Consider the following 94,385-nt stretch of genomic DNA (forward strand, 5'->3'; position numbering starts at 1 on the left):
TTCAGGGAGTCCCCCAAAATGATCTTGGAATGAGAACGGACATTCTGGATGGCTGTCCCAAGAGCCAGGGGATGATGATGCTGATCCGCTCCATGGCTCCGGCAGTAATAGCAGTGGATGAGATTGGCGGAAAAGAGGATATACGGGCTGTGGAATATATCCGAAGCTGCGGCTGCGGGTTAGCAGCTGCGGTTCACGGTGTATCCCTGAAAGAAGTAGAAAAACGGCCGGGGGTAGGGGAACTGTTTAAGGAAGGAACCTTTAAACGCCTGATTTTTCTGGATCAGGCCGGGGGAGCAGGTCATATCTGTGCTGTGTACGATGGGGCAGGAAGGCTCCTGTAAAGGAGGAGGGAGCATGGTTATAAAATGGGCCGGAATTGGGCTGGTACTGTTTTCCGGTACTGGCTGGGGAATGTGGATGGCCTGGAGATGGAGGGCCAGACTGGAGGCTCTGGAAACGCTTAGACAGATGATTTTTGGCTTAAAGGGTGAGATCACATACAGCAGAGCTCCGCTGGGGGAGGCTCTGGAGCGGGTAGGACGGCGGGAAAATGGATTCTTGGGCCGTTTATTTACAGGAGCGGCCAGGGAGATTGCCGCAAGCCGGGAGGAAACATTTTCTAAAATATGGGAGAAACAGGTGGAGCTTATAAAAAAGGGGCCTCAAGGGGAAATTCTGGACGAAAAAGATATAAAGCAGCTTGCCGGTCTGGGTGGACGTTTGGGATACTTGGATGTGGACATGCAGGAACGGACGCTGCTTCTTTATCTGGAGCAGCTGGAGCTTTCTATCAGCCGTCTGCGGGGGGAGATGAGGGAAAGATGCCGTCTGAGCACAGCTCTGGGAATGATGGGAAGCCTGCTTTTAGTGATTCTGATGTATTAGCTGCGACGGAGGAAAGGGGAGAAACGATGGATGTAAATCTGATTTTCCGCATTGCGGCTGTGGGAATCCTGGTGTCTGTAATCTGCCAGGTACTAAAGCACAGCGGCCGGGATGAGCAGGCATTTCTCACCAGTCTGGCAGGTCTGGTTCTGGTACTGTTCTGGATGGTTCCCTACATATATGATCTGTTTGAAACCATGAAACGTTTGTTTTTGCTGTAGGAGGAGCCATGAGTATTCTTACCATAGGGGCCGCCGGTATAACGGCAGTCCTTCTTGCCGTATGGCTGAAGGGAGTCCGGGCAGAGTATGCCCTTTATATGGTGCTGGGAGCACAGATACTCTTTATGATCTGCGGTACCGGACGTCTGGAGGTGATTTTAGATGCCATGAGACGTCTGGAAGGATATATCAAAATTGATCCGGCCTATCTGGGTGCTCTTCTGAAAATGGTTGGGATCACATATGTGGCTGAGTTTGCCTCCGGAATCTGTAAGGATGCGGGCTACAGCGCTTTGGGAAATCAGATCGAGATTTTCGGAAAGCTGTCTATTCTTGGGGTAAGTATGCCTGTTTTTTTGGCTCTCTTTGAAATACTGGATCAGTTTATGGGATAGTATGGCAGAATACTGTGATTTTGCTGGATCGGGGAGGGAGAGCTGCTATGGCACAGGGAAGAAAGGCAGTAAAATATGGACGAATCGGTATAAAACTGATAGTTTTTTTGATGGCTCTGTGGATAAGCGGCAGAGGGAGCACGATAACGGCGAGCGCTTTTTATGAAAAGGAAAATTTTGAAAATAATAAAGAGACAAGTGAAGAAATGGAGATTGGACAGGCTGCTCATGATATGGGGATTTCAGAGGAGCTGGAGCAGCTGCAGAAGTATCTTGATCGATCGTTGGGAGGAAAAAGCGGAACAGTGGATCTTTTATTTACGGATCTGATGAAGGCTTTTGCGTCAGGGAATCTGGGAGCGCTGGGAACAGCCATAAAAGAGGGATTCGGACAGCTTTTATTTTCACAGGTAAGGGAAGGAGCCGGGCTTTTGACTCAGGCAGCGGCTATTGGTCTTCTTGGAGCCATGTTTTCCGGGGCGGCTTCTGTTTTTAAAAACGGGCAGATCTCAGATACCGGATTTTATGTGGCATACCTTTTGCTGTTTGCCTGTCTGGCAGGCAGTTTTCTGACAAGTCTTTCCATTGCGGCAGAGGTTTTGGACCGGATTCTGGAGTTTATGGGTGTGCTGATACCGGCTTACTTTATGGCAGTGTCATTTTCAGGGGGGAGCATAACGGGAATCTGTATGTATGAGGCTATGATGGCGGCTGTCTTTTGTGTTCAGTGGCTGTCAAAGAGCGTATTTCTTACCGGAGTCAGAGTTTATGTGCTTCTGGTTTTGGGAAGCCATGTGATGAAGGAGCCGCTGCTGTCGAAAATGACCTCTTTGACAGAGCAGGCAGTGGAATGGGGCATAAAAACCATGTTTGGTCTGATCTTGGGCCTCCATGTGCTGGAAGCCATGGTTCTGCCCTATGCAGACAGTGTAGGACGTTCCGGCCTTTTAAAGCTGGCAGAGGCCGTTCCGGGGCTGGGAGCCGGTGCAGGAGCGGCGGCCCGGATGGTATTAGGTTCAGGTGTATTGATCAAAAATACCATGGGAGCCGCAGGTGTGACAGTTTTGGCACTCATTGCTTTTCTTCCGGCGGCAAAGCTTCTTACACTTGCACTGTTCTATCAGGCGGCAGGAGCCATCATGCAGCCGGTGTGTGATAAGAGAATGGTTTCCTGTGTGATCGGTGTTTCCAGGGGACACAGGCTGCTGCTGAAGATTGTTTTATATTCTCTGCTTCTGTTTGTGATCGCCATTGCTGTTACCTGCAAGGCAGCGGATGTGGCCTATCTGTCTGCCTGACAGGACGGCATAGAAGGAGGGGAAGCAGAGATAAAAGGGAGGGGTTATGGCGGAGGCTCTTTTAGGCTGGGCCAGAAATATTATTTACTATATGGTCTTTCTTTCACTGGCAGAGCACCTTTTGGCCGGAAGCTCCTATGGACGATATCTGCGTTTATTTGGAGGGCTGGTTCTTGTGCTTGTTGTATTGGGGCCTTTTGGCTCATTGGGGGATTGGGAAAAACAGGTAAGCAGTCTGTTTGATCAGTTTACGTTCAGACAGGAGTCACGGGAGCTTAAAAAAGAAATTTTTGGAATGGAAGAAAAGCGTCTGGCGGGCATAACGGGGCAGTACAGGGAAAATGTGGAAAAGGAGATAACAGCATTGGTCAAGGCACAGGGAATTGTCTGCTCTCAGGTAAGCGTACAGATGGAGGAAAATAAGGAAAGTTCCTCCTACGGGAAGATTTTGGCAATTGAGATTGAAGTATCGGGGGAAGATTTTTTTGAACAGGAAGGTTTCGCACAAGAGGGGGCCGGACAGGAAGGTTCTGGACGGGAAAATATCCGGGCAGCCGGGCAGATGCTTTTATCCCCTATATCAGAAGAACGTCCGGTGAGTATCGGCCGCATTGAAATCGGGGCGGGGGAGAAAAGAGAGGATAAGGAGGGTGTGAAGCAGGAGCTTTCAGAAAGGGAGAAGCAGGCGGCAGAGACGCTAAAAGGAAAGGTAGAAACGTATTATGGGCTGGAAGGAGAAGCTGTTAAAATTAAATGGAAAAATGACTAGGGAAAAATGGCTGCTGTTTCTGCTTGCAGGTGTATTTCTCATGCTTTTATCCGTTCCGGGAGGAGAGAAAAAGACTGTAAAAGAAGATCGGCCGAAGAGCGGAGAACAGGCAGCGGGGACGGAAGAACACAGTTTGGTTTCATGGGATATCAGCAGCTCTTTTTCTTCACGCTCTTATGAAGAACGTTTGGAAAAGCGGATACGGGAACTGTTACGGTCTGTAGAGGGGGTTGGACAGGTGGATGTAATGGTAGTGTTAAAATCCACAGGCCAGAAGGTACTCAGGGTGGATCGTTCCGGCAGCAGCACGGTGACAAAGGAAACGGACTCTGCAGGCGGAAGCCGTGAAATTACAGAGAGCCAGTCGGAGGAAAGCACAGTCCTGCCTCAGTCCGGAGGCGGGTCAAACGGACCAGTGGTGGAAAAGGAATTATGTCCTGAAATTTCAGGAATCGTCATCAGCGCCGACGGAGGAGGGAGTCCGGAGGTCTGTTCGGAAATTTCCCAGGCAATGGAAGCATTATTGGGGCTTCCGGCACATAAGATTAAAGTATTAAAGAGGGTGGAATAAAAAAGGAGTGCAGGACATGAAGATCAGGAACATGAAACAGGTAAAACAGGTCACAGCACATATGAAGGATGTAAAAATGAAACGGCTGTTCCGCAGAAACCAGATTATTATCACCACACTGGCTGTAATGATTGCTGCGGCAGGATATCTCAATTATGCAGGAAAACGCGATCTTGCCGCAGCAGGCAATATCTATGAAGCCGGGATGATGGATATTTCCGATGAAGATCTGCTGGCGGAAAATAAGGCCGCCGGTGATGATCTTTTGGAGATCGGAAGTCTGGACCAGGACCCGGATCAGGTGGAGGAAGCACTCCCCAGTGAAGGCCTGGCTCAGAAAGAAGAAGTCGGGGCAGAAGCGGCAGAGCAGCTGGCCGAGGCCGGAGAGAACATGGAAGCGGAGACAGAGCAGCTGGCTCTGGCAGAGAAAGGCGGACAGGATGCTGTTTCAGAAGCCGGAGATGCACAGGATGCCCCCGCAGGGATTGAAAATCCCGGAGAGGCAGTGCTTACCAGCGGCATGAGCGTGGCGGATTACATAGCAGGAGTTCAGTTAAGCAGGGAGCAGGTTCGAGCCAGAAATAAGGAAACCCTGATGAGCCTGATCAACAGTACCTCCATTGATGAAGCAGCCAAGCAGCAGGCCATTCAGGATATGATCCGCCTGACAGAGATTTCAGAAAAGGAAAATGCTGCGGAGACCCTTCTCATGGCAAAAGGCTTCTCCGATCCGGTAGTAAGCATTGCAGATGAAAAAGTAGATGTAGTGATCAATGCCCCCTCGATCACAGATCCGCAGAGGGCTCAGATTGAGGATATTGTGAAACGGAAAACAGAGGTGGGAGCCGACCAGATCATTATTACGCTTTTGAATATGGAGGAGTAGGAGAAAAAGAGGTTGACAGCAGTATGATCAAATAGATGTGTATAGGAAAGACAGCCTGACGGAAAGGAATTTCTGTTGGGCTTTTTTTGTGTAGATATTCGGTGCGGATGGAGAGTTATCGTTTTTTTTGAAAAGAAATATTGACAGTAACTTCAAAAACTGTATGTTAAACTTAACAGAACCCACCACGCCTCTGATTTTCATGCGCAACCCGGTGGGTCTTTCCTATTTATAGGATATTTTATTTACCAACATCTGATGGTGAAGTGTTGTCGATAAGAACTTTGCCATTTTTGCGTTAAGAGGAAAAAGAACTATTAAATGCGGCAAAATAAAAGTAAGATATTTTATAATAAAATAGATTTATTGCCGATATTATGGTATACTTATAAAGATAGATTCGTGACTGGAAAAGTGATCGCATGAAGAATGTGAGGTAAACTATGCTTGAAAATAAATTAGGTATTACAGATTCTACAGAATTAGCAAGAATGGAAGAAAAAATCAGTAAGCAAAAAGCGCTTGAAATGTTTAATTGTCGAAAAATATGTTGAAATGAACGTGGCTCATCCGTTCCGAGAGGGAAATGGGAGAAGTACGAGAATATGGCTTGACCTGATGTTGAAAAAAAAAATCGGCTATGTGGTTGACTGGAGCAAGGTGGATAAAGTGGATTATCTGCTTGCCATGGAGCGAAGTCCTATCAAAGATATTGAAATAAAGTTTCTTCTGAAAAATGCACTTACGAATAATGTAAATGATCGAGAAATTTATATGAAGGGCATCGATCACAGTTATTACTATGAAGGGTATTATGTGTTTAAGATGGAAAATTTGACGGACATAAAGGATTAACTTGATTAAGCGTTAGAAAAGTGGAGGAATATGGATGCAATATCGTTCAGTTAATGAAATAGCGAAAAAATGGAATGTGTCGGAACGAAGCGTTCGAAATTACTGCGCTCATGGGCGAGTAGACGGTGCGTTTCTTACCGGCAAGACCTGGAATATTCCTGAAAATGCAGAAAAGCCGGAGCGTTCCAATAAAAAGAAAGAGCAGCCGATTACCTTACTGGATATTCTGAAGGAGCAGAAGGTAAGCAAGTATTCCGGAGGCATTTACCATAAAACACAGATTGATTTAACATATAATTCCAATCATATCGAAGGCAGCAGTCTGACCCATGACCAGACCAGATATATCTTTGAAACCAACACCATCGGTGTAGAAAAAGAAGTGCTGAATGTGGATGATGTGATTGAAACAGCAAATCACTTCCGTTGCATTGATATGATTATTGATAATGCAAAAGGTGCACTTACCGAAAAGTTTATTAAAGAATTGCACAACACACTTAAAACAGGCACAAGTGATTCCAGAAAAGATTGGTTTGCTGTAGGCGATTATAAAAAGATGCCGAACGAAGTTGGCGGAATGGAAACAGCACTTCCGGAAGAAGTTGCCGATAAAATGAAAGCTCTGTTGACTGAGTACAACGGAAAAGAAGAAAAGACATTTGAGGATATTCTGGATTTTCATGTGAAGTTTGAACGAATCCATCCGTTCCAGGATGGCAATGGCCGTGTGGGCAGATTGATTATGTTTAAGGAATGCCTGAAATATAATATCGTTCCGTTCATTATCGAAGATAATCTGAAAATGTTCTATTATCGTGGATTGAAAGAATGGAACAATGAGAAATGGTGTTGTATCATAAAAGTTGACACCCTATTCTCAAGGATTTTGATATATAATCATAATCAATACGAGAACGGGAGAAAAACCTATGGCACAGAATCAAAAATCTTATGACAATGAATTTAAAGCACAGGCGGTAAAGCTTGCCCAGGAAATCGGCGGTCATAAAGCTGCTCAGGAATTAGGGATTCCAAAGGGTACTATGTACACTTGGATAAAAGCCTTCAAAGAGGGGCGTCTCAGTGCAAATGAAGCAGTTCATACGCCCAAGAATGCTTTATCCCTCAACGATGAGCTTATTGAACTCAGAAAGCGTGTAAAAGAGCAGGATAAGGAAATTCGTCGCTTAAAAGAAGAAAACGAATTCCTTGAGGAAGCAAGTGCTTTTTTCGCAGCCAGCCGTCGGAAGTCAGCAAAAAACAGAGATTAATGTTTATTGCAATCAAAACGGATGACGGCCGGATTAAGGGTAAAATTTCTTTTTATTGCAAAGTGCTTCATGTTTCAAGGCAGGCATTCAACAAATTCCTAAAAGCAAAAGATACCCCTTGGAAATATCAGGCACTGGCAGATGCAATGCTTGATATTTGCAGCGAAGATGAATGCAATGACACTTATGGAAGAATCCGTATGTATCAGGCCTTACAGCTCAAACAGCCTGAGGGAGTACATATTCCCGGTGAGAGAACTGTTTATCGTGTCATGGCAGAAATTGGTCTTAATCATAAACCAAAACGTAAGCCGAATGCTATTACCAAAGCTGATAGAGAAGCCAGTAAATCCGACGATTTAATCAAGCGTGACTTCGCTGCTGAAAAGCCTCTTGAAAAGTGCATGACCGATATGACTGAAATAAAGGCTTCTGACGGGAAGCTCTATGTTTCAGCTATCTTTGACTGCTATGATTTAGCAGTATTGGGACTTGCTATGGATACAAATATGAGAGCTACCCGATGCGAACAAACCTTAGAGAATGCTTGCAAAGCTTACCCGATGCTCCGTGGAGCTATTCTTCACAGTGACAGGGGAACCCAGTATACCAGTGAGCTATATCGTAAAGCTATCAACAGATATGGCATTGTTCAAAGCATGAACAGTGCCGGTGGCAGATGCCATGATAATGCCAGATGCGAAAGCATGTGGGCACGCTTCAAAGAGGAATTACTTTATGGTCGTTACGATCCTACCTCAATGACCGTAGAGCAGTTAAAGACGCTCATCTGGAGATACTTCATCAGCTACTGGAATAATCGGAGGATCTGCTCTGCTAATGGTGGACTACCTCCAATGGTTAAGCGACAACAATACTATGCTTCGCTACAGGAGGCAGCATAAGGTCGAACATTCTTGAGAAAAAAGTGTAAACCAATATTGACAATATCACTTGATAGAAATATCAAGGAACTGGTACAGAGGTTGAAAAACAAATCCTTTAAGCCACTTCCGTCACTGAGGGTATATATACCTAAAGGAAATGGAAAGAAACGACCATTAGGGATTGCTTCCTATGAAGATAAGATTGTATAAATGGCAGTGAAGAAAATACTGGGAGCTATTTATGAACCGAGATTCCTAAACTGCATGTATGGATTCAGACCGAATAGGGGGTGTCACGAAGCAATAAAAGAAGTATATCAACGGATAAGCTATGGAAAAATCAGCTATATCGTAGATGCCGATATCAAAGGTTTCTTTGACCATATCGACCATGATTGGATGATGAAGTTCCTTGAATGGAATATACAGGATAGGAACTTATTGTGGCTAATACGTAAATACCTTAAAGCAGGAATAATGGAGCAAGGAAAATTCGAGCCAACAGAGGAAGGTTCGGCACAAGGCTCAGTAATGAGTCCGATGCTTGCAAATATATACATGCATCATGTGCTGACGCTGTGGTTTAAGCTGGTGGTGCAAAGGGAAATGCAGGGAGAGTGTTTTCTCGTCAACTTTGCGGATGATTTTGTTGCAGGATTTCAATATAAGTCAGAAGCTGAAAGATACTATAAAGAATTAAAGGAACGAATGGAAAAGTTTGGACTGGAGCTGGAAAGTAGTAAAAGCAGACTGATTGAATTTGGGAGATTTGCAGAGCAGAATCGTAGAGCAAGAGGAGAATGTAAGCCTGAAACATTTGATTTTCTGGGATTTACCTTCTACTGTAGCAAAACTCGAAAGGGAGGTTTCGTGCCAAAGGTACAGACTTCAAGAAAGAAGTTTGAGCAAAAGGTTAGAGCATACAAGAACTGGATTTACGATAATCGAAATCGACCAATGCGAGAAATAATTAAAGAGTTGAATGTAAAACTAATTGGACACTATCGGTATTATGGTGTTACATGGAATTTTCGGAAGATAACAACATTCCTGCATAGAGTACAACAGTTTCTATTCAAAGCCATGAATCGGAGAGGTTGTAGACGGGCATACACATGGAATGGATTTGTGGAAATGCTCAAGTATTACCCGTTAGCAAAACCTAAAACGTACTATTGTTTATATTGAAGCGAATGTTACTATGAGGAGCCGTATGCGGGAAAGCCGCACGTACGGATCTGTGAGGGGCTAAGATTGAGAGGTCTTAGTCTACTCGACTGCCGTTCTGATTTTCAACTGAATAACCACAGCACAAACCGCTGCTACATGGAAGCCAACACAACCATGCAACAGCGGTTTTTCTTTACCGTTTTTTCCTCTGGCTGATAGGTGTTCCCATTTTCTTTGATTTTTGGAGAATCCGAATCAGCCAGCGAAATTCTTCTTCCGATAAATTTTTGTAGTTGATACCGAGTTGCTTGCAGTAAAGAACAACCAGCTTTTCATCCCGGCTGCCCTTGAAATTTTCGACCGCTTCCAGATTTTCTTTCAGTTCATCGGCAACGGTGGTCTGGGGAGCACTTTCGCTGTCTTTTTTGTGAGCTTCCCGAATATCCCGGATAATGAGGTTGAGGTCATCCAGAACCATGTGACTGAAATATTCATCATCGCTGATATGGGCGGCTTGCAGCACTTTCAAATGCGGGTCATCTTCGCCGGGGCGATACCGTTCAATGATTTCATGCCGGACGGTATCGACAAGAGCGTTGAGATTTTGAATCTGCATGGTGGCAATCCCATCCACATAAATCTCAATGTCCGCAAGAAACTTGATAAAGTCCTTATGGGTGGCAAGTTCGCAGAGCAGGCGGTTGTTAATCCGACCGCTTTTCAGAAGTGCCACCATTTCATCATTCAAATGCAGCTCCGTTAGTGGCGTGTTGATCTGCTCCCGGTTCTCTGTCCGGCACAGTAGATAATCAACGGAAACCCCATAGAAGTCTGCCAGCGTGATAAGGTTGCCATGATTGATTTCCTTATAATCTTCTTTTTCATAATTTCCAAGAGCTGATTTGGAAATGCCCGTCAGCTTTGATAATTCTTCCAGATTTAAGCCTTTGTCCTTGCGGAGTTCCCAAAGGCGTTCCTGTATGCTTGTTGCTCCTTTCATGGGCGCACGCTCCTTTCCGGCGGTTTGATTGTTGCCGCTTATCTGGATTATATCACACTTTCCGCAATCGTGGAAATTTCCGCTTTTTACCCCTAATTCCTACTTTGTGGACATACGGCACAGGGCACAAAAATGTTCTATGATACAGGTAGTTCATCGATGGATTATTCCAATCGAATGACCAGCCTGTGTGGGATATGCTTCCCCGGCGATGTAGTGCCATGACTTTTGGCAGGGATGTGGAGGAACCCTGACCAAAACGAGCGTACCAAAGGGAGCGATACGCCGCTGTGAGATTCAGGGGAGGAACGGCACCGGGGAGAACTGGCGAACTGACACCGAAATGATACCGAAACACGACAATCTGATAGGGGGATAGTCTACCCTATCGCTGATACTTTAGGAGATTTTAGGCGGTTCTATGACTGTAATTTTGCCGAAAATCGCCCCGAAACCATACACTAAAACGGGAGGAAGCGCAATATGCCGAGAATGAGCAAAAAGAGGAAGCATGAGCTTTCCTTTTACCTCAATGACCGGGGGCGTGTCACTTACAACGAATTATGCCGGAAATGCCAGCATGGGTGCAAGCAGAGCTTCCGGGCGGTTGTGGTTGACTGTCCCCGTTATTTATCCAAACGAGCAAAGAAAAAGGAGGAACACACCGAATGAATTTTGAATTTATGACGATAGACACACCCTTGCCGCCCTGTATGCCATTTCCCAGAGCATTGACAGGATTTCCGGTCAGCAGCACCGCAAAGGTCATGTACTGCCGGATGCTGGACGCTATGCTATCCAAAGGGCAGGAGGACGAGAACGGAATCCTGTTTATCTGCTTCCCTGTCACAGCCATTGCCGCAGTCCTCTCCCGCAGCCCCATGACGGTCAAGCGTTCTCTGAATGAACTGGAAACCGCCGGACTTATCATGCGGGTGCGTCAGGGTGTTGGAGAACCAAACTGGATTTATGTGCTGATACCGGGAAAGGAGGACGCTGCCCTTGCCTGATGCCTCAAAGCTGGAAAAGCTCAACCGGGAGCTGGAGAAAAGCGAAAAGAAACTGCGGAAAGCTATCAATGATGAAAAGGCATTGCAGCACCAGTTGAAGCAGCTTACCCGAAAGGAACGGACGCACCGGCTCTGCACTCGTGGCGGTATGCTGGAAAGTTTTCTGCAAGAGCCGGAACACCTGACCGATGATGATGTCATGCTGTTGTTGAAACTCATTTTTCACAGACAGGACACGCAGGAACTATTGAAAAAACTGCTGGAACGGGAGAAGCCGGAAACCCCTTAGTTTACTAAGGGCGCAATTATACACCACCCAAAGGTTGGTGCATTGCGTTCTCCGAAGGCTCCTCGCCGGAGGGCTGTGATTTGTGCGAGCAATGAGCCGAACGAATATGCTTGCATATTCACTCGGCGAATGCCGCAGCAGCCGACAGAATGTTGGCTTCCGCAGTCATGGTCTGCTCCAAATCAAACAGGGGACGCTACGCCGTCTCCGCTCCGCTTCGGTCGGTGCAGGGCAAACGTCCACCGGACGTTTTGCACCCCTGCGCTGGCTGCCGCCAGCTACCCTTTTGTGGACTTGCCATCTGGGGATACCTTGCGTTGCAAGCTGTTCCCAGCCGACAAGTTTCATAAAATATGCTATCTTTTCAGGAGGTAATGAAGTATAATGAAAGCAGTAATAAAGATGAACTGGTAGAGGGAATCTTATGGAGAAATTACAATGGTTGACAGATAAAAACAAGTTCAGTTTCGGAGGATATTAGATATGAATAATGAATATGACAATCAGAACTTTTTCGACGAATATGCAAAAATGCCCCGTAGTCGAGAAGGGCTAAGTGCTGCGGGAGAATGGCACCAATTGAAACCGTTATTTCCTTCGGTCAAAGGAAAAAAGATTCTTGATTTAGGTTGTGGTTATGGATGGCATTGCAAATTTGCGGCTGAACAGGGAGCTGCGCATGTATTGGGAATAGATTTAAGCAGTAAGATGATTGAAGAAGCAAAAAAGCGTAATGCAGGAGAACAAATAGAGTATCGTGTTTGTGGAATAGATGAATACGAATACCCAGAGAATACATGGGATTGTGTTATCTCAAATCTGGCATTGCACTATATTGAAGATATAGAACTTATCTTCCAAAAAATTCATAGAACATTGAAACCAGATGGAATATTTCTCTTTAATATTGAACATCCCGTTTTTACTGCCGGAGTTGGACAAGACTGGATTTATACAGATGTAGGAACTCCAAAGCACTGGCCCATTGACAATTACTTTTTCTCAGGGGAGCGAAAAACACATTTTTTAGGATGTGATGTAGTAAAGCAACATCACACACTTACGCAAATTATGATGGGGTTATTGAATAACAGTTTTGAACTTAAAGTGGTAGAAGAAGCAGAACCGCCGCAAGAAATGATGGATATTCCAGGCTTTCAAGATGAATTACGCCGTCCTATGATGTTGTTGGTAAAGTCAATCGCAAGAAAACCTATTATAAAAGAAAAATTATAATAAACTTAAGATTGTCATTAACACATCGGGTCAACTTGCCCCGAACTTTTACAACTAAATACCCGCCGCCCACACAGCGGCACACCGAGCAGGAAATCTGAAAAGGTCTCCTGCTTTTTTTCTGCCCCAAATGAGGTGGTAAAACGCCACCCCATCCACCAATTACCGAAAGGAGGGACACGAAATGCCCTGTCCACACAACGAAATCACGATTGTTCAGCGCAGCCAGCGGCAGTCTGCGGTTGCCGCCGCTGCTTACCAGAGTGGCGAAAAGCTGTTCTGTGAATACGACCAGCAAGTGAAGCACTACCCAGAAAAGCGTGGTATCGTCCACAATGAAATCCTGCTCCCGGCAAATGCCCCGCCGGAGTATGCAGACCGCAATACCTTATGGAACGCCGCCGAAGCGGTGGAAAAACAATGGAATTCCCAGCTTGCAAGGCGGTGGGTGCTTGCCATTCCCAGAGAGATACCACCCGACCTGTATGCTGTCCTTGTCCGGGAGTTTTGTGAACAGCAGTTTGTTTCCAAAGGCATGATTGCTGATTTTGCAATTCATGACCCCAATCCGCCGGGACACAATCCCCACGCCCATGTCCTGCTGACTATGCGGGCAATGGATGAGCATGGGAAATGGCTTCCCAAGAGCCGCAAGGTTTATGACCTTGACGAGAATGGGGAACGGATAAAGCTGCCATCCGGCAGGTGGAAAAGCCACAAGGAGGATACGGTTGACTGGAACGACCAGAAGTATTGTGAAATCTGGCGGCATGAATGGGAGGTCATCCAGAACCGCTATCTGGAAGCCAATGACCGCCCGGAGCGTGTGGACTTGCGTTCCTATGCCAGACAGGGGCTTGATATAGTCCCCACTGTCCATGAGGGAGTTGCTGTCCGGCAGATGGAAAAGCGAGGTATCCAGACGAATATCGGCAACCTGAACCGGGAAATCAGAGCTGCCAACAATCTGATGAAGTCCATCCGGCAGCTTATCCAAAACCTTAAAGGCTGGATTACCGAGCTGGGCGAAAAACGGAAAGAGCTGCTTGCACAAAAGGCGGCGGAGGAAGCAACACTTCTTCCCAATCTGCTGATGAAGTATATGGAGATACGAAAGGAAGAACGGAAGGACTGGACAAGGGCTGGACAGAACCGGGGGACTTCACAGGACTTAAAGGCAGTCAGCGAAGCCCTGTCCTATCTCCGGCAAAAGGGGCTTTCCACTGTGAAGGACTTAGAAGCATTTCTGGAATCTTCCGGGAAATCAGCCGCAGATTACCGCAATCAGATGAAGCCAAAGGAAGCCCGCAGCAAAGTGATTGACGGGATTCTTGCCAGCCGGACAGACTGCAAGGAATGTAAGCCTGTCTATGAGAAGTACCAGAAGATATTTTTTAAGAAAACAAAGGAGAAATTCAAACAGGAACACCCGGAGGTTGCCCGGTATGCGAAAGCCGCCGCCTACCTTGCCAAGCACCCGGACGATAAGGACAGTACCCAAAATGAGCTGCAAGAGGAGCAGGAAAAACTTCTCAGCGAAATCGCAGAGCTGAAAACACCGCTGACCGAGGTACAGGCTGATTTGAAGAAACTGCGGGACATCCGCTACTGGGCACGGAAAGCCACCCCCGGCACAGAGGAAAGCAAAGAGCCGCCCAAGAAACAGCCTATCAAAGAAGTCTTGCAGGATAAGGCTGACGAGAAAAAAGCACAAAGAACTGTCCCGGCACAGACGAAACACAAACAACAGGATATGGAACTTTAACAGGCACTTGCCATTTTCAATCAGAGAATGTCAGGTGCTTTTCTTATTTTCAAGGAGGGATAGATTTGAATGTATTTGAAGCTGTGAAGCAGTCCGTTACAACCAGACAGGCTGCGGAGCATTATGGAATCCATATAGGTCGGAACGGGATGGCTTGCTGCCCGTTCCATCACGATAAAACCCCAAGCATGAAGCTGGATCGGCGTTACCACTGCTTCGGCTGCGGTGCGGATGGGGATGTGATTGATTTTGCCGCCGCCCTGTATGGGCTGGGAAAGAAAGAAGCCGCCGTACAACTGGCACAGGACTTCGGGCTTTCCTATGAGGACTGGAAACCGCCGGGAAAGGCAAAAAAGCCCAAGCCCCGGCAGAAATCCCCGGAGGAACAGTTTCAGGAAGCAAAAAACCGCTGCTTCCGTACCCTTACCGATTATCTTCACTTGCTGATGGCATGGAGAATGGACTACGCCCCGCACTCCCCGGAGGAAGCCTTTCATCCCCGGTTTGTGGAAGCCTTACAGAAGCAAGCCCATGTGGAATATCTGCTGGATGTGCTGCTGTTTGGGGAGACGGAGGAAAAAGCGGCTTTGATTACGGACTACGGAAAGGATGTGATACAGCTTGAACAGCGAATGGCAGAGCTTGCAGCCACAGACGCAGCAAGAACTAAAAAACACCATGAACGCCATGCAGCCGCCCCAGAGCGTTGAGGAAATCAAGGCGGGGCTGGAAACTACCGAGAAAGGCGGTGTCCGTCAGAGCATACGGAACTGCCTGACCGTATTCCAGCGTGACCCGCTGCTTTCCGGGGCTATCGCATACAACATCCTGACCGACCGCAAGGATATCATAAAGCCTATTGGTTTTCACAGAGAAAGCACCGCCCTGAACGATACGGACATGAAGTATCTGCTTCTTTATCTGGAAGAAACCTACGGGCTTACCAATGAGAAAAAGATTGATAATGCCATCGGGATTGTGGCGAATGAAAACAAGTACCATCCCATCCGGGACTATCTCAATACCCTTGTGTGGGACGGTACAGAACGAATCCGTTTCTGCCTGCGGCACTTTCTGGGGGCTGACGCAGACGATTACACCTATGAAGCGTTGAAGCTGTTCCTGCTGGGTGCAATCTCACGAGCCTTTCAGCCGGGGTGCAAGTTTGAAATCATGCTCTGTCTGGTAGGCGGTCAGGGGGCTGGCAAGTCAACCTTCTTCCGTCTGCTGGCAGTCCGGGATGAGTGGTTCTCCGATGATTTGCGGAAGCTGGACGATGACAATGTGTACCGCAAGCTGCAAGGTCACTGGATTATCGAAATGTCGGAAATGATTGCAACCGCCAACGCCAAGAGCATTGAGGAAATCAAGTCATTTTTAAGCCGGCAGAAAGAGGTTTACAAGATCCCCTATGAAACCCACCCGGCAGACCGCCCCCGTCAGTGCGTGTTTGGCGGCACTTCCAATGCCCTTGACTTCCTGCCCCTTGACCGTTCCGGCAACCGCCGCTTTATCCCCGTCATGGTGTACCCGGAGCAAGCGGAGGTTCACATTTTGGAGGATGAAGCTGCTTCCAGAGCCTATATCGGGCAGATGTGGGCGGAAGCGATGGAGATTTACCGAAGCGGCAGGTTCAAGCTGGCTTTCAGCCCCGCCATGCAGCGGTATCTCAAAGAACACCAGCGGGATTTTATGCCGGAGGACACCAAGGCCGGAATGATACAGGCGTATCTTGATAAGTACACCGGGAGCATGGTCTGTTCCAAGCAGCTCTACAAGGAAGCCTTGAACCATGCCTTTGACGAACCGAAGCAATGGGAAATCCGGGAAATCAACGAGATTATGAACCAGAGCATTGACCGCTGGCGGTACTTCCCGAACCCAAGAATGTTTTCAGAATATGGCAGACAAAAGGGCTGGGAGCGTGAAAACCCGGCAACGGACTCCAGCAACCTGTCTGAAAAAACGGTGGACGGTTTTGTGGAGGTCACAGAACAGATGGAGCTTCCATTCTGAAAATGACAGCCCGTTGCACCCCCTGTTGCTATCCCGTTGCCGAGCCGGTTGCCGGGGAAAATCCCGAAACTATCGGCTTTTCTCCCTTATAACAACCAAAACAACAGAAAAATAAAAGAAAAGTATAAATAGTAACCATCGCCAGATTGAGATTGTTTGCAAGGTCTTTTGAAGCCCGTTGCCGGACTTCGTTGCCGACACCCTCTGTCTGGCTATTTTCATGTATGGAGGATAACTGCCTATGGCAAATAATAAGATGAATATAGAAGGAAAAAATTACTCGGATATTCCGGTGTGGCGTAGATATACGCTTACCATTGAGGAAGCAGCCAGATATTATCATATCGGCGAAGGAAAATTGAGAACGCTTATTGACACACATCCCAATGAGGATTTTTATGTGATGAACGGCAATCGTGCCCTCATTAAGCGTGAGAAATTTGAGAGGTATCTGGATCAGGCTACGGCTGTGTAAACAGAGCTGACAGATTTACCAATTTCACATGATATAACTATGCGGAGAGCCGGATTTGTGCTATGATAAGAGTGCAAGTCTGGCTCTCTTTTTTTGAAAGGAGAGTTCACGATGAGTGAGAAAAGACGAGATAACCGTAATCGGATTTTGCGAGAGGGCGAGTACCAGCGTAAAGATGGGAGGTATCGGTTCCGCTATATTGATGAGGACGGAAAAGAGAAAAATGTATACAGTTGGCGTTTGGACAAGAATGACCCAATGCCAAAGGGGAAGAAGCGGGAGCCTTCCCTGCGTGAGAAAGAAAAACAGATTGAAGCGGATTTGTTTGACCGTATCGTAACAAACGGTGGCAACTATACTGTTTTGGAACTGGTAGAAAAGTATGTTTCATTGAAAACAGGAGTTCGTCACAATACGGTTGCCGGATATAAAACGGTCATCAATATGCTGAAAAAAGAGAGTTTTGGGAATCTGCGAATTGATAAGGTGCGTTTGTCAGACGCAAAGGCATGGTTGATTAAGCTCCAACAAATTGATGGGCGGGGATACAGTTCCATTCATTCTATCCGGGGAGTCCTCAGACAAGCATTTCAGATGGCGGTAGACGATGATTTGCTTCGTAAAAATCCATTTGAATTTGAGCTTGCATCTGTCATTGTCAATGACTCTGTTACCAGAGAAGCGATTACCCGAAAGCAGCAGAGAGATTTGCTAAAGTTTATTCAGGAAGATAAGCATTTCAGCAGATACTATGATGCGATTTATATTCTTTTTCACACAGGGCTTCGTATTTCAGAGTTCTGTGGGCTGACGGTTTCAGAGATTGAGTTTGGAGAAATGCGTATTAAGGTAGATCATCAGTTACAGCGTACTGCACAGATGCAGTATGTAATTGAAGAACCAAAAACTGACAAAGGCATCCGTTATGTGCCGATGACGGAAGACGTCGCAGCGTGTTTTCGCAGAATTATTTCCAACCGCAAGACACCAAAAGTTGAACCGATGGTGGAAGGATATGCAGGATTTTTGTTTCTGGATAAAAACGATATGCCGATGGTTGCCCTTCACTGGGAGAAGTACATGGAGCATATTATTCAGAAATACAACAGGATTTACCGTATCCAGATGCCGAAAGTTACCCCTCATGTATGCAGGCACACCTTTTGCTCTAATATGGCAAAATCCGGGATGAATCCGAAAACCTTGCAGTATATCATGGGTCACGCAGACATCAGTGTAACCTTGAACACTTACACCCATGTAAATTTTGATGATGCAAAGGAAGAAGTATATCGGATAGCGAATAGTTAAAAAAGCCCGTTGGTAAGGACGCTTGCTTTACCAACGGATTTACCAAGATTGCAGGGAAAAACATAAGAAAACATGAGAAGATTTGAGAAGATACCTTGAAAAGAAAGGAAAACTAAAAAGTCGGAAAACCCTGAAATATCAAGCGTTTGAGAAGAAATACAAGACTTAAATGGAGATATGAAAAGATGATTAAAGTATTATTCATTTGCCACGGCAATACGGGTTTTTGAAGTGAAGAATGTTGGAAACATGGGGAAAATCAAGGATAGAGCCTAATGTTTACTTGGAATTTACTTCTTTTGGTGTTAGGATCATAGATTGAGAGCCAGAGGCGATTTTTAAAAGCCGCTGGTTCATTTTTTGTCTTAAAAAGAGAAATGTTTGAAAAGGAAAAAATAGAAAAATCATGCAGATTTGCTGCAAGCTCTAAGGGGGTATAGATGTGGTATGGTTAGAGAGTAGGGTAAGAGAATAAAAACCGGAATACGGGGATTCTGGCAAGCCACAGAGGGGTCTGGGAGTTTGGTTCCGAAGAAAAGTAAAGATGGAAAATCGAAGGATATGGAGGCGGAAATCCGTGGATATCCCTAAAATCATAAGGGTAAGTTTGTGCGTCATCACCATTGCCGGAAGCATTATGCGGCGTTAGAATGGCACCATTAAAAATTAGGAGGTGCTGAGATGATGGTACAGGTTGTTGCGGTAATCGCAATCGTGATGATTGTGATGCTGGATGCGGTGGTTGTGTTAGCCGGATATCGTATGATGAAAAAGGTCTGCTTGAAAATAGTTGAAAGTATCGAGAACGAGGATGACAGTCGTGAGCCGTAAGCTCACGGCTGTTCTCTCGTTTAGGGGCATTCTTGAAGAACGGAGAATCATTTTTTTTGACTGTGCAGTGTTGAAGGGTATATTTATATTTATTTTATTTATGAGAGAGGTGATTCCGTTTGCTGAGTGCCGATACAAAAAAGCTGGAGAATGCTTATGCGGTATTTAATCAGGAATATTTTGATAATGGTCTTCCGGTTGCAATGATTACCATTCAATCCAGCCGGGGGGCGTATGGACATTGTACAACGCAGAAAGTCTGGGCTTCCGGAGAGGGGCGTTATTACGAGTTAAATCTGGGAGCCGAGTATCTGTCCCGCCCGATTGAATATGTACTTGCTACCTTGATGCATGAGATGGTTCATATTTACTGTATGGAGAACGGAATCAAGGATACGTCCAATGCTGGCAGGTATCATAACAAGAGCTTTAAAGCGGAGGCAGAGAGGCGTGGTCTTAAAATCAGTAAAGCTGGTTATATCGGATGGAGCGTGACAGAACCGACTGAGGAGTTTATTCAGAACATTCAGGACTGGGGATTGGATGCTGCCTGTGAGAATTATCGTCTGGGTGGAGAACCGGATAGCGGCAGTATCGGACCGAGTGGATCGGGCAATGAACCGGGGACAGATGGGGATGAATCCCCTAAGAAAAGACCGAGCAGCACCAGAAAATATCTATGTCCTGTCTGTGGGAATAGTGTAAGAGCAACAAAAGACGTGAATATCCTGTGTATGGATTGCAATGTTCAGATGATAAAAGTGCCGTAATGGCAGTTTCCTGTGGATTGTCCCTAAAACAGAGAGCCGATGTTCTTGCATTATGTCAGCAGACACCGTGTGAAATCAGCGTTAGAGTAGTAGTATCAAAAAAAGAAAAAATAAAGGAGCAATCAAGATATGAGTGAGAAAATGTTTACATCAAAGACAGCAGAAGTGAAGAGCTTAATCGCAGCGTTTATGGGTCAGGTACAGGAAGAAGCAGAGCGTAAGGACATCGTAGAGTATGTTCAGACCCATATAGAAAATGGTGTGACAGATGGAGTAATCGCCGGAGCAATTAAAATGATGACCGCAGACGGAGAGATTTATCCGGTTCGGCGTGGGTGCTATGTGAAGGGCGTTGGGAAAGCAAAATCCACAACATTTGAGAAAATCTATAACGTGTGCCGTAGATTTCAGCTTGACCTTGACCGGGCGTGTACATTCAATATGCTGGAGTTGACAGATGCAGAGAAGAGTATCTATCCTCAGGTGCAGGAGTTGAGTGAGCAACTGAGAGATGAAGTCAGGACTTCTACTTATGCACTTGAGGCGTTGGTAGAGATGCTTCGGGAACGGGAACAGAACCCTTCTGTTGATGTCCCGGCAGTACAGTTGGAGCCGAACCCGACAGAATGTGAGGATGCTGGCGTAGCTGAGGGACAAGCTGTCTTGCCAGAGATTGGTTTACCAGAACCGGATGAAGATAGACAGCTGGGTGAACCTGAGAACGTGGATAGCGAATCTTCTGGTATTGAGGAATCCCCATCTGAACCAACTGAGGAACAGCCTGTAATGGGAGATGAACCGTTTGAGAGTACTGAAGAGCAGCCAGAACCTGAGACAGATCACTTAGAGCCGTCAGAGACCTCTTTGGTATCTGAACCTTCCGGCAAGCGGAGAGGACGCAGGAGCAAGAAAAATTAAATAGAGACCATGGTTTATAAGTCAGGGGCATTGCCTCTGGCTTATCAAGCATTTATCAGTTAACGGTGCATCGTTAATGGATTGGTTACCAAATTACCAAAAATAGCAGGTTAGGAGATGAGAGCGTGAGTATCCGAACAAGATATAACTGGCGAGAACTTTCAGAAGAGGAGAAGGAGCAGATCCTTTCTGATATTAAGCAGAAAGATAGAGAAATGCTCAGCTATATGAATTGTTTATCCCGTAAGAGTGGAATCTGGGACTTGATAAAACGGGCAGAGAGACAGGGAATCACTGAAACGCAGCTTCTATTGTATATTATGAGCTGTTGCTGCTATATGACTGACAAGGAGCAATATATCGAGCAGAAACGGAAACAGGATGGAGACTTGGACTACATATACAGTCTGTTCCAAAAAATCCCGATTTTGAATCGACTGCTGAAGTAAGCATTCCGATAAGTAAGAGAAAAAAGAAAAGGAGAGATAAGCATGTTGAGCTATATGGAATATCATTGGGACAATTTAAGTGACATGGATCTGATGGCAATAACAGAAGAGATCAAGAGGAAAAAAATAAAAGGCGTTTTTTCTAGTAAAGAGCAGATAGAGCAAGTGAACGCTCTTCTTTTTAGAGCAAGGCGTGATAATATTAGCAATATAGACATTATTTGCTATTTACTTGACTGCTGTGACGAGCTGAGCAAGCTGAAATTTACGAGTATGCGTGAATATCAGGAAAAGATACGGAGCGGAGAGATTAAGCCTGCAATGAAGGATATAGACATGGATCTGTTAAAAACCTTTAAATATAAATGTGGATGGAGCAATAAGCGTCTGGCGGAGTACTTTGGTGTGACGGATCGGACAATCAGGAATCGTTTAAATCAGCTGAAAGGGGCAGGAGGCAAGAAATAATAAGTACAGCATAGAAAATAAGCAATATGGCTTCTGTTAGCAGATGTTAATCTTCGGACTGAATTATTTGACAGTTCTGGTTTACGTAGTATAGCGTATCTGCTCAGTATAGCATATAGATATGTTATCATAAGCATATGGAAAAATGTATTTTTCCAAGGTGTAAGCATTCGTATGTGAGTGAATCTTTGGACTGAATTATTTGACAGTTCTGGTTTACCTAGTATAGCGTATCTGCTCAGTATAGCATATAGATATGTTATCATAAGCATATGGAAAAATGTATTTTTCCGAGGTGTAAGCATTTGTATGTGAGCTAATCTTTGGATTGAATTTTCTGACAGGTCAGGTTTACTCAGTATAGCGTATCTGCTCAGTATAGCAATAAAAACTGTGAGTATGGCATATGGAAAAATGTATTTTTCCGAGGTGTAAGCATTTGTATGTGAGCTAATCTTCGGACTGAATTATTTGACAGTTCTGGTTTACCTAGTATAGCGTATCTGCTCAGTATAGCAATAAAAACTGTGAGTATGGCATATGGAAAAATGTATTTTTCCGAGGTGTAAGCATTTGTATGTGAGCTAATCTTCGGACTGAATTATTTGACAGTTCTGATTTATCTGCTATAACATATCGGAGTAGCATGGCATAAGAACTAAGGGTATAGCTTCAGTGAGATAGTAGTAAGCGTTCCTGTGGGTTCAGTGGCATTCTGGGTTGATATAGTATGGCATAATCGTTCAGGATAGCATAAGGCTATAATAGGTATGGCTTCTGAGAGCTGGTAACAAGCGTTCCTGTGGATTCAGTGGCATTCTGGGTTGATATAGTATGGCATAATCGTTCAGGATAGCATAAGGCTGTAACAGGTATGGCTTCTGAGAGCTGGTAACAAGCGTTCCTGTGGATTCGGCAGCTTTTTCAGTTTATCCGGTATAACATATCGTGGTATGGGAGCTGAGTGAGATATTTGGTTTATCTTCGGATAGACGCTTATAGCTTTCTACCTCTTTCTACTGACATTTCAGAAGAGATTCCTTTGGCTTACCGCTACGCTCTGGCTTACCCCCTGCTACTTTAGACTCCCTTAAAATCTGGGAGCAGTAGGAAAAAAATTTAATACCATTCTCCAAGCTTTTAAGTGACTAATAGGTGCTAGAAAAATCTGAGATATATCTCCTCTCTGCTTGAGCTATGAGATCTTTTTCTTGTAGATTGGGCATTGAGACTTGATACTATGTGAACTGCTGTGATGCTTTAAGTTTAATGGCAGTAGAGCATTCCTGTTTCAGGCTGACATTCCATAGACGAGTTGATTACCAAATTACCAGATTTATAGCTGTGTCAAATCCTGTTAAGCATGAGGCTGGTGCAGGAAAGCATTCCTCAGTGTGGATTTATACATATCAAGTCCCTGTATAGCAAGTCTAAAAATGGTTGACATAATAAAATGCAATAGCTTGGAAAGCAAAATAGTTCCAACATAAATACAAACATATGAGCGTATCTAAAATGATTCTGACTATTCTGAGCAAAGAACTGGCATAGTCCATAAATGGATAGCGTAAAATCCGGCAGATTGTCTACTGTCAAATAAGTTCGTTAGCGTTACAATAGGAGCATACAAAAGAACTGGAGGCGTGGTTAGAAATATGATTGCATAGATAAGAATTTGAACTAATCTAATTGAATAAAAAGGCTGTCTGTGTTAGAATAAGCTTGAAAACTAAAAAAGCATAGCACCTAGAAGAGTGCTGGAACACTCTCCCAGGTGTGAAACGTGTTTTGCAGAACACCTTTCGCAATGGTTGCTACCACTACTATGCCATTACATTATAATCTAAGTTTAGGCTTTAGACAAGATGGAAAATGGCTAGGAGTTTATTTGTTGTACTCAAAAAGACAGCGAGGCGTGAGGTTGGAGGCTTACACCTTGCTTTTTTGGTTTTCCTATCAAAGAGGTCAGCTTTGACTATGAATAGACAGCATAGAGGATATAGACAGCATAGAGGGTATTAGTTTACAGGACTGATGCCCTCAGTGTATATTTCAAGTTAGCGTTATCAACCTAGCAGTTACCAAATTACCAAACATTGAACAATTAAAAGTGTACTGTTAAAATGAGGTAAGCAGGGTTCCGGATTGGTTTAACTCCTCCTACCCCTCCTGCTTCTTTATGATAGTTACTACTTAGAATCGAGCTTGTTTATAGGTGGTATTAAATTTATTTTTAAGTGTATTGATACAGTGAGATTACAATAGGAGGTAAGCAATGAGAATCAGACTTAACAGACTTATCCTAACAACAGGAGCTTTGTTGTGTTTAACAGCAGCACCCATAGCTCAGACAAATCCTCTGGGTACGATGGAGGTTCAAGCAGCAGAACTTCCTTACTCTATTTATTGGGAGACGCAGGCAGATGGTAATTGGAAATACAAGCTTAATACAGGTGGATATGCTTCTGGGTGGATTCAAGATGAAGTAGACAAGAACTGGTATTACATGGATGAATCCGCTACAATGCAGTCTGGAGTTTACAAGTCCAATGGTAAGTATTATCTCTTATCAGAGTTACATGATGGGCATTATGGTCATATGGTTAAAAATGGAGAGGTTTATCAAGGCATAACCATATCAGCCAGCACCAATGCAGATGATGAAGGAGCATTAACCGATTCCACCTTATCAGCATTAAGAAATGCCGGAGTCAATGTAGACAATGTTCCCGACATATCCGGCAGTCAGCATGTAAAAGATGGTGAGATAACATCACCTTCACCAGCTCCTCAACCATCCCAGCCAGATCAGTCATCTCATAGTGCTCAAGCTCATGCAGATGCCTTTATGGACAAATGGTTTGGTGGACCTAATGGTCCTCTGGATAAGGGTGGAACAGGCGCAAAGGGCCATCTATACAACTAATCATTCTCATATGTAAGGAGGCTAATAAGCTTCCTTACATATTCTCATAAAACATATAATACAAGAAAGGATATAAACATATGAACAAATTTTCAAAAATCATAATAGCATTAAACATTTTATTTGGCTTAGCTTTTGTAGCGACTGTAATTTATGCAGATAGCATTAGCTTATTCTTCACAACTGGTATTAGTTTACTTGTATCATCAACCATGTTTGTGTGCTGTGTGACATATGATTACTTTAAGAACCACAGAAGAAGCACTACTAAGATAGAAGAGCAGACCCCTCATAAGGGTGCTTACTTATATATCTACATATAACAATTTGGAGACAACTATTATGAAGAATAGACTTAAGAAAATTATCCTAACAACAGGAGCTTTGTTGTGTTTAACAGCAGCACCCATAGCCCAGACAAATCCTCTGGGTCAGTTTTTAAACAAAGTAACTTGTACGATGGAGGTTCAAGCAGCAGAGCAAAACCAGCTTTCCTACTCTACTCGTTGGGAGACTCAAGCAGATGGAAGTTGGAAGTACAAGTTAGATGCTGGAGGTTATGCTTCTGGATGGATTCAAGATGAAGTAGACAAGAACTGGTATTACATGGATAGCTCTTGTACAATGCAGTCTGGTGTTTATAAGTCTTACAATAAGTATTATTTGCTGTCTGAAATTCATGACGGGCACTACGGTCATCTAGTAAAGAACGGGGAAGTTTATCAGGGTGTCACTATTTCTGCTAGTACAAATAAAGATGATGAAGGAGCGTTAACCGAGGCTACTATAAATGCTCTAAGGGATGCTGGTGTGAATGTAGACAATGTAAAAGACATCTCTGGCAGTCAGCATGTATCAGATGGTGTAGTAACATTAAATCCAGATCCAGCAGCACAGAATCAGACAAGTAATACTAGTGGAAGCAGCTTATTTGAGAGCAATAATGGAGAAACAAATCTTTTAGACAAAGGTGGTACAGGATCTGACATTAGATTACATTAAAAACAGAAATGGAGCTTCCTAGAGATATTATTGATGCAGTAATAAATTTTATAGACAATGAGGGTGTTAGTTTACGAGACTAACACCCTCCTACATAAGTCAGGAGACAACTATTATGAAGAACAGACTTAAAAAAGTCATTATTACAACAGGAGCATTATTGATGATGACAATGGCTCCGATTAGTCAAGCAAACCCATTAGGGCAGTACTTAAATATCATTACAGCTCAAGCAGCAGAGCTTAATCAATCTCCTCGTTGGCATGCAGATTCCAATGGTGTCTGGTATTTAAAGAATGAGTCTGGTACTGGAAATGTAGTGAACAGTTGGTTTCAAGATTTAGACGGCTCTTGGTACCTCCTGGCTCCCAATGATGGACATATGTATGCAGGATTGATTCACGATACATTAATAGATAAGTGGTATTACTGTCAGACAGAACACGATGGCTATTATGGAAGAATGGCTCATACAGATGGTGTTTATATGGTAAACAATCAGCAAGTACATTTAACATTCAATCAGAACCATGACGGTACATTTGGAGCAATTACTTCTGGTTTATCTAGTTTACAGTCAACTGGAGTAGCTTCTCAAGATGTAGCTGGACTTCCAACAGAGAGCACAGGAGCAAATACTGGTGGATCTGGGCAGAGTGTTGATAATACAGCACCTCAGTCACAGAATCAGCCAGCAGATAATAGTGGTTTAACAGATTTAAGTAGTGGAGCAGAGCGAATCCCGTTAGCTCCGACAGATAAATCTCCGATCGGCACGAAGAGGGATGGATATACATTACACTGGAACGGATACTCTTATGAAGCTCCGTACTGGTCTAAGGATGCTGTGCAAGGAGACTATGCTGGAGATTTAACTCCTGGGGGACATTGGGACTTCTACTAAAATATAGCCTATAAAACTAAATATTTGGCATTGTAAGGAGTTGATCTGGAAGGTCAGCTCCTTAACTGCATTTTAAGAGCTTTTTAAAAGATCTCGCTACTTACAAATAAGCTTGTTTATATGTAGTGATAAATTTTTATTTTTATTAACAAAGGAGTAAAGTTTATCATGACATATAAGATATGCGAGTACTGTGGAAAAGAGTTTGAGGCAAGCAGACCTAATCAAATATACTGTAGTAAAGAGTGCGGCAAAAGGAATTGGAATGAGCGAGGATATGTAAAGATTAAGGCATCGAGAGAAGGAGATTAGTGGCTTATTTGATACCTCGTCAAGCATTAGAGGACAATAGAACAAAGTTTACAGAGCCAGAGCTATTACATAATAGCATATATTTCCTTGTTGGCAATCAAGATGGAGATAGTTTACATGGATTCAGGGGGAGACAGGTCTGATTTCCTCTGGCTCTGAAAGTTCACAGAAAATCTATGGTATTTTCATAATGGGTGCGTTATAATCAAAGAAAAGGAAGGTGGATACAGATGGCAGAGTATAGTTATGCGGAAGCTTATACAAGATACATTATTTATATATCAGATAAATATAAGAAAAGTGAAAAGAGTGTAGTGGATACTTTCCGTCAGGATGGTACAGAACAGAGATTTAAGGATTTATACATGGAAAAACCGGATTTAACAAATGAACAGTATGATAAACAGCTGGGGGAAAATTAAATGTCATTAGTGGATTTACGGACAAGAAAAACCTCTAGGGGAACTGTAGTTTTGTATCATGGCTCATCCTGTATGGACATAGAGAAATTTGATATACAGTATTCCAGAGACTATTTGGACTTTGGGGTAGGTATGTACTTTACGACTAATAGAGAGCAGGCGATGCTATGGTCAATTACGAAAAGTAGATTTGGGGCAGTGTATGAGGTGGAAATTGACTTGGATCAGGTTGATTTAAAGCAGTTTTTAAGGTACGACAACGAGTTTATCAATACATTCTGTTTATGTAGAGCTGGATTTGAGCCGGATGCAAATGCAATTAAAGGATACAATGCTATATATGGCTATATGATTGATAATGACAGAGCTGCTATTGTTAAGAGTACCAATGACTATGTAATTGGGAAAGCAACTGAAGCAGAGGTTAGAAATAGCATTCGAGTATTTGAATCAAAGGATCAGCTGTGTATAAAAGAACAGTGGATTTTGGATCAAATGCAGATCAAATGGAAAGGAATCACAGAAAAAGTAGATGGCTTTCCAAGAGGAGACAGGAGGTCTGTAAAATGGAAAAAATAGATTCTTTAAAAGATGTAATAGGAGCAAAGGTAGCAATCATGGTAGAGATTATGACGCATATTTTAGGTTGTTCCTATTCAGATGCCTACTACATTATTGTAGGTTCAGACACATACCATCTTATGCAAGAGCAAGTTTATAAGACGCTGCATGACAGTCCTCAGGCGAACTTGTCTGATATAGGCGAGGAGTTAAGGAAAGCGGGAAATAAACTGGGACAGATGATAACGGATACCAATATTAAGCGTGCAATGCTTCAAATGCGAGAAGAGAACATTCGGAAAAATGATTAGCGTAAGAGAATTAAAGGGAATAGACGAACATTTAAAGGAAATAGACAGGTTGATTCAGTTGTCCCCTAAGAGGGCGGTTGACCATTCTCAGATTAGAAACCCGAAAGAGATTGAAAGGCATGAGCAAATGAAGCAGTATGCTTTGCGGTTGGGGATTAACCTTTATATGACGGATGATACAGAATCCGGTTATGACAAAGATAAAGAAGAAGCATATCTGTTTATTACGAGGGGACAGAAAGTTCCAGAAGAGCTTGAAAGAAAGCTGATTCAGAGAGAACAGGACAGGATATCCAGAGAGACAGAAACAAAAAGAAAATGAAGCATAAATAGTCAGGTGGTGCTTTTGTGGAGACAATAAGCAAAGAAAGCATACTGAACAAACTTTCAGAGATAAGCAGAAATACAGGGTTGATATTAGGTTTAGCTGGTTCTTATGCCAGAGGAACAAATGATAAGGATAGTGACATAGATATTGTAGTGGATACAAAGGAGCTTGATATTCCTACAATAGAAAAATTGAAAAATGCTTTTGTTCCGATGAAAGCAGATGTGCTGATTACAGATTTGCTTAAACAAGAAGATACGGCATTGGATGACCTGTTGATCAGCATAGGAGTGGGAAAAAATCTGGATAGTGTTTATAAGAGCATTATGAGAGAGGTGATCTGGGTTGGCGAAAAGTCTTAGCGATAAAAGCGGTTAAGGCTTTAATCAAGAGTTGTACCGAAAGGAAGTCAGGTGGGACATAAAGTCTCGCCTGTCTTTTGGTTTATGGGGATGCAGCGTTTCGGTGTGCTGGTGGCAGCTTCTAAGAAATCGAGTTGGAGCGTGGAAAATGAAAATGCAGCCAGCATATGAGTGGATTTATGGGTGCGTATGAGAACCGGACAGGCTGTAAAACAAATAGGAGCAGTTGTTGGAAAATATAAGAAGGAGACAAATAAAATCCCGAACTAAAAAACAAGTCGGATTCTGCTTGGAAATCGGAGTATGGCGTGGAAATTTCTAAAAGGTTGGCAGTACCGGAAAATTTAGGGTGCGTTGCGCTTCCGGCTTGTCAAAATAAAAGAGAGAGAAAAAAACGGATAGGTATGTGGTGGGAGATAGGTTGAGAGACGGGACGAAGTTTGAAAAAGTATGAAAAAGTAGCGATTCTGATGGTATGAGGTTCGAGGTGCGAAAGTTGGTTTTATAGAGGGAAAAATAAGTAGTAAGTCAGGCGGTCTCCAGATCTGCGACAGTTGTAGCAGTTTGAGAGAAAATGCAAGCAAGTCGGTAAAAGGAAGAAACATTGCTGCAATCCGCTGGAACTGATTTTCCGGCTTCTTTTTATAAATGGGTATATTTTATTTCATTTATAAAAAGGGGTTGATACATATGATTTATGGATATGCTCGTATTTCATCGCCGAGGCAGAACATTGAGAGACAGATCCGAAATATTAAGGGTGCATACCCAGAGGCAGTTGTGATACAGGAAGTGTTTACTGGTACAAACTATAAAGACCGGAAGCGTCTGAAGGGAATTGTCCGGCGTGTAAAGGCTGACGATACGATTGTGTTTGACAGTGTTTCCCGAATGAGCAGAAATGCGAAGGAAGGCTTTGAACTGTATGAAGAGCTGTTTAATCGTGGGATTCATCTGGTATTCTTAAAAGAGCCGCATATCAATACAGATGTTTATCGTAGAAATATGAATCCTGACATTCAAATGACCGGAGAGAAAGCAGATATTCTTCTGGAGGCTGTGAAACGGTATCTGCTGGAAGTAGCGAAGGATCAGATCCGGATTGCGTTTGAGCAGTCAGAAAAAGAGGTTATGGATTTACGGCAAAGAACGAAAGAGGGAATCGAAACGGCAAGACTGAATGGAAAACAGATTGGACAGGTCAAGGGTGCGAAGCTTGAGACGAAGAAGAGCGTAGAAGCCAAAGAGCTGATTAAAAAGCATTCCCGCAGCTTTGACGGCAATCTAAATGATAAAGAGTGCATGAAATTAGCCGGAGTCAGTCGGAATACCTTTTATAAATATAAACGGGAGCTGTTGGAGAAAGAGAACATTTGTGAAAAGGAACGCATGGAGTAAAGATAGAACGGTTTATCTGGACGGATGAAATCAAAACGGGTCAGGCTTGGAGGAGAATCAAGGTCTGGCTTGTTTTGATTTTTGAGGAACCGTCAAGGTCTGAAAAATCTTATTGAAATATAAAAAATCTTACAAATTATTTGAATAAGGTGTTATGGCGATTTTTTTTGAGAAAATCAGGCGAAAACGAGGGATTTTCCGGGGCGAAAAAGCCTTTGTATGAAAATGGTTTGAAATCTTTCTTATTTCAAGAGGGTTGAAGTAAGAAAATACGGAAAAAACGCTGTGTCCGGCATGGTTCAAAGTGGAGTGGATGCGTGTTGCAATGTTGTCTGGGTAGCATTGGCTCTATGTTGGCTTTTGAATCCAATGACGCAAAGAGTAAATCGTGGAAGCTTTAAGGATCTGAAAGGGTATGAATGTTCCATAGATAGCTTGTGTTGGATTGAATAATGGAGAAAAGCGGCTTAGCAGTCCGGTTTCTGTTGGGTGTCCTTGCTCCATCATCTGCCTGTAAATTTTGTGAACAATAGCTTTCAAAATGGAGTGGAGCATGATTGTGAAATGCAATAATGAAAATGCGGATAGAAAATAAGAAATCCGGTTGACAGGCTGCAATATAAGAACAGCGTGCCGGAACGGTTTGGAGTTTATCCGGCTGACATTCATAAGGATTAGAACCGAGTGCAGAGTGGGTGTATGCATTGGAACTGGAAAAAACGGAATATCAGAAATAATAGAAAAAATGCTAGAGACAGGTTATGTCAAGAAAACAACATTCTCTGACGGAATAGGTATCTATGGGAGGACAGGCTTTGTTTTCCTGTTTAGCTGGAAATGGAATCAAAATGACATGGCAGCCAGAGATTCAGGAGATAAGGGATAAAAAGTCAGAAAAAATGGCGGCAGATTGGTATGAGGGGATGGACATTGGAAGATGTCCGAGTCCAACATCTGGATTTCTCATTGTAAGCCTGAAAATCAGCTTTCGATTGTGGAATGGGTGTTTTTATTTATAAATTTTTGAGAAAGGACGGTTATGGCTATGGCGATTGATACAAAAGTAACCGAGGAAGAGATCCGTAAAGTGTATGCAGAGGTCGTGAGGGGAAATGTTTTGAGCATTGTTCATCGTCCCAGTAACCGAGTGGTGCTTCAGGTTGTGATTTATCCGCAGGGAGATATGGCAATCACGCATAGATTCTATATGGATCTTGCAAAGCGTCTGTTGAAGTACTGCAAAGAGGTGTATGTGGATCTGTATCCGAATAACAGGAGGTAGGAGAGCGTAAGAAAAAGGCTGGACAGGGTCAATCCTGTGTCCGGCTTTTTTCATGCTGTTTGGTATGGTTGATAGAAAACAGTTAGAGATAAAAAAATGTGAAAAATGGTAGACAGCCAAAGCCAGACCATAAGCATTTTTGAGGGTGCTGGTAGAAAATCCGATTGAGATAAAAAAGTAAGAAAAACAGGAGGCAGGCAGAATCAATCATAAGCATTTGGAACTGCTGATAGAAAATCCGATTGAGATAAAAAAGTAAGAAAAACAGGAGACAGGCAGATTCCGATCATAGGCATAGAGAGATAGAAAAATTAACAAGTGTATGTTAAAATTGAACTATCGAGTAGCCGGAGGTGGTTGTATGACAATCTATGAACTGAATGATAAGCTGGAGTTAAGCAACGGGAGAGCCAGAAAAGAGGTATCGAAAAATGAAGTGATCATCGTCAATATGATGATGCTTGGGTTGATTTGTAAATACATTCAGAAGGAGAACTATAGTAAGCTGGCAAGAGATCTTCAAATGAGCGAGAAACGCTTACAGAGCCTTAGGAATGGCGTGGATACCAGTGGAAGCAGCACCGTTCTGGATAAGGAGACATTTAACCGGATTGGAAAAAAGTTTCGTATTGCGGTCTCAGACCTGCAGAACGGAAATGAGATATGGTGCAGGGATGGATCCGAGAAGCTTATGATTCAGTACCGGAGGCTGCTATGCTTATATCAGTTGTCGAAATCGACTTGGATATCAGAAGATTATCTGTCCGGTTTATTCGTTGGGAAGGAGTACGATCTTCTGTTAAAAGGAAGTAAGTCCATTCAGGCGAGAAAACGGGCAAATAAAAGAAAAGCGGATGCAGATGAAGCAGAACGGGCGTTCCTTAAGAAGCTGAAAGAAATCGAGGGAACTCTGATAGAGCAGCTGCGAGAGGACTATGAGCATACCGCTGGAATAGACAGAGAGGGAGAACGGGAATACAATCGGGTTTTGAACTACTTCAAGTTTGGGGACGGAAAAAGTTCGATGCAGCAATGGGTACGGGAAGAGACCGTGAGAATGAGCAAATGGGATTATGAGGCATTGAAGGAAGTAGACGGGGAACCTTTGAGAAACTACCTGACAGAGTTAAGGAGACAGCAAACATTTGTTCAGGCGTTGTTGCTCTTGCCGGATAAGAGAAAAAAATAGAAAAATTTGAAAAAAAATATGAGAAAAAAGGCGTTAGGCAAGGTTTACCTGACGTCTTTTTTTCATGGTGCTTTCCAATAAAAAGCAAAGACTACTAATACATTACCGATATGCATACTGATTAAGCGTGGACTATTGGTAGAAAAGTGCTTGATATTCAAGAAATACTACCAACATGTTAGTATATACTTGTAAGCGAGAGGGACACAAAACAGTCCCTAGAGCTTAGAAATCGCCCCCATAACCTAGAAGAAGTGCGCCTGTTTGGCGATTGCAGAGTACTTATTTTGGGGAGTGGTGTGTTCAAGTGGGAAAAAACGGTGTAAAAGTGGCTTGTTTATGCAGAATAACATAAAAATATCATAAATAGACAGAATATTCAAACAGAAATGGAGGGGATAGCAGCAAAAAACTGCACCTTGACAACTGAATATGGATGATTAGACGCTAAATGCTTTTGCGCTTTAATATAGAAAATTATTATACATCAAAGGAGAAAATGAACATGAGTGACAAGATGATTACATTAGATAGAAAAGATAAGAACCTTATTTATGAGAATACAGAAATGAGAGTGTTTATGTATGGCATTCGGCATCAGGTAAACGGACGCAAAAAAATTTGGTTTGCCGTTCAGGATGTGAAAAGCGGACGAATGTATACGGGCATTTCTTCTAGTATGAAGGAGCTCATTTGCAAAGGAAGCGTGTTTGATGAGTTCTACGACTACGGATTTGACAGGGAAGGCGTGGCGTGTATCAAGGAGAACGCAGTGGAACGGATGGTTACTATGGAATATGAGGAGACTCAGGAGACGGAGTTAAGCATCGAGGAGATAAAAGACCGTCTGATTGAGTTGGCAGAACATAATAAAGAGCATGAGAGCTGGAAGATTTTGTGTGGCGAAAAAATATACTATAACATACCGACTGGAAAGTTTAAGGAATTGTGCAAGCAGGAGTTTGACTTCTTGAGTTATCGGCAAATCGTGCAGGAGTTTAAGATGCGTGGATATTTAAAATGCAATAGTGGACGGAATGATTATAAGAATGAGTCGAACGGAGTCAGAGGAATCTGTTTACTGGCTGAAGAAGTTTCCTGTGAGAAGCAGAAACCCGCAGAGGACAGCACTGGTACAGAGGGGGAGGCGGCATAAGATGAAGATTAGCTTAGTACCGTGGACAGGTGGAAAATTCCGTGTGGTGGATACGCTGTATCATTTATTCCCAAAGCATACTTCTTATTATGAACCGTTTTTCGGCTCAGGGGCGGTGCTGATCAATAAAAAGAGATGCCGGCATGAGACTGTGAGCGAGTACAGTAGAGACCTGTATATGTTACATAAGGTGTTGTCCGATCCGGAAAAAAGCCGAGAACTGAGAAGGCGGTTGAGACATCAGGAACTGAACGAGGAAGCATTTCTGAAGGCGAAAAGAATCCTGAATGAAGGAAAGGCGCAGGATGATATCGAATGGGCGATGTGTAAGTATCTCAGGATCGTATTATCCTACAACGGAATGGGAGAGTTTTATCAGCCTTATCTGGGGAGACATTTTACCAGTATGATAGAGCAGAAGTTTCCCGCTGTGACCGAGCGGTATCAGGGAGTAGACATTCGTTGTCAGGACGGCGTGGAGCTGATACGAGAGGCAAAAGACAAGGAGGATGCATTTGTGTTTGCAGACCCACCCTATCTTCTGAACCTGCGAGGCAACAAAAAGATTTATGACAATGAAATGGGAGAGAAGGAACATATCCAGATGTTAGAGTACATGCAGGAAGCGAAGTGCAAGATTATGCTCTGCGGCTACTATGACAGTGAAAAAAAGGGCGGAGATTTGTATGACAGGCTCTTGGAATATGGATGGAAGCGTTATAAACTGGCGGATCTGGTACAATCCTGTTCCAATCAAAAGAAAAAAGGCATTGGCGAGGAGTTTATCTGGGTCAACTATGAGCTTCCTCCTCAGGCAAGATTTTATATCCGAATGAGTACGGAAGTCAGCAAAGCGAATAAAAACTAGCAGAAAGATTTGTGAAGAATGGCAATAGACAGACGGGGAGGGTCAGCGTTACCCTCCCAGACAGAAAGGAAATGTGTATGGATAACGAAAAAAGAGTGCCGCTGTGGCATAAATATAGCTTGACGATCCGAGAGGCGAGTGAGTATTTCAATCTGGGAGAAAAGAAGCTCCGTCAGATTATACAGGAGCAGCCACAGGAGGATTTTATACTGAATAATGGGACAAAGGTACTGATTAAGAGAGTGAAGTTTGAGCAGTTTATGGATGCTGCAAGCTGTGTATAAGGGATTACGAAAGGGGACAGAGCAATGGCAGTAAGTGAGAAACGAAAAGATAATAGAGGACGGATTCTGCGTGACGGAGAACAGCAGAGAGCAGACGGGCGTTATATGTATACATATAAGGATCCGTTGACCAGAAAAGTGAGTTATATATACAGCTGGAAGCTGGAACCCCACGACAGGGTTCCGTCCGGCAAGAGAACGGATCTCTCCCTCAGGGAAAAAATCAGAGAGCTTAAGGAAAACGAGAGGAACGGGATTCTGTACCGTGGTGGCGATCTGAGCGTTCTGGAGCTGGTAGAAAAATACCTGAATACGAAAAACGGGGTGCGCCCAACTACCCAGAACGGCTACCGTACCGTAGTGAACTTTCTGAAAAAAGACCCGTTTGGAGAAAAACGGATTGACACGGTTCGGGTATTAGATGCCAAAGAATGGATTGTAGGCTTACAGAAAAAAGGAAAAGGATACAGCAGCATTCATTCGATTCGTGGTGTGCTTCGTCCGGCATTTGCACTGGCAGCAGAGAGCGATTTCATCAGAAAGAATCCATTTGACTTTGAGTTAAAGGAGGTCTTAATCAATGATTCCAGTAAACGGGATGCGGTGGAGCCAAGCGTGGAGAAGAGATTTCTGGACTTTGTGAAGAATGACGAGACTTATCGTGAGTGCTATGACGGGATGTTTATCCTGTTTAAAACCGGACTTCGAGTTTCAGAGCTGAGCGGACTGACATTGAGAGACATTGATATGAAAGAGCGTACAATCAATATCAACCATCAGCTGCAAACCACAGGTCATAAAGGAAAGTACATCGAGGAAACCAAGACCAATGCAGGAACAAGAATCTTGCCGATGACGGAAGAGGTTTATGAAGCATTTCAGAGAGTGCTTGAGAACCGGAAATCCCCAAAGGTGGAGCAGATCATAGACGGATACAGTGGATTTTTGTTTCTGGACAGACGGGGAAAGGCAATGGTATCGTATCAGTGGGAAAAGCGTTTCCAGCGTGCAGTTGAGAAGCACAACAAAGAGAATAAAAGGAAGCTGCCAAAGATTACCCCTCATATCTGCCGCCATACCTACTGTACGAATATGGCGAAGAGCGGTATTAGTCCGAAAACGCTGCAATATCTGATGGGGCATAGTTCGATTGAAGTAACGATGAATGTGTATACTCATCTGGGTCTGGTGGACGCCAAAAGAGAAGTAGACCGTCTGGAGGCAATGAAGGAGATCAACGAAAAAGAACAGACAGGAAAATGGTTCCGGATGGCATAGTCCGGAATCTTTTTTTGCCTGAAATCCATATGGACAGAGAATTTACCTGTGAATTTACTTTTTTTGCTGGCCTAGATATGCGAAGATATGCTATACTATGCCTACATATAGTATTAGGGCAAATGCTTTGAAATGTAGAGAATACAAGGAAAAACGAGGTTATACCAGGATATGAAACGATATGTCAGAGTGTTATTTATTTGCCACGGCAACATCTGCCGCTCCCCCATGTGTGAGAGCGTATTCACCCACATGGTTAAGGAAGCCGGTTTGGCAGATCGATTTCTGATCGACTCAGCTGCGACCAGCACAGAGGAAATAGGAAATCCGGTTCATTGGGGAACGGTAAACAAACTAAAAGAGGTTGGGATTCCGTTAGTCCCCCACAGGGCAAAGCAGATCCAAACAGCAGATTATGATAAATTTGACTATATCATAGGTATGGACACAGCAAATATACGCAATCTCAACCGGATGTTAAAAGGAGATCCAAAGGGAAAGATATACAAGCTTCTTTCCTTTGCAGGTTCAGGAAGAGATATTGCAGATCCGTGGTATACGGGTAATTTTGATGAAACGTATTTAGATATAATGGAAGGCTGCAAGGGATTTCTGAAATATCTGAAAGACAACAGAGAAATTGTTTGAGTTTTTTACGCTGTATTGTATCCTGCACCTTGGCTTCCATCAATCAGTGGATAAGGGAAAACGTGTATCCCTTATCTGCTGATGGCAGCATACTGCAAAATGCGGAAACCCAGGAGAAATTGAAAGACGAAGAGAGCACTGCAAAATCATCAGATTCAGGTGATTGAGCAGTGCTCTCTTTTATAAAATTCAGATAGAGAAAATACCAAACATTCCGCAGTGATTACTCTTCCAATGCTCTGAGCGCCTTCTTAAACTGGAAGAAGAACAGCACAGCAGTGAAGCTGACTGCAAAGAAATCAGCGATCGGCTCTGCCAGATATACGGCAGTAGTCGGATCGGAAGGCATAAACTTAGGAACCAGATAGATCAGAGGCAGCAGCAGGATGAACTTACGCATAACAGCGACCAGGATGGAAGCCTTTGCATTGCCGATAGCAGTGAAGGTCATCTGGCAGGCCATCTGGATGCCGAAGAGGAACATACAGGCCATATAGATCCGCAGTGCATGCTTGGTAAAGTCGATCAGAGCCGGGTCTGAGGTGAACATGGCGGCAAATGCCTGAGGAGCAAGCATGACGCCCAGCCACAGCAGGGATGCATAGGATAAGCTCAAGGCGAGAAGCAGCTTATAGGCTGAGCGTACGCGCCCAGTGAGATTTGCGCCGTAGTTGTAGCTGATGATGGGCTGTGCGCCCTGGCCCAGGCCCTGTAAGGGCAGCATGGCAAACTGCATGACGCTGGTTAAGATGGTCATAGCGCCGACTGCGATGTCGCCGCCGTACTTTAACAGGGAGGAGTTAAAGCATACGGAGATTACGCTTTCACTGGACTGCATGATAAAGGTGGACAGTCCCAGCGCAAGGCTTGGCATGATAATGGAACGGGTAAGCTTTAAATTGGAAGCTTTGATCTTTAAGAAGGTCTTTTTTCCGAAGAGGAAGGCCAGCACCCAGGTACAGGATAATGCCTGTGATAAGATAGTTGCCAGAGCCGCGCCGCGTACTCCCATTCCAAATACAAAAATGAAAATCGGATCCAGGATAATATTTGCTGCCGCACCGATCATAACGGAGAGCATGCCTGTTTTTGCAAAGCCCTGGGCTGTGATAAATGCATTCATACCCAGTGTGAGCTGTACGAAAATAGTTCCCAGAGCGTAGATATTCATATAGGCTACGCCGTATTCTACGGTATTTTCACTGGCGCCGAAAGCCAGAAGAAATTCACGGTTCCACATTAAAAGAACAGCGGTAAGAACAGCGGAGATAATCAGCTGAACGGTAAAGCAGTTGCCCAGTGTTTTTTCAGCCGCCTGTTTATCGCCCTGTCCCATAAAGATCGAGGCTCTGGGAGCGCCGCCGTTTCCAACCAGAGCAGCGAATGCGGACACGATCATAATAAGGGGCATGCAGACACCTACTCCTGTAAGGGCCAGAGCGCCGTTTTCAGGAATGTGTCCTATGTAAATGCGGTCTATGATGTTGTAAAGCATGTTGATGATCTGAGCAGTAACAGTAGGAAGAGCCAGCTTTAAAAGAAGCTTTCCCACAGGCTCTTTTGCCAGAAAATCTTTGTTGTCATTCATGTGTACTCCTGCCTTTCATAGCATTTTTTGCGTTTTCCATGAGCCGTTTTGAAAGAATCTGGTAGCAGGCAAACTCTTCTTTGGAAAATCCCTGAAACAGATATCCTCTGTATTCATCCATAAGCGTATCTACATCAGCAGTAATGGAGTGTGAGGCGGGCAGCAGAGCCAGGTGGATCCGGCGTCTGTCATGGAGATCCGGGATTCTCTTTAAGAGCCCTTTCTGTATCAGGCTTTCCACAGCCTGGGAGACATTTCCTTTTGAGAGCATCCGAAGCTCCGTGATGTCGGCCGCAGTATCTTTCCCCGGATTATTGTGGAGAAATGTGATGACATTTGCCTCGATCAGAGTCAGTCCATAGGTTTCAGAGAGCTGTTTTAGCAGGCTGTCCTGAAACTTCATGGCAGCCCGGATACCTAAAAGAAAATCAGTGTTTGAGGTCATTGGATCCTCCTTTTACATAATAAAAGGTTCTAAATAAAAAGGTTTTAAAAAGAACTGTTCAGAAAAATAATTATACACTCTACAGTCTATTTGTCAAGAGGGGGAAGACATGGTATAATAGAGCAAAACGCCAGGGCAGGGAGTGACAGACAGCGTATGCAGATATTAAACCAGGATATAAAGGACGGTTCATTTAAAAAGGCCTACCTTCTGTTTGGTGAAGAGGCATTTTTGAAAATGAGCTATAAGAACCGTTTAAAGGATGCAGTGACAGCTGGAGATACCATGAACTTTAACCATTACGAGGGAAAGGGAATGGATATAAATGAGATTATCGGCATTGCAGATACCATGCCTTTTTTTGCAGAGCGCAGGCTGGTGCTAATAGAGGACAGCGGCTGGTTTAAGGGCGGAGCAGGAGGAGAGGAAATGAGCGCTTATATGGAGCATATTCCCGATACCACCTGTCTTGTGTTTGTGGAAACAGAGGTGGATAAGCGCAGCAAGCTTTTTAAAGCCGTGAAAAAATACGGTTATACAGCGGAGCTTGGCCGTCAGGATGCGTCGCAGCTTGGCCGTTGGGCTGCCGGCATCCTGTCAAAAAATGGGAAAAAGATCACCGGGCGCACCATGGAGTTTTTTTTAAGCAAAACAGGGGATGATATGGAAAATATCAGCTCAGAGCTGGAAAAGCTGATCAGCTATACCCTGGGCCGTGATGTGATCACTGAGGAGGATGTGGAGGCTATCTGTACCACTCAGGTGAGCAACAAGATTTTTGACATGATTACGGCTATTGCCAACCGTCAGACGCGAAAGGCTATGGATCTTTATGAGGATCTGCTTACCTTAAAGGAGCCGCCTATGCGGATTTTATTTCTGATCGCAAGGCAGTTTAACCAGATCCTGCAGGTGAAGGAGCTGATGGGGCAGGGCATGGATAAGAGTACCATTGCTTCCAGGATGAAGCTTCAGCCCTTTGTGGCAGGGAAAATCATGCTGCAGGCAAAGACATTTTCAAGGGAACAGATCCTTTCCTATGTAAATCTTTGTGTGGATGCAGAGGAAAGCGTAAAGACAGGCCGCCTGACAGACCGTCTGGCAGTAGAACTTTTGATTGCAAAAACGTATTAAAGGAGGAAAATGGAATGGAAGAACTTCAGTTAGATGCGATTAGAAAACAGACAAAAGATGTTTTGAGGGAGCTTATGGAAACGGCAGATCTGAAGCAGGGGCAGATTCTGGTTGTGGGCTGTTCCTCCAGTGAAATCGGGAGCTTTAAGATTGGCTCTCATTCCAGCGGAGAAATCGGACAGGCGGTTTATGAAGCTCTTTATGAGGAGCTAAAACCTGCGGGCATTTATCTGGCCGCCCAGTGCTGTGAGCATTTAAACCGGGCGCTTATATTAGAGGAGGAGGCCGCGTTAAAATACGGATATGAGCCTGTCAATGTGGTTCCTCAGCTAAAAGCAGGAGGCTCCTTTGCTACGGCGGCTTATCATACCCTGGAGCATCCGGCGGCAGTGGAGCATATCCGAGCTCATGCGGGAATCGATATCGGAGATACCCTGATCGGGATGCATTTAAAGGATGTGGCAGTTCCAGTGCGGATTTTAAACAGAGAAATTGGAGGCGCCCATGTAGTTTGTGCCAGAACACGCCCTAAGTTTATCGGCGGAGAAAGAGCACGTTATGATGAAAGGAAGCTGTAAGCAAAAAAATCCCTCCGGTGGGTTAATCCGGAGGGATTTTAAATATCTCTATAAAATTAAGCCAGAGTGTTAACAGCCTTGGTCACGCGGGACACCTTGCGGGCAGCATTGTTCTTGTGATATACGCCCTTAGTGCAGGCCTTGTCGATCTCTGTGATAGCAGCCTGTAATGCAGTCTGAGCAGCAGCCTTATCTCCAGCAGCAACAGCAGCCTCTACCTTCTTGATCGCAGTCTTAACCTTGGATCTGATTGCCTTGTTTCTTGCAGCCTTAGTCTCGTTTACTAAGATTCTCTTCTTTGCAGATTTAATGTTAGCCAATGAAATACACCTCCGTTCGGTTTTCTCTTCTTAATCGTTGTGTTTTCCATCAAAGCCTGGACACGGACAGTTCAATGTAAACATACTATTACATTTTAGCGAATGATTTTGGGAATGTCAAGCGGAATTTGGTGTTTTTTTGAAGTTTTAGGGAATATTTTTTTGAAATGAGTGGAAAATAAGATGGATCGCAGTTTCTCTTTTTGCGCCGTCCCCGCAGCTGAGGGTGGATGGCCTTTGGAAATACTGCAAAATGTGGAAATTCAAATGGATCGAAGAAAAAGACAGGAGGCATAGGAATGGGAAGTTCCGAAAATAAGCAGGCTGCAGCCACATTTTCCTTTCAGATACGCACAGATCTGGCTCTGGAAGATAAAGAAAGTTTTGAAGGTGATGGGGGTGAGATCCCAGGGGTTGTATTAAAGGAAAGAACCAGAAAAGAAGGTGCGGTCAGAATGACAGAAGTGAAGATACTGAATGCTCAGGGAGCCAGAGCGATGGGAAAGCCAGAAGGAACGTATCTAACGCTGGAAGCAGATGAGCTGCAGACGCCGGATGAGGATTGTCACAGCAGAGTGGCGGATGAACTGGCCATGCAGTTGAATGAGCTGATGAAACGGGCAGGATGGGAGAAAAAGGAAAATCCGTCCCTGCTGGTGGTCGGCCTTGGAAACCAATCCGTAACACCGGATTCTTTAGGACCCCGGACTGTGGGAAATCTCAGAGTGACCGGCCATCTTCTTGCGGACAGGACAGAGAAGAAACAGCCCTATCCATGCCTTTGCGCCATTGCTCCAGGCGTTATGGCCCAGACGGGGATGGAAACGGCTCAGATTCTGCATGGGATCATAGGAGAGACATCGCCTGATCTGGTGATTGCCATTGACGCATTGGCAGCACGCAGCGTCCGCCGCCTGTGCACAACCATACAGCTTACAGATACGGGAATCCATCCGGGCTCCGGAGTAGGCAATCATCGTCACAGTCTCACAAAAGAGAGCCTGGGAGTACCGGTGATCGCTATTGGAGTGCCGACGGTGGTGGGGGCGGCTGCCATTGTGCAGGATACGATTTCAGCCCTTCTTGCGGTTTTGGAGGAAAATGAATGCGCAAAAGGCACGGGATCGTGGATACGCCAGATGGACACAGAGGGGCAGTATGAACTGATCCGGGAGCTTCTGGAGCCGGAATTTGGGCCTATGTATGTGACGCCGCCGGATATTGACCAGTCTGTTCAGCAGCTAAGTTTTACCATTTCGGAAGGTATTCACCGGGCTGTGTTTGAGCTGTGATTCCGGCGGCAGATGCTGTCATTTTTTTCTTTGTTTTGGCATACCATAGGATACAGCACTTTGGCAAGGTGTAAAAAGGACAGGCGGGACCGGGTATGGGGATGAAAAGGAACGGAAGGAGAGGGCCGGTGAGGATATGTCTCATGGGCCTTGCGGCTGCGGGGACCGTATGGGGAGCCGTCTATATGATAAAAAACAGCAGAGCCGTCCTTACGGCAGTTCCCTGGGAGCAGCAGGTTCGGATGGCCGGGGAAGAACTGGCAGAGCTTCTATGGCATCAGGCTGCGCCTTATGAGATGACGGGGAAAAATTCCAGGAACATAACGGAGCAGGACGGCAGTAATACGGATCAGGCTGTAAAGATCGCCTGGGAAGATGCAGACCCTGCTTTCAGGAATCATATGCAGGCACGTTTATTTTACAGGGAGCACCAGTATCTTGACCGGTACGGAGATGAAACAACAGGGGAGAAGCAGCATGAAGAAAGAAAAAAGGCCTCGCAGGGGAGCGTGGCTCACGGCTTAGAGGAAAGCCCCGGAGAAAGTTCCGGGGAAGCGTTAGAGGAAACCGCAGCCAGTGTTTCAGGCTCTGCCCTTTCTCTGGCAGGAAGCCTTCCTCTGCCAGTAACCGGAACACTCTATCAGCTTCAGCAGCTGGAGGATTTTGACTTTCTCATGAAGCATTTTTACAGTGTACATACCTCTACTACAGCAGGCCGTGATCTGTTTAACGGTCCGGCACTTTTAAGCCATGATGTGACATTAGATAATGAAGGGGAAGGGCCGCAGATCCTCATTTACCATACCCATTCTCAGGAGGCCTTTAAGGATTCCGGCCCTCAGGGGCAGACCATTGTGGAGGTGGGAGATTATCTGGCAGAACTTTTGACGCAGAAGGGCTACCGGGTTTACCATGACACGTCGGTTTATGATCTGCAAAGTGGCGTTCTGGATCGGAGTAAGGCCTATAATTATGCACTGGAAGGCGTAAACCGTATCCTGCAGCAGAATCCTTCCATTCAGGTAGTTCTGGATCTTCACAGGGATGGCGTTTCGGAAAATCTCCACATGGTTTCCGACATCAATGGAAAGCCCACAGCGCAGATCATGTTTTTTAACGGCCTCAGCCGTACGCCGGAGGGGAAAATTGCCTATCTTCCCAATCCTTATCTGGCAGAAAACCTTGCATTCAGCCTGAAAATGCAGCTGGGAGCACAGGCGTATTTTCCAGGATTTGCCAGAAAGATCTATTTAAAGGGACTGCGCTATAATCTCCACCTGCGGCCTAAGTCTGCTCTTATTGAAGCGGGGGCTCAGACGAATACATTTGAAGAGGTAAAAAACGCCATGGAGCCCCTGGCACAACTTTTGGATATGGTGTTGCAAGGGGAGTGAAAAAAAGGTATAATGGCAGATATATTTTAATTTGAAAGAAGACGAGGATAAAGAATGGCAACGATTGACCAGAGTAAAATACGAAATTTTTGTATCATCGCCCATATTGATCACGGCAAGTCCACCCTGGCTGACCGTATTATTGAAAAAACAGGGCTTTTAACAAGCAGAGAGATGCAGGAGCAGATCCTGGACAACATGGACCTGGAGCGGGAGAGAGGCATTACCATCAAATCTCAGGCAGTGCGTACCGTATATAAGGCAAAGGACGGGGAGGAATATATTTTTAACCTGATCGACACTCCCGGACATGTAGACTTTAATTATGAGGTTTCCCGCAGTCTGGCAGCCTGCGACGGAGCCATCCTGGTAGTGGATGCGTCCCAGGGCATTGAGGCTCAGACGCTGGCAAATGTCTATCTGGCTCTGGATCATGATCTGGACGTATTTCCGGTTATCAATAAAATCGATCTTCCAAGCGCCGACCCGGATCATGTGGAGGCGGAGATAGAGGATGTGATTGGTCTGGAGGCTCACGATGCGCCCCGTATTTCCGCGAAAACAGGACTGAATATCGAAGATGTTCTGGAGGCCATTGTGCACAAGATCCCGTCTCCCAAGGGAGATCCCGATGCTCCCCTTCAGGCGCTGATCTTTGATTCTATTTATGATTCTTACAAAGGTGTAATTATTTTCTGCCGTGTGATGGAAGGCACGGTAAAGAAGGGAACCCGTGTGCGGATGATGGCCACGGGGGCAGAGGAAGAGGTAGTAGAGGTCGGATACTTCGGCGCAGGCCAGTTTATTACCTGCGACGAGCTCAGCGCGGGAATGGTAGGCTATATTACCGCCAGTATCAAAAATGTCCGCGATACCCGTGTGGGCGATACGGTTACAGATGCCGTCCGTCCCTGTGAAAGCCCCCTTCCGGGCTATAAAAAGGTAACGCCTATGGTTTACTGCGGACTTTATCCTGCAGACGGTGCCAAATACAATGACTTAAGAGACGCCCTTGAAAAGCTTCAGCTAAATGATGCTTCGCTTTTCTATGAACCGGAGACCTCTGTGGCTCTTGGCTTTGGCTTCCGCTGCGGTTTTTTAGGCCTGCTTCATCTGGAAATCATTCAGGAGCGCTTAGAGAGGGAATATAACCTGGATCTTGTGACAACGGCTCCGGGCGTAGTATACCGGGTATATAAGACGAATGGTGAGATGATCGAGCTTACCAATCCATCCAATCTGCCGGATCCCAGTGAAATTGAATACATGGAGGAGCCTATTGTAAGCGCGGAGATCATGGTAACGACCGAATATGTGGGCTCCATTATGACTTTGTGCCAGGAGCGCCGGGGCGTATATCTGGGAATGGAATACATTGAAACCACCCGTGCCCTTTTAAAATACGAGCTTCCCTTAAATGAGATCATCTATGACTTCTTCGACGCCTTAAAGTCACGGTCCAGAGGATATGCCTCCTTTGATTATGAGTTAAAGGGCTATGAGCGGTCTGAGCTTGTGAAGCTGGATATTCTGGTAAACAGAGAGGAAGTGGACGCTCTTTCCTTTATTGTACATTCTGCCTCGGCCTATGAAAAGGGACGCAGGATGTGCGAAAAATTAAAGGAGGAGATTCCGCGCCACTTGTTTGAAATCCCCATTCAGGCAGCCATCGGTGGAAAGATAATTGCCAGAGAGACGGTAAAGGCAGTCCGTAAGGACGTGCTTGCAAAGTGCTACGGCGGCGATATTTCACGAAAGAGAAAGCTTCTTGAAAAGCAGAAGGAAGGCAAAAAGCGGATGCGCCAGATCGGAAATGTAGAGATTCCGCAGAAGGCGTTTATGAGCGTTCTGAAGCTGGATGAAGAGTAAGAGAAAAAGCGAGACAGTCACCCTATGATAAATGCAAATAAAAATACCATTGAGCTGTATATCCATATCCCGTTTTGCGTGAAAAAGTGTTTTTACTGCGATTTTCTCTCCTTTCGGGCTCTGGCTGCAGACCATGAGGCTTATGTGGATCAGCTGGTAAGAGAAATCCGGGCCAGAGGAGCCTTCTGCAGTGAGCTTACGGTATCCACGGTTTTTATCGGCGGCGGTACCCCTACGGTTATGGAACCGGAACTGATCCGGCGGATCATGGAGGCCGTAAAGGAAAACTTTACATTGGAGCCGGATGCGGAGATTACGATCGAGGCCAATCCGGGTACTCTTTTATACAACAAGCTTCCTGTGTACCATGACTGTGGCATCAACCGCGTAAGCATCGGCCTTCAGTCGGCAGATAATCAGGAGCTTAAAAACCTGGGCCGGGTTCATTCTTTTGAGGAGTTTTTAAAGAGCTATCAGAGCGCAAGAATGTCTGGCTTTACCAATATAAGCGTGGATCTTATGAGCGGGATCCCTGGCCAGACGCTTGAATCGTGGAAAAATACCTTAAAAAAGGTAACGATGCTCAAACCGGAGCATATTTCCGCATACAGCCTGATCATAGAGCAGGGAACGCCCTTCTGGGAACAGTATGGGCCGGGAATGGGCGGCTGCCGGAGAGAAAATGTCCTTCCTCTTCCGGATGAAGATACGGAAAACAGGATTTACCATCTTACAAGGGATTTTCTGGGAGAGATGGGCTATCAGCGCTATGAGATTTCAAACTATGCAAAGCCTGGAAAGGAATGCCGCCACAATATAGGCTACTGGACAGAGGTGTCCTATCTGGGACTGGGCCTGGGGGCATCTTCTTATATGGACGGCTGCCGCTTTTCCAATGAAAAGGATCTGAGGCGTTATCTGGCCCTGGATCTGGAGCATGACTGTGGGGAAGGTCTGAGAGAGCTGGCTGGGCCGGTGGAGCAGCTTTCAAGAGAGGCCCGTATGGAAGAATTTATGTTTCTGGGCCTTCGGATGACGAGAGGGGTATCGGAAATGGATTTCGTAAGACTGTTCGGAGTGAAAATGGAAACGGTCTATGGAGCGGTGATCGAACGGCTTATGGCCAATGGTCTGCTGAAAAAAGAAGGAGTATGGCTGTCACTTACAGAATGGGGCATGGATGTGAGCAATTTCGTACTCAGCGAATTTTTGTTGTCTTAGAGAAGGGAGCATATGTATGGGGAAATATATCATGGCTCTGGATGCGGGGACTACCAGCAGCCGCTGTATCCTGTTTGATCAGAACGGGGAGGTCTGCAGCCTTGCTCAGAAGGAATTTACCCAGTATTTTCCAAAACCCGGCTGGGTGGAGCATGACGCCAATGAAATCTGGTCGACTCAGCTGGGAGTGGCAGTGGAAGCTATGTCAAAGATTGGCGCCTCGGCTGGCGATATTGCTGCTATTGGCATCACCAACCAGAGGGAGACAGCCATTGTATGGGATAAGGCTACCGGAGAGCCCATTGGTCCGGCAATCGTGTGGCAGTGCCGTCGGACTGCGGCTTATTGCGACGAATTAAAGGCAAAGGGACTGACAGAACTGATACGCCAAAAGACCGGTCTGGTCATTGATGCCTATTTCTCTGCTACCAAGCTGAAATGGATCCTGGATCATGTGCCCGGAGCCAGAGAGAGGGCCGGGCGGGGAGAACTGCTTTTTGGAACCGTGGAAACCTGGCTTATCTGGAAGCTTACAAAGGGAGCCGTTCATGTGACCGATTACTCCAACGCTTCCAGGACCATGCTGTTTAATATCAATACGCTTACCTGGGATAAAGAAATCCTGGAGCTTTTTGACATACCGGAACAGATGCTCCCAAAGCCAAAGCCCTCCAGCTGTATTTACGGCATGACAGACCGGCAGTTTTTTGGAGATCCGATTCCGATAGGAGGCGCGGCGGGAGATCAGCAGGCCGCTCTTTTCGGCCAGACCTGTTTTGAGCCGGGCGATGCGAAAAATACATACGGCACAGGCTGCTTTCTCCTTATGAATACAGGAGACCGGCCGGTATTTTCAAAGAGCGGCCTTGTGACAACGATCGCGTGGGGGCTGGAGGGAAATGTAACCTATGCGTTGGAGGGGTCTATTTTTGCTGCTGGAGCAGCGATCCAGTGGCTGAGGGATGAGCTGAGGCTGATCGGATCAGCGGCAGATTCAGAATATATGGCCGAAAAGGTAAAGGATACCAATGGCTGTTATGTGGTGCCGGCTTTTACAGGTCTGGGAGCACCGCATTGGGATGCCTATGCCAGAGGCGCCATTCTGGGCCTTACCCGCGGGGTGAATCGGTATCATATTATCCGCGCGACTCTGGATTCCCTTTGTTACCAGACCAATGATGTGCTGGAAGCCATGAAGATGGATCTGGGACAGGAGGTGAAACGGCTGAAGGCAGACGGAGGGGCCAGCGCCAACAACTATCTGCTGCAGACTCAGGCAGATTTAACCGGCGTCCAGGTAGACCGCCCGGCCTGTGTGGAAACAACCGCCATGGGAGCTGCCTATCTGGCAGGTCTTGCAGTGGGATTCTGGAAAAATAAGGAAGAGATCGCCAGAGGATGGAAAGCGAACCGCAGCTTCTTCCCAAAGATTGAAGAGGAAGTCCGGTGCAGGATGCTTAAGGGCTGGCAGAAGGCGGTACGCTGTTCCTATGGCTGGGCAAAAGACGGGATTTAAGAAGTTCAGATAAAAAATTCCAGTAAAAATACAGCTGTGCAGGCTGCAAGGGATACATGAAAAAGACTTTTTCCCTTCCAGGCCAGCAGGACGGCCACGGCCAGAGCTGTGGCTCCGCCTGCTGCAGAGCGGGTGGCATAGAGGATGGCCGGAAAGGTCATGACGGAGAGCGTCACATAGGGAACATAATATAAAAAAGAACGAAGAAAGGTATTTTTGATTTCTTTTCGTATCAGTGTGAGCGGCAGCAGTCGGATCAGATAGGTCACTGCTGCCATTACTGCTATATAGACATAAATATTCCGATTCATTTAAGCTTCCTCCTTTACAGGGCAGATCAGGGCGGCTCCTCCGGCGATAACAAAGGTCAAAAGGATGATCTTAAATCCGGATGAAATGGTATTTAATACCGGGATCAGGGTAAATACAAAGCTGGCTGTCATGGAGAGCAGGACCACAGCCCGAAGGACCCTGTTTTCTCTTGCCGGAGGTACGATGATCGCCAGAAACATTCCATAGAGGGCCACGCCCAGGGCATTTAAAAGCCGTTCCGGAAGCAGACTGCCGGAGAGCGCGCCTAAAAGCGTTCCCAAAGTCCAGCCCGGCACAGCGGCGCTCATCAGCCCGTAGCTGTAAAAGGGGCTTAAGGTTCCAGGATGACAGACCGACACGCCGAAAATTTCATCCGTCACCCCATAGGCCATGAGAAAACGATGGAATAAAGGCATCTTATGATCCAGCTTCTGGGAAAGGGAGCAGGACATAAGGCAGTAGCGCAGGTTGATCACAAGCTGCACCGCGGCCATTTCCAGATAAGAGGAGCCGGCGGTTATGATGCCAAGGCCGGCAAACTGGCCGGCGCTTGTAAGATTGGTAAGGGAGATAAGCACGGACTGGAAAACAGAGAGGCCGGAGCTTACCGCCATGATGCCGAAGGTAAAGGATACAGCCAGATAGCCGAGGCCGATGGGGATGCCGTGGATCAATCCGGAATAAAACGGACGTTTCTGCTGATTCATACTCGTGTTTCCCTCCCTTATACCGATTTCCAGAGGATATCCCGGTTGACGGTCTGATAAAACAGGCGCCGGATTTCCTTCGGGTCCTTTGTTTGTCCCAGAATCCACATGGTCTTTGTCACTGCTGCCTCCAGCGTCATGTCATAGGCTTCCAGCAGGCCAAATTCCTGCTTGATATTTTTGCCTACCTCATATACAGACATATTGCTGCCCTCATTTGTGACCTGTGTGGTCATGATTACCGTTTTTCCCAGGCTGGTCCAGCGTCCCACGGCCCGATGGTAATCTCCTCCGTCATAGGAGGGAAGGCCGCCTACGCCGAAGGATTCAATGATAACAGCGTCATAGTGTTCTGCCATATAGTCAAGAAGGGAGGCGTCCATGGAAGGAATCAGCTTTAAAAGCCCCACATTGGGATTTAAATGGCAAAAAAACTGCACCGGCTCTTTTAAAAGCTCCTTGTCATCCAGATAAAAAAGGATATGCTCCTCCTGGATCGTGGCAATATAGGGAAAATTGATACTGGAAAAGGCGTTGTAGCTCTTGGTGCGCTCCTTTTTTCCGCGGGTGCCTGCGATCACCTTGCCGTCGAATACGATATTGACCCCATGTGCGTTTGGGTGAGAGGCGAAGCGAAGGCTGTCCGCAAGATTGGTTCTGGCGTCTGTGTTTTCCATATCGATAGGCTTTTGGGCTCCGGTGATCACAATGGGCTTTGCAGAATTGCGGATCAGATAGGAAAGGGCAGCGGCCGTGTAAGCCATGGTGTCTGTACCGTGGGTGATCACAAAGCCGTCATAATCTTTATAATGTTCCTCAATAGCCTTTTCAATGGTAAGCCAGTGGGAAGGCTGTATGTTGGTGCTGTCAATATTTAATACCTGGATCGAATCAATGCTGCAGAACGTCCGGCTGTCCGGGACAAAGGAAAGGATTTCTTCCGAGGAAAGAAGGGGCATTAACCCCTGGGACGTACGTTTGCAGGCAATGGTGCCTCCAGTGCCAAGAAGCAGGATGCGTTTCATAAAATATAAATCTCCTTATCAATAACCGGCCGGCCTTTAAAGCCCAAACCGGAGAGTCTGTCTGTATTCTAACGATTCTCTTACGATTTGTCAATTTTTTCATTCCCTTATTTGAATATGACAGTAAATATGATACAATAAAGATATCTTTCCTCAAAAGCGGGTACAGCCGGCTATAATGGGGAATCATATCCGTGCGGAGTGTACAGACAGCTTTCCGGCACGGCTGCAGAAAGGAGGAAAAGCAGATGACCTTATTTTGGATCGCGGCATTTATCGTGCTTACAGCGGCAGAGGCGCTTACCGTTTCCCTTACCTGTATCTGGTTTGCAGGAGGAGCGCTTGCGGGGCTTTTGGTTCAGGTCCTGGGAGGCAGTGTGAAGCTGCAGCTGGCTTTGTTTGCAGCCGTTTCCTTTGCGCTGCTCCTTCTGGTGCGGCCTCTGACGGCAGGAATCCTAAAGCCGAAGGAGACACGGACCAACACAGACGGGCTCATCGGCAGAAAAGTGGTGGTTAAGGAGACCATCGACAACGTCCGGGGAACAGGAAGCGTGTCTCTGGCCGGAGAAACCTGGCTGGCCCGTTCGCTCCATGAGGATCGGATCCTTACGCCCGGCACAGCCGCTGTGATCCGGGAGATCCGGGGCGCAAAACTATTTGTAGAACAGGAAAATGAATAAGGAGGGATTTTATGTTAGGTATGATAGGAGGTTTTATGGCGTTTATTATTGTTGCAGTTGTAATTCTGGTGATTCTTTCGTCCTGTATCCGAATTGTTCCTCAGGCACAGGCGCTGGTAGTGGAACGTCTGGGCGGCTATCTGGGGACCTACGGGGTAGGCGTCCATTTTCTGATCCCCTTTATTGACCGGGTGGCAAAGAAGGTAAACTTAAAGGAGCAGGTGGAGGACTTCCCGCCGCAGCCGGTGATCACAAAGGACAATGTTACCATGCAGATCGATACAGTGGTATTCTTCTACATTACCGATCCGAAAATGTATGCGTATGGTGTGGAGCGTCCGATCCTTGCGATTGAGAATCTGACAGCCACTACTTTAAGAAATATTATCGGTGATCTGGAGTTAGATGAAACACTGACTTCCAGAGAGACCATCAATGCCAAGATGCAGGAATCCCTGGATCTGGCGACGGATCCCTGGGGTATCAAGGTTACCCGTGTGGAGCTTAAGAACATCATTCCCCCGGCAGCCATTCAGGAGGCCATGGAGAAGCAGATGAAGGCAGAGCGTGAGCGCCGCGAGGCTATCTTAAAGGCAGAGGGCGAGAAGAAGTCCATGATCCTGGTAGCAGAGGGAAATAAGGAGTCTGCCGTTTTAAATGCAGAGGCTGAAAAAGAGGCGGCCATCCTTCGTGCTGAAGCAGAGAAGGAAAAGAAGATCAAAGAGGCTCAGGGACAGGCGGAGGCCATCCGCACCGTACAGAAGGCTACAGCAGAAGGAATCCGCTACATCCGGGAAGCAGGAGCTGATCAGACCGTGCTGCAGCTTAAGAGTCTGGAGGCCTTTGCGGCGGCTGCCAACGGCAGAGCCACCAAGATCATCATTCCTTCTGAAATCCAGGGAATTGCAGGCCTTGTAAAGTCTATTGCAGAGGTAGCAGGAGACGGAGCTGCTGAGAAGTAAGCAGATAAAGAGATAAAGTACCCGTCAACGAGGAGATAAACAAATGAGCGCGGAGCAAAAAGTCCAAAAGATAAAAGCAAATGGAATTACAGAGGGAAGTATTTTCGGACAGCTGCTGCTGTTTTTCTTCCCTATTTTATTCGGAACCTTTTTTCAGCAGCTTTATAATACGGCAGATGCCGTGGTAGTAGGCCGCTTTGTGGGAAAACAGGCTCTGGCAGCAGTAGGAGGAACCACCAGTACGCTGATCAATCTGATGGTGGGCTTCTTTGTGGGTCTGTCCAGCGGCGCTACTGTGGTCATCTCGCAGTATTACGGTGCAAAAAAGGCCGATAAGGTTCACTGGGCCGTACATACCTCAGTTGCTTTTTCGGTCATAGGAGGCGTCCTTTTTATGGCAGTGGGACTTGTGGGAGCCAGATGGGCGCTCACAGCCATGCATACGCCTGAGGATGTAATGGATCATGCAGTAACCTATATCAGGATCTATTTTCTGGGGATGGTTCCTAATCTTCTGTACAATATGGGAGCCGGCATTCTCCGTGCAGTGGGAGATTCCAGACGGCCGCTGTATTTCCTCATTGGGAGCTGTTTTGTAAACATTATCCTGGATGTGGTTTTAGTGGCAGTGCTCCGGATGGGAGTGGCCGGTGCTGCTCTGGCAACTATTTCTTCCCAGCTTTTTTCAGCGATCCTGGTAATTCTCTGCCTGACCCGCACACAGGATATGTATAAGGTAGAGTGGAGAAAGATCCGTATTGACGGCCGGATGCTCCAGAGGATCATACGCATCGGTATCCCAGCAGGAATGCAGTCTGTGATGTATAACATTTCCAACATTATTATCCAGGCCGGTGTAAATAATCTGGGAACAGACAATGTGACTGCCTGGGCAACCTACGGAAAGGTGGACGGCCTGTACTGGATGATGATCAATGCTCTGGGAATATCCGTTACTACCTTTGTTGGACAGAACTACGGAGCAAGGCGGATGGACCGGGTGAGAAAGGGAGCCGGCGCCTGTATGGTGATCGGCGTGGTGCTTACGGCCATTGTCTCGACAGCGCTGTATTTCTGGGGGTATCTGTTTATCGAGCTTTTCACCTCGGATCCTCAGGTACAGCTCATCAGCCAGAGCCTGATCCATTTTATGGTTCCCACCTTTATTACCTATATCACCATTGAGATCCTTTCCGGTACCTTAAGAGGCGTGGGTGATGCCTGGATGCCTCTCATTATTACCGGTGTAGGCGTGTGTCTGGTGCGTGTGATCTGGATTATTTTTGCACTGCCGCATTTCAATACCATTCTGGCAGCTGCCTTTTGTTATCCTATGACCTGGGCTTTAACCTCAGCGGCCTTTGCGGTGTATTATTACTTTTTCAGCAGCCTAAAGAGGGTAAACTTAAAGAAAATTTTTTTAAAGCATCAGTATAAATAGGAAAATGGCGGAAAAACTTCCTGTATCAGTAAAAAAGCAAAAGCAGGAGGTTGGCTTATGACGTCAGGAGAGGTTATTTTCAATAATGTGGAGGAAATTGTGCACTTTGTGAATCAGGCGGAAAAGATCCGCTGGGATGTGGATGTCTGTCTGGGAAGCTGTATTGTGGATGGAAAATCCCTTTTGGGGGTTATGAGCTTCGGTACAGGCAAAAAACTTAAGATAGTGATCCACAACTAAAGAAGAAAGGGAAGCAGTGCCAATGATACAGGAAATCGGTGAAGGCAGGTTTAATCCTGCCTATATGAGAAAAAATCCGCAGGAGGATGATATCCTGCTTCATTATGAATACAATAAGGTAATGCTTATCAAGGAGGGGGACGGATACCGTCTCCCTGCTTTTAGGGATTTAAAGGGAGAGGAAGATGCTGTGGAAAGCGTTTCATACCTCTTTTCTATTGATTCCAGAGGGTATTATCTGGCAGATACGTTTCAAATGCCGGAATTTGGCGGCTTTGTTATGGAGGGACTGCAGATCTTCCGCTCCTTTGAACCCATGGAGGACGGCTTTGCGGGAATTACGGGGAGCCAGATTTACCGTTGGAGAGAGAGCCGCAGGTTTTGCGGCTGCTGCGGGGGAAAAATGGCTCCGGGAGAGAAAGAGCGTTCCATGGTATGCTCTGCGTGCGGCCATACAGAATATCCCAAGATCAGTCCGGCAGTGATCGTGGCGATCCGGAATGGGGATCGGCTGCTTATGTCCAGGTATGCCAGGGGAGCTTACCGTCATTATGCTCTGATCGCAGGCTATCTGGAAATCGGAGAGACCTTTGAGGACTGTGTGAAGCGGGAAGTAATGGAAGAGGTGGGACTGAAAGTCAAAAATATCCGTTACTATAAGAGTCAGCCATGGGCTTTTTCCGATACGGTGATGATCGGCTTTGTGGCAGATCTGGACGGAGACGATACCATACGGCTCCAGGAAGAGGAACTGTCGGAGGCCGGCTGGTTTACAAGGGAGGAGATCATAGAGTATCCGCCCTATATCAGCGTAGGCCATGAGATGATGAAAGCATTTAAGGATGGAAAAATCTAATGAAAGAAAAAAAGTACATATTATTTGATCTGGATGGCACTCTGACCGATCCGAAGGAAGGAATTACAAAGGCTGTCCAGTATTCTCTGGCACATTATGGCATAGAAGAAACAAATCTGGATATGCTCTGTCCCTTTATAGGTCCGCCTTTAAGGGATAGTTACATCAATTTTTACGGTTTTTCCCAGGAAAAGGCCACAGAGGCTATTTCCGTGTATCGTGAGTATTTCTGCCGGGAGGGTTGGGCGCAGAATAAGGTGTATCCGGGAATACCAGAGCTTTTGGGAGCATTGAAAAATGCGGGAAAGAAGCTGTATGTGGCGACCTCCAAGCCGGAGCCCTTTGCAGTTCAGATCTTAGAGCATTTTGGGCTGGCTGGATTTTTTGACGGCATCGGCGGTGCTGATCTGGAGGAAACCCGCGTGAGAAAAGGTGATGTGATTTCTTATGTAAGAGAGCGCTTTGGTCTTTTAAGGGATGAAACAGGCCGTGATCTGGCGCCAGATATCGTGATGGTGGGAGACAGGGAGCATGACATCATAGGAGCTGGGGAGCAGGGGCTGGAGAGCATTGGCGTGCTCTATGGTTACGGAAGCCGCAGGGAACTGGAAGAGAGTGAGGCGGCACGGATTGCAGAGTCGGTAGAAGCGCTGAGGGCAATTCTCCTTGGTGAAATGTTATAACTTCTGTTCATAATTGCCATTCCTATTATACATTTGACAAATAAAATAATGGTTGCTATGATAAAAACTAATATATGGCACAGGGAATTTTCAGACAAATCCTGCTTCTGGCAGGGATGGGAAATGACCGGCTGATATGGAGGAATAAGATATGATGGATGACAGAATCGTGTTGTCGCTTCTGGTAGACAATACGGCCGGCGTTCTGGCCCGTGTAGCAGGCCTGTTCAGCCGCCGGGGCTACAACATTGAGAGCCTGACCGTAGGCGTCACTGCAGATCCGAGATATTCCAGGATGACCGTTGTTTCTCTGGGAGACCAGACGGTTCTTGAGCAGATCAAGAACCAGCTGGACAAGCTGGAGGACGTAAGAGACATTAAGGAATTAAAGCCGGATCGTTCCGTATACAGAGAACTGATGATGGTTAAGGTAAGGGCAAGCGCTCAGGATCGCCAGGCCATCAGTGCGATTTCCAATATTTTCCGTGCAACCATCGTAGATGTGGGAAGGGATTCCCTGACGGTCATGCTGACAGGAGACCAGTCAAAGCTGGATGCCCTTATCAATCTGTTAGAGGATTACGAGATTCTGGAGCTGGCCCGTACCGGACTGACCGGACTGGAGCGGGGAAGCGAAGATATCCGATACCTGCCATAAAATACAACGTCTCAAGGAGGATATTTATATGTCAAAGATCTATTATCAGGAAGATTGTAATTTATCCATGCTGGATGGACAGACCATTGCCATCATCGGTTACGGCAGCCAGGGTCATGCCCATGCGCTGAACTTAAAGGAATCCGGGTGCAATGTGATCGTAGGCCTGTATGAGGGAAGCCGTTCCTGGAAGAGAGCCCAGGAGCAGGGCTTTGAGGTTTATACAGCGGCAGAGGCTGCAAAAAGGGCAGATGTGATCATGATCCTGATCAATGATGAGCTTCAGGCGGACATGTATAAGAAGGACATTGAGCCAAACTTAAAGGACGGCGCTATGCTGATGTTTGCCCACGGCTTTAATATCCACTTTGGTTGCATTAAGCCGCCTAAGAATGTAGACGTTACCATGATCGCTCCCAAGGCTCCGGGTCATACCGTGCGCAGTGAGTATCAGGCAGGAAAGGGAACTCCCTGTCTGGTGGCAGTAGAGCAGGACTACACAGGAAAAGCTTTAGACCGCGCTCTTGCATACGGCCTTGCCATTGGCGGTGCCAGAGCAGGACTTTTAGAGACTACCTTCCGCACAGAGACAGAGACAGACCTTTTCGGAGAACAGGCAGTCCTCTGCGGCGGCGTATGCGCTCTGATGCAGGCAGGCTTTGAAACTCTGGTAGAGGCAGGATATGATCCCAAGAACGCATATTTTGAGTGTATCCATGAGATGAAGCTGATCGTAGATCTGATCTATCAGTCCGGCTTTGCAGGAATGCGCTATTCCATTTCCAATACGGCAGAGTATGGCGACTACATCACTGGACCGAAGATCATTACAGAAGATACAAAGAAGGCTATGAAGAAGATCCTCACAGATATCCAGGACGGAACCTTCGCAAAGGACTTCCTGCTTGATATGTCTCCCGCAGGCCGTCAGGTACACTTTAAGGCAATGAGAAAACTGGCTTCCGAGCATCCGTCTGAGAAAGTTGGCGAAGAGATCAGAAAGCTTTACAGCTGGAACAATGAAGAAGATAAGCTGATCAACAACTAATAACACATCAATTAGAAAACGGAGCAGACATCCCAAAAGAGGGAACCGTCAAACAGACGGCCTCTTTTGGGATTTTTTGGAATTTAAAGAGTTCATCCGCCTTTGAAGCCTTTCTGGCAACCGGAGGAACAGAGGAAGAATGTGTTGGGAGCAGAGTATGAGAGGATTGTAAATGAGGCAGTCATTGCTCAGATCACGCAGAAAGAGCAGGAAACAGGAGTGGAATTTGTGATCAAATAGCCCAAAATACAGCTGTCGGAAAACGTACATTTCTCCGGCAGCTGTTATGCTTAATAAAGAAATTCCAGAAATATTTTTAAAGCCATGGCCTGATTATTGGAATGGTAGGCAAAGCCGATGGTTCTTCGATGGATGGCATTTTTCAGAGGAACTTCCACTAAAGTTCCGTTGTCAAGCTCCTTTTGTACCAGTTCCCGTATGACACAGGCTACACCCAGACCGATCTTTGCAAATTCGATCAGCAGATCCATAGTTGTAACCTCCAGAATCTGATGGGGAATAATGGAATATTCTTCCAGATACTGATCCACATGGATCCGGGTCATGTTGCTCTGATCCAAAAGCATGATATTTCCCGTTTCAAAGATATCCGCATCCTTTCCTTCCCGCAGATAGAGATTTTCCAGGTAAGAAGGCGTAGTGACAAAGGTATCCTGAATATCCATAACGGGAATAAAGGTCAGATCCCTGTGAGAAGCCGGTTCTGCGATCAGGCCCAGATCCAGCTTGTGCTGTTCCAGACCGGCGATGGTCTGAGCAGTAGACTGGCCTTCAATGGAAATCCTCATGTGTGGGTATTGGTCGATAAAGGTCTTCAGATAAGGAAGGAGCACATATTTACAAAGGGTATTGCTGACGCCGATGCGGAGATGGCCGATGTCAAACTCCTGGATCCGCTTTAATTCCTGTTCTCCTCTGGTCAGGGCCTCAAAGGCTTCCTTTGCATATTCAAAAAGGACCTGCCCTTCTGCTGTCAGCTGCACGCCTCTGGAGCTGCGGGTGAAAAGCGAGATACCGATGCTGTCTTCCAGCTTGCTGATGGCTTTGCTGATGGCAGGCTGGCTGATATAGAGTTCCTTGGCAGCTTTTGAAATGTTTCCTGCTTTGGCTACCTCGTAAAAGATTTTATACTGTGAAAGGTTCTGTTCCATGGTAAATACTCCTGTATAACATTTTTTCATATACACCATTCATATTATGTATTTTTATTATAGCAACAGATATGATAGAATGTAAAGCACAGATTAAAAACAGATGGGGCTAAATGAAAAGCCCCCTGGTGAGGAGGATGAAGCAATGGGAATGACCATGACCCAGAAGATATTAGCCGCTCATGCGGGACTTGCAGAGGTGAAAGCGGGACAGCTGATCGAAGCGGAGCTGGATTTGGTGCTTGGAAATGACATCACCTCTCCGGTTGCCATCAATGAGATGAAAAAGATGAACTGTCAGACGGTTTTTGATAAAGATAAAATTGCCCTTGTAATGGATCACTTTATTCCGAACAAGGATATTAAATCAGCAGAAAACTGCAAATGCTGCAGAGAGTTTGCCTGCCGCCATGAGATCAGCAACTATTTTGATGTGGGTGATATGGGAATCGAACACGCACTTTTGCCGGAAAAAGGTCTGGTTGTGGCTGGTGATGCGGTGATCGGAGCGGACTCCCATACCTGCACCTACGGAGCGTTGGGAGCTTTTTCTACGGGAGTGGGGAGCACGGATATGGCGGCAGGAATGGTAACGGGAAAGGCCTGGTTTAAGGTGCCTTCTGCCATCCGCTTTGAGCTGGTTGGAAAGCCCTCCAAATGGGTATCAGGCAAGGATGTGATCTTACATATCATCGGCATGATCGGTGTGGACGGTGCCCTGTACCGCTCCATGGAATTTACGGGAGAGGGCATTAAGAATCTGTCCATGGATGACCGCTTTACCATCTGCAATATGGCCATTGAGGCCGGTGGAAAGAACGGTATTTTCCCTGTGGATGAGACTGCTCTCCAGTATATGAAGGAGCATTCCAAACGGGAATTTACGGTATATGAGGCGGATGAGGATGCGGAGTATGATGAGACCTATGTGATCGATCTATCCCGGTTAAAGCCAACGGTATCATTTCCCCACCTTCCCTCCAATACCAGAACCATCGATCAGGTAGGCGAGGTGAAGATCGATCAGGCAGTGATCGGCTCCTGTACCAATGGACGGATTGATGATATCCGGGCGGCAGCTGAGATCTTAAAGGGAAAGAAGGTTGCAAAGGGTGTGCGCTGTATTGTGATCCCTGCGACGCAGGCCATCTATCTGCAGGCCATGAGAGAAGGGCTGCTTGAAATATTTATTGAGGCCGGGGCAGTGGTAAGCACTCCCACCTGCGGCCCCTGCCTGGGCGGTTATATGGGCATTCTGGCGGCCGGTGAAAGATGTATTTCCACTACAAACCGCAATTTCGTTGGCCGTATGGGCCATGTGGATTCAGAAGTATATCTGGCAAGCCCGGCGGTAGCCGCAGCCAGCGCCGTGGCAGGAAAGATTACGGCTCCCGAAGCAGTGATGTAAGGCTGCCGGGACGATCTGGTTTTACAGTCCTAAAAAAGAAGGGAGATTACCATGAAAGTATGCGGACATGTTTTTAAATACGGCGATAATGTAGATACGGATGTAATTATTCCGGCTCGTTACTTAAATGCCACAAAGGGCGAGGAGCTGGCGAAGCACTGTATGGAGGATATTGACCGTGAATTTGTAAATAAGGTGCAGCCGGGGGATATTATTGTGGCAGAGAAGAACTTTGGCTGCGGATCATCCAGGGAGCACGCACCCCTGGCCATCAAATGTGCCGGGGTCAGCTGTGTGATCGCAGAGACCTTTGCCAGGATTTTTTACCGCAATTCCATCAATATCGGCCTGCCCATTATCGAGTGTCCTCAGGCGGCAAAGGCCATCAGTGCAGGAGATAAGGTAGAGGTGGATTTTGACAGTGGCGTGATCACCAATATCACCAGAGGCGAGGTCTATAAAGGCCAGTCTTTCCCGCCCTTTATGCAGGATATCATACAGGCAGGCGGACTGGTTGCGTATATTAACGCAAAGTAGCCATTTCTTTTGCAAGCCTTAAAAATTCCGCCATTTCCCGGGTGACCCATTTATCCCGGTGATAGACGATCTGGCGCCAGATCTGGATGTGAAAGTCCCTGGCAGTAAGGATACAGAGGCGGCCTTCCTTTACCGCCTGCCGGATGGTAAATTCCGGGAGAAAGGAGATTCCCTGATTCTGCTGTAAAAATTTAAGGATAAAGTCTGTGTTTCCTGTTTCCAGAAAGGGATGCAGCCGTTTGTATTCAGATGCCAGATACTGGTCCAGTATGAACCGGTAGCTGGCATTTTTTTCTGTAAGGACAAAGGGGTAGGAGAGAATTTCATCTAAGGAAAGCTCTCCTTTTTTTGCACTTAAGGGGTGGTCTGCAGAGGCGGCAAAAAGGATCTGCTCCGGCTGCTCCATGACCTTTTCCCATTTGGGATCGTAGATCCGTTTATCCAGAAAATAGACAATGTCAATTACATTGGCATTCATCTGCTCTAACAGGCGGTCCGGGGAGTCTGTGATAATATTTACGTTTACCTTCGGGTGCAGTCTGTGGTATTCGGTCAGAAGATCCGGGAAAATGGAGCTGCAGATGGATTCAATGGTTCCAAGGCACAGCTGCCCGGTGAGCTCCGTGGGATTTGCCATAGCGTCTTTGGCCTGAGCCAGATCCCGCATGATGGCAGAGGCGTATTCATAGAAAACCTGTCCCTGATGGGTCAGGGTGGTCTGCTTTCCAATGCGGTCAAAGAGATGGACTCCCAGCTCCTGTTCCAGCTGCTTGATCTGAATGGTGACAGCTGCCTGAGAGTATCCCAGCTGCCTGGCGGCTTTTGAAAAACTCTGAAGTTTGGCTGCCTGTAAAAATGTGACGATTTCCCGAAATTCCATACCGATTCCTTCTTTAATTAAAAATATTTTAATCATATATTTAAAATGTTAAAATTTACAAAAATATATGGATATGATACAGTAAAATTAAAGAGAATGCAAGAGGTTAGATTTCCCATTTGGCAGTATGGCTGTAAAATGTGGAAACTCAGAACGGTTTAACTTCAGGAGGAAGGGGCACATGGAGAAGAGGGATGCAAAATATGCAGCGTATGTTCAGACATTAAAGGAGGAATTGGTTCCGGCAATGGGATGCACGGAGCCGATTGCCCTTGCTTATGGAGCTGCCAGGGCCAGAGTGGTGCTGGGGGAAATGCCGGACCGGGTGGTTGTAGGAGCCAGCGGCAGCATTATTAAAAATGTGAAATCTGTAATTGTGCCGAATACAGACCATTTAAAGGGCATTCCGGCAGCTGCGGCGGCAGGGATTGTGGCAGGAGATGCAGATAAGGAGTTAGAGGTAATTGCCAGTGTAAGCAGCGAGCAGACTGCGCAGATGAAGGAATTTATGGAGCAGGTTCCCATTACAGTAGAGCATATTGACAATGGGATCACCTTTGATATTGTGATTACCCTTTATAAGGGCGTTTCCTATGCCAGAGTGCGGATCGCCAATTACCATACCAATATTGTTCTGGTAGAGAAAAACGGAGAGATTCTGGAAAAGAAGCCGGTAGCCGGAGAATCTGAGGAGGGGCTTACGGACCGGAGCCTTTTGAATATGAAGGACATTCTGGATTTTGCCCGGACTGTGGACATCGAGGATGTAAGAGAGGTGCTGGAGCGCCAGATTGATTATAACTGGGCCATCGCAGAAGAGGGGATCCGGGGAAATTACGGAGCCAATATCGGAAGCGTTCTTTTGGATATGGAAGGAGAAAGCGTCCGTGTCCGGGCAAAGGCTATGGCGGCGGCGGGGTCTGACGCCAGAATGAATGGCTGTGAGCTGCCTGTGATCATCAATTCCGGCAGCGGCAATCAGGGGATTACGGCATCCGTTCCCGTAATTGTATATGCGAAAGATATGAAGGTAAGCCATGAAACCCTGCTGCGGGCGCTGACCCTTTCCAACCTGACGGCCATCCACCAGAAAACAGCCATCGGAAGGCTTTCTGCCTACTGCGGTGCTGTCAGTGCGGGAGCGGGAGCAGGGGCAGGAATCGCTTATCTCCATGGCGGAGATTACAAAGAAATCGTACATACGGTGGTAAATGCCCTTGCCATTGTGTCCGGAATTGTCTGCGACGGAGCGAAGGCTTCCTGCGCGGCAAAGATTGCTTCTGCGGTAGATGCAGGCATTTTGGGATATCAGATGTATATCCGCGGCCAGCAGTTTTACGGCGGTGACGGCATTGTCACAAAGGGAGTAGAGGAAACGCTTAAAAATGTGGGCCGCCTGGGAAAAGAAGGAATGAAGGCTACGAATGAAGAAATCATCCGGATCATGATCGGAGAATAAAATCAGGAAATAAAAAAGGCTCTGCATACGCTGTGAAAGCAGATCACAGCGTAAGGCAGAGCTTTTTTGCGGAAACAATCAGTCATTATCCGGCAGAAGCTTGATCGTTACCATGATAAATTTGACAAATTCTCCTTCTTTTAATTCAATATCATCTGCATGGCTGCAGGGCGGGATGTCGCAGGTGTCCTCCAGCTCTACGGTGATCCAGTCTCTGGCCGCATCTCTTGCATTTTCTACTGCGTCCTCCAGATCGGGTCCGTCGGCTTCGCAGCATTCCAGATCTGGGAAATATGCGTGAAAGCCTTTATCCTCTTTGTGAGGGGTAAAAACAGCAGGATATGTAAATGTCATTGAAAAATACCTCCGGTTTGTGATAAAACGTATTATAGCGCGGTTCTGGTTATTTGTACAGAACAGAAAGGAATGAAAAATAAAATTATGAAGCTGCGTGTAATATCATTTATCAAAAGGGAAACGATCCTGACCGTTTCCTTTTTCCTTGCCCTCTTATCCTGTTTTCTGGTAAAGCCGGACAGGGAGTATCTGGGGTATTTTACTTCTAATATGGGAACGATGATCATTCTGTTCTGCCTGATGGCAGTGGTAGCGGGTCTTGGAAGCCTGGGCGTGTTCCGGTATCTGGGAGAGCGGCTTTTGGAACGGATCCGGTCTCAGGGAGGGATCATGCTTCTTCTGGTGTTTTTGTGTTTTTTTGGCAGTATGCTTATTACCAATGATGTGGCGCTGATCACCTTTGTTCCCTTTGGGATCATGATCCTTGAAATGGCGGCCATGAGAGAAAAAATCTGCTGTACGGTTACGCTGATGACAATCGGAGCCAATCTGGGCAGTATGTTTACCCCTATGGGAAATCCGCAGAATCTTTACCTGTATGGCTTATCCGGCATGAAGCTGCTGGAATTTCTTTTCCTGATGCTTCCGCTTACGGCGGCTGCGGCTCTTCTTTTGGCTCTCAGTGTGGTATTTTATTCAAAGAAAGGGAAAATTAAGCTTCAGATGGAAGAAAAGACGGAAAGGCCGGATCTGGTGCGGACGGCTTTTTATGTGTTTTTATTCCTGCTCTGCCTTCAGACGGTAAACGGAACACTTCCGGCAGAGATACTTCTGATCCTTATACTGGCAGCTGTGGCGGCAGGCGATAAACGGTTGTTTGCAAAGGTGGACTATTCCCTTTTGCTGACCTTTTTATGCTTCTTTGTGTTTATTGGAAATATAAACCGGTTTGGCCCTTTTCGCGAACTGGCGGTAAGAGTGATCTCAGGTCATGAGCTGGCAGCCTCTGTCATAATGAGCCAGGTAATCAGCAATGTGCCGGCAGCTCTGCTTTTGTCCAATTTTACGCAGCAATGGGAGCTTTTAATTGTGGGGACGAATCTGGGCGGCTTGGGAACGCTGATCGCTTCTATGGCAAGTCTGATCTCCTATAAGCAGATTGCTGCCCGATATCCGGAAAAGAAAACGGCGTATCTGAGGACGTTTACATTCTGGAATGTGATCTTTCTGGCTGCTTTGTGGATCATGGCTTCCGTTTTGTGACTGCATTATGGATAAAAACGGCAAAAGAAAAATATTTCGCTTATATCACAAACTTGAAAAATAATTCTCATGTGGTATACTGATGGTATCATTTAACGGTTGATATAACAGGAAAGATTTACGCCTTATTTTGAGGCAGACAATCGGAAAGGAGATAACGATGCGTATTCAGGGAAAAAAGATGTGGATTGCAGGTCAGTTTATGGCAGCACAGCTTTTGATTGAGGAAGGAGTGATCCGCCAGGTTCTTCCTTACGGGGCGAAAGAGGCGGATGAGGATTACGGGGATAACCGCGTGCTTCCTGGCTTTATTGATATTCACACCCACGGTGCTTACGGATATGATACAAACGACGCCAGACCGGAGGGGCTTAGAGAGTGGATGAGGAGGATCCCGGAGGAGGGCGTAACCTCGATTCTCCCAACGACAGTGACCCAGATGCCAGATGTTCTTACGGCTGCGGTAGCCAGTGTGGCAAAGGTAGTGGAAGAGGGATACGAGGGTGCGCAGATTTTGGGGATCCATTTTGAAGGCCCCTATCTGGACATGGATTACAAGGGCGCCCAGCCTCCGGAAGCCATTGCCGTGCCTTCTGTAGAGCAGTTTCAGATGTATCAGGAGGCGGCTAAGGGCCTGATACGCTATATTACCCTTGCGCCGGAGCATGATCCGGATCACAGACTGACCCGGTACTGTGCTTCAAACGGCGTGGCAGTAAGTATGGGCCATTCCTCTGCTTCCTATGAGAAGGCCCTTTTGGGAATTGCCAACGGAGCCACCTCCATGACTCATGTATACAACGGTATGACGCCCTACCATCACCGTAATCCGGGACTGGTGGGAACGGCGCTTCGGGTTCGTGATATTTACGGCGAGGTGATCTGTGACGGCTGTCATTCCCATCTGGCTGCGTTAAACAATTTCTTTACGGCTAAAGGGCGCGATTATGCCATTATGGTCAGCGACTCTCTCCGGGCCAAGCATTGTCCTCCGGGAGGCAATTACCAGTTAGGAGGCCATGACATTGAAATCGGTGAGGACGGACTGGCCCGGTTGAAGGGTACTTCTACTATTGCGGGAAGCACCCTGAGCATGAATAAGGGGCTTAAGATCCTGATCGAAGATGCCATGGTTCCGGTGGATGCAGCCATCAATTCCTGCACCTTAAATCCGGCCCGCTGTCTGGGCGCTGACCGCACCAAGGGACGGATCGCAGCAGGCTGTGATGCAGACCTGGCGGTACTTGATGGGGATTACAATGTGATCCAGACCTGGTGCCGGGGAAAGAAGATGCTGTAGGCTGAGAAAATACCGGAAGTTACGGCTGTTTTCGCAAAAAAAGGCTTGCATTTCCTCTGGTCTGATGGTATAGTGTAAATGATAACAGATAGTTTTACTGATAATAAGAGTGGGCGACGGTCCACTCTTTCGTATTGTAAGGGAAAAGAAAGGTGGTGGAATGATGGCAAAGAAGGAAAGCTATGAGAGCAGAGTGGAAGCATTCCTCCTTCCGCTGATGGAAGAGAATCATTTTGAGCTGGTAGACGTGGAATATGTAAAGGAAGCGGGAACCTGGTATCTGCGGGCGTACATTGACAAGGAAGGCGGCATTGCCGTAGATGACTGTGAGGTCATCAGCAGACAGCTGGGGGACTGGCTGGACAAAGAGGATTTTATTTCCGAAAGCTACATTCTGGAAGTAAGTTCTCCCGGACTGGGACGTCCTTTAAAAAAGGAAAAGGACTATGTGCGCAGTATGGGCAAGGAAGTAGAGGTTCGTCTTTACAAGGCCATCGACCGGCAGAAGGAATTTACCGGTATTTTAAGCGCATATGATGATAAGACGGTGACTCTGTCCATGGAGGACGGAAGTACCCAGACATTTGAAAAGGCGGGGATCGCGCTGATCCGGCTGGCGTTTGATTTCTAAGGCATAGATAGGAGGATAATCATGAACAAGGAACTGTTAGAGGCGATGGAGATATTGGAGAAAGAGAAAAATATCTCTAAGGATACCATGATCGAGGCGATCGAGAATTCCCTTATTACCGCCTGTAAGAATCATTTCGGAAAAGCTGACAACGTAAGAGTGGCGATGAACCGGACCACAGGAGACTTTGCCGTATATGCGGAGAAGGAAGTTGTGGAAGAGGTAGAGGATTCCATTATGGAGATCAGTCTGGCAGATGCCCGTATGATCAGCCCCAAGTATGTGATCGGGGATACGGTACAGGTACCGCTTGATTCCAAGAAGTTTGGCCGTATTGCCACACAGAATGCAAAGAATGTAATCTTACAGAAGATCCGCGAGGAGGAGCGCAAGGCTCTTTACAATGACTATTACAGCATGGAAAAGGATGTTGCTACGGGTATTGTACAGCGTTACCTGGGCAGAAACATCAGCATCAATCTGGGCAAAGTAGATGCGATTTTAAATGAGAGCGAGCAGGTAAAGGGAGAAACCTTCCGTCCCACAGAGCGTATCAAGGTATATATCCTTGAGGTGAAGGACACCACCAAGGGCCCCAGGATCTCTGTATCCAGAACCCATCCGGATCTGGTAAAGCGTCTGTTTGAGGAGGAAGTATCCGAGGTTCATGACGGTACTGTAGAGATCAAGGCAATCGCCCGCGAGGCAGGCTCCCGTACAAAAATCGCCGTTAAGTCCAACGAGGCCGGGGTCGATCCTGTAGGCGCATGCGTAGGTGTAAACGGAGCCAGAGTCAATGCCATTGTAAATGAGCTGAGGGGCGAAAAGATCGACATTATCAACTGGGACGAAAATCCGGCCTATCTGATCGAAAATGCCTTAAGCCCTGCAAAGGTTATCTGCGTAGTGGCAGATGAAGAGGCAAGAGAGGCTCAGGTGATCGTGCCTGACTATCAGCTGTCCTTAGCGATCGGTAAAGAGGGACAGAACGCCAGACTGGCAGCCAGACTGACAGGCTTTAAGATTGATATCAAGAGCGAGACTCAGGCAAAGGAAATGGGACTCTTCGAGCAGATGGGCTTACAGTACGGCGACGGTCCGGCTCCTGTTTATGAGGAAGAAGGCTGCGGAAACGAAGAGGAGTACGAAGCTTCCGGGGAAGACGCCGCTCAGGATGACTACCAGGAAGAGAGCAGCGAACAGTAGGATTGGAGTGATAGAGAGTGAGTGGAAAGAAGATCCCTCTGAGGCAGTGTATCGGCTGCGGTGAGATGAAGAGCAAGAAAGAAATGATAAGAGTGATAAAAACCGCTGAGGACCAGATCCTGTTGGATGCTACAGGCCGCAAAAACGGCCGGGGCGCTTACCTGTGTCCATCCATGGAATGTCTGAAGAAGGCCGTAAAGAGCCGCGGGCTGGAACGCTCCTTTAAAATGGCGATCCCCAAAGAGGTATATGAAGCTCTGGAAAAGGAGATGGAAGAACTTGGTAAACAGTAAAAAGCTGCTGAGCCTGATCGGCCTTGCAACCAGGGCCAGAAAGGTGGTCAGCGGAGAGTTTTCAACGGAAAAGTCCGTTAAAAGCGGCAGATCCCGCATGGTGATCGTATCAGAGGAAGCTTCGGACAACACAAAGAAAATGTTCACAAATATGTGTGCTCACTATAAAGTCCCGATCTATCTGTTTGGTACAAAGGATGAACTCGGTCATGCCATGGGGCAGGAGTTTCGCGCTTCTCTCTCTGTGGAGGATGCAGGGTTCGCAAAGTCAATGGCAGCACTGATGAATGTAAATGGAGGTAGTTTGAATGAAAGTAAGTGAACTGGCAAATGAACTGGGCAAAACCAGTAAAGAGGTATTAGATATAGTAAAGCAGAAGGATCAGTCTGCCGCTCTGTTTGCTGCATCCAGCTTATCCGGCGACCAGGAAGCCATGGTGCGGGCGGCAGTGAGCCAGAAAAAGGAAGCTCCAAAGGCTTCTGAAAACGGTGCAAAGGCAGAACCTGCAAAGAAGAAGCTGACCGCTGTATTCCGTCCACAGAACGCACAGCAGCAGATAAAGCGTCCTGTTCCAAAGCAGGCTCCGAAAAAGGAAGCTCCTGTCTCAGCAGCTTCCGAAGCAAAGGCTCCTGCAGCAGCGAGACCAGAGGCTCAGCCTGAGGAGAGAACCGGGACAAGAGAGAACCGCAGCCGTGATACAAGAGGCGAGATGCGCAGCCAGAACCGTGACGGACGCACTGGAGCCGGCAGAGGCGAAGGAAGAGTCCGCGATACAAGAGACGGCCGTCAGGGCGGTTTTGGAGGAAACAGAGAAGGAAGCCGTGATGGAAGAAGCAGCGGCTTCGGAAACAGAGAAGGGAACCGCGATGGAAGAAGCGGCGGCTTCGGAAACAGAGAAGGAAACCGTGACGGAAGAAGCGGCAGCTTCGGAAACAGAGAAGGAAACCGTGACGGAAGAAACGGCAGCTTCGGAAACAGAGAAGGAAACCGTGATGGAAGAAGCGGCAGCTTCGGAAACAGAGAAGGGAACCGCGATGGAAGAAGCGGCGGTTTCGGAAACAGAGAAGGAAACCGTGACGGAAGAAACGGCGGTTTCGGAGGAAACAGAGACGGCCGTCAGGGCGGTTTTGGAAACCGTGACGGAAGAAGCGGCGGTTTTGGTCAGGATAAGGACAGAGATTCCAGAAGTACGGGAAACCGTGACAGCCGCAGAGGAAACGGAAGAGACGCAGGACGTTCTTCTTCCTTTGACAGCCCGATCCAGACAAAGCCAAGCAGTACCCGTCAGACCAATAAGAACGCTCATAAGAATGACCGTTTCGACAAGAGAGACCGGGAAGAGGACGGCAAGAAGGCACCAAAGACAGGAAAGGGAGCTTTCATTATGCCGCAGCCTAAGAAGGAAGAGGCCAAGGTGGAGGATATTAAGACGATCACTCTGCCTGAGCGCTTAACTATCAAGGAGCTGGCAGATAAGATGAAGCTTCAGCCGTCTGTTATCGTAAAGAAGCTGTTCTTAAAGGGCCAGATGGTTACCTTAAACCAGGAAATTGACTATGAGCAGGCTGAAGAGATTGCAATGGAGTTTGATGTACTCTGTGAGCAGGAAGAAAAGGTAGATGTGATCGCAGAACTCTTAAAGGAAGACGAGGAGAAGGCGGAAGATATGGTTCCCAGACCTCCGGTAGTCTGCGTTATGGGCCATGTTGACCATGGTAAAACCTCTCTTCTGGATGCAATCCGCAAGACAAATGTAACTGCAAGAGAGGCAGGCGGCATCACCCAGCATATCGGTGCTTCCGTGATCGAGATCAATGACAGAAAGATCACCTTCCTTGATACACCGGGACATGAGGCGTTTACCGCCATGCGTATGAGAGGCGCTCAGTCTACGGATATCGCTATCCTGGTTGTAGCGGCAGACGACGGCGTGATGCCACAGACCGTAGAGGCCATTAACCATGCAAAGGCGGCAGGAGTTGAGATCATTGTTGCCATCAACAAGATCGATAAGCCAAGCGCCAATATTGATAAAGTAAAGCAGGAGCTGTCTGAATATGAGCTGATCCCTGAGGACTGGGGCGGCAGCACGATTTTCGTGCCGGTTTCCGCGCATACCAGAGAGGGCGTAACGGATCTTCTGGAAATGGTGCTTCTGACAGCAGACGTTCTGGAGTTAAAGGCAAATCCAAACCGTAAGGGAAGAGGCCTTGTGATCGAGGCGGAGCTGGATAAGGGCAAGGGTCCTGTTGCTACGGTGCTGGTACAGAAGGGAACCCTTCGTGTAGGCGAGACCATTGCCGCCGGTTCCTGTTACGGAAAGATCCGTGCCATGATGGACGACAGAGGACGCCGTGTAAAGGAAGCAGGGCCTTCCACACCGGTTGAGATCCTCGGTTTAAATGACGTTCCTCAGGCCGGAGAAGTATTTGTTGCAACTGAAAATGAAAAAGAGGCAAGAAGCTTTGCAGAGACCTTCATTTCCGAGGGCAAGAACAAGCTCATCGAGGATACGAAGGCGAAGCTGTCTCTGGACGATCTGTTCAGCCAGATCAAGGCAGGAAACGTAAAGGAACTGCCTCTGATCATCAAGGCAGACGTACAGGGTTCCGTAGAAGCTGTAAAGCAGAGCCTTACAAGACTCTCAAACGAAGAGGTAGTGGTAAAGGTAATCCATGGCGGCGTAGGTGCGATCAACGAGTCCGACGTAACTCTGGCATCTGCTTCCAATGCGATCATCATTGGCTTCAATGTGCGGCCTGATGCCACAGCTAAATCCATTGCAGAGCGTGAAAAGGTAGATCTTCGTCTCTACAGGGTTATCTACCAGGCCATTGAGGACGTAGAGGCAGCTATGAAGGGTATGTTAGACCCTGTATTTGAAGAAAAGGTCATCGGCCATGCGGTCATCCGCCAGCTGTTCAAGGCTTCCGGCGTGGGAACCATCGCGGGCTCCTATGTGCTGGACGGAAAGTTCCAGAGAGGCTGCAGCTGCCGTATTACCCGCGAGGGAGAGCAGATTTACGAAGGACCGTTAGCATCCTTAAAGCGTTTCAAGGATGACGTTAAGGAAGTAGCGGCAGGCTATGAGTGCGGTCTTGTATTTGAGAAATTCAACGACCTTAAGGAAGATGACGTAATCGAGGCTTACACCATGGTAGAGGTGCCAAGGTAAGAGCCGTTTCGGGTAATGCATACCGGAAAGGAAATATAAATGCGTAAAAACAGCATCAAGAACACAAGGATTAATATGGAGGTTCAGAGGGAATTAAGCGAGATCATCCGCTCTGGAATTAAGGATCCGCGCATCCATCCCATGACCAGTGTGGTTGCCGTGGAAGTGACCCCTGATTTAAAATACTGCAAGGCATATATCAGTGTTCTGGGCGACGAGGAAGCAGCGAAGGCGACCGTTGAGGGCCTTCGCAGCGCCTCTTCCTATGTGCGCAGAGAGCTTGCAAGAAGAGTGAACCTGCGCAATACGCCGGAAATCAAATTTATTCTGGACCAGTCCATTGAATATGGCGTAAATATGTCAAAACTGATTGATGAAGTGACAAAGGATCTCCATGACGAGGATGAGGAGGGACTGTAAATGACGGTTCTGGAACAGATGCTGGAGCAAACCGGATCGGTCGTTATTTTAGGCCATGTAAGGCCGGACGGCGACTGTCTGGGTTCGACTCTGGGACTTTATCACTACATTCAGACCAATTATCCGGCCATCCGGGCAGCGGTATATCTGGAAGAAAGCTCACCGAAGTTTGGATATCTCGCAGGCTATGATGCGATCCTCCATGAAACAGATGAGGAACGCTATGAGCTTTGCATCTGTCTGGACTGTGGAGATGAAGAACGGCTGGGATCCTTTGGCGTTTTTCTTGCCAATGCGTCAAAGAGTCTGTGTCTGGATCACCATATTACCAATACCCGCTTCTGCGAGGTAAATCTGGTATCTGAAAATGCAAGCTCTACCTGCGAGGTCCTGTTTGAACAGCTGGATGAGGAAAAGATTGATAAAGCTGCGGCCGAGTGCCTGTATACAGGCCTGATCCATGATACAGGAGTATTTAAATACTCCTGTACCAGCGCCCGTACCATGGAAATCGCGGGAAAGCTGATGGCAAAAGGGATTGACTTCGGCTCTATTATCGATAACAGCTTTTATAAAAAGACCTATGTCCAGAACCAGATTCTGGGCCGTGCTCTTCTGGAAAGCATTACCTTTTTGGACGGAAAATGCATTTTCAGTGCTCTGCGTCAGTCGGAAATGGAGTTTTATGGGGTAAATGGAAAGGATATGGACGGCATTATTGACCAGCTGCGTCTTACCGAAGGCGTGGAGGTAGCCATTTTCATGTACCAGACCGGCCCTCAGGAATTTAAGGTAAGCCTCCGTTCCCAGAATGCGGTAGATGTAAGCAGGATCGCATCCTACTTCGGCGGCGGCGGCCATGTGCGTGCAGCGGGCTGTACCATGTCTGGAAGAATCCATGACGTAGTCAATAATCTGTCGCTCCACATCGCCAAGCAGTTAGATGCAGCCGGCCCTCAGGAGGAATAAATGTACCACGGGATTATCAATGTATATAAGGAGCCGGGCTACACATCCCACGATGTGGTGGCCCGGCTCAGAGGGATTTTAAAGCAGAAAAAAATCGGCCACACCGGAACGCTGGATCCGGCGGCAGAAGGTGTGCTTCCGGTATGTTTAGGAATGGGCACAAGACTGTGCGATATGCTGGCAGACCGGACAAAGACCTACGAGGCAGTGCTTCTTTTAGGCTGCTCCACAGATACGCAGGATACTACAGGAACGATCCTTACAGAGAACCGGGAAAAAGCCCTGGCTCTGGATCCGGAGACGGCAGAGAAAGTGATTCTGGGATTTAAGGGAGATTATGACCAGATCCCCCCCATGTATTCCGCCTTAAAGGTGGACGGGAAAAAGCTCTGCGACCTGGCCCGTGCAGGAAAGGAAGTGGAGCGGAAGGCCAGAAGAGTACAGATTCTGGAGATTTCCATCTTAAATATGGAGCTTCCCAGAGTATCCATCCGGGTTACCTGCTCCAAAGGCACCTACATACGGACCTTGTGCGACGATATCGGAAGAGAACTGGGCACAGGGGGATGTATGGAGCATCTTCTCAGGACAAGAGTGGATCGTTTTTTAGTGGAGGACAGTCTGAAGCTGGATGAGATCGAACAGCTGAGAGACATGGATGGCCTTGAGGAGAAAATTTACACGGTGGAGGAGGCGCTGGAGGCTTATCCGGCGGTCTACACTCTGCCGGAAGGAGATAAAAATCTCAAAAACGGAAATCCCTGCTTTAGGCAGCAGCTGGATCTTTTAAGAGACGGCGCGCCGGAAATATGGGAAGATGGGGATCGGTTCCGGTTTTACAACAGCGAAGGCAGATTCAAGGGAGTTTATCAGTATCAGGAAGAAAAACATTGGTGGAAGCCCTGGAAAATGTTTGACCTGGATCCGGATACCTTTAAGGGGGCAGCCAGACCATGAAATATATCGCAGATACCACAGAATTTCAGATCACAGAACCTACCATCGTAACACTGGGGAAATTTGACGGCAGGCACCGGGGCCATCAGAAGCTTCTGCGTGCCATGAAGGATTTAAAAGGCAAAACAGGCTGGGCTACAGCCATTTTCACTTTTTCCATTGCACCTGCAGCGGTGATGAAGGGAGAGCCGGAAACGGTGATCACTACCAGCCTGGAACGCCGCCGGAACATGGAAAAGATGGATATTGACTATCTGGTGGAATATCCATTTGACGATCAGGTGCGGCGAATGGCCCCGGAGGATTTTGTTGTTCAGATCCTGTCCGGCCGGATGAAGGCGGCTGCCATTGTAGTAGGTCCGGACTGCAGCTTCGGCTATCAGGGAGCAGGGAATGCAGAGCTTTTAAGAAAGCTGGCAGCCTCCTGCGGCTACAGTCTTTATGTCATTGAAAAAGAGCAGGATGAAGACCGGCACAGGGATATAAGCAGCACCTACATCCGGGAGGAGCTGGCCTGCGGAAACGTAGCCAAGGCCAATGAGCTTTTGGGAGAACCCTATGCCATCCATGGGAAGGTGGTTCACGGGAATCATATCGGAGGCGCGGTCCTGGGATTTCCAACCGCCAATCTGATCCCTCCCGCCATTAAGCGCCTTCCCAGGTACGGCGTTTACGTTTCGAGAGTTCTGGTTGATGGTGTCTATTATCAGGGAGTTACAAATATTGGGAAAAAGCCCACGGTAGAGGGCGACAATCCCCCCGGAGCCGAGACATATATCATGGGTCTGGACCGGGATATTTACGGAAGCACCATAGAAGTGCAGCTTTTGGATTTTATCAGAGGAGAACGAAAATTTGATTCTCTGGAAGAACTAAAGGGGCAGATCAGCCGGGATAAGGAGGCTGCGGCGGGATTTTTTGAGAAAAAATTCAAATAAAAAGAGTTTACAATCCCCGCACCCTATGCTATACTAAATCGGTATGAACAGACGCCGATGCCCCGTTGTCCGGTGACTCCAGCCGGCAGCCTGGTTTACGGTTAGATTCAGTAAAATTATTTTAACAGGAGGAAATTACCATGATTTCTAAGGAAAAGAAGGCACAGATTATCGCAGAGTACGGCCGTAAGGCTGGAGACACAGGTTCACCAGAGGTTCAGATCGCTATCCTCACAGAGAGAATCACAGAGCTGACAGCACATCTGCAGCAGAATCCAAAGGATCATCATTCCAGACGCGGTCTGCTGATGATGGTTGGTCAGAGAAGAGGTCTTCTGGACTACTTAAAGAAGACAGATCTGGAAGGCTATCGTGCACTGATCGAGAAGCTGGGCATCAGAAAGTAATTCATGAAACATCAGGGTGGAGCGCAAGTTCCACCCTGTTTTACACCAGAAAACAGGATTGGACGCAGAAGGTTCACTCCGGGATTGCTGATGTGTTCCAAAGGATTCTTTGGCCCAGATCAGTAGTTTCGGCGTCTTTCTGCACCTGTGATAAGACCTGGCGTTGGCATTAAAAAAGAAAAGGAGACAAACCATGTTTAAAAGTTTCAGTATGGACCTGGCCGGCCGTAAGCTGACCGTAGAGATCGGCAGAGTAGCAGCTCAGGCAAACGGCGCTGCATTTATGCATTACGGCGATACCGTTGTTCTTTCTACCGCAACGGCATCCTCAAAGCCCAGAGAGGGCATTGATTTCTTCCCTTTAAGCGTAGAATATGAGGAGAAGCTTTACGCAGTAGGCAAAATTCCGGGTGGATTTAATAAGAGAGAGGGAAAGGCTTCTGAAAATGCCATTCTGACCTCCCGTGTGATCGACCGCCCCATGCGTCCTCTGTTTCCGAAGGACTACCGCAATGACGTAACTCTGGACAACGTAGTTATGTCTGTAGATCCGGAGTGCAGCCCTGAGCTGACTGCCATGCTGGGTTCTGCCATTGCAACCAGCATTTCCGATATTCCCTTTGACGGCCCCTGCGCAACGACTCAGGTAGGCTTGATCGACGGCGAATTTATCATTAACCCAACTGCTGACCAGAAGCGCGTATCCGACCTGGCTCTGACCGTAGCATCTACCAGAGAAAAGGTGATCATGATCGAGGCCGGCGCCAATGAGGTTCCCGAGCAGACAGTGATCGACGCTATTTTCAAGGCCCATGAGGTAAATCAGGAGATTATCCGCTTTATTGATACCATTGTGGCAGAGTGCGGAAAGGAAAAGCACACATACGAGAGCTGTGCCGTACCGGAGGAGCTTTTTGCTGCCATCCGCGAGCTGGTTCCGCCTCAGGAGATGGAAGAGGCTGTATTTACGGATGACAAGCAGACCCGTGACAAGAACATGGATGCCATCACAGCCCGTCTGGAAGAGGCATTTGCAGAAAATGAAGAGTGGCTGCCTTTAGTAGGAGACGCCATTTACCAGTATGAGAAAAAGACCGTCCGCAAGATGATCTTAAAGGATCACAAGCGTCCCGACGGCCGTGCCATCGATCAGATCCGTCCTCTGGCAGCTGAGATCGATCTTCTGCCCAGAGTACATGGTTCCGGTATGTTCACCCGCGGTCAGACTCAGATCTTAAATGCCTGCACCCTGGCGCCTTTATCTGAGGCTCAGAAGATTGACGGCATGGATGTAAATGAGACAAGCAAGCGTTATATGCATCATTATAACTTCCCCTCCTTTTCTGTAGGTGAGACAAAGCCAAGCAGAGGACCGGGCAGAAGGGAAATCGGACACGGCGCTCTGGCTGAGAAGGCACTGGTTCCTGTGCTTCCAAGCGAGGAAGAGTTCCCATATGCGATCCGTACCGTATCTGAGACCATGGAGTCCAACGGTTCCACCTCTCAGGCAAGTATCTGTGCGTCTACTCTGTCCTTAATGGCAGCAGGCGTACCGATTAAGGAGATGGTAGCGGGTATTTCCTGCGGTCTGGTAACAGGCGAGACCGATGATGATTATATCGTTCTCACCGATATCCAGGGTCTGGAGGACTTCTTTGGCGATATGGACTTTAAGGTAGGCGGTACAAAGAACGGTATCACAGCCATCCAGATGGATATTAAGATCCACGGCCTTACACGCCCCATTATCGAGGAGGCCATTGCCAGAACAAGACAGGCCAGAATGTACATTCTGGAGGAAGTGATGAAGCCTGTGATTTCTGAGCCGAGAAAGCATTTAAGCCCATATGCTCCAAAGATCAAGCAGATCACCATTGATCCTCAGAAGATCGGTGATGTGGTAGGAAAGCAGGGCAAGGTAATCAACAAGATCATCGAGGAAACCGGCGTTAAGATTGACATTTCCGATGAGGGTTCTGTAAATGTATGCGGTACGGATGAGGCTATGATCGACCGTGCCATTGCTATCATCACCAGCATTGTAACGGACATTGAGGCCGGTATGGTATTTACAGGCAAGGTTGTACGCATCATGAACTTCGGCGCCTTTGTACAGCTGGCTCCCAATAAGGACGGTATGGTGCACATTTCCAAGCTGTCCGATAAGAGAGTGGGCAAGGTTGAAGATGTGGTAAATATCGGAGACGAGGTTACTGTAAAGGTAACAGAAGTAGATAAAATGGGCCGTATTAACCTGACCATGAGACCAAGCGATCTGGCAGAATAAAGATGGACCGTAAAAAGGCAGTGCTTCCCGGAGGCATTGCCTTTTGCAGAAAAATGAATGATTGCTAATAAAAGAACGGGAGGAACAGACCATGAAAGTAAGAACAAGGTATGCACCCAGCCCTACAGGCCGTATGCATGTAGGAAATTTGAGAACAGCGCTTTACGCCTATCTGATCGCAAAGCATGAGGGCGGAGATTTTCTTTTAAGAATTGAAGATACAGACCAGGAACGCTATGTAGAAGGAGCTGTAGACATTATCTACCGCACCATGGCAGAAACCGGCCTGATCCACGATGAAGGTCCCGACAAGGACGGCGGCTGCGGCCCTTATGTACAGAGTGAGCGCCAGGCCTCCGGCATCTATATGGAGTATGCAAAGAAGCTGGTTGAAAAGGGAGAGGCTTATTACTGCTTCTGTACTCCGGAGCGTCTGGAATCTCTGAGAACGAATGTAAACGGCGAGGAGATCATGTCTTATGACAAGCATTGCCTTCACCTGTCCAAAGAGGAGATCGAGGCCAATCTGGCAGCCGGAAAGCCATTTGTAATCCGCCAGAACAATCCTACCACAGGAACAACCACCTTCCATGATGAGATTTACGGAGATATTACTGTAGATAACTCAGAGCTGGATGATATGGTTTTGATCAAGTCCGACGGCTATCCCACCTACAATTTTGCCAATGTAGTAGACGATCATCTGATGGGAATTACCCATGTAGTCCGCGGAAATGAGTACCTTTCCTCCTCACCAAAGTACAACCGTCTCTATGACGCTTTTGGCTGGGAGGTTCCGGTATACGTTCACTGTCCGTTGATCACGGATGAGAACCATCATAAACTCAGCAAGCGCAGCGGCCATTCCTCCTTTGAGGATCTCATCGATCAGGGCTTTGTATCAGAGGCTGTGGTAAACTATGTAGCTCTGCTTGGCTGGTCCCCTGAGGGAAATCAGGAGATTTTCTCCCTGGAGGATATGATCCGGGAGTTCGATTACCGCCGTATGAGCAAGTCACCGGCTGTATTTGATATGACAAAGCTGCGCTGGATGAACGGCGAATACATTAAGTCCATGGACTTTGACCGTTTCTATGAGATGGCAGAGCCCTATATCCGCAGAGTGATCAAAAAGGATCTGGATCTGAAAAAGATCGCTGCCATGGTAAAGACAAGAATCGAGGTATTCCCCGATATCGAAGGCCATATTGATTTCTTTGAAACTCTTCCTGAGTATGACACAGCTATGTATACTCATAAGAAGATGAAGACAAACAGCGAAACATCCCTTCAGGTATTAAAGGATGTTCTTCCCCTTTTAGAGGCACAGGAGGATTACTCCAATGACGGGCTTTACGAGCTTTTGTCCAAATATGTCAGCGATGCAGGCGTAAAGACAGGTTTTGTTATGTGGCCTATCCGCACTGCTGTATCCGGAAAGCAGATGACGCCTGCAGGAGCCACCGAGATTATGGAGGTTCTTGGCAAAGAGGAGTCATTAGCCCGCATCCGCAGGGGCATTGAACTGCTGGAGGCATAAAATGTCATTCAGCGAAGCACAGAAAAGGGCCATCCGCCACAAAGACGGACCGGCTCTTGTACTTGCAGGACCCGGTTCGGGGAAGACTACGGTCATCACCAACCGGGTCCGTTATTTAACGGAAAAATACGGCGTCCAGGCTGGGAGCATTCTGGTGATTACCTTTACCAGGGCAGCCGCCAGAGAAATGAAGGAACGGTATGAGAAAATGACGGGCCAGGGTTCCAGAGTGGCCTTTGGCACCTTTCATTCCGTGTTTTTCCTGATTTTAAAGCTGGCTTACGGGTATCAGGCTTCAAATATCGTAAGGGAAGAGCAGAGGATCCGTTTTATTAGAGAGCAGGCAGAGCGTATGCAGCTGGATCTGGAGGATCCGGCAGAATTTACGGCATCCGTTTTAAGCGAGATCAGTATGGTAAAGGGGGAAATGATGCCTCTTGCGCATTATTATCCCAAAAGCTGTTCCGAAGAGGTTTTTAAGGCACTGTATGAGGGCTATGAGGATCAGATGCGGCGGGAAAAGCTCCTGGATTTTGACGATATGCTGTCCATGTGCTATGAGCTTTTTAAGGCCCGGCCGGATATCCTTACTGCCTGGCAGAAGAAGTATCAGTATATTCTCATTGATGAGTTTCAGGACATCAACCGCGTTCAGTACGAAATCGTAAAAATGCTGGCTCTTCCTCAGAATAACCTCTTTATTGTAGGAGATGACGATCAGTCGATCTACCGCTTCAGGGGTGCAAGGCCGGAGCTGATGCTGGGCTTTGAGAAGGATTATCCCGAAGCGGAGCGGATCCTTTTAGATATCAATTACCGCTCAGTCAGCACGATTACGGAAAGCGCCGGAAAGGTTATCAGCAATAATAAGACCCGTTTTCCAAAGGAAATCTGCGCGCTCAGAGGAACAGGGCGGCCGGTGGACATCTGTCTGTGGCCGGATCCGGTAAATGAAACGCTGGCAATCGTGTCCCAGCTGCGGGACTATGCCCAAATGGGGATTCCATACGAAGAGATTGCCGTTTTGTACCGCACCAACCTGGGGCCAAGACTTCTGATCGAAAAGCTCATGGAGTACAATATCCCTTTTCATATGCGGGATACAGTCCCCAATCTCTACGAACACTGGATTGCAAAGAACCTGTTTTCCTACATAAAAGCAGCCAGGGGCGATTTGAGCCGTGCCAACGTGATGACCTTTATCAACCGCCCGGCCCGGTATATCAGCAGGGATGCGCTGGAAGGCAGCAGGATCAGCTGGGAGCAGGTAAAATCTTTTTATCAGGATAAAAACTGGATGCTGGACCGGATTGAACAGCTGGAATACGATCTTTCCATGCTTGCGGATATGGCGCCGGCCGGTGCGGTAAACTATATACGCAAGGCCATTGGATACGATGATTATATCCGTGAATACGCTCAGGAGCGGCGGTTAAAACCAGAGGAATTCTTTGAAGTGCTGGACGCCCTTCAGGAAAGCGCCGGAGGCTTTAAGACATGGGACGCCTGGTCTGCTCACATGGAAGAATATAAAGAAGAACTGCTCCGTCAGGCAGCAGACCGAGAAGCCAGGGGCGAGGGAGTCAGCCTAATGACTATGCACAGCTCTAAGGGACTGGAATTTAAGGTTGTGTATATTCTGGACGCAAATGAAGGCGTTACGCCCCATCACAAGGCAGTGCTGGATGCGGATCTGGAAGAAGAACGGAGAATGTTCTATGTAGCTATGACCCGTGCAAAGGACCGGCTTCATATCTTTTATGTAAACGAGAGGTTTCATAAAAAGCAGACTGTATCGCGGTTTGTGGAGGAAACAGGGCTTCTGGATACACATTCTGAGACGAGACGGGAAGCGGAGAAGGAAAGAAACCAGAAACGAGGATTTGAATGGAAAATAAAAATGAGAGAACCGGTTTGATCCATATTTACTGCGGCGATGGAAAAGGAAAGACCACAGCCGCCATAGGAGCCGCCATCCGGGCTGCGGGCAGAGGCTTTCGCGTACTGGTGCTGCGCCTGTTAAAGACAAATGATTCCGGGGAGGTAAATGCCCTTCAGAACATTCCCGAAATCCATGTGCTTCCCTGTGTGCGCTCCTTCGGCTTTTCATGGAACATGACGCCGGAGCAGAAAGAGAAAGCGGCTGTCTATTATTCCGAACAGATGGAAAATGCCTGGAAAATGGCCCTGGAAACGGATGAAAACGGAACACCTGCCTTTGACCTTCTGGTAATGGACGAAGCCATCGGCGCCTGCCGCCAGGGCTTTATCTGCGAAGAACGCCTCTTGGAGCTTTTAAGAACCCGTCCAGCCTCTTTGGAGGTCATCCTCACAGGACGCGGCCCCTCAGAAGCACTTTTAAATGCAGCCGACTATGTAACAGAAATGGCCCTGCGTCGCCACCCCTATGAAAGAGGAATCGGGGCGCGGGAGGGGATAGAATATTAGGAACCGTAGAGCGCTGTAAAATGCGCGCTCTCCGGTTAAGAACCTCTTGCAATTTTTTCCAGACTCTGATACATTGTAAGTGGTAAACAGATCATATCTGAGAAAGGAAAACCAATATGGCAGACGAGAAGAATTTAAATGAAGAAGAGGAAATGACAGTTACCCTTACTCTGGATGATGACACCGAAGTGGAATGTGTCGTTCTTACAATTTTTACAGCAGGCGAGAGGGATTATATTGCTCTTCTTCCTATGGAGGGAGAGGACTCTGAGGAAGGCGAAGTATACCTGTACCGCTACAGCGAGACAGAGGACGGAACTCCCGTTCTGGACAACATCGAGGACGATGATGAGTACGAGATCGTAGCAGATGCTTTTGACGAGATGTTAGACGATCAGGAGTACGATGAGCTGGTAGGAGAGGACGAGGTAGAATAGGCTCCTTTCCTGAAGTTAAAGTTTCATAGCAACGGATTTAAAAGACTGTCCTGGCTGAACAAAACGGCCGGACAGTCTTTTTTGTTATGGTGATGAGGAAAATGGCTGTCTGAACCTGTGAAACTTATGTGAAAACGTAGAAATGCCCTGTTTTTTCTGCTAAAATGGTATCATCATCAGATATGGAAACAGGAGGAGCCGGCCATGAACGGATTAAAAATACTGGTAGTAGATGACGAGGCCAGAATGCGCAAGCTTGTAAAAGACTTTCTTGCGAACAAGGGGTTTTATGTGGAAGAAGCAGGAGACGGGGAAGAAGCCGTTGATAAATTTTTTGCCCAGAAGGATATTGCTTTGGTGCTTTTAGATGTAATGATGCCGAAAATGGACGGCTGGGAGGTATTAAAGACCATACGCAAATATTCCCAGGTTCCGGTTATCATGCTCACAGCCAGAAGCGAGGAACGGGACGAGCTTCAGGGCTTTTCTCTGGGCGTGGACGAATATATTTCAAAGCCATTCAGTCCTAAAATCCTGGTGGCCCGCGTGGAGGCGATTCTGCGCAGATCCAATGCCTCCGGAGGAGATGCTTTAAGCGTTGGAGGTATTCTGATTGATAAGGCGGCCCATCAAGTAACGATAGACGGCAAAGAGGTGGAGTTAAGCTTTAAGGAATTTGAGCTTCTTTCCTATTTTGTAGAAAATCAGGGAATTGCTCTTTCCAGAGAGAAGATTTTAAATAATGTGTGGAATTATGACTATTTTGGTGATGCCAGAACCATTGATACCCATGTGAAAAAGCTTCGCAGCAAGATGGGCGATAAAGGCGATTATATCAAGACCATCTGGGGAATGGGATATAAATTTGAGGTGAGCGGACAATGAAGCGTTCCATCCGTTTTCGTTTTACGACGCTGTTTATCGGGATGCTGGCAGCCGTCCTGCTTGCAATCTGGGTGATCAACAGCTTTTTTCTGGAGCAGTACTATATCAATGATAAGGTGAAAATCCTTCAGGATGCCTATGAACAGCTCAATGACTGTGCGGTAGAGCAGGCGCTGGAAGGGAGAAATATTATTGATGACCTGCCAAGTTTCTATTCCAAGGACGGAGAACAGACCGAGGTAAGCCGGATGCTGCGTGTTATGAATGAACAGTACAATACAACGGTGGTGCTGATTGACAGCTTAAATGACCGTACCTTTCCCACATTCTGGGATAACAGGCTTTTATCCGATCTGGTCCGTCAGTATATTTTAGGCAGATCAATGCCGGATACAGAAGCCATTATTTCTGAGGAAAATTATAAAATAGAAAAAAGATATGATAAACATAACAATGGATATTATCTGCAGAACTGGGGCTTTTTTGATGACAACAGAACCATTTTTATTATGTCCATGCCTATTGCCAGTATCCATGAGAGTGTGGCCCTGTCGAATCGTTTTATGATCTATGTGGGAAGCGCAGCCCTTGTGCTGGGAGCCGTATTTATGTATTTTGCGGGAAAAAGGATTACTTCGCCTATTTTGTCCCTTGCAGCCTTATCTGAACGGATGTCCGAGCTGGATTTTGATGCCAGATATACGGCGGATTCTCAGGATGAGATCGGTGTGCTGGGCCGGAGTATGAATACCCTTTCGGAAAAGCTGAAGGAAACCATAGGGGCTTTAAAAACAGCCAATAATGAGCTTCAGCAGGACATTGAGGAAAAGATACGGATTGACGAGGCACGCAGGGATTTTATTGCCAATGTATCCCATGAGCTTAAGACGCCTATTGCATTGATTCAGGGATATGCGGAGGGCCTTACAGAAGGCATGGCAGAGGACCCGGAGAGTCGTGATTATTACTGCGAGGTGATCATGGATGAGGCCGGGAAAATGAACAAGATGGTAAAGCAGCTTCTTACCCTGACCGCCCTGGAGTTTGGAAATGACAAGCCCGTCATCGAGCAGTTTGACCTTACAGGGCTGATTCATGGAGTGCTTTCCTCCGCATCCATTCTGCTTCAGCAAAAAGAGGCAGAGGTGGAGTTTGAGCCTTCAGGGCCGGTGATGGTATGGGCGGATGAATTTAAGATTGAAGAAGTCATAACCAATTATCTGAATAATGCCATGAATCATTTGAATGGAAAACGAAAGATAAAAATCCGTTTGGAAAAGCATGAAAATGAAGTGACTGTCTTTGTCTTTAATACAGGAAACCACATTCCAGAGGAGGATCTGGATAAGCTCTGGACGAAATTTTATAAGGTTGATAAAGCCCATACCAGAGAATATGGAGGGAGCGGCATTGGCCTTTCCATTGTGAAAGCCATTATGGATTCCCACCATAAGGCCTGCGGGGTCAGAAATGCAGAGGAAGGCGTAGAGTTCTGGTTTACCTTAGACTGCAGCCTGTAGCAGGCATCGTGTGAAAAACAGAGAAGCATTATTTGCGTATTTCGTCAAAGTTTTACTTGTATAACAGCATGGAATCCTGTATGCTGTAGTTATAGAAATTTTAAATCATGTGATGACACAGGAGGAAGATTTATGAAACAGGACATGATTGTCATTTTGGATCTGGGAAGTACAGAGAATACTGTGCTTGCCAGAGAAATTCGTGCCATGGGTGTATACAGCGAGATTTATCCCCATGACATTACGGCAGAAGAGTTAAAGGCACTTCCAAATGTAAAGGGTGTTGTGATCTACGGAGGACCAAACCATATCGTAGACGGCGTACGCATTGATGTAAATGAGGAAATCTACAGCGCCGGTTATCCGATTATGTCCATTGACCATGAGCCTGCAAAGTGTCAGGAAGCTTATGGCACCTGGGAAGAAGCTCTTCCTCACCTGAGGGCCTTTGTGTTTGATACCTGTCATGCAGAGGCAAATTGGAATATGAAGAACTTCGTAGAGGATCAGATTGAATTGATCCGCCGTCAGGTAGGTGACAAGAAGGTTCTTTTAGCTCTTTCAGGCGGTGTTGACAGTTCTGTTGTGGCAGCTCTTTTGATCAGAGCTATCGGCAAGCAGCTTGTCTGCGTGCATGTAAATCACGGCCTGATGAGAAAAGGCGAGTCAGAGAGTGTGATCGAGGTATTTAAAAATCAGATGGATGCAAACCTGATCTATGTAGATGCGACAGAGCGTTATCTCACAAAGCTGGAGGGCGTAGCCGATCCGGAACAGAAGAGAAAGATCATCGGCGCCGAGTTTATCCGTATTTTTGAGGAAGAAGCAAGAAAGTTGGAGGGAATCGAATTTCTGGGTCAGGGAACCATTTACCCGGATATCGTAGAGAGCGGAACCAAGACTGCCAAGGTTGTAAAGTCCCACCACAACGTAGGAGGACTCCCGGAGGATCTGCAGTTTAAGCTGGTTGAGCCTCTGCGCCAGCTTTTTAAGGACGAGGTTCGTCAGTGTGGTCTGGAGCTGGGACTTCCTGATGAGATGGTGTTCCGTCAGCCATTCCCGGGTCCTGGTCTGGGTGTACGCTGTCTGGGAGCAATTACAAGAGAACGTCTGGAGGCTGTCCGAGAATCCGACGCTATTTTACGTGAAGAATTCCACAATGCCGGACTGGACAAGAAGGTATGGCAGTACTTTACCGTAGTGCCGGATTTCAAGTCTGTCGGAGTCCGCGACAATGCAAGAAGCTTCGAGTATCCTGTGATCATCCGTGCTGTCAACACCATAGACGCCATGAGCGCCACCATCGAGCAGCTGGAGTGGCCGGTGCTCTTAAAGATTACAGACCGCATTTTGAAAGAAGTGAAAAATGTAAACCGTGTCTGCTATGATTTGAGCCCGAAGCCTACGGCTACGATTGAGTGGGAATAAGTTGGGGTATCGAAGAAATCCAGTATTTATGCGGGCTTGCGGCACTTCAAGAAGTCTTTTGATAACAAATTGATAACAGTTGCATAAGAGCCATTATTCTTGTAATCCGGTGGTTTTATGGTTAGAGAATGATTAACAGGCGGTTGTGTAACAAATAAATCCATATTATAAACTAAGCCCTTAGCTGTGGGTATGAAACTCATGGCTAAGGGCTTTTTGTCGTTATTTGTGTTGAATTAGGTAGAATAAGTAATGTTTAGATAATTTTTCCAATCAATTCTCCAATTACAGCACCAATAACCATAGAAACAAGTGTCCAAAGGATTTGTATCCACCATGTATCTTTACAATAATTTAGGATTCCTTGAATGGATATTCCATATATTTCTGTCCATTTTGAATTAACTTTCAGTGTGTTATTAATTGCTCTGTTGAGGATATTTGAAAAGACATCAACTTTACGTAGCGTGGACATATGTAGCTTGACATATTCTTTATTTGCGAAAGCAGCAGCTTCTTGCGAACCATTAAGATAGTCTTTGGCTTTAATATCATTTTGTTCCAAAAGTTTCTCCATACGGGGGTGTCCTGCATAACCAACACCGTAACAGTTTATTAGCTGACGAGCAAGGTCAATCTTTTTTTCGTCAGGAATGTTATAAGGGATACCGCCTAAAACAGAGTACCTATGTTCAATAGCCTTAAATCCGTAATTAATGTCACGCATATTCCAGTGAATCCAGAAAAAATTACTATGTTTGGCGGTGTCTAAAACACCGTCACCATCGTCACCACCGACACGGAAAGGAAGGAAACGGAAATGAAGAACGTACAAATCCCCTACGATTTATTTCTGGCTTTGCTTCAGTACCATCTGATGATGGATGACGATTATAAGGATGAAATCCGACATGGCTTGGAGCAGAAGCTGGAAGCCATGGTAAGGCACGAATTGTATGCCAAGTACAAGACTGCCCTTACCCCGGAAGAACGAGAAGAAGCTCGCCAGCGTTATCTGGATGAGCGTGGAGTTCCGCAGAGCTTCCGATGGACAACTTCTCCTTGGGAGAGATGACAGGAGCGTGCCACGCTCCTGTGAGTTGCAGACAAGAGAGTGATGATTGCAGCGATTTCACTGAAAGTGGGTGCGCCACACTTGATGTTGCTGCGTTCATCACTTTTTTCTGTAAAGATAAAAATGAAAAATTTTGCTTCTTACAAAACGATTGAAAATCGTGCAGCCGGTATCGCAGATACCGTTCAAAGGGGATTGGGGATGCTTCCCCAACAAGCAATTTGCGAAGATTGACTCAGATGGGAAAATCGAGAAAATGAGTGAACCTGTACAGGTTTACACTGCTTGCCAATTTGTAAAACGAGAAAATATTAACCTATGCGAAATGATTTTTTTAACACAGAGGATAGATTGATTTTTAGGAATTCTTATGTTACACTGTTACACAGATACACAAGTAAATGTGTTATGAGGTATAAGATTATGGCTGAAAGAAATATGGTAAATCTTACGATTACAATGACGAAAGAAGAACGCAAGGCTCTAAAGCAGCTTGCGCTTGATAAAGACATGACAGTTTCTGCGTTAATCCGTTTATGGTTGCAGGAACAACAGGAAAGTGAGGTGAAGTAGTAATGGCAGGAAACAGCAATTTGTCAGCGGCTGTTAAAGCTAAGAAAGATGAATTCTATACTCAGCTTACTGACATTGAAAAAGAAATGCGCTATTATAAAAAACATTTCAACGGAAAAACGGTTTTTTGTAATTGCGACGACCCATTTGAATCAAATTTCTTCAAATATTTTGTCCTTAATTTTAATCGTCTTGGACTAAAAAAGTTAATTGCTACATGCTATTTTTCTTCTCCGATAGTCGGACAACAATTACAGTATCATTGTGATAAAAATGGTCAGATGTCATTTTCCTTCGGGTACGAAACCGAGGTTACAGACGGAGCTAAACGCCCGTATAAAGCCATAGTCACACAAGTGTATGATAAAACTGGTGACGGTGGTGTAGATATGGTGGATGTTGCTGAACTATTTGTATCTGGGGAAAATCAGCTAACAGAATTAGAAGGAGACGGCGATTTTAGAAGTGCGGAATGTTTGGCATTACTTGATGAATCTGATATTGTTGTGACAAATCCTCCATTTTCTTTGTTTAGAGAATTTGTTAATGTCTTAATTCAGAGAGAGAAACATTTTATAATCCTTGGTAATGTAAATGCAATTACCTACAAAGAGTTTTTTCCGTTGATTAGAGGCAACAAGGTATGGATTGGAGCAAGTATACACTCTGGCGACAGAAAATTCTATGTTCCAGATGATTATCCGCTAAATGCTTCTGGTTGTGGTGTGGACGAGGACGGACGTCGATTTATTCGAGTTAAGGGCGTAAGATGGTATACGAACTTGGACATTAGACAGCGCCACGAGGAAATGATTCTTGTAAAAAAATATGCCCCTGAAGTATATGAACACTTTGATAACTATGATGCAATAAATGTTGATGTAACAACAGATATCCCTTGCGATTATGCTGGCTTAATGGGAGTACCTATAACATTCCTTGATAAGTATAGTCCAGACCAGTTCGAAATTATAGGTGTTACCCAGTCGTGGTGTGGAATTGCAAGCAAAATTTATCCAAGACAAATCCAGATAGATAAAAATGGAAAGCGTTCTCAGGTTACTAAGTTGAATGATGGTGCGGCAATTAAGGTTGAGCAACCGCCAGTCAATAAGACCTACTATGAGGTTGAAGGAGAACTTTTTATCAAGACATATGCTCGTGTGATTATTCGTAATAAGCACCCCGAACAACCTAAAGGAGGACAAAGCTAATGGATATAAAAGAATTAAAGGTTACAATAGGCGAAGTATATGAGGGGTACTTTAACGATGCCGAAGAAGGTGTTGTAGGTTACGATGAACTCCTTGATATTCGTCCTAAATATCAGAGGGAATTTGTTTATAAAGACAAGCAGCGTGATGAAGTAATCCGCACCGTAATGAAAGGCTTGCCGCTGAATGTCATTTATTGGTGCAAGGTCAAGAAAGAGGACGGAACAGATGGATTTGAAGTGCTTGATGGTCAGCAGCGTACCATTTCCGTATGCGAATATGTGGATGGCTCTTTCTCTGTTGATGATAAGTATTTCTATAATCTGCCTACGGATAAGAAAAAGCAGATTTTGGATTATCCTCTATTCGTTTATGTGTGCGATGGAACTGATTCTGAGAAACTGGATTGGTTCAGAATCATCAATATTGCTGGCGAACAGCTCACAGATCAGGAACTGCGAAATGCGGTGTATGCCGGTTCATGGGTTTCTGATGCGAAGAGATATTTTTCAAAGACCGGATGTGCTGCAGACACACTTGCTGGAGACTACCTAAAGGGAGCTTCTATCCGTCAGGAATATCTGGAAACGGCAATTCTATGGGCTGCCAGTGCTGAAGGAAAAACGATTGAAGCCTATATGGCTCAGCACCAGAATGACCCAAGTGCAGTTATCCTCTGGAACTATTTCCGTTCTGTGATTGATTGGGTTCAGGCTATCTTCCCTAAGAAACGTAAAGAAATGAAAGGGCTGCCTTGGGGATTGTTCTACAATGTACATGGCAAGAGAACTGACCTCGATCCTAAAAAGCTGGAATTGGAAATTCAACGCCTTATGGGTGACGAAGATGTTACAAAGAAATCCGGTATATATGAGTATTTGCTGACAGGCGAAGAAAAGAAATTGTCCATTCGTACATTTGACCGCCGTGATGCACTGGCGGCTTATGAGAAACAGGGGCATAAGTGTCCTATCTGCGGTGAAACATTCGAGTTTGAGCAGATGCACGCAGACCATATCACACCATGGTCTAAGGGTGGTAAAACTACACCGGAAAACTGCCAGATGCTTTGTCGTGACTGTAATCTGAAAAAAGGTGCGCAGGAATAGATACCAATAGGTATTTGGAAAAATATAGCACTTACGAGGAGGAACTAATTGAAGAATATGTTTAATATCTACTATATCAATAACGAGAAAGCATCAGAAATTTCATTGTTATTTGATAATCAAATAGTAGAAAAAATCACTCGAATCAAGAATACAGAATTAGCAATGGCTGGCGATGGCGATGTTACCACGAGTGCTGCTTCCAAAATTCCTGTTATCGGACAGTATTTACCAAGCATAGATCTGAATGGAAATTTATCTCATAACAGGTCCAATCGAGTGGAAGATACTGTAAAAGTGGTAAGTTCTAAATCGACAATTCTTAAGCCCATTTATGAGAAAGCTAAAGAGGTACGTCGTTTAGATGATAGCAAGGTTGGTAACTTGGTGAAAATTAAGGACGTTTACCTTACCGTTGTAAATTCCGATGATGTGATGGCTACCAAAGCACTGATGAGTGGCTTGGTAAATCAGGTTCCTGTTGAGGGAATTGGTAATATGAACTTCACATCTCTTATGGAAGTTATGTTTAAGGGATCTGCATATGTTCTTTGTGGTGAACTTCCACATAGATTCGGCACTAATGAGCATATGATGCTCAAAATCCCTATGAGCGCTGAAAATGAGATGGAAAGCCAGTACAGTATTTCAGATATTGAGATTGGTAAAGTCACAGTGCTCGGTATTTATCGTGGAGAATTTGATCGTCGTGATGTTGAACGAAAAATCAATCGTATGATGGCACTGAATGATGGTGGAAAGAAGAGCCAGCAGGAGACAAACGATATTCAAGATAGCGGTATGGATATTGAGGATGGCGTTCGAGAAGAAGATAAAAAGGGTATTCGGAATATTTCTCTTGCGCAAGGAAAAGTTCATTACATTGATGTCATTGCCATTATTCAAGACATCAATATTTAGGTGATATCATGGACAGAGTAAGCATTTACGAATACGACAGAAAGAACAGAGAGCGTGTAGTTAAAGCGATTGAGGAAGCAGGTGGACAAATATTAAGTTGGTCTTTTTTTGCTAAGGATCAATCGAAATTTGAACTTCCACCAGGTACTCTTTCAGTCTTTATTGACATATCTTCTTTGTTTTATAATGAAGATCGTGCAGACGCTCTCATCGCTCCAGCTGAGCTCTTGTTGAATATAATTCAACAAGAGCAATCCGTTGCACTGTATGTTATCATTGAACGCCAATACAGCAAACAAGTACGAGATTTACTGTATTATAAGATTGATGAAGTTCTTGACCTTGAGGATTTTCTTGAAATTGAAAAAGACCCAATTCAAAATATCGTTGATATTGATCAATCTGATTTTGAAAATGTTTTGGCCTATCTAAATCAAAATCTTTTTGGAAATGAGCTTTTCAAAAAACGTCTGAAAGAGGAATTGACGAAATATAGACTGTTTAACCGGATTGGGCAACAGCCGATTTTTTCCGTATTGATATGTGGTGCTTCCGGTATCGGTAAAACAGAAGTCGCAAGATTGATTCATCAAAAGTTAGCCGTAGATGAACCTATGATAAAAATCAATTTCGGCAATTACAGTGCTCAAGATGCTCTTAACAGTTTGATTGGTAGCCCACGAGGTTATATAGGCAGTAATAAAGGTGAATTGCCCGACAAGCTTATGCGTAGCCGAAGCAAGGTAATTCTTATAGATGAGTTTGAAAAAGCAAGTAAGGCTGTTTATAACTTTTTCTTACAGTTGCTTGAAGAAGGAAAATTCACAGATTCTTTGGGACGTGAATATGACTTAGATAAATACATCATAATTTTTACTTCCAATATGCCTAAAGAACGAATAGGTGAATTTTTGCCACCGGAACTGCGTTCAAGATTTAGTTATAAATGTGCATTTTGGCCGCTTTCCACACAAGAAAAAGAACAATATGTAGCTTTTAAGAGCGAGCACTATTTAGAAAAAATTAAACATGAGTGTCCTGGGCTTGACAGCACGTTACAGGCTTCAGATATAATAGATATTGATGTTTCACGCTATTCTAATATGCGTGATATCAATAGTGAAATAATGCGTCAAATTACCGACGCATTGTATGCGCAGATCGTTAAGTAGAAACAAAATATCAGCCGAGCAGCTAACCACTGCCCGGCTGATGCTAAATTATGCGAAAATCAATTCTGCGTTGATGAATTCCTCCGCACGGTTGCGGATGTTGTTCATGGCTCCGATCCATGCAAGTTGATTCTGTGCTTTCAGAGACTCGTTGATTCCCTCTTTCTCTGCCAGCTGCGTTACAAGCAAGTCGAGCTTATTTCGAGCCTGAGTATCAATGTCAGAGAGATAGCCGTACAGCTTGCCGCTGAGAACCAGATCAGAGTAGATAATAGGACGGTATTCTCTGAGGTACTGCTGGTGCTTTCTGCCCCAGATACCGATGGTGTGTACTTCTTCCTCTGGGATGACCAGACACGGCAGATAGTATTCTCCATGCAGCTCATACCAAAGACCGTTGCTGTTATCGTAAATGTATTTTTCCATATTGCAAACCTCCATGTATAATTTATTTACAGTAGTACCGAGTGGCTTTGAGGTGAATCAGCCAGCGGAGGTTGCATTGTAGCCAGTGGCTACAAAATGGCTACAGAATTCTTGTAGACGCTACGGATAGCTTGAAATGTGTGGAATATGTGGACGAAAAGCGCACTATCACTGCATATTATCACGAGAAATTAAGGTCTGGCGCTCGAGTGGGAATAAAATAAAAAGGAGCCGTGAAACCTGAAAAATCAAAGGTTTCACGGCTCCTTTTTTTGTGGGCGGAACTAAAATGGAACAGAAAAACACAGCATATTTCCTAGTTATATATTTTATATATAAGTTTTATAAAAACTATGTATTTTACATATAATTAATTCGATGATACAATCCAAGTGTCAAACAAAAGGAGGAAATATAATGAAAAAAGATTACAGTAAGCTGTGGGTTTTATTTAAGTCAATGTTTGCATTGAGTGCATGTACCTTTGGCGGAGGATTTGTTATTGTTTCTTTAATGAAGAAAAGATATGTTGAAGAATTAAAATGGTTAGAAGAAGATGAGATGTTAGATGTAACTGCAATTACACAATCCGCTCCCGGTCCTTTGCCGGTAAATGCATCTGTCATAATCGGATATCGGATTGCAGGCATTATAGGTTCTTTGACAGCGATTTTAGGAACCATCCTTCCGCCTATGATCATCATTTCTGTTATTTCTTTATTCTATGAGCAATTTCGTACGAATCCATATATCAATACTGCATTACAGGTCATGAGGGCCGGAGTTGCAGCTGTCATATTTGATGTTGTGATCAACTTAGCGGCAAATGTTGTCCATACAAGACGCAGCCTGTATATAGGCATGATGATGATTGCGTTTATTGCAACATATGTATTGGATGTCAGCGCTATGATTATCATTCTTACATGTCTTGGAATCGGACTGATTGATCTGATGATTCAAACAACAAAAAACAAAAAGGGAGAAATGAGAAATGTTATTGGCTAAACTGTTTATTGCGTTTATTCAGGTTGGTTTATTCAGTGTGGGAGGCGGTTATGCTGCAATTCCGTTGATTCAGGAGCAGATTGTAAATATTTATGGATTGATGACCTTAAGTGAGTTTTCAGATCTTATTACAGTTGCAGAAATGACTCCGGGTCCGATTTCCATCAATTCCGCAACTTTTGTAGGTATGCGGATTGCAGGAATTCCGGGTGTGCTGCTGTGTACGATTGGATGTATCATTCCATCATTTTGTATTTGCTTACTATTAGCCCATTTTTATTATAAATATAGAAATGTAGACGGGGTACAGGTTGTGTTGGGCTCCATGCGGCCGGCAGTAGTTGCGCTGATTGCTTCTGCTGGAGCTTCAATATTAATGCTGGGGCTTTTTCAGGCAGAACTTTATAATGTTGAGTTCAATAATTTTCGTTTTATAGAATTTGCGATTTTCGCCGGTTCCTTATTTATACTGCGAAGGTATAAAACAAGCGCCATTGCAATTATTCTGGGAAGTGGTATGATAGGTACGTTGATATATGTATTATTAGGCGCTGTTTAAAAGGAAAGGATTTTTATGACCTTACGACACTTAATGATTTTCACTGCAGTTGTAGATGAAGGCGGGATGAATAAGGCCGCAAAAACACTGCATCTTTCTCAGCCGAATATCAGTCAGGCTATCGCAGAGCTGGAGCAGCATTATGGCGTGAAATTGTTTGAACGTCTTTCGCAAAGATTATATCTGACAAAAGAAGGAGAGCTGTTGCTTTCCTTTTCACGCCATATTTTAGATTCCTATAAACAAATGGAAGAAGTGATGAATCAGGCGGTGGAAAAAACACAGATACAAATAGGCTGCAGTGTTTCTGTGGGGACGTGTCTTATTAACCGTATTTTAGATAAGGCTGAAAGGGTTCTTCCGAAATGTGAATTTCAAGTGAAGGTTACAAATTCATCGGAAATTGAGCAGGCATTATTAACGAATCAGATTGATATTGGTATGATTGAGGGAGTTGTTTCAGATGAAAATTTAATAGCGGCTCCCATGTGTAAAGATGAACTTGTCATTGTGTGCGGAAAAGCACATCCGTTTGCAAAGAAAGAAAGTATTTCTCTAAAGGCATTAGAGGGACAAAACTACGTCAGCAGAGAAAGCGGAAGTACAGAGCGGAATCAGTATGAGCAGTTCTTAGAACAAAAAGGAATTAGGCTGAAACGAATTTTCTGCAGTACAAATACGGAGGCAATAAAAAATGCAGTAGTACATGGCAGAGGAATCGCAATATTTTCAAAACGAATGATTGAAAAAGAAGCAGTAGAGGGAAGTTTGATTATAGTGCCTGTAGAGGACATTCATATAATCAGAGATTTTCATTTTATTAGACATAAAAATAAATATATGTCGAAAACATTGCAGATTATGCAGGATATCTGTACTGATTTATAATGGAACGGCAGGTTTTATATCCGGATATCCGGATGATAATCTGAAGATAAAGAATTTTGTAACAGTTCAGCATTGCATCTTCTTGCCCACTTACAGCGGACAAGAAGCGTCGGGTGTCCGCCCTATGAAGCTTCAGGCAGAAAAATTCTTATGAAAGCAAGCTTTCAACGCTTTTTTCTGCCTGAAGCTTCGCATGGCTGAACTGTTACAAGAATTTTGAAAAAACTTAAAAAAACTGTTGACATTTGGCGATACATCTGGTAAGATAATCTTCGCTGTCGGGAACGACAGAAACACAAAAGAAACGACATTGAAAAATGTTAAAAAAACTTTTGAAAAGCTGTTGACAAACGAAAAACAATCGGTTATAATTAATAACCGTTGCGGACGAAAAGTCAAACAACAAAGAAGTTCCTTGAAAATTGAAGATTAAACAGTATGTAAAACCCTGAAAATTCTAACAATTCAAAAGGTTTGGTTTAGACCTTAGGATTTGAGAAAATTCAGAACAAAAACCAAGTAAAAGATAACATTAGCCAAGCTAAGTAATCTTGAATAAGAATCAACTTTAAACATGAGAGTTTGATCCTGGCTCAGGATGAACGCTGGCGGCGTGCCTAACACATGCAA

The 94,385-nt window shown here is 45.9% G+C and carries 101 protein-coding genes, 1 rRNA gene and 1 pseudogene (1 of these 103 running past the window's edge); 91 read left to right on the top strand and 12 right to left on the bottom strand.

Annotated elements, in window-relative coordinates; translation table 11 throughout:
* From spoIIIAA to BN3656_RS02705, 13 genes and pseudogenes are all read left to right on the top strand, one after another.
* Nucleotides 1–344: the final stretch of a stage III sporulation protein AA gene (gene spoIIIAA / locus BN3656_RS02645; protein WP_066543812.1), read on the top strand. Its footprint begins 628 nt before the window's first position; only the last 344 of its 972 coding nucleotides appear in the window; the start codon falls outside the window, past its left edge; its stop codon occupies nucleotides 342–344.
* Between the two features lie 13 nt (nucleotides 345–357).
* Complete coding sequence (locus BN3656_RS02650) at nucleotides 358–888, top strand: stage III sporulation protein AB (protein ID WP_066543816.1); 531 nt, start codon at nucleotides 358–360, stop codon at nucleotides 886–888.
* A 26-nt stretch (nucleotides 889–914) separates the two neighbouring features.
* Nucleotides 915–1,109, top strand: a complete 195-nt coding sequence (spoIIIAC, locus tag BN3656_RS02655) for a stage III sporulation protein AC (RefSeq protein WP_066543817.1) — start codon at nucleotides 915–917, stop codon at nucleotides 1,107–1,109.
* Between the two features lie 8 nt (nucleotides 1,110–1,117).
* The gene (locus BN3656_RS02660) at nucleotides 1,118–1,504 is read left to right on the top strand and encodes a stage III sporulation AC/AD family protein (protein WP_066543819.1); all 387 of its coding nucleotides are present in this window, start codon (nucleotides 1,118–1,120) and stop codon (nucleotides 1,502–1,504) included.
* A 47-nt stretch (nucleotides 1,505–1,551) separates the two neighbouring features.
* A complete protein-coding gene (locus tag BN3656_RS02665; RefSeq protein ID WP_066543820.1) occupies nucleotides 1,552–2,802 on the top strand; it encodes a stage III sporulation protein AE in 1,251 nt (416 codons plus the stop codon).
* 46 nt (nucleotides 2,803–2,848) lie between these two features.
* Nucleotides 2,849–3,571: a stage III sporulation protein AF gene (locus tag BN3656_RS02670; protein WP_066543824.1), complete on the top strand. Its 723-nt coding sequence runs from the start codon at nucleotides 2,849–2,851 to the stop codon at nucleotides 3,569–3,571.
* Nucleotides 3,525–4,142: a hypothetical protein gene (locus BN3656_RS02675; protein WP_066543825.1), complete on the top strand. Its 618-nt coding sequence runs from the start codon at nucleotides 3,525–3,527 to the stop codon at nucleotides 4,140–4,142. Before BN3656_RS02670 ends, BN3656_RS02675 begins: the two co-directional genes overlap by 47 nt.
* Before the next feature lie 16 nt (nucleotides 4,143–4,158).
* On the top strand, nucleotides 4,159–5,028 hold the full coding sequence (locus BN3656_RS02680; RefSeq protein ID WP_066543827.1) for a SpoIIIAH-like family protein: 870 nt from the start codon (nucleotides 4,159–4,161) through the stop codon (nucleotides 5,026–5,028).
* 443 nt (nucleotides 5,029–5,471) lie between these two features.
* Nucleotides 5,472–5,883: pseudogene (locus BN3656_RS02685) on the top strand (Fic family protein).
* Nucleotides 5,884–5,917: 34 nt separating this feature from the next.
* Complete coding sequence (locus tag BN3656_RS02690; RefSeq protein ID WP_242962923.1) at nucleotides 5,918–6,841, top strand: Fic family protein; 924 nt, start codon at nucleotides 5,918–5,920, stop codon at nucleotides 6,839–6,841.
* Nucleotides 6,816–7,157, top strand: coding sequence for a transposase (locus BN3656_RS02695; RefSeq protein WP_004615554.1), 342 nt, complete (start codon nucleotides 6,816–6,818; stop codon nucleotides 7,155–7,157). The genes BN3656_RS02690 and BN3656_RS02695 overlap by 26 nt, the downstream gene beginning before the upstream one ends.
* Complete coding sequence (locus BN3656_RS02700) at nucleotides 7,157–8,062, top strand: IS3 family transposase (RefSeq protein WP_066543829.1); 906 nt, start codon at nucleotides 7,157–7,159, stop codon at nucleotides 8,060–8,062. Before BN3656_RS02695 ends, BN3656_RS02700 begins: the two co-directional genes overlap by 1 nt.
* A 192-nt stretch (nucleotides 8,063–8,254) precedes the next feature.
* On the top strand, nucleotides 8,255–9,232 hold the full coding sequence (locus BN3656_RS02705; protein WP_347460580.1) for a reverse transcriptase domain-containing protein: 978 nt from the start codon (nucleotides 8,255–8,257) through the stop codon (nucleotides 9,230–9,232).
* 175 nt (nucleotides 9,233–9,407) lie between these two features.
* Here BN3656_RS02705 and BN3656_RS02710 read toward each other — a convergent pair whose 3' ends face one another.
* Nucleotides 9,408–10,214, bottom strand: coding sequence for a helix-turn-helix domain-containing protein (locus BN3656_RS02710; protein WP_066543830.1), 807 nt, complete (start codon nucleotides 10,212–10,214; stop codon nucleotides 9,408–9,410).
* A gap of 483 nt (nucleotides 10,215–10,697) precedes the next feature.
* Between BN3656_RS02710 and BN3656_RS02720 the strand changes: the two genes are divergently transcribed.
* The 29 genes from BN3656_RS02720 to BN3656_RS02875 all read left to right on the top strand — a co-directional run bounded on the left by BN3656_RS02720 (nucleotide 10,698) and on the right by BN3656_RS02875 (nucleotide 36,983).
* The gene (locus BN3656_RS02720) at nucleotides 10,698–10,886 is read left to right on the top strand and encodes a hypothetical protein (RefSeq protein ID WP_025544156.1); all 189 of its coding nucleotides are present in this window, start codon (nucleotides 10,698–10,700) and stop codon (nucleotides 10,884–10,886) included.
* Nucleotides 10,883–11,224, top strand: a complete 342-nt coding sequence (locus BN3656_RS02725) for a DeoR family transcriptional regulator (RefSeq protein ID WP_066543832.1) — start codon at nucleotides 10,883–10,885, stop codon at nucleotides 11,222–11,224. The genes BN3656_RS02720 and BN3656_RS02725 overlap by 4 nt, the downstream gene beginning before the upstream one ends.
* On the top strand, nucleotides 11,217–11,513 hold the full coding sequence (locus BN3656_RS02730) for a DUF3847 domain-containing protein (protein ID WP_066543835.1): 297 nt from the start codon (nucleotides 11,217–11,219) through the stop codon (nucleotides 11,511–11,513). The genes BN3656_RS02725 and BN3656_RS02730 overlap by 8 nt, the downstream gene beginning before the upstream one ends.
* A 483-nt stretch (nucleotides 11,514–11,996) precedes the next feature.
* Nucleotides 11,997–12,749 carry a class I SAM-dependent methyltransferase gene (locus BN3656_RS02740; RefSeq protein ID WP_066543837.1) on the top strand — a complete coding sequence of 251 codons (753 nt, stop codon included), beginning with the start codon at nucleotides 11,997–11,999 and terminating at the stop codon, nucleotides 12,747–12,749.
* A gap of 184 nt (nucleotides 12,750–12,933) precedes the next feature.
* Nucleotides 12,934–14,514, top strand: coding sequence for a MobQ family relaxase (gene mobQ / locus BN3656_RS02745; protein ID WP_066543839.1), 1,581 nt, complete (start codon nucleotides 12,934–12,936; stop codon nucleotides 14,512–14,514).
* Between the two features lie 65 nt (nucleotides 14,515–14,579).
* Nucleotides 14,580–15,224 (top strand): CHC2 zinc finger domain-containing protein, encoded by a 645-nt coding sequence (locus BN3656_RS02750; RefSeq protein ID WP_066543841.1) that lies wholly within the window; start codon nucleotides 14,580–14,582, stop codon nucleotides 15,222–15,224.
* Nucleotides 15,193–16,530: a virulence-associated E family protein gene (locus BN3656_RS02755; protein WP_066543843.1), complete on the top strand. Its 1,338-nt coding sequence runs from the start codon at nucleotides 15,193–15,195 to the stop codon at nucleotides 16,528–16,530. Before BN3656_RS02750 ends, BN3656_RS02755 begins: the two co-directional genes overlap by 32 nt.
* 241 nt (nucleotides 16,531–16,771) lie before the next feature.
* On the top strand, nucleotides 16,772–17,005 hold the full coding sequence (locus tag BN3656_RS02765; RefSeq protein ID WP_016218019.1) for an excisionase: 234 nt from the start codon (nucleotides 16,772–16,774) through the stop codon (nucleotides 17,003–17,005).
* Nucleotides 17,006–17,116: 111 nt separating this feature from the next.
* Nucleotides 17,117–18,316 carry a site-specific integrase gene (locus tag BN3656_RS02770; RefSeq protein WP_066543844.1) on the top strand — a complete coding sequence of 400 codons (1,200 nt, stop codon included), beginning with the start codon at nucleotides 17,117–17,119 and terminating at the stop codon, nucleotides 18,314–18,316.
* Nucleotides 18,317–18,997: 681 nt separating this feature from the next.
* Nucleotides 18,998–19,147 (top strand): hypothetical protein, encoded by a 150-nt coding sequence (locus tag BN3656_RS16580; protein ID WP_167544851.1) that lies wholly within the window; start codon nucleotides 18,998–19,000, stop codon nucleotides 19,145–19,147.
* Nucleotides 19,148–19,266: 119 nt separating this feature from the next.
* Entirely contained in the window at nucleotides 19,267–19,917 is a 651-nt protein-coding gene (locus BN3656_RS02775) for a SprT-like domain-containing protein (protein ID WP_066543845.1), read from the top strand.
* Between the two features lie 129 nt (nucleotides 19,918–20,046).
* On the top strand, nucleotides 20,047–20,835 hold the full coding sequence (locus BN3656_RS02780) for a hypothetical protein (RefSeq protein WP_066543847.1): 789 nt from the start codon (nucleotides 20,047–20,049) through the stop codon (nucleotides 20,833–20,835).
* Between the two features lie 491 nt (nucleotides 20,836–21,326).
* Complete coding sequence (locus BN3656_RS02790; RefSeq protein ID WP_066543852.1) at nucleotides 21,327–21,752, top strand: HTH domain-containing protein; 426 nt, start codon at nucleotides 21,327–21,329, stop codon at nucleotides 21,750–21,752.
* 2,275 nt (nucleotides 21,753–24,027) lie between these two features.
* A complete protein-coding gene (locus BN3656_RS02795; protein ID WP_066543854.1) occupies nucleotides 24,028–24,678 on the top strand; it encodes a hypothetical protein in 651 nt (216 codons plus the stop codon).
* Nucleotides 24,679–25,020: 342 nt separating this feature from the next.
* Entirely contained in the window at nucleotides 25,021–25,680 is a 660-nt protein-coding gene (locus tag BN3656_RS02805; RefSeq protein WP_066543856.1) for a hypothetical protein, read from the top strand.
* 115 nt (nucleotides 25,681–25,795) lie between these two features.
* The gene (locus tag BN3656_RS02810; protein WP_066543860.1) at nucleotides 25,796–26,584 is read left to right on the top strand and encodes a hypothetical protein; all 789 of its coding nucleotides are present in this window, start codon (nucleotides 25,796–25,798) and stop codon (nucleotides 26,582–26,584) included.
* A 542-nt stretch (nucleotides 26,585–27,126) separates the two neighbouring features.
* Nucleotides 27,127–27,318 carry a hypothetical protein gene (locus BN3656_RS02815; RefSeq protein WP_066543861.1) on the top strand — a complete coding sequence of 64 codons (192 nt, stop codon included), beginning with the start codon at nucleotides 27,127–27,129 and terminating at the stop codon, nucleotides 27,316–27,318.
* Nucleotides 27,319–27,897, top strand: a complete 579-nt coding sequence (locus tag BN3656_RS02820; RefSeq protein ID WP_081422817.1) for a DUF3990 domain-containing protein — start codon at nucleotides 27,319–27,321, stop codon at nucleotides 27,895–27,897.
* Entirely contained in the window at nucleotides 27,885–28,190 is a 306-nt protein-coding gene (locus BN3656_RS02825; protein ID WP_066543863.1) for a hypothetical protein, read from the top strand. Before BN3656_RS02820 ends, BN3656_RS02825 begins: the two co-directional genes overlap by 13 nt.
* Nucleotides 28,183–28,512 (top strand): hypothetical protein, encoded by a 330-nt coding sequence (locus BN3656_RS02830; RefSeq protein ID WP_066543868.1) that lies wholly within the window; start codon nucleotides 28,183–28,185, stop codon nucleotides 28,510–28,512. Before BN3656_RS02825 ends, BN3656_RS02830 begins: the two co-directional genes overlap by 8 nt.
* Nucleotides 28,513–28,538: 26 nt before the next feature.
* Nucleotides 28,539–28,880, top strand: coding sequence for a nucleotidyltransferase domain-containing protein (locus BN3656_RS02835; RefSeq protein ID WP_066543870.1), 342 nt, complete (start codon nucleotides 28,539–28,541; stop codon nucleotides 28,878–28,880).
* Nucleotides 28,881–29,570: 690 nt separating this feature from the next.
* Nucleotides 29,571–30,278 (top strand): recombinase family protein, encoded by a 708-nt coding sequence (locus BN3656_RS02840; RefSeq protein WP_066543872.1) that lies wholly within the window; start codon nucleotides 29,571–29,573, stop codon nucleotides 30,276–30,278.
* Nucleotides 30,279–31,323: 1,045 nt separating this feature from the next.
* The gene (locus BN3656_RS02850) at nucleotides 31,324–31,560 is read left to right on the top strand and encodes a hypothetical protein (protein ID WP_066543879.1); all 237 of its coding nucleotides are present in this window, start codon (nucleotides 31,324–31,326) and stop codon (nucleotides 31,558–31,560) included.
* Nucleotides 31,561–31,921: 361 nt separating this feature from the next.
* The gene (locus tag BN3656_RS02855; protein ID WP_066543881.1) at nucleotides 31,922–32,749 is read left to right on the top strand and encodes a hypothetical protein; all 828 of its coding nucleotides are present in this window, start codon (nucleotides 31,922–31,924) and stop codon (nucleotides 32,747–32,749) included.
* Nucleotides 32,750–33,254: 505 nt separating this feature from the next.
* Nucleotides 33,255–33,905 (top strand): hypothetical protein, encoded by a 651-nt coding sequence (locus BN3656_RS16395; protein WP_066543883.1) that lies wholly within the window; start codon nucleotides 33,255–33,257, stop codon nucleotides 33,903–33,905.
* 1 nt (nucleotide 33,906) lies between these two features.
* Nucleotides 33,907–34,773, top strand: coding sequence for a DNA adenine methylase (locus BN3656_RS02860; RefSeq protein ID WP_066543885.1), 867 nt, complete (start codon nucleotides 33,907–33,909; stop codon nucleotides 34,771–34,773).
* A gap of 77 nt (nucleotides 34,774–34,850) precedes the next feature.
* A complete protein-coding gene (locus BN3656_RS02865; RefSeq protein ID WP_066543888.1) occupies nucleotides 34,851–35,057 on the top strand; it encodes an excisionase in 207 nt (68 codons plus the stop codon).
* 24 nt (nucleotides 35,058–35,081) lie between these two features.
* Nucleotides 35,082–36,335 (top strand): tyrosine-type recombinase/integrase, encoded by a 1,254-nt coding sequence (locus BN3656_RS02870; RefSeq protein ID WP_066543889.1) that lies wholly within the window; start codon nucleotides 35,082–35,084, stop codon nucleotides 36,333–36,335.
* Nucleotides 36,336–36,506: 171 nt separating this feature from the next.
* The gene (locus BN3656_RS02875; RefSeq protein WP_081422819.1) at nucleotides 36,507–36,983 is read left to right on the top strand and encodes a low molecular weight protein-tyrosine-phosphatase; all 477 of its coding nucleotides are present in this window, start codon (nucleotides 36,507–36,509) and stop codon (nucleotides 36,981–36,983) included.
* Nucleotides 36,984–37,206: 223 nt separating this feature from the next.
* On the opposite strand, the gene BN3656_RS02880 is transcribed toward BN3656_RS02875, so the two are convergent.
* Together BN3656_RS02880 and BN3656_RS02885 are read right to left on the bottom strand one after the other, a co-directional pair.
* The gene (locus BN3656_RS02880; protein WP_066543892.1) at nucleotides 37,207–38,571 is read right to left on the bottom strand and encodes an MATE family efflux transporter; all 1,365 of its coding nucleotides are present in this window, start codon (nucleotides 38,569–38,571) and stop codon (nucleotides 37,207–37,209) included.
* The gene (locus tag BN3656_RS02885) at nucleotides 38,564–39,016 is read right to left on the bottom strand and encodes a helix-turn-helix domain-containing protein (RefSeq protein WP_066543894.1); all 453 of its coding nucleotides are present in this window, start codon (nucleotides 39,014–39,016) and stop codon (nucleotides 38,564–38,566) included. The genes BN3656_RS02880 and BN3656_RS02885 overlap by 8 nt, the downstream gene beginning before the upstream one ends.
* 156 nt (nucleotides 39,017–39,172) lie before the next feature.
* Between BN3656_RS02885 and holA the strand changes: the two genes are divergently transcribed.
* Nucleotides 39,173–40,150 carry a DNA polymerase III subunit delta gene (gene holA / locus BN3656_RS02890; RefSeq protein ID WP_066543897.1) on the top strand — a complete coding sequence of 326 codons (978 nt, stop codon included), beginning with the start codon at nucleotides 39,173–39,175 and terminating at the stop codon, nucleotides 40,148–40,150.
* Between the two features lie 14 nt (nucleotides 40,151–40,164).
* Nucleotides 40,165–40,728 (top strand): TIGR01440 family protein, encoded by a 564-nt coding sequence (locus tag BN3656_RS02895; protein WP_066543899.1) that lies wholly within the window; start codon nucleotides 40,165–40,167, stop codon nucleotides 40,726–40,728.
* Between the two features lie 56 nt (nucleotides 40,729–40,784).
* On the opposite strand, the gene rpsT is transcribed toward BN3656_RS02895, so the two are convergent.
* The gene (gene rpsT, locus BN3656_RS02900; protein WP_066543900.1) at nucleotides 40,785–41,048 is read right to left on the bottom strand and encodes a 30S ribosomal protein S20; all 264 of its coding nucleotides are present in this window, start codon (nucleotides 41,046–41,048) and stop codon (nucleotides 40,785–40,787) included.
* 299 nt (nucleotides 41,049–41,347) lie between these two features.
* On the opposite strand from rpsT, the gene gpr reads away from it, so the two are divergent.
* The 5 genes from gpr to glpK all read left to right on the top strand — a co-directional run bounded on the left by gpr (nucleotide 41,348) and on the right by glpK (nucleotide 48,340).
* The gene (gene gpr, locus BN3656_RS02905; RefSeq protein WP_066543901.1) at nucleotides 41,348–42,340 is read left to right on the top strand and encodes a GPR endopeptidase; all 993 of its coding nucleotides are present in this window, start codon (nucleotides 41,348–41,350) and stop codon (nucleotides 42,338–42,340) included.
* Nucleotides 42,341–42,435: 95 nt separating this feature from the next.
* Nucleotides 42,436–43,734 carry a stage II sporulation protein P gene (locus BN3656_RS02910; RefSeq protein WP_331467940.1) on the top strand — a complete coding sequence of 433 codons (1,299 nt, stop codon included), beginning with the start codon at nucleotides 42,436–42,438 and terminating at the stop codon, nucleotides 43,732–43,734.
* 54 nt (nucleotides 43,735–43,788) lie between these two features.
* A complete protein-coding gene (lepA, locus tag BN3656_RS02915) occupies nucleotides 43,789–45,603 on the top strand; it encodes a translation elongation factor 4 (RefSeq protein WP_066543908.1) in 1,815 nt (604 codons plus the stop codon).
* A gap of 24 nt (nucleotides 45,604–45,627) precedes the next feature.
* A complete protein-coding gene (gene hemW / locus BN3656_RS02920) occupies nucleotides 45,628–46,824 on the top strand; it encodes a radical SAM family heme chaperone HemW (protein WP_066543910.1) in 1,197 nt (398 codons plus the stop codon).
* Nucleotides 46,825–46,840: 16 nt separating this feature from the next.
* Nucleotides 46,841–48,340 (top strand): glycerol kinase GlpK, encoded by a 1,500-nt coding sequence (gene glpK, locus BN3656_RS02925; protein WP_066543912.1) that lies wholly within the window; start codon nucleotides 46,841–46,843, stop codon nucleotides 48,338–48,340.
* A gap of 5 nt (nucleotides 48,341–48,345) precedes the next feature.
* Here glpK and BN3656_RS02930 read toward each other — a convergent pair whose 3' ends face one another.
* The 3 genes from BN3656_RS02930 to BN3656_RS02940 are packed head-to-tail and all read right to left on the bottom strand — an operon-like array spanning nucleotide 48,346 to nucleotide 50,384.
* Nucleotides 48,346–48,651 carry an AzlD domain-containing protein gene (locus BN3656_RS02930; RefSeq protein ID WP_066543914.1) on the bottom strand — a complete coding sequence of 102 codons (306 nt, stop codon included), beginning with the start codon at nucleotides 48,649–48,651 and terminating at the stop codon, nucleotides 48,346–48,348.
* Nucleotides 48,652–49,359, bottom strand: a complete 708-nt coding sequence (locus BN3656_RS02935) for an AzlC family ABC transporter permease (protein WP_066543916.1) — start codon at nucleotides 49,357–49,359, stop codon at nucleotides 48,652–48,654.
* A gap of 17 nt (nucleotides 49,360–49,376) precedes the next feature.
* A complete protein-coding gene (locus BN3656_RS02940) occupies nucleotides 49,377–50,384 on the bottom strand; it encodes an asparaginase (protein ID WP_066543918.1) in 1,008 nt (335 codons plus the stop codon).
* A 248-nt stretch (nucleotides 50,385–50,632) separates the two neighbouring features.
* Here BN3656_RS02940 and BN3656_RS02945 point away from each other — a divergent pair, with 248 nt between their 5' ends.
* The 8 genes from BN3656_RS02945 (at nucleotide 50,633) to ilvC (ending at nucleotide 56,952) form a co-directional block, all read left to right on the top strand.
* Nucleotides 50,633–51,064, top strand: coding sequence for an NfeD family protein (locus BN3656_RS02945; RefSeq protein WP_066544038.1), 432 nt, complete (start codon nucleotides 50,633–50,635; stop codon nucleotides 51,062–51,064).
* 11 nt (nucleotides 51,065–51,075) lie between these two features.
* A complete protein-coding gene (locus tag BN3656_RS02950) occupies nucleotides 51,076–52,026 on the top strand; it encodes a stomatin-like protein (RefSeq protein ID WP_066543919.1) in 951 nt (316 codons plus the stop codon).
* A gap of 43 nt (nucleotides 52,027–52,069) precedes the next feature.
* Nucleotides 52,070–53,467: an MATE family efflux transporter gene (locus tag BN3656_RS02955; RefSeq protein ID WP_066543921.1), complete on the top strand. Its 1,398-nt coding sequence runs from the start codon at nucleotides 52,070–52,072 to the stop codon at nucleotides 53,465–53,467.
* Between the two features lie 57 nt (nucleotides 53,468–53,524).
* Nucleotides 53,525–53,707, top strand: a complete 183-nt coding sequence (locus BN3656_RS02960) for an HPr family phosphocarrier protein (protein ID WP_066543926.1) — start codon at nucleotides 53,525–53,527, stop codon at nucleotides 53,705–53,707.
* Between the two features lie 22 nt (nucleotides 53,708–53,729).
* Nucleotides 53,730–54,563 carry an NAD(+) diphosphatase gene (gene nudC / locus BN3656_RS02965; RefSeq protein ID WP_066543927.1) on the top strand — a complete coding sequence of 278 codons (834 nt, stop codon included), beginning with the start codon at nucleotides 53,730–53,732 and terminating at the stop codon, nucleotides 54,561–54,563.
* Nucleotides 54,563–55,246, top strand: a complete 684-nt coding sequence (locus BN3656_RS02970) for an HAD hydrolase-like protein (protein ID WP_066543929.1) — start codon at nucleotides 54,563–54,565, stop codon at nucleotides 55,244–55,246. Before nudC ends, BN3656_RS02970 begins: the two co-directional genes overlap by 1 nt.
* A gap of 154 nt (nucleotides 55,247–55,400) precedes the next feature.
* Nucleotides 55,401–55,904, top strand: a complete 504-nt coding sequence (ilvN, locus tag BN3656_RS02975; protein WP_066544039.1) for an acetolactate synthase small subunit — start codon at nucleotides 55,401–55,403, stop codon at nucleotides 55,902–55,904.
* A gap of 28 nt (nucleotides 55,905–55,932) precedes the next feature.
* Complete coding sequence (gene ilvC, locus BN3656_RS02980; protein ID WP_066543932.1) at nucleotides 55,933–56,952, top strand: ketol-acid reductoisomerase; 1,020 nt, start codon at nucleotides 55,933–55,935, stop codon at nucleotides 56,950–56,952.
* A 290-nt stretch (nucleotides 56,953–57,242) separates the two neighbouring features.
* Here ilvC and BN3656_RS02985 read toward each other — a convergent pair whose 3' ends face one another.
* Complete coding sequence (locus BN3656_RS02985) at nucleotides 57,243–58,124, bottom strand: LysR family transcriptional regulator (protein ID WP_066543933.1); 882 nt, start codon at nucleotides 58,122–58,124, stop codon at nucleotides 57,243–57,245.
* Between the two features lie 145 nt (nucleotides 58,125–58,269).
* Here BN3656_RS02985 and leuC point away from each other — a divergent pair, with 145 nt between their 5' ends.
* Nucleotides 58,270–59,532 (top strand): 3-isopropylmalate dehydratase large subunit, encoded by a 1,263-nt coding sequence (gene leuC, locus BN3656_RS02990; RefSeq protein ID WP_066543935.1) that lies wholly within the window; start codon nucleotides 58,270–58,272, stop codon nucleotides 59,530–59,532.
* A gap of 51 nt (nucleotides 59,533–59,583) precedes the next feature.
* Nucleotides 59,584–60,069: a 3-isopropylmalate dehydratase small subunit gene (gene leuD / locus BN3656_RS02995; protein WP_066543937.1), complete on the top strand. Its 486-nt coding sequence runs from the start codon at nucleotides 59,584–59,586 to the stop codon at nucleotides 60,067–60,069.
* On the opposite strand, the gene BN3656_RS03000 is transcribed toward leuD, so the two are convergent.
* Complete coding sequence (locus BN3656_RS03000; RefSeq protein ID WP_066543939.1) at nucleotides 60,056–60,949, bottom strand: LysR family transcriptional regulator; 894 nt, start codon at nucleotides 60,947–60,949, stop codon at nucleotides 60,056–60,058. The genes leuD and BN3656_RS03000 overlap by 14 nt on opposite strands.
* 181 nt (nucleotides 60,950–61,130) lie before the next feature.
* Between BN3656_RS03000 and BN3656_RS03005 the strand changes: the two genes are divergently transcribed.
* Nucleotides 61,131–62,408, top strand: a complete 1,278-nt coding sequence (locus BN3656_RS03005; protein ID WP_066543941.1) for an L-serine ammonia-lyase, iron-sulfur-dependent, subunit alpha — start codon at nucleotides 61,131–61,133, stop codon at nucleotides 62,406–62,408.
* A gap of 78 nt (nucleotides 62,409–62,486) precedes the next feature.
* Here BN3656_RS03005 and BN3656_RS03010 read toward each other — a convergent pair whose 3' ends face one another.
* Complete coding sequence (locus tag BN3656_RS03010) at nucleotides 62,487–62,762, bottom strand: type II toxin-antitoxin system HicB family antitoxin (RefSeq protein ID WP_066543943.1); 276 nt, start codon at nucleotides 62,760–62,762, stop codon at nucleotides 62,487–62,489.
* A gap of 72 nt (nucleotides 62,763–62,834) precedes the next feature.
* Between BN3656_RS03010 and BN3656_RS03015 the strand changes: the two genes are divergently transcribed.
* From BN3656_RS03015 to guaA, 20 genes are all read left to right on the top strand, one after another.
* The gene (locus BN3656_RS03015) at nucleotides 62,835–63,968 is read left to right on the top strand and encodes an SLC13 family permease (protein WP_242962924.1); all 1,134 of its coding nucleotides are present in this window, start codon (nucleotides 62,835–62,837) and stop codon (nucleotides 63,966–63,968) included.
* A 160-nt stretch (nucleotides 63,969–64,128) separates the two neighbouring features.
* Nucleotides 64,129–65,268, top strand: a complete 1,140-nt coding sequence (gene nagA / locus BN3656_RS03020) for an N-acetylglucosamine-6-phosphate deacetylase (RefSeq protein WP_066543944.1) — start codon at nucleotides 64,129–64,131, stop codon at nucleotides 65,266–65,268.
* Between the two features lie 163 nt (nucleotides 65,269–65,431).
* A complete protein-coding gene (rimP, locus tag BN3656_RS03025; RefSeq protein WP_066543945.1) occupies nucleotides 65,432–65,899 on the top strand; it encodes a ribosome maturation factor RimP in 468 nt (155 codons plus the stop codon).
* A 21-nt stretch (nucleotides 65,900–65,920) separates the two neighbouring features.
* Nucleotides 65,921–67,105 carry a transcription termination factor NusA gene (gene nusA / locus BN3656_RS03030; protein ID WP_066543947.1) on the top strand — a complete coding sequence of 395 codons (1,185 nt, stop codon included), beginning with the start codon at nucleotides 65,921–65,923 and terminating at the stop codon, nucleotides 67,103–67,105.
* A 17-nt stretch (nucleotides 67,106–67,122) separates the two neighbouring features.
* Nucleotides 67,123–67,398 (top strand): YlxR family protein, encoded by a 276-nt coding sequence (locus BN3656_RS03035; protein ID WP_066543949.1) that lies wholly within the window; start codon nucleotides 67,123–67,125, stop codon nucleotides 67,396–67,398.
* Nucleotides 67,385–67,720: a ribosomal L7Ae/L30e/S12e/Gadd45 family protein gene (locus tag BN3656_RS03040; protein WP_066543951.1), complete on the top strand. Its 336-nt coding sequence runs from the start codon at nucleotides 67,385–67,387 to the stop codon at nucleotides 67,718–67,720. Before BN3656_RS03035 ends, BN3656_RS03040 begins: the two co-directional genes overlap by 14 nt.
* Nucleotides 67,707–70,574 (top strand): translation initiation factor IF-2, encoded by a 2,868-nt coding sequence (gene infB, locus BN3656_RS03045; protein WP_081422820.1) that lies wholly within the window; start codon nucleotides 67,707–67,709, stop codon nucleotides 70,572–70,574. Before BN3656_RS03040 ends, infB begins: the two co-directional genes overlap by 14 nt.
* Nucleotides 70,575–70,613: 39 nt before the next feature.
* A complete protein-coding gene (gene rbfA, locus BN3656_RS03050) occupies nucleotides 70,614–70,994 on the top strand; it encodes a 30S ribosome-binding factor RbfA (RefSeq protein ID WP_066543953.1) in 381 nt (126 codons plus the stop codon).
* A complete protein-coding gene (locus tag BN3656_RS03055; protein ID WP_066543955.1) occupies nucleotides 70,995–71,963 on the top strand; it encodes a bifunctional oligoribonuclease/PAP phosphatase NrnA in 969 nt (322 codons plus the stop codon). It abuts the gene before it with no gap.
* Nucleotides 71,964–72,920 carry a tRNA pseudouridine(55) synthase TruB gene (truB, locus tag BN3656_RS03060; protein WP_066543957.1) on the top strand — a complete coding sequence of 319 codons (957 nt, stop codon included), beginning with the start codon at nucleotides 71,964–71,966 and terminating at the stop codon, nucleotides 72,918–72,920.
* Nucleotides 72,917–73,858 carry a bifunctional riboflavin kinase/FAD synthetase gene (locus tag BN3656_RS03065; RefSeq protein WP_066543959.1) on the top strand — a complete coding sequence of 314 codons (942 nt, stop codon included), beginning with the start codon at nucleotides 72,917–72,919 and terminating at the stop codon, nucleotides 73,856–73,858. The genes truB and BN3656_RS03065 overlap by 4 nt, the downstream gene beginning before the upstream one ends.
* A 140-nt stretch (nucleotides 73,859–73,998) precedes the next feature.
* Nucleotides 73,999–74,265 carry a 30S ribosomal protein S15 gene (rpsO, locus tag BN3656_RS03070; RefSeq protein WP_066543962.1) on the top strand — a complete coding sequence of 89 codons (267 nt, stop codon included), beginning with the start codon at nucleotides 73,999–74,001 and terminating at the stop codon, nucleotides 74,263–74,265.
* 193 nt (nucleotides 74,266–74,458) lie between these two features.
* Nucleotides 74,459–76,552 (top strand): polyribonucleotide nucleotidyltransferase, encoded by a 2,094-nt coding sequence (locus BN3656_RS03075; RefSeq protein ID WP_066543963.1) that lies wholly within the window; start codon nucleotides 74,459–74,461, stop codon nucleotides 76,550–76,552.
* Between the two features lie 91 nt (nucleotides 76,553–76,643).
* Complete coding sequence (gltX, locus tag BN3656_RS03080) at nucleotides 76,644–78,092, top strand: glutamate--tRNA ligase (RefSeq protein ID WP_066543965.1); 1,449 nt, start codon at nucleotides 76,644–76,646, stop codon at nucleotides 78,090–78,092.
* Between the two features lies 1 nt (nucleotide 78,093).
* Nucleotides 78,094–80,010 carry an ATP-dependent helicase gene (locus BN3656_RS03085; protein ID WP_081422821.1) on the top strand — a complete coding sequence of 639 codons (1,917 nt, stop codon included), beginning with the start codon at nucleotides 78,094–78,096 and terminating at the stop codon, nucleotides 80,008–80,010.
* The gene (locus BN3656_RS03090) at nucleotides 79,980–80,540 is read left to right on the top strand and encodes a cob(I)yrinic acid a,c-diamide adenosyltransferase (protein WP_066544044.1); all 561 of its coding nucleotides are present in this window, start codon (nucleotides 79,980–79,982) and stop codon (nucleotides 80,538–80,540) included. Before BN3656_RS03085 ends, BN3656_RS03090 begins: the two co-directional genes overlap by 31 nt.
* A 116-nt stretch (nucleotides 80,541–80,656) precedes the next feature.
* Nucleotides 80,657–80,977, top strand: coding sequence for a DUF1292 domain-containing protein (locus BN3656_RS03095; protein ID WP_066543967.1), 321 nt, complete (start codon nucleotides 80,657–80,659; stop codon nucleotides 80,975–80,977).
* 204 nt (nucleotides 80,978–81,181) lie between these two features.
* Nucleotides 81,182–81,862: a response regulator transcription factor gene (locus tag BN3656_RS03100; RefSeq protein ID WP_066543969.1), complete on the top strand. Its 681-nt coding sequence runs from the start codon at nucleotides 81,182–81,184 to the stop codon at nucleotides 81,860–81,862.
* Nucleotides 81,859–83,382 carry a HAMP domain-containing sensor histidine kinase gene (locus BN3656_RS03105; RefSeq protein ID WP_066543970.1) on the top strand — a complete coding sequence of 508 codons (1,524 nt, stop codon included), beginning with the start codon at nucleotides 81,859–81,861 and terminating at the stop codon, nucleotides 83,380–83,382. The genes BN3656_RS03100 and BN3656_RS03105 overlap by 4 nt, the downstream gene beginning before the upstream one ends.
* 132 nt (nucleotides 83,383–83,514) lie before the next feature.
* Entirely contained in the window at nucleotides 83,515–84,810 is a 1,296-nt protein-coding gene (gene guaA / locus BN3656_RS03110; protein WP_066543971.1) for a glutamine-hydrolyzing GMP synthase, read from the top strand.
* A gap of 256 nt (nucleotides 84,811–85,066) precedes the next feature.
* Here guaA and BN3656_RS03115 read toward each other — a convergent pair whose 3' ends face one another.
* Nucleotides 85,067–85,645, bottom strand: coding sequence for a hypothetical protein (locus BN3656_RS03115; protein WP_066543973.1), 579 nt, complete (start codon nucleotides 85,643–85,645; stop codon nucleotides 85,067–85,069).
* Between BN3656_RS03115 and BN3656_RS03120 the strand changes: the two genes are divergently transcribed.
* The 7 genes from BN3656_RS03120 (at nucleotide 85,631) to BN3656_RS03145 (ending at nucleotide 90,874) form a co-directional block, all read left to right on the top strand.
* A complete protein-coding gene (locus BN3656_RS03120; RefSeq protein ID WP_066543977.1) occupies nucleotides 85,631–85,885 on the top strand; it encodes a complexin-2 in 255 nt (84 codons plus the stop codon). The two genes, BN3656_RS03115 and BN3656_RS03120, sit on opposite strands and share 15 nt — an antisense overlap.
* Nucleotides 85,886–85,924: 39 nt before the next feature.
* On the top strand, nucleotides 85,925–86,119 hold the full coding sequence (locus tag BN3656_RS03125; RefSeq protein ID WP_143331323.1) for a hypothetical protein: 195 nt from the start codon (nucleotides 85,925–85,927) through the stop codon (nucleotides 86,117–86,119).
* A 189-nt stretch (nucleotides 86,120–86,308) separates the two neighbouring features.
* On the top strand, nucleotides 86,309–86,458 hold the full coding sequence (locus BN3656_RS16590; protein WP_167544852.1) for a hypothetical protein: 150 nt from the start codon (nucleotides 86,309–86,311) through the stop codon (nucleotides 86,456–86,458).
* A 2-nt stretch (nucleotides 86,459–86,460) separates the two neighbouring features.
* Nucleotides 86,461–87,672, top strand: coding sequence for an adenine-specific methyltransferase EcoRI family protein (locus BN3656_RS03130; RefSeq protein ID WP_066543981.1), 1,212 nt, complete (start codon nucleotides 86,461–86,463; stop codon nucleotides 87,670–87,672).
* Nucleotides 87,672–88,781: a DUF262 domain-containing protein gene (locus BN3656_RS03135; RefSeq protein WP_066543982.1), complete on the top strand. Its 1,110-nt coding sequence runs from the start codon at nucleotides 87,672–87,674 to the stop codon at nucleotides 88,779–88,781. The genes BN3656_RS03130 and BN3656_RS03135 overlap by 1 nt, the downstream gene beginning before the upstream one ends.
* 48 nt (nucleotides 88,782–88,829) lie before the next feature.
* Complete coding sequence (locus BN3656_RS03140; protein WP_066543983.1) at nucleotides 88,830–89,702, top strand: hypothetical protein; 873 nt, start codon at nucleotides 88,830–88,832, stop codon at nucleotides 89,700–89,702.
* 8 nt (nucleotides 89,703–89,710) lie between these two features.
* Nucleotides 89,711–90,874, top strand: coding sequence for an AAA family ATPase (locus BN3656_RS03145; RefSeq protein WP_066543986.1), 1,164 nt, complete (start codon nucleotides 89,711–89,713; stop codon nucleotides 90,872–90,874).
* Between the two features lie 48 nt (nucleotides 90,875–90,922).
* Here the strand turns inward: BN3656_RS03145 and BN3656_RS03150 are convergent, their stop codons facing one another.
* On the bottom strand, nucleotides 90,923–91,300 hold the full coding sequence (locus BN3656_RS03150; protein WP_066543990.1) for a TnpV protein: 378 nt from the start codon (nucleotides 91,298–91,300) through the stop codon (nucleotides 90,923–90,925).
* A 417-nt stretch (nucleotides 91,301–91,717) separates the two neighbouring features.
* On the opposite strand from BN3656_RS03150, the gene BN3656_RS03155 reads away from it, so the two are divergent.
* From BN3656_RS03155 to BN3656_RS03170, 4 genes are all read left to right on the top strand, one after another.
* The gene (locus BN3656_RS03155) at nucleotides 91,718–92,308 is read left to right on the top strand and encodes a chromate transporter (RefSeq protein ID WP_066543991.1); all 591 of its coding nucleotides are present in this window, start codon (nucleotides 91,718–91,720) and stop codon (nucleotides 92,306–92,308) included.
* Nucleotides 92,295–92,867 (top strand): chromate transporter, encoded by a 573-nt coding sequence (locus tag BN3656_RS03160; protein ID WP_066543993.1) that lies wholly within the window; start codon nucleotides 92,295–92,297, stop codon nucleotides 92,865–92,867. The genes BN3656_RS03155 and BN3656_RS03160 overlap by 14 nt, the downstream gene beginning before the upstream one ends.
* Before the next feature lie 15 nt (nucleotides 92,868–92,882).
* Entirely contained in the window at nucleotides 92,883–93,755 is an 873-nt protein-coding gene (locus BN3656_RS03165; RefSeq protein WP_066543995.1) for a LysR family transcriptional regulator, read from the top strand.
* A gap of 570 nt (nucleotides 93,756–94,325) precedes the next feature.
* Nucleotides 94,326–94,385, top strand: a 16S ribosomal RNA gene (locus tag BN3656_RS03170); the annotation flags it as partial.

Origin of the sequence: Clostridium sp. AT4 (genome assembly GCF_001517625.2) — a bacterium.
Classification (GTDB): Bacteria; Bacillota; Clostridia; order Lachnospirales; family Lachnospiraceae; genus Enterocloster.

What these genes read in the sequence shown, in the direction of transcription:
- BN3656_RS02650 (WP_066543816.1), top strand. Translation starts at nt 358, where the DNA reads ATGGTTATAAAATGGGCCGGAATTGGGCTGGTACTGTTTTCCGGTACT.
- spoIIIAC (WP_066543817.1), top strand. Translation starts at nt 915, where the DNA reads ATGGATGTAAATCTGATTTTCCGCATTGCGGCTGTGGGAATCCTGGTG.
- BN3656_RS02660 (WP_066543819.1), top strand. Translation starts at nt 1,118, where the DNA reads ATGAGTATTCTTACCATAGGGGCCGCCGGTATAACGGCAGTCCTTCTT.
- BN3656_RS02665 (WP_066543820.1), top strand. Translation starts at nt 1,552, where the DNA reads ATGGCACAGGGAAGAAAGGCAGTAAAATATGGACGAATCGGTATAAAA.
- BN3656_RS02670 (WP_066543824.1), top strand. Translation starts at nt 2,849, where the DNA reads ATGGCGGAGGCTCTTTTAGGCTGGGCCAGAAATATTATTTACTATATG.
- BN3656_RS02675 (WP_066543825.1), top strand. Translation starts at nt 3,525, where the DNA reads ATGGGCTGGAAGGAGAAGCTGTTAAAATTAAATGGAAAAATGACTAGG.
- BN3656_RS02680 (WP_066543827.1), top strand. Translation starts at nt 4,159, where the DNA reads ATGAAGATCAGGAACATGAAACAGGTAAAACAGGTCACAGCACATATG.
- BN3656_RS02690 (WP_242962923.1), top strand. Translation starts at nt 5,918, where the DNA reads ATGCAATATCGTTCAGTTAATGAAATAGCGAAAAAATGGAATGTGTCG.
- BN3656_RS02695 (WP_004615554.1), top strand. Translation starts at nt 6,816, where the DNA reads ATGGCACAGAATCAAAAATCTTATGACAATGAATTTAAAGCACAGGCG.
- BN3656_RS02700 (WP_066543829.1), top strand. Translation starts at nt 7,157, where the DNA reads ATGTTTATTGCAATCAAAACGGATGACGGCCGGATTAAGGGTAAAATT.
- BN3656_RS02705 (WP_347460580.1), top strand. Translation starts at nt 8,255, where the DNA reads ATGGCAGTGAAGAAAATACTGGGAGCTATTTATGAACCGAGATTCCTA.
- BN3656_RS02710 (WP_066543830.1), bottom strand. Translation starts at nt 10,214, where the DNA reads ATGAAAGGAGCAACAAGCATACAGGAACGCCTTTGGGAACTCCGCAAG.
- BN3656_RS02720 (WP_025544156.1), top strand. Translation starts at nt 10,698, where the DNA reads ATGCCGAGAATGAGCAAAAAGAGGAAGCATGAGCTTTCCTTTTACCTC.
- BN3656_RS02725 (WP_066543832.1), top strand. Translation starts at nt 10,883, where the DNA reads ATGAATTTTGAATTTATGACGATAGACACACCCTTGCCGCCCTGTATG.
- BN3656_RS02740 (WP_066543837.1), top strand. Translation starts at nt 11,997, where the DNA reads ATGAATAATGAATATGACAATCAGAACTTTTTCGACGAATATGCAAAA.
- mobQ (WP_066543839.1), top strand. Translation starts at nt 12,934, where the DNA reads ATGCCCTGTCCACACAACGAAATCACGATTGTTCAGCGCAGCCAGCGG.
- BN3656_RS02755 (WP_066543843.1), top strand. Translation starts at nt 15,193, where the DNA reads ATGAACGCCATGCAGCCGCCCCAGAGCGTTGAGGAAATCAAGGCGGGG.
- BN3656_RS02765 (WP_016218019.1), top strand. Translation starts at nt 16,772, where the DNA reads ATGGCAAATAATAAGATGAATATAGAAGGAAAAAATTACTCGGATATT.
- BN3656_RS02770 (WP_066543844.1), top strand. Translation starts at nt 17,117, where the DNA reads ATGAGTGAGAAAAGACGAGATAACCGTAATCGGATTTTGCGAGAGGGC.
- BN3656_RS16580 (WP_167544851.1), top strand. Translation starts at nt 18,998, where the DNA reads ATGATGGTACAGGTTGTTGCGGTAATCGCAATCGTGATGATTGTGATG.
- BN3656_RS02780 (WP_066543847.1), top strand. Translation starts at nt 20,047, where the DNA reads ATGAGTGAGAAAATGTTTACATCAAAGACAGCAGAAGTGAAGAGCTTA.
- BN3656_RS02790 (WP_066543852.1), top strand. Translation starts at nt 21,327, where the DNA reads ATGTTGAGCTATATGGAATATCATTGGGACAATTTAAGTGACATGGAT.
- BN3656_RS02795 (WP_066543854.1), top strand. Translation starts at nt 24,028, where the DNA reads ATGAGAATCAGACTTAACAGACTTATCCTAACAACAGGAGCTTTGTTG.
- BN3656_RS02805 (WP_066543856.1), top strand. Translation starts at nt 25,021, where the DNA reads ATGAAGAATAGACTTAAGAAAATTATCCTAACAACAGGAGCTTTGTTG.
- BN3656_RS02810 (WP_066543860.1), top strand. Translation starts at nt 25,796, where the DNA reads ATGAAGAACAGACTTAAAAAAGTCATTATTACAACAGGAGCATTATTG.
- BN3656_RS02815 (WP_066543861.1), top strand. Translation starts at nt 27,127, where the DNA reads ATGGCAGAGTATAGTTATGCGGAAGCTTATACAAGATACATTATTTAT.
- BN3656_RS02820 (WP_081422817.1), top strand. Translation starts at nt 27,319, where the DNA reads ATGTCATTAGTGGATTTACGGACAAGAAAAACCTCTAGGGGAACTGTA.
- BN3656_RS02825 (WP_066543863.1), top strand. Translation starts at nt 27,885, where the DNA reads ATGGAAAAAATAGATTCTTTAAAAGATGTAATAGGAGCAAAGGTAGCA.
- BN3656_RS02830 (WP_066543868.1), top strand. Translation starts at nt 28,183, where the DNA reads ATGATTAGCGTAAGAGAATTAAAGGGAATAGACGAACATTTAAAGGAA.
- BN3656_RS02840 (WP_066543872.1), top strand. Translation starts at nt 29,571, where the DNA reads ATGATTTATGGATATGCTCGTATTTCATCGCCGAGGCAGAACATTGAG.
- BN3656_RS02850 (WP_066543879.1), top strand. Translation starts at nt 31,324, where the DNA reads ATGGCGATTGATACAAAAGTAACCGAGGAAGAGATCCGTAAAGTGTAT.
- BN3656_RS02855 (WP_066543881.1), top strand. Translation starts at nt 31,922, where the DNA reads ATGACAATCTATGAACTGAATGATAAGCTGGAGTTAAGCAACGGGAGA.
- BN3656_RS16395 (WP_066543883.1), top strand. Translation starts at nt 33,255, where the DNA reads ATGAGTGACAAGATGATTACATTAGATAGAAAAGATAAGAACCTTATT.
- BN3656_RS02860 (WP_066543885.1), top strand. Translation starts at nt 33,907, where the DNA reads ATGAAGATTAGCTTAGTACCGTGGACAGGTGGAAAATTCCGTGTGGTG.
- BN3656_RS02865 (WP_066543888.1), top strand. Translation starts at nt 34,851, where the DNA reads ATGGATAACGAAAAAAGAGTGCCGCTGTGGCATAAATATAGCTTGACG.
- BN3656_RS02870 (WP_066543889.1), top strand. Translation starts at nt 35,082, where the DNA reads ATGGCAGTAAGTGAGAAACGAAAAGATAATAGAGGACGGATTCTGCGT.
- BN3656_RS02875 (WP_081422819.1), top strand. Translation starts at nt 36,507, where the DNA reads ATGAAACGATATGTCAGAGTGTTATTTATTTGCCACGGCAACATCTGC.
- BN3656_RS02880 (WP_066543892.1), bottom strand. Translation starts at nt 38,571, where the DNA reads ATGAATGACAACAAAGATTTTCTGGCAAAAGAGCCTGTGGGAAAGCTT.
- BN3656_RS02885 (WP_066543894.1), bottom strand. Translation starts at nt 39,016, where the DNA reads ATGACCTCAAACACTGATTTTCTTTTAGGTATCCGGGCTGCCATGAAG.
- holA (WP_066543897.1), top strand. Translation starts at nt 39,173, where the DNA reads ATGCAGATATTAAACCAGGATATAAAGGACGGTTCATTTAAAAAGGCC.
- BN3656_RS02895 (WP_066543899.1), top strand. Translation starts at nt 40,165, where the DNA reads ATGGAAGAACTTCAGTTAGATGCGATTAGAAAACAGACAAAAGATGTT.
- gpr (WP_066543901.1), top strand. Translation starts at nt 41,348, where the DNA reads ATGGGAAGTTCCGAAAATAAGCAGGCTGCAGCCACATTTTCCTTTCAG.
- BN3656_RS02910 (WP_331467940.1), top strand. Translation starts at nt 42,436, where the DNA reads ATGGGGATGAAAAGGAACGGAAGGAGAGGGCCGGTGAGGATATGTCTC.
- lepA (WP_066543908.1), top strand. Translation starts at nt 43,789, where the DNA reads ATGGCAACGATTGACCAGAGTAAAATACGAAATTTTTGTATCATCGCC.
- hemW (WP_066543910.1), top strand. Translation starts at nt 45,628, where the DNA reads ATGATAAATGCAAATAAAAATACCATTGAGCTGTATATCCATATCCCG.
- glpK (WP_066543912.1), top strand. Translation starts at nt 46,841, where the DNA reads ATGGGGAAATATATCATGGCTCTGGATGCGGGGACTACCAGCAGCCGC.
- BN3656_RS02930 (WP_066543914.1), bottom strand. Translation starts at nt 48,651, where the DNA reads ATGAATCGGAATATTTATGTCTATATAGCAGTAATGGCAGCAGTGACC.
- BN3656_RS02935 (WP_066543916.1), bottom strand. Translation starts at nt 49,359, where the DNA reads ATGAATCAGCAGAAACGTCCGTTTTATTCCGGATTGATCCACGGCATC.
- BN3656_RS02940 (WP_066543918.1), bottom strand. Translation starts at nt 50,384, where the DNA reads ATGAAACGCATCCTGCTTCTTGGCACTGGAGGCACCATTGCCTGCAAA.
- BN3656_RS02945 (WP_066544038.1), top strand. Translation starts at nt 50,633, where the DNA reads ATGACCTTATTTTGGATCGCGGCATTTATCGTGCTTACAGCGGCAGAG.
- BN3656_RS02950 (WP_066543919.1), top strand. Translation starts at nt 51,076, where the DNA reads ATGTTAGGTATGATAGGAGGTTTTATGGCGTTTATTATTGTTGCAGTT.
- BN3656_RS02955 (WP_066543921.1), top strand. Translation starts at nt 52,070, where the DNA reads ATGAGCGCGGAGCAAAAAGTCCAAAAGATAAAAGCAAATGGAATTACA.
- BN3656_RS02960 (WP_066543926.1), top strand. Translation starts at nt 53,525, where the DNA reads ATGACGTCAGGAGAGGTTATTTTCAATAATGTGGAGGAAATTGTGCAC.
- nudC (WP_066543927.1), top strand. Translation starts at nt 53,730, where the DNA reads ATGATACAGGAAATCGGTGAAGGCAGGTTTAATCCTGCCTATATGAGA.
- BN3656_RS02970 (WP_066543929.1), top strand. Translation starts at nt 54,563, where the DNA reads ATGAAAGAAAAAAAGTACATATTATTTGATCTGGATGGCACTCTGACC.
- ilvN (WP_066544039.1), top strand. Translation starts at nt 55,401, where the DNA reads ATGGATGACAGAATCGTGTTGTCGCTTCTGGTAGACAATACGGCCGGC.
- ilvC (WP_066543932.1), top strand. Translation starts at nt 55,933, where the DNA reads ATGTCAAAGATCTATTATCAGGAAGATTGTAATTTATCCATGCTGGAT.
- BN3656_RS02985 (WP_066543933.1), bottom strand. Translation starts at nt 58,124, where the DNA reads ATGGAACAGAACCTTTCACAGTATAAAATCTTTTACGAGGTAGCCAAA.
- leuC (WP_066543935.1), top strand. Translation starts at nt 58,270, where the DNA reads ATGGGAATGACCATGACCCAGAAGATATTAGCCGCTCATGCGGGACTT.
- leuD (WP_066543937.1), top strand. Translation starts at nt 59,584, where the DNA reads ATGAAAGTATGCGGACATGTTTTTAAATACGGCGATAATGTAGATACG.
- BN3656_RS03000 (WP_066543939.1), bottom strand. Translation starts at nt 60,949, where the DNA reads ATGGAATTTCGGGAAATCGTCACATTTTTACAGGCAGCCAAACTTCAG.
- BN3656_RS03005 (WP_066543941.1), top strand. Translation starts at nt 61,131, where the DNA reads ATGGAGAAGAGGGATGCAAAATATGCAGCGTATGTTCAGACATTAAAG.
- BN3656_RS03010 (WP_066543943.1), bottom strand. Translation starts at nt 62,762, where the DNA reads ATGACATTTACATATCCTGCTGTTTTTACCCCTCACAAAGAGGATAAA.
- BN3656_RS03015 (WP_242962924.1), top strand. Translation starts at nt 62,835, where the DNA reads ATGAAAAATAAAATTATGAAGCTGCGTGTAATATCATTTATCAAAAGG.
- nagA (WP_066543944.1), top strand. Translation starts at nt 64,129, where the DNA reads ATGCGTATTCAGGGAAAAAAGATGTGGATTGCAGGTCAGTTTATGGCA.
- rimP (WP_066543945.1), top strand. Translation starts at nt 65,432, where the DNA reads ATGGCAAAGAAGGAAAGCTATGAGAGCAGAGTGGAAGCATTCCTCCTT.
- nusA (WP_066543947.1), top strand. Translation starts at nt 65,921, where the DNA reads ATGAACAAGGAACTGTTAGAGGCGATGGAGATATTGGAGAAAGAGAAA.
- infB (WP_081422820.1), top strand. Translation starts at nt 67,707, where the DNA reads ATGAAAGTAAGTGAACTGGCAAATGAACTGGGCAAAACCAGTAAAGAG.
- rbfA (WP_066543953.1), top strand. Translation starts at nt 70,614, where the DNA reads ATGCGTAAAAACAGCATCAAGAACACAAGGATTAATATGGAGGTTCAG.
- BN3656_RS03055 (WP_066543955.1), top strand. Translation starts at nt 70,995, where the DNA reads ATGACGGTTCTGGAACAGATGCTGGAGCAAACCGGATCGGTCGTTATT.
- truB (WP_066543957.1), top strand. Translation starts at nt 71,964, where the DNA reads ATGTACCACGGGATTATCAATGTATATAAGGAGCCGGGCTACACATCC.
- BN3656_RS03065 (WP_066543959.1), top strand. Translation starts at nt 72,917, where the DNA reads ATGAAATATATCGCAGATACCACAGAATTTCAGATCACAGAACCTACC.
- rpsO (WP_066543962.1), top strand. Translation starts at nt 73,999, where the DNA reads ATGATTTCTAAGGAAAAGAAGGCACAGATTATCGCAGAGTACGGCCGT.
- BN3656_RS03075 (WP_066543963.1), top strand. Translation starts at nt 74,459, where the DNA reads ATGTTTAAAAGTTTCAGTATGGACCTGGCCGGCCGTAAGCTGACCGTA.
- gltX (WP_066543965.1), top strand. Translation starts at nt 76,644, where the DNA reads ATGAAAGTAAGAACAAGGTATGCACCCAGCCCTACAGGCCGTATGCAT.
- BN3656_RS03085 (WP_081422821.1), top strand. Translation starts at nt 78,094, where the DNA reads ATGTCATTCAGCGAAGCACAGAAAAGGGCCATCCGCCACAAAGACGGA.
- BN3656_RS03090 (WP_066544044.1), top strand. Translation starts at nt 79,980, where the DNA reads ATGGAAAATAAAAATGAGAGAACCGGTTTGATCCATATTTACTGCGGC.
- BN3656_RS03095 (WP_066543967.1), top strand. Translation starts at nt 80,657, where the DNA reads ATGGCAGACGAGAAGAATTTAAATGAAGAAGAGGAAATGACAGTTACC.
- BN3656_RS03100 (WP_066543969.1), top strand. Translation starts at nt 81,182, where the DNA reads ATGAACGGATTAAAAATACTGGTAGTAGATGACGAGGCCAGAATGCGC.
- BN3656_RS03105 (WP_066543970.1), top strand. Translation starts at nt 81,859, where the DNA reads ATGAAGCGTTCCATCCGTTTTCGTTTTACGACGCTGTTTATCGGGATG.
- guaA (WP_066543971.1), top strand. Translation starts at nt 83,515, where the DNA reads ATGAAACAGGACATGATTGTCATTTTGGATCTGGGAAGTACAGAGAAT.
- BN3656_RS03120 (WP_066543977.1), top strand. Translation starts at nt 85,631, where the DNA reads ATGAAGAACGTACAAATCCCCTACGATTTATTTCTGGCTTTGCTTCAG.
- BN3656_RS16590 (WP_167544852.1), top strand. Translation starts at nt 86,309, where the DNA reads ATGGCTGAAAGAAATATGGTAAATCTTACGATTACAATGACGAAAGAA.
- BN3656_RS03130 (WP_066543981.1), top strand. Translation starts at nt 86,461, where the DNA reads ATGGCAGGAAACAGCAATTTGTCAGCGGCTGTTAAAGCTAAGAAAGAT.
- BN3656_RS03135 (WP_066543982.1), top strand. Translation starts at nt 87,672, where the DNA reads ATGGATATAAAAGAATTAAAGGTTACAATAGGCGAAGTATATGAGGGG.
- BN3656_RS03145 (WP_066543986.1), top strand. Translation starts at nt 89,711, where the DNA reads ATGGACAGAGTAAGCATTTACGAATACGACAGAAAGAACAGAGAGCGT.
- BN3656_RS03150 (WP_066543990.1), bottom strand. Translation starts at nt 91,300, where the DNA reads ATGGAAAAATACATTTACGATAACAGCAACGGTCTTTGGTATGAGCTG.
- BN3656_RS03155 (WP_066543991.1), top strand. Translation starts at nt 91,718, where the DNA reads ATGAAAAAAGATTACAGTAAGCTGTGGGTTTTATTTAAGTCAATGTTT.
- BN3656_RS03160 (WP_066543993.1), top strand. Translation starts at nt 92,295, where the DNA reads ATGTTATTGGCTAAACTGTTTATTGCGTTTATTCAGGTTGGTTTATTC.
- BN3656_RS03165 (WP_066543995.1), top strand. Translation starts at nt 92,883, where the DNA reads ATGACCTTACGACACTTAATGATTTTCACTGCAGTTGTAGATGAAGGC.